This is a genomic window from Haliscomenobacter sp., assembly GCF_041740695.1.
In the GTDB taxonomy this organism is placed as follows: Bacteria; Bacteroidota; Bacteroidia; order Chitinophagales; family Saprospiraceae; genus Haliscomenobacter.
The window spans coordinates 1-81,012 of the sequence record NZ_JBGSLK010000007.1; the positions used below are offsets into that span (position 1 = coordinate 1).

Below are 81,012 nucleotides of genomic sequence, written 5' to 3' on the forward strand. Positions count from 1 at the left end.
TTTTTACTGCTCCTAGGCCAAACCTAGTGTACAATGTTTTAAATTTGCGTAGGTGCGAGGGAAGCATACGTTCTTAGCGTCTTGGTAAACTCTAATTTCGCGCTTTTCCTCGCATTTTTCAAAAATGTCCAGTAGTATGGCTTGAGGTAATGGATATTGATGGCAAATTTCAACTATTTTTATCTCATCTTCTTGTAGTCCTTCAAGGGAGACTCCCTCATCGTCCACGAAGTAGTTCGCCCATTTTGCCAGATCAGGGAAGTATTTAGGAGTCATTTCGCTCTGCTTGTTTTTTTAGTGGATAAATTTTGCTGTCAATAAGCAATGGGGTTGGTAGTAAAACTCAAACAACAATTCCAATTATCGTTCACCACTCTTATGCAACTTTGGATCCTCCTTCGCGGCAATTAACTTTTGCACGGCAATATAAAGGAAATTTTCCGGCCTTAAAACAGCGAACCGCTCCCTTTCCTCCTCTTCGATGTCCAATGCAAACGCGTGGATGAAATAGAGTTTATGGGTATCCTTGTCCAGCAAGTAGTTCAAATCCTGATTGCTTTCCTTTTTGATCGTACCTATTTTACGCATTTGCTGGCCATCCAATTTATAGAGGCTTGTATCGGCATTGGCCACAAAATAGGACTCATCCTGGATCGAAAAATAGCGAAACTGGTCATCAAACTGTTTCTCCACAGGGATACTTTTTTCTTTTGTCCAGTTGTCATTGGCTCGGTTTGCTTCGATGCCCTGGTAATTGGGGCTATGCCAGGCTGTGTTTGTAAAGCGATAGAGGTGGAGCGTGTCTTCAAAAAGGATGGGCATGAGTATGGTGCGATCGGATTGCAGGGCCCAATCGTAAAGTACTGTTTGCGGGTTATCCATAAGCCAAAAGCGAGAAACAATGGAAGAAACTCCATTGAAATTTTCCGTTATGCAATGTTTATAGGTTGGAGGAGAATAAACTTCATGGTGTTTTCATTTTGACTATTCATCACCTTCTAGTTTTTGAGTCAAGTTATTTTTCTTCAAGAAAGATGCGACCTCCATAAATTTTGTTGTATATTTTATGACAAATCAACCCATATATTAACCCGGAAAACAAATCAATAATTAACAAACAAACCACTAAAAAGTAACGATTGAATTCATACGTATCTGCATTTTTCAACAATGAAGATGGAAAACGAGACGCCAACTTATAATGTCCCATAAAAAGGGCTTCAATACATATCATCAATAAACTGATTGTTATGATTTTTCCTTTTGCATCAATATTTTTCAATGTAACCATATATAAAATTACATTGAAAAATAAAGCCCAAATGGGGCATATCAGGGCAATATAAATAGAAAAAAATGTCAACAAAGTGTAAAACAAAAACTTAAAATTATAATCATTTACAGGAGCAATGTATGTTTGAATATATATCATAATACTTCCAACTATGAAGAGCTGAAATAATTTGAGAAAATATGATGCAGTAAAAAAATACAAAAGTAGTTTCATTTGCAATTGATTGAAGTTTAAGGTGTATTGCTTTTATTATTTCAGCGCACTAATGAACTCAAGGTCAATTTCTTTTGAGCCATTTTTGAGCAGTAAGGCATTCAATTGAGTTGCCAAATTATAAAGAATCAATAATCTAACTTTTGTCATTCTTGGCATATCAAAAGAGATAATGCCATATTCTTCAGAAAAGTAGGCTACCACATTAAAATATTTGCCTTTTTCATCATATTCAGTTAATGCTTGAACTTTCGGACTTGAATCAGGAAAATTAGAGTAATATTCTTTACCTGAACCAGTATCTTCATACCAAGTGAAATGCGTACCCTTATCTATTATGTCTATCCACTCAGATTTGGAGATTCTATTTTGAATTCGGTTAACAGACTTGAATTTCTCCTTTGCAATTACAATGTAAAGCATTGTGATAAATTTTACAGATGTCTTTCTAAAGCGCTTCAGACCTTATCCTTAAATGTGCTATCTACTGAGGTGTTTCTCAAGTGCCTTAAGTTTCTTAGGTGGTGAAAAAACACTTTACCACCTAAAAAACTTGAGACACCGCAGTAGCGACAGCCTCATCACCTTACCAAATTCACTTCCCCAGCCTTCGGATACGTACTCCCATTTTTCATCCGCACCACGCTCGAGAACACATACAATCCAATCGGCGAAGCTTGCCCCCGCGAAGTCCCATCCCAACCTTGATTAGGGTCATTCACCGGAATATTGGTCCCCTCAAACACCAAGTTCCCCCAGCGGTCAAAAACCCGCAAATATTCCAGGGCTTCGATGTCGTCGCCCCCATAGCCACTGAAATAATCGTTGACGTCATCCCCATTGGGGCTGAAGGCATTGGGGAAATACGCCTCCAATTGCCCAGCTACCAAGACCTGAATTTTGTCACTCACCTCACAACCTGAACTGTCACTCAGCAGCAGGGTATAGGTGGTCGTAAAGGCTGGTTCCGCCTGGGCATTCAGGCTTTCTGCTGAAATCAGCCCGGTCGGTGGCGACCAGGAAATTTGGCTTGGATTAAAATTGAGCTGCGGTTTAAAGGTCACCGTTGCGCCCCTACGCAGTGTAGTATCCGGGCCTAGCTCCAGACTCAAGTTACGCGGAGATTGAATGGTGATCGTGGTATCAAAACCACAACCCGAAGCATTGCTGATGTTCAACGCAAAAGTCCCCGGATTTAAGTTTCGGACGGTAAGCGGTGGATTGTTGAAACGCTGGATGGTATTGTTCAGCGTCAGGGTAAAGGGGCCTTGCCCGCCTGTGACGTTGCGCAGCGTAAAGACGCCTAAATCACCCGGACACAGTGGATTGATCACCCCCAAACTGACACTTAAAGCCGATGGATCTACGGCCAATACCAGGCTGTCCTGGGCGGAACAGCCAATGGCGTCGGTTATTGTAACGATATACGTACTAGGTGCCGCGTTGCGCGGATTGGCCTGACCATTGAAGCGGCTGACGTTCCAGGCGTACTGGAATGGCCCGGTACCGCCCGTAACCGTGGTATTGAGGTGGCTACTGCCACAATCGGCACGGGCAGCGGCAATGTTTATGCTGAGGTTACAAGGTGCTTCGCTCAAGGTCGCTTGGGCTAGCGCGTTACAACCATTGCTATCCGTTAGGGTAATCGTATATGCGCCCGCCCGTAAGTTGGGGATGGTAAATGCTCCGGTATTGCCAATGCTTTGATCGCTGCCGTTGGGGCTCCAGTTGATGCGGTATCCAGGCGTTCCACCAGCATAAGTCAAAGCAATACTTCCACCCGTTGGTCGGGCTGGAGTAGGTTGGCTGGCTGGAGCGGCGGCCAGCGTGAGTGGTGCTGGATTGCTCAGGGTGACGCTCAGTGTGTCTTTACAAGCAGCAGCATCGGTCAAAATCACCGTGTAAGTTCCGGCGGCTAGTGCAGTTGGGTTCGCGCCACTCAGTGCGGGGTTACTCCAAGTGTAAGCCACTAGGCCATTATTGCCCGTAACCGCCACTTGAATACTCCCCGTCGTTGTGCCGTTACAATCGGGATTGATGCCCTGGGCTGTACCGACCAATTTACATTCAATGTTTTGCAAGATGAACCCACAAGTATCCGTACAGCCATTCGCATCGCTGATGCTCACGGTATACCTACCCGCAGCTAAATTGCTAAAGGTAAAGGTATCTACACTGCTTTGTTGCATTTGCCCAGGACTAGGGCCACTCAACTGGATGTTGCGCTGGCCAGTGCCACCCCGAATGACTACCCGAGCGCGCCCATCACTACCACCCACGGTACTGGGCTGATTGACGACGGAGCAGTTGGTTTCGAGCGGGAGCGGATCGGTAAGGGTCACACTTGCCGTATCTCGGCAGAGCTGGACATCGGTAACAATCAATTGGAACGCACCACTCGGCAAACCCGTCGCCTGGGGATTGCCATCAAAACGATTGTCGCTCCAATCGTAAGTGAATGGCCCAAGGCCACCAGTTATGCTGCTTTGAATACTGCCCTGACTGGCACCCGCACACAAATTATTGGTTGGGTTTAAACTCAAGGCGAGGTTACAAATGGGGTCATTGATCCTAAAATCACAACCTTGCACCGTACAGCCATTGGCATCCAACAAAGTCAGGCGGTAATCGCCTTTGCTCAAGTTGTTGACGGTAAAACTATCTACACTCAAATTGAGAAAACTGTCGCGTTTTGCGCCGCTCAGGATCAACTTGTAGGGCCCGGTTCCGCCCGTAAACCGTACGGTGATGCGGCCATTTTGCCCACCAATTGTTGTTGTTGGCACTGGCGTTCCACAAGCAAAACTCAAGGCGCTGGGTTCCGCAAGTACCAGGGTATCAATCCCCACACATCCAATTGAATCACTCACTACCACTGAGTACATTCCTGCACGCAGGTTGCGAGCTGTCGCCTGACCATCGTTGGTATTGTCACTCCAATCGTATTGAAACGGTGCTTTGCCCCCATTTACTGTGACGGTGATTTGGCCATTTGTTGCGCCATTACACAATGGAGCAACCCCTTGCAGTTCCAGCACCAAATTGCAGGTAGGTTCGCTGATGCTGAAGGAACAATCCAGTTGACAGCCATTGATGTCGCTGATGTTGATGGTGTAAGTCCCGGTCGATAACCCCGTCAAATCCACACTTCCGCTGTTGCCTTCGGTACGGGTGCTGCTCACGGGGCCTTGAACGCGGATAAAATAAGGCGCGATGCCCCCGCTGAAATTCAAGCGGGCAATCCCTTCACTGCCATTGACGGTGATGACGTTGCGGATGGTTTGGCAAGTAAAAGCCAGCGCTGCGGGCTCTTGCAAAACGGTATCCAGCACCAGGCTACAATTGATGGCGTCGGTGATGGTAACTTGGTAGGCTCCAGCAGCGAGATTGGATAAGGTGTCATTGTTGGAGCCACCATTGCTCCATTGGAAGTTATAGGGTGCCGCTCCCCCAGTTGTTACCGCGATCACTTGCCCATTGGTCGCTCCCTGGCAAGCTGGCGCCTTGGTCAACAAACTGGCTTCCAGGCTACATATGGGTTCCCTAATGGTAAAGCTGCAAGAATTTCGACAGCCATTGACATCGATAAAATTGGGCGAATAGGTCCCCGGAGGCAAACTGCCCAGCGAGATGCTATCGCCACCACTGGCCGTAACACTACCCGGTTGTGAGCCACCCCAATCCAGGGCAATCGTTCCTGTTCCACCCGGGTACTTCAATTTGGCACGCCCGTCGCGGCCTCCCACGGTGGTAACGTCCGAAATAACCTGACAATCTACAACAATAGGTGGGGGCTCAGTCAGGTCGATTTGGGCGGTATCGGCGCAGCCCAGGTTGTCGGTGAGGGTCAGGGTATAGGTCCCTGGGCCCAAGTTTTTCAAGGTGTCGCGGGTAATGGTTCCGGCGCCGTTGCTCCACACATAGCTGTAAGGTGCCCGCCCATTGCGCACGGTTGCGGTCAACACACCATCATTATCCCCGTTGCACAAAATCCTTTTGACGGTAACGATGGTGGCAATCAAAGAACAAGCGGGCTCACTCATGGTTAGCAAACAAGAATCGACACAATCATTTTGATCCCTCAATTCGATGCGGTACTGGCCCGCGCTTAGTCCGGTGATGGTGGTATCACCGCTGCGGTTTAAGATAAAACTGCCCGAACTTTTTCCTGACCAACTGATGCGATAGGGTAGGGTGCCCCCATTGCTGGTAATCCTGGCAATGCCATCCGTACCACCCACCCGGGTAACCGCGCTTTGTGGCGCACAACTCAGCATCAAGGCAGCTGGTTGGGTAAGGACGATGGTATCACTGGCCCGACAACCAACATTGTCAGTTACGGTAAAGGAATACCTGCCCGGCCCTAAATTGCGTGGGTTGAACTGGCCATCCAGGGTATTTTGGTTCCAATCGATGCTCAGTGGGGCTTCGCCACCAGTGCTGCTCACGTCAATTTGCCCATTGGCCACACCATTACAAGTTGGGTTGACAGAGGTACCGTTCGCAGCGAGGGTACAATTGGGTTGGGTGATGGTAAACTGACAGGAATCCTGGCAACCCAAACTGTCCGTTACCAACACCTGATAGGTTCCGGTACTCAATCCGGTCAGGATAGTCGTGCCCGCACTTAGGCTATCGCGGAGTTGAATCACCGGGCCATCCAGGCTGAGCTGGTAGCGGGTGGTGCCGCCACTGATGCTGATGCGTGCTTCGCCATCGGTGCCGCCCACTTGTGTTACGGCTTTACTTACAGCACAGGTCAAGGCAATTTTGGTGGGTTCAATCAGGGTGACTGAGGCGATAACCTCACAGGCCGTGCCATCAGTGACGGTGACTGTATAAGTTCCTGGCCCTAGGTTCGCGGGGTCTTCTATGCCATTCAGACTGGCTTGACTCCAGCGAATATTAACCGGAGGTAAACTGTTGTTTATTCTTAAATCCAGCGCACCATCGTTGCTGCCATTGCAGGAAATCGGTTGTTTGATGTCCAGACCAATTTGTGGCCCGGGGGTGATGCTGACCCGGTAAACTTGCTCTGCGCTACACCCTGCTTTTTGATCAAAAATAAAAAAGTTGCCACTGAAGCTCAAGGTTTGCCCGGGTAAAAAACGCGTGCCCGTGCCATTGGGGCCACCGTAATACGCCACATTGGGGCTCAGGTTTTTGCCCGTAATCAGGGGCAATTGTAGGCTACCACAGGCAGTAGTATCGCGAAGGCTGTCGATTTGGGGAGGGCTGATCGTGTCCAGCAAAAAGCTGCGCTCGTTGGAACAGCCTGGAACTTGATCAAAAGTGTAGAGGCGCAAGTCCCCACTTAGGGTTTGGCCAGGGGTGTATTTTGTTCCGCCCCCATTTGGTGCAGTATAATAGGCTTCATTGCCACTCAGGCTGGTGCCGCTGATGTTCGGCAGGGTGTAGCTGCCACAAATTTGTACATCTACAATGGTATCCAGACTCGGGCGGTCTACGATGGTAACGATGAACGTATCCTGGTCAAAACAGCTGGCAGTGCCCGCATATACAAACAAGGTTTGGCTGTTGCTGAAGTTTTGACCCGGACTGAATCGCAGGCCTCCACCCAAGGTTTGGGTATAATAAGCCGCATTGCCTGTAAGGTTTTTCCCGGTGATGGCAGGCAATACCAAACTGCCACATCTGGTGGTATCCCGGATGGGGTCTAAAATGGGCGGACTAATCGTATCCAGCAAAAAGGTCCTTTCACTGGTACAAGTGGTGATGCGATCAAAGGCGTACAGGCGCAGGTCTCCGGGGATGCTTTGACCTGGCAGGTATTTGGTGCCGCCGCCATTGGGTGCGGTGTAATAGGCTTCGTTGCCGCTGAGGTTGGCACCACTAAGTACAGGCAAAGTATAGGCGCTGCAAGTTTGTACATCCACAATGGTATCCAGCCTCGGGGTAGCAACAATTGCGACGTTGAACGTATCCTGATCAAAACAGCTCGCCGTGCCCGCATACACAAACAAGGTTTGTGTGCTGCTGATGCTCTGCCCCGGGTCAAAACGGGTGCCAGCCCCCAGCGTTTGGGTATAATAAGCGGCATTGCCCGTCAGGTTTCTGCCCGTGATCGCAGGCAATACCAAAGTGCCACATACTGTAGTATCCCCGATGGGATTCAAAATGGGCGGACTAAGGGTATCCAGCAAAAAAATTCTCTCGCTGGTACAAGTGGTAATGCGGTCGAAAGCATAGAGGCGCAGGTCTCCGGGGATGCTTTGACCTGGCAGGTATTTGGTGCCGCCGCCATTGGGTGCGGTGTAATAGGCTTCGTTGCCGCTGAGCCCAGTACCCCTTAGCATCGGCAAAGTATAACTGGAACAAACCTGCACATTTACGATGGTGTCCAGCCGGGGTTGAGCGACAACGTTGATTTTAAAGGTATCCTGAGCAAAACAACCAGTGGAGGTACTGTCGTAGGCGAATAAAATTTGCGTGGTATCGATGCTTTGGCCGGGGAGGAAGCGGGTGCCGCCGCCGCGGGTTTTGGTGTAGTAAGCGGCATTGGCGGTCAGGTTATTGCCTGTGATCAGGGGCAAAGTGTAAATGCCACAGATGGTTGTATCTCGAATGGAATCGATACTCGGGGATGTTTGAAAGGTAACGGTAAAGGTTTCCTGATCGCTACAACCACCAGAATTGTAATAAGCAAATAGAGTTTGAGTGCCCGTGATCACTGCACCCGGCAATAGGCGAGTTCCGGTACCATTTGCCCCCGTGAAATAGGCTTGAGAGCCATCCAGAGGAGTACTTGCCGTGATGGCAGGTAGCGTAAAACTATTCCCACAAATATTTGAACTGACGATGGGATTGATGTTGGCAGAATTGCCTACGACTACGGTGACATTCGCTGGTGCGAAGCAGGGGTCAGTGGGGGTGAAAATTATGTTTTTGTTCCCAGCAGTATTGATGGTTAGTCGATTGTTGACAACTCCGGTACCTGACCAGTTTCCAGCTTGCCCGCTTTGAGTTGTGTTGAGGAGCACCGAAGAAGTGCTAGTACAATAAGGGCCAGGAGCGCTTACTGTAATGGTAGAACGGGGACTGACAGTTACTGGTATATTCGTCGCCAGTGCACATTGCCCGGCACCTGGGGTAAAACGCAAGGTGCGAGGTCCCGTCCCTCCAACTCCGGTGTTAAGATTCACATTGAACGTCACACCTGTGCCTGACCAGCCACCTACGATGCCATTGTCATCTGTTGTTGGCAATTGAACGATCCCCTGACCTTGGCAGTAAGGCCCTAAAATGGCAAAACTTGGGGTTAGCGGAGCTGTAACTTCAGCAGTAGTAGTTGCCAGAGTCGCACATTGGCCCGCTGAAGGGGTAAAAGTGAGGTTTTTTGTGCCAGCTATGGTCGTACTCAATCGGTTACTCGTCACATTCGTTCCTGACCAATTGCCATTGACCCCATTTTGGCTCGTGGGCAAGTTGATGTTACCTGAGTTCTGACAGAAAGGGCCAAGGTCATCCAATACCGCTGGACCAGCCTGATCTACTTGTACTTCTATCGTGTTGGGAGTGGCGCATTGGTTGGCATTTGGTGTAAAAGTGAGCGTATGAGTGCCAGCACCTGCCGTATTAGTGTTAAAATTTGTACCCGTTACTCCTGGCCCTGACCAGACCCCAGTTACGCCATTCTGGTTGGTAGCAAGTGCCACATTTCCCCGGGTGGTGCAAAAGGGGCCGATATCATTCAACATAGCCTGACTAGGAGTGCCGGTGATGCGAATGTTACTTATTCTTACATTCTCATCTCCAGCCCAGGTTTGAGTATAAATTTCTAATGAAACAATATCTCCTGCGTTAACGGGAATTCCACTTGCACTAATTATACCCATTTGTTGGTTGTTCCCAGCTCCAATTAAATCACTGTATACTTCTACATCATTAACCATAAATCGCACCCAGAGGAAATCCCAACATGGGGTGCAACCATCTGCCGCCGCACTTGCATCAGATGTCGGATCCCCCGCACAACCAAGCCCAAATGAGCAGGCACTAACTGATTCCATTCCATTAGGATCAGAAGTGGAAGTTCTCCAAGGCAAACTAAATCTAAAAGACAGTGTAAAGTCGACCGACGAGCAATTTGCATTAAATGGGCCAAAAATGTCAGTAGTACGAGCATCAGTGTTTCCTCGCGTGAATCCAGCCACATTATTATAAATCACCGTCTGTCCCCATCCCATCACCGGCCAAGCCAACACCAGCATCAAGACACTCCGCAACACCAACAATCGATAAATCTGAGTATTGAACATCATTTTTTCCATCAGTTTTGGGCGCATGTGATCAGCATGCAAAGCATTGGTCTTTCCAGTAGTTGTATGGCCAACACTTAAGCGATTCAAAAACTTCATCGTGACATTTTTGTGCGGTAACAAAAAAAGCGCTGATAGGAGAACGTACGTAGAATATGGTTGAAAAGGACTTAGAGCTTGTGTAAGCTCCTGCAAAAATTGCTAAAAAAATTGGGGTGCTTTAGCTGAGCAGCATTATTTTATTGTAAACTGGATGCTTATCGTCAAAAAGTAGACATTCTGAGGTTTCAAGGCATGGAGGTCAATTCCGCCAGTACCAGTTTAAGACCCTGCAAAACTTCAGCCTCAAAATTAACAAAATCAGCGCTCAAGTCCTGCGGATCAAATTCTTTTTTGGCGCGTTCCATTTGTTCGGCACGGGTGCCTAAATGCCCCAGACCGACCATTTGAAAAGAAGGTTTGATCTTGTGCGCTTTGGCAGCAAAGGATTTCCAATCCTCGGCTTCCAATAATTGCCGCATCTGCGCCAGCTCGTTGGGGATCGTTTGTACAAAAATTTCAAAAATTTCATGCATGTACCCGGTATCACCTTCGTACAACTCAGCAAGTTCGGTTCGGTTCAAGGAAAGGGTAGTGGTGCTTGGCGTTTGGGGTGAAAAGCCGGGAAAAATTTGCCGAAAAACTTCCTGCAATTGTTCAGGCGTAAAGGGTTTGGACAAGTGTTGGTTCATCCCTGCCTGGAGTGCTTTTTCTTTTTCATCCAACAAGGCCGAGGCCGTGAGTGCAACAATGGGCACCTGCTGATTGGCGTTTTGGGAAGCATTGCGCAGGCGCAAGGTGGTCTCGTAGCCATCTAGATTGGGCATGCGAATGTCCATCAAGATCAAGTCGAACACTTCCTTTTCGGTAGCTTGTAGTGCCAACACGCCATCAGCAGCAGCAGTGTAGGTTAGTCCCCACTTCGACAAGAGGTTTTCCAAATAACGCCGATTCATGGGGTTGTCCTCGACAATGAGCGTGTGTAAGGCGTTCGTTTGTTTAGGCTCCCCAGCCGGTTCTGATTCTACCTTGTTTAACACTGGATTTTTGACTGGTTCAAAAGGCAACAGAACTCGAAAACTACTACCCGTGTCCAGGGTGCTCTGCACGTCTATCTTGCCACCCAACAGTTCTACAAGTTGTTTGGTGATGGGCAAACCCAAACCCGCACCGTCCCGCGTCCTTTTTACCTTTCCAGCTTGGTTAAACCGTTCAAAGATGAAAGGCAATTGTTCTGGCGAAATCCCCATCCCGGTATCATTTACAGTAAACTCAATCCAGTTTTGCCCCTCAATGAGGTGCGTAGCAGCGGTACACCGAATATAACCTTGTTCGGTAAACTTGAAGGAATTGTTGATCAGATTGAGCAAAATTTGATTGAGAAAAGTAGGATCGGTACGCAGGTACTGCGGCACCTCGGGTGCAATCTCGCACTGGAATTCAACCGGGCGTTGCGAGAGTCTGAATTCAAAGGTTTTGCACATGGCCTTCGCCATACCAAAGAAGTCGAAATCCTCAAGCTGGGGCTCCATTTTGCCCTGCTCGATTTTGGAGATGTCTAGCACATCACTGACCAGCGCATGTAACAAATCAGCAGAGTATTGAAGCGTGTTGACGTATTCTACCTGCTCCAGGCTGAGCTGTGTATCGTACAATAAATTGGTCATGCCCACAATGGAGTTGATCGGATTGCGGATTTCGTGGCTCATGTTGGCCAAAAATGCCTTTTCAGCGTCACGGGCTTGTTCGGCTTCCTGGCGGGCGCGTTCCAAATCGGCCTGCAACAATTTTTGCTCGGTAATGTCCAGGTGGATGCCTAAAGTGCCCGACAGATTGCCCAGCTCATCGTAGATCGGGGTATTGTTGATCAGGGTCCAGATGATGCTGCCGTTTTTTTTGAGCACAGGGGCTTCCCAAATCACCGATTTTCCTCGTAAAAACTTGGCTTCTTCTTGATGGGCCTCGCTTATGAATTGGGGCGGAGCAAACAAAAGTTTGGGGTCATGTCCAATCAATTCCTCCTCGCTGTAGCCCACCATTTCACAAAAACGGGGGTAAGCCCGCACGATTTTCGCTTCGGAACTGACCTCTAAAAGGCCCAATTCCATGTTTTCCATAATCCCCCGGTACTTTTCTTCACTCTTGCGGATGCGTTCGCCGAAGAGGGTTAGTTCCTTCCGTGCCTGTACTTCCTCGGTAATGTCTCGAGAAATGGAATGTGCCTCAAAAAATTTGCCCTCCCGGTAAATGAAACTGACCCGCTGGCCCAGCCAAATCTCACGTTGCCAGGCATTTTTAACCGGAAACTCTACGTAACTGGTGGCCAAACCATTGCGGATTTGTTCCAGGTATTGAAGGCGGGTGGGCTCGGCATAATCGTCGCGAATGAGTTCTGCATAGTGGATGCCCAGCATGTCGGCTAAAGGGAAACCCAATAATTTTTCTGCGGCAGGGTTGATGAAGCGGAATAGTCCCTGATTGTCGGAAATGAAGATGATGTCTTGTACACTATTGACAATCTCGTTGACGTAGTGCAGTTCTTTTTTTAAGGCATCTACCGAGCTGAGCTTCGATTGCAGCGCTTCATTTTGTTGGAGTAAATGGGCCGTAAATTGTTCTTTTTCTAAAAGTAATGCTTCTGCCCGTACCCGAGCAGCTCTTTCTTCCAACAATTGCCTTTTATCAGTGTCCAATCCTGTCTCCATCCTTACGTTTCCTCAATTTGCTCAAAATTAAGGAACTGACTCTAAAAAATGGGTTAAATGCTCAAAATTTTTACCCTTTGTCACCTCAATAGTAAAACCGCGCCACTGCGACTGGCCGTTTCACCATCGACAAATTCTACATCAGCCCGCCAAACATATAGCCCTTGTAAAGCTGCTTTCCCCCGAGTGCTACCATCCCAGCGGGTTTCGGAGTCATTCGGGCTTGCGTTTTGGGTGCGAAATACTTCGTTGCCCCAGCGGTCAAAAATGCTCAAGTGGACAATCCGCGCCACGCCACGATCGCAGAAGAGGGTGAAAAAATCATTCTCGCCGTCGTCATTGGGCGTAAAAGCATTGGGGGCAAAGGTGTTATGACGGGGAATGACTTCAAAAACAAACACGGTAGAGTCCACACACCCCAGCGCACTACTGGCGATCAGGGAGTAAGTGCCACTCCTCAAGGGCTGCGCAAAAGGCTCAGCGCAGTCGCTGCAACTCAAACCATCTGCTGGAGACCAACGATAGGTGCCAATCGTCTGGTTGGCGCGGGGGCTCAATCGAATGCTGTCGAACTGTTTGAGGCTGATTTTGTCAAACTCCTCCAGCTCAAAAGCGACTGGATCAGTCAGGGTTACACTGCGGCTGAGTTTGCAGGCCGGGCTGGCTTGCACAGTAGCCTGATAGGTGCCTTGAGGCAAACCAGGAAAGGTATTTCCGGGCTGAAAATCTTTGCCATTGAGGGTATAGACCAGTGGGCGGTTCACCCCACTTACGTTGGTGATCCTGATGCTCCCGTCCTTTCCTTGGGCACAGTGAGGATCTGTACCCGTCATGGTACCCATCAATTCTCGCGCCCGCACGACGAGGCTGTGACTGGCTGGACAACCGTGCACCGAGGTGACCGAAACACTAAAAGTGCCGGGTGTTTCAATACTAATGGTATCCGTAGTAGCTCCAGTTGACCATTGGTATTTTGCAAAATTGCCTGCGTCGAGGATCGAAAAGTTTTCGGGGCAAATGATGCTGTCTCCCTTGATGCGATAACGACTCAAATCTTCGATGATGATGTGGTGCACCACAATGCTGTCACAGCCCTGGGGCGTTTTGAGCACTACTTCGAAGTAACCCGAATCGCGGTAAACCTGGCCAGCCAAGGTGACTGAGCCACCCGGACAAATGACAATTTCTTTGGGTTTAGGGGCTTTTTTTTGTTCCAAGACCGTGGAGTAGGAAAAATAATTGCAAGAAGGATTACTCAACTGCGTCGCGCTAGCCGCCGCCGCGAGGCGAAAAGTTTGCCCCTCGCGCGGTTTTTCAATGTCGATGCTCAAATTATTGGCACCGGCAATTGGGGCCCAGGTTTTGCCCTCATCGGTACTACGCTGCCATTGGTAAGCGAGGGTCTTAGGGTCGTTGATTTCAATGGTGGGGGTGAGTTTAAACAAATCACTGACACAGATGTAGCTGGTATCGGGCATTTTGATGACCGGGCCACAGGGTAAAAAAGTGATGTTGTCCAGGCCAATGTCGTTGCCCAGTCCGCCGGGCGCGTTGTTGCGCAGCGAAAGAACAATCTGCTGGGCATCGGGAGGTGTGGTAAAGGTAAAGCCATAGGTATGCCATTGAGCGTCCTGTACCACTTCTCCACTGCTGTACTGTTCTTTGCCATCTACTAAAAAAGACAGGTTGGGCTTGATGTAAGTGGTGAAACTGGGCAGCATCAGGTTGATGATGTCTGCCGAAAATTGATAGGTCGTATTGCCACATACGGTTACTGTATCCTGATAAAACAAGCCGGGTTGGAAACTCGCATTGACGACCATGAAGTAACCATTGGGATCGGCACTGCGGTCTTTGGTTTTTACCCAGGATGTAGCAGAAAAGGAGCCCCAACTGGCATTGCCATTGGTGATCACGTACAAGCCATCGTTGGGCGGAGTGGAGGCGCTGTAGCGGTAGCCCGGCGCAATGCCAGGGTCGGTTCCCAACACATTGGCACTGCCACTGCCAAAATCTCCCCGTGTGAAAATATTCCCACCCAGGGAGCCTTTACATAGGCCTTGTTGGGCAAAACTAGACTGAATACTTAGGCTAAAAAGCACCAAGGTGATGGCGATCTGAAATTTGGCGTTCATTGTGTTTTGTTGTGATACTCAAGCTGACCTAAGCAGTGGGCAAAAATAAGTGTTCATTTTTTTCGAGCCAAAGAATTAGATAAGACACTTTAAATGAACCGTTTACTTGTCTAATCTTTTGGCAAAAGGAACACTTGTTTTTTTATTGCCCTAAGGTAACTGAAACTGGGGGATTTTTTGCTGGGCGAAAAAACAATTCAACCGGAAGCAGGCAAAGCTGCCCTGAGAGACACCAAAAATTCCCCTTTTGTTCCTTCTCCGACAATATTTACCACAGAGTCGGCATTAAATCAAAAACTTTCTATTTTTACATCCACATGACAATTCGCAATCACGATTATTTAACCTATTCTCAAGATATGAAATCATTAATCCTGACTTTTGCAGTAGCCCTCGTCGCTACTTTGAGCCTAAACGCTCAAGCGCTACAATGTTCTCCCGAAAAGCCAATTGCTGGCGAAACCGTTACCCTCTCCTACGACCAAGACCAGACGATACTTGCCAATGAAAAAGAACTAAAGGCCACTGTACTCTTTCTGAACAACAACCCGACTGGAGATCGCTTCCACATTGAAGACGTCAATTTTGTACAAGAAAAAGGCGTGTTCAAAGCCAACCTGACCATTCCTGCCAAAGCCAACCTCTTTTACATTGCCTTAGCCAATGAAGTGGAGGGCGAAAAAGACAACAATGGTGGCAAAGGCTACGGATTCAGCCTGTATCAGGCCGATCGCAAAGCCCTATTGCCCGGTGTAAAAGGCAACCTTGGTTTGATCAAAGGCCGTTACGGTTATTATGCCAATGCTGATCGCGATGTACCCGCCGCACTTGCGTTGGTAAAAGAAGAATTTACCAGCAATCCCGCTGCCCGTAAAGACGCAACTTTGCTTTCTTTTTTCACTGCGGAAAGCAAAAGAGCTAAAGATGAAGCCGCCTTGGCCGAAGCCAAAAAGATGGCCGAAGCCATTACCAACGACAAAAAAGCCACAGAGCAAAACTTGTTCAATGCCTACCAGGTATACAAAACCCTGGATGACAAGGCTATGCTGGAAACTGTAGGGAACAACATTCGCAAGAAGTACCCCAAAGGTATGCTGGTGCGGAGTGAAAAGATGGAGGCGGTCAGTATGGAAAAAGACTTGCCTAAAAAAGTGGCCTTGTACGAATCACTGGCTGGGTTACCCTTTTCCCCTACCGAAAAAAATGCCTACACCAGCCTCACTTCGGTGATTGCTAGTGGGTATTTGGGCAAAAAAGATTGGGCAAATTTTGAGAAATACCTCAATCAAACCACCGACAAAAACCGCAAAGCCAACCTGTTGAACAGCGCAGCCTGGCAATTGTGTGGCGAAGGCATTGTCAAAGAAGTGAGTAAAGAGGATGCAGAGCGTTCGGCCAAATACTCCAAACAATCCATCGACCTGATCAAATCTTTACAAACTTCAACAGATAAGGCGGATGTGCCAGCTTACGCTAGCGCCAAACAAATGAAGGATAACCTGAAAAGCGCACTCGGCATGTTCTCCGATACCTACGCAGTTTGCCTCTACCGCACGGGCAAATACGCCGAAGCGCTGGAATACCAGCAGGTTTACAACGAAACCCATAAATTCACTGACCCCGAAACCAACGAACGTTACTGCATCTACCTCGAAAAAGCCAAAGGTGGCAAGGAGGCTGAAGCCATGTTGGAAAAACTGATCACTAGTGGCACCGCTTCAGAGGGAATGAAAACACAGTTTGTCCGCTTGTTTCAGGCCAACAACAGCCCCGAAGTCGCCGCTCAGCGCTACCTGGCCAACCTGGAAGAGGATGCCAAAGCCCACAAACGGGAAGAGCTGCGCAAAAAAATGATCGACAAGGAAGCGCCCGACTTCAAACTGCGCAACCTCAAAGGGGAAGAAGTTGCCCTGAGCAGCCTGAAAGGAAAAGTAGTGATCCTCGACTTTTGGGCAACCTGGTGTGGACCTTGCAAAGCCTCTTTCCCTGGCATGCAAAAATCACTTGAAGCCCTCAAAGACCGCAGCGATGTAGTTTTCCTCTTCATCGATACCTGGGAAAAGGGTGAGAACAAAGAAAAAGCTGCCGCCGAATTCATCGAAAAAAACAAGTACAGCTTCAACGTACTGATGGACAATGATGATAAAGTGGTGGGTAGTTATAAAGTAGAAGGTATCCCTACCAAGTTCATCGTGGGTAAAGATGGCCGCATCAAATTCATGAGCGTTGGCTTCAATGGCACCGAAACGCTGATTGAAGAAGTAGCGGCCATGATTGATCTGGCAGCTGAGGTGAAACCTTAAACTCATTTCGGGTTTGGGATTTGGGATTTCGGTTGGTGCGTTGCTCAAACCGAAATCCCAAATCTGAAATCCCTCGCGCAATACAAATATTTATTCCAGCGTTTTGCTTGTGCAGTTGTGAAACCGAAGTAAAAACCCTATCTTAACTGCTGAAAATTGTATCCAAGTTCACAGTAATGTTAAACTTTGGCTTTACTTGAATTTTTCAGGGCTTTGGGCATTACAGTTATTAAGAGAGTTGTGTATACTTGCAGCACAATTTCAAAAAATTCATATTTGTTTTCAAGCTTGTTTGAGTTGCACGGGTAAAAGCAGCAAAAATTCAAACAAGTTCGTACTCAAAACCGATTATTAACCCTCGCTATCTATATGAAAAACTGGAAATCAATACTTGCGTTGGGCCTGCTGATCTGGGGGGCAACCATTTTGCAGGGGCAAGACATTCACTTTTCGCAGTTCTACATGTCACCGCTCAATCTCAATCCGGCGATGACTGGGGTGATGAATTGCAACTCTCGTGTGGCTGTAAACTACCGCAACCAATGGGGCAGCGTGCTGCGCTCCAATTCCTTCCGCACCTATTCAGTCTCTTACGACCAACGCATTCCGGTTGGCCGTTACGACTATTTTGGGGTAGGAGGTACTTTCTGGGGTGACCGGGCTGGTGAAGCCAATTTTGCTACCCTGACTGGAAAAATCTCTGGCTCTTACTCCAAACAAATCGCTGGTAGCCGCAAAAAAGCCAGTTATTTGGTGGTGGGTGCCGAAGCTGGTTTGGCTCAACGCAGCCTCGACTTCCTGAATCTACGCTGGGGTACCCAGCACGACGGCGAGGGTGGCTTCGATCCATCTCTACCTTCTCAAGAGGACCGTTTTAACCGCGACAATTTCCTCTTTGCCGATATGGCAGCAGGTTTGTTGTATTTTCACCGCAATGGCAATAAAAACGTATACATCGGCGGTGCTTTTCACCACTTGAATCGGGCCAATCAATCCTTTGATACTGAGGGTGAAGAAGACCCCATCTTTAGCCGCTGGACGGTGCATGCGGGTGGCGAGTTTCCTACTTCCAGTGGAAAAATGGGGATTCTCCCTGGTTTCATCGTGATGCGTCAAGGGCCCTCTTTTCAGGTGAACGCTGGTGCAAGCCTTCGTTTTATGTTGGATCAGACAAAGGACAGTTATCAGGCTTTTCAGTTGGGTTTGTGGGGCCGTGTGGCCAACAAACTGGAACAGGGTTACCTGACCGACGCCATCATCGCCTCTACTCGATTTGATTTCAACGACCTGAGCCTTGGTTTTAGCTACGACATCAACGTATCTCAACTCAAACCTGCTTCCAATTCACAGGGGGCTTTTGAGTTCAGCTTGATTTATAAAATTTGTGGTTTGGAACGCCGTGGGGTGTACTGTCCGAATTTCTAGCACCTATAACCCACGACTAAAGTCATGGGTTAGGGTTGTGGACACGCTTTACCCACGAATAAATTCGTGGGTTGCGCTCCTTAATTTTATCCCTTAAAAAAGGCCTCCCGGAGCAAAAAAATACTTGCGGGAGGCCTTTTTTTATTGGGGTTCTACAGTGTTCAAGTTCATCCAGGAGTGCAATTGCCATTTTCTTTCTATCTTGTGACTTTGATTTTTATGACCGATTATACCAACAACGCAGCTGGACACTGAATTTCAGTTTGAGGCGTTATAACAGTCATAATCATTCGTAAACCAAAATTGAACGCAATGTTTAGCAGTAAAGATTCCAACAGCAAGCCACGCAATGGATCTGTTGCTCCGGTGAATCCCAACGCCTTCAATAGCCTGGTACAGGGCACTGTAGTTGAAGGTACGGTACGCTCCGAAAGCGACATCCGCGTTGATGGCTTAATCAAAGGAAAACTCTTCTGCGACGCCAAAGTGGTGATTGGCCCAACTGGCTCAATCGAGGGGGAAATCCGCTGCGCCAACGCAGTGATAGAAGGTAAATTTGAAGGGACCATTGTGGTAGCAGAATTGCTCAACGTCCGTGAAAATGCGGTAGTGAGTGGGGAAGTAACCACTGGAAAATTATTGGTTCAGTCGGGAGCGGTCTTCAATGTAACCTGCAACATGGGCAGTCAGGCACCTGCTGCTAAAGCGAGCTCAGCCCCGCTTGTCGCCAAAAAAGAAGATGAAAAAGGAGTCAAAGCACCCAATAACTGATCCAAAGGATCCATCTGACACTTCCAAGGGGAAAGCCGCATCCAATGTTTACCTTAAATATTCGGGTATGGCTTTCCAAATGGGTATCATTATCCTCATCGGCGCTTTGCTGGGGCGCAAACTCGACACTTATTTTCACAGCCCCAAACCCTGGTTCACCGTAGCACTTTCCCTGTTGGCCATTTTTGCCGCCTTGTATACCACCCTCAAAGATTTGTTGCCTTCGAACAAGAATCAGCCTCCGCGCTGACATTTGCCTTCCTTTCAAATAGACTAATCGCATAATTATGCATCTAGCGCATTAACTCATAAGTTTCACCACACTCTGGCTTGCTCTTTTGCAGTAAGACTTCGTTGTAAAAAACTTACAGAGCTTAGGCTATGCGCGTTTTTTAACGCCTCTTCTTACTGCAAAATAGCTGCGCTTTAGCGTAGTTCACCTTATAAGTTAATGCACTGGGTTTTGTACTTTTGTAGTTGAATTCAATTTTCAACTGCATAGACATGAATCAATCCCGTTTTTTGCTGTATTTGGGCATTGTGTCGGCGTGCACAGCACTTGGGGTGTTTTTACTCAATTTGCTGCCCGGGTTTCAGGTACACGCAGCGTTTGCGTGGGGTACTTTTGCCTTTTTTGTCCTGTTTACCCTGCTCGCCTTTTGGTACGGAAATATGGCTGCCCGCAGCACCAACAAGCATCAATTCACCAACGCCTTCATGGGCTTGACCATGATCAAAATGTTGTTTTCCTTGATGATTGTGGTCGGGTATTTTTTTCTGGCCAAACCCGCTGATAAGTTATTCATCGTGCCATTTTTTGGCATTTATTTGATTTACACCGTTTTTGAAACCGCCCTTTTGATGAATTTGGGCAGAACCCGCTAGTTTTTATGCAAACACCAAATTATAAGGTATCCGTTAACGGTCAGGTGGTGCTGGAAAATGCAACCCAAACCGGATTGGATTTCATTCGATTGGACGAGCAGTATTTCCATGTGCTGCATGGCGAAAAGACCTATTTGGCCACTTTGGAAAAAGTAGATTACCACGCCAAAGCTTTTGTCTTTCGGATCAATGGAGAAGTGTATGAGGTGAAAATTGCCGACCAGTTTGACCAGATGGTTGAGCGGCTGGGTTTGCATACCCAAGCAGCAGCTAAGTTCAAAGACTTGAAAGCTCCTATGCCCGGCCTAGTGCTGGAAGTAATGGTAGAGGCTGGCCAAAAAGTACAAAAAGGCGACTCTTTGCTGATCCTCGAAGCCATGAAAATGGAAAACGTGCTGAAATCACCCGGCGATGGGGTGGTGAAAAAAATAAAAGTGGAGAAAGGTGCAGCCGTGAATAAAAATCAGGTGCTGCTGGAGATGGAGTAGAGACGCACAGCCGTGCGTCTCTACCCTTTGCCCAATTATTTCATTGACAAGCGGGTGAACGCGTCTTTGCCGCATTGTAAAAAGCTACCGTATAGGTTTTCTTCTTGCATTCCTCCCAACGGATTGGTTAATAACTGCCCGTCTGGAGAAAGCAATACGTAATAAGGTTGGCTATTGGTCTTGAAATACTCCGTTTGGAAATGTGCCCATTTGTGGCCGATGTTGCGCAGTTTGCGGGTCCCTCCTTGTGCAGTTTCTACTACAATTTGGTCTTTCTCGGGCAACTCCCGTTTATCATCAACATAAAGAGAGATCAGTACATAATCTTTACTTAGCAGCGGATACACAGGTTTGGTTGGCCACACATTTTCTTCCATTCTGCGGCAATTCACACAAGCGTGCCCAGTGAAATCAATCAGCACTGGTTTGTTTACCTCGCGCGCGTAAGCCAAACCCTGTTGTAAATCCTTGAAGCAGTTTAACTCCTGTGGGCAGTCACAAGGCTTGAACCAACTGTAACATACAGGAGGAGCTAATCCACTCAACAAAGTCAAGGATTGATAGGAACCCGTCGCTTTATTGACCATAAAACCCGTTCCCAGGTAGATCGCAAAAGCCAAGGAAACCAGTCCCATGCCTATTTTTATCCCGTTGGACCTTTCTTTTCCGTAGTGTGGGAAATGAATAAGACCAAACAGATATAAGGCCAAGCCCAGGAAAATCAACAACCAAATCGCGAGGAAAGGCTCGATGGTCAACAACTCCCAATCTTTCACCAAATCCGCATTCGATAAAAATTTGAGGGCCAAGGCTAATTCCAGAAAGCCTAAAACCACTTTGATGGTATTCATCCAACTGCCCGACTTAGGCAAGGATTGCAAAATGCTGGGGAAGGCGGCAAAAACCGCAAAGGGTAGTGCCAGCCCCAATCCAAATCCACCCATCCCTGCCGTCAATTGCCAGGCGCCTCCATCCGAGGTCAAGGCACCCGCGAGCAGAGAGCCCAAAATCGGCCCCGTACAAGAGAAAGAAACCAGGGCTAAAGTCAAGGCGGCAAAAAATATCCCGAGGGCACCGCCTAAATTTTCCGCCTGACTGGAACGATTCACCCAGGAACTCGGCAGTGCAATTTCGTAATATCCAAAAAAGGAAAAGGCAAAAAAGACAAATACGGCAAAGAAGATGATGTTGAGCCACACATTGGTGGAGATATCATTCAAAATATCCGGGTTGATGTTGTCCATCAAGTGAAAAGGGATACTCAAGAGCAGGTAAACCAAAATGATGAAGCCAGCATACATGGAGGCATTTCCAATCAGCTTACCCTTTTTGTTTTGGCTCATTTTGGTGAAAAAACTCACCGTGAAAGGAATCATCGGGAATACACAAGGCGTGAGTAAGGCCAATAACCCGCCAAAGAATCCCAGCAAAAATATTTTGAAAAAACCCGTTTTGGCTGTTATTACTTCATCTGCAACTCCACACTGCCCCAATGGCGCATCGAGTTGAGGTTTATTCAAACCAAAATAGGTTTCTAATGGCGTGGTACCAATGGGAGCTTCAGTTCCCCCTTTAATTGCCTTATTTGCCTCTATCCCCACCAAAGCACTCAGCTTAGCCGGTACAAAGTGAAAATCCACATCCGTTGGCATTGAACAAGTGCTGGCATTGCAAGCCATGAAGTTTAGGAAACCGGTGATGGCTTGTTCGGGATCGGTCACTATTACTTTTTGGGTAAAAACCGCATTGCCTTCAAATTGCTTAACGACTACCCCAAAAAGTGGTTCAAGTTTCTCTTTAATCTTTCCTGCCTCTTTGGTTTTCCCATCTAAGGTGTAGTGTTTACCGGGATTGTACGTAAAGGTCGTAGGAAGTACACCTCCTTCGTCAGTAAATTGAGAATACAAATGCCAGCCAGCTTCAGGAATACCAGTTATCGTGATCTCATAAACGTTTCCCTGCAATTTTTTGATTGAACTTTCCCATTTCGCATAAGCTTGCAGGCCGGGAGCATTCGCTGCACCGGAAAGATCGGTGACCTGGAAATCCGCATTGGCTACTGATGATTCAGGAGCAGTAACAGGTGCCGCATTTTTATCTTGAGCATCCTTTACCTTATCTCCCTCAAGACTACCTACCTTTTTTTTTTCAGCCCCAGCCTCGTTCAACATAAATTTGAACGCAAACTCGGTAGGCGGCAAACACTTCTCGTCGTTGCAGCACATGTACTCCACATACCCGGTGATGGGTTTGGAGGGATCGGTTACTTTGATTTTTTGGCGGAAGGTAGCAGTATGGAACAGTTTGATGACGTTCATGTCGAACATCTTATCGTGGCCTTCCTTGCGGTCACCCTCTTCGATGTTTTTGCCCACCAGTTGGAAAGTACCTTTGTCGTAATGAAAGGAGGTACGCACGGGACCATCGTCGCTTTCCAGGTATTGAGAATAGGTGTTCCAGCCATCCTGAATGTTGGCCACAAAAATCAGTTCATATTCATTTGCACTCAACTTCTTCAAATTGGTCGACCATTTAACCGGGTCTTCAATTTGAGCAGAAACACTAAAAGCACAAAACAACAGGAACAAAAAAGCAACTATTCTCATGGGAAAGTCTTTTTTATAAAAATCTTGAACAGGCACTTTAAGAACAGCTTCAGTTTACCAATGGTTGTAACGCAAAAAACAAATTCAGTGATATAAAGGCCAGGCTGTCCGCGCCGTTACATTGAGGCCGACATGTGGGTCATTTTCACCAGCGAATCAAACAAACGGTGGCCATCGGAATTGCCGAGGATGTCTTCCGAAGCCCGCTCAGGGTGGGGCATCATGCCAAACACATTGCGCTGTTTATTGCAAATGCCCGCAATGTTGTCCAGCGCGCCATTGGGGTTGGCATCTGCGGTAATTTCACCCTTTGGCTCACAATATTTGAATAGAATTTGATCATTGGCTTCCAACTCGGCCAGCGTTTCTGCATCGGCATAAAAGCGACCATCACCGTGGGCAATGGGAATTTTTAACACTTGTCCAGAATGGATACCCGCGGTAAGCGGACTATTGTTGGAGATGGTTTTAAGGTATACGTTTTTGCAGATGTACTGCTGATTGGAATTGCGCAAAAGCACTCCTGGCAGCAATCCAGCTTCACACAAAATCTGGAAACCATTACAAATGCCATACACCAGGCCACCATTATTGGCAAAATCAACCACCGCATTCATGATGGGAGAAAAGCGGGCAATGGCCCCCGAGCGCAAGTAGTCACCAAAAGAAAAGCCCCCAGGCAACACGATACAATCCCCTGCGGCAAAGCCGTCCAATTGGGTTTCTTTGTGCCAAATCTTTACCGTTTCCTGTTGCATGACGTTGCCGAGCACGTGCATCATGTCATCGTCGCAATTGGAGCCGGGAAAAACAACTATGCCGAATTTCATGGTTTGAGCGTTTGGTCATCCGCGAATAACTTCGCCAGATGAATTATGCTTAAAAAATGCAAAGGTAAGGAACTGAAGTGAATGTTGAGTGATGAGACAGCATTTATCCTGGAAAAATAAAGGCCTGATACTTTAAAATCATCACCAGCGCGAACCAGACCATGTGCAAAAATTCGGCCCAATTGCGCGACATCGAACTGAACAGCATTCCACTGAGCAGCCCCGCCGCCGGAGCCAGAATCATCAAGTGTTGTAGCTGCACCCCAGCCTGAATCGGTACACTCAGGATCGCGATGAACAAGGCCCAAAACAACAAGTTGATGCGCTTTTGAGACTGGATGACCCGTTTGCCCGTCAAGCTGCCTTGTTGAAAAATCACCGCCAGGATTAGGATCACAAATACAGTGCTGACCAATAATACAGTAATGGTGAATGGTGTATTTGCCCAGTCCAGCCAGCCAAAAGCCTGCGTGAACTGCAATTTCCAGAACAGGTCAAAATGGTTGAACCAAAAAGCGATGGCCCCCATCAACACATAGGGCACGATCAAGCCCGAAATAGCCATCATTCTTTCTCGCAAATTGAATCCCCGCATCACGTTCAAACCGGTGAAAATAAGGAGCACGAAGACCAGATAAGAGGGATAAAAAAAGCTGGCAATGGCCAAAAAAAAGCCCGCATTGAACACCCGGTCGGCTACCGACTGCTTCTTGAAGGTGTCCATCAATTCATGGAGCGTAAGCAGCAAAAAGAAGTTAGCGGCGTGTAAAGGCGAAAAAACGCCCAATTGTGGCGCAGTACAACTCACCAGGACGTAAAATAACCCCGGCATCATGTTGATGTCTTTGGACAAACGAAAATTGAGGTCAATGTAATTCACCGTAAAGGCGCCCAAAAACAAAAAGCCCAGTGCAAAAAACAGCGCAGTAGTATTGTTCCCCTGAATCAGCTCATGCAGGTAATGGTACAAAATGCCGTACTCGTCGGGCTGGTCTTTCACCTGCAACAAGACTGGGGCTGCCAACATCAAAGTGGCAAAAAACAGTACAAAAATGGTCGACAGAATCTGATTGGTGCGGAATAAAGAGAGCACTAGTTATAGTTTTGCATAGGTAATGAAGCAAATGTATAAAAAGAAGTTGAGAAGTTGAGGAGGTTTAGGAAGGTTGAGGCTACCGCAGCGTTTTTGACGAAGACCTTGTCTAAGTCGCTGCGGTAGCCTCAACCTTCCTAAACCATCTCAACCTCCTCAACTTCTTTTATAAACGATCCAGCGCCAGCGCTAAATCCTCAATCAAATCTTCCACATCTTCAATGCCCACACTCAAGCGGATCAGCGAATTGGTCAGGCCAACTTTGTAACGTTCTTCCAGCGGAATACTGGCATGCGTCATCGTAGCCGGATGGCCAATCAGGGATTCTACGCCACCCAGGGATTCCGCCAGGGTGAACAATTTTGTATTCGACAACACATTTGTAGCGTATTCCAGGGTATCGGTATGCAGGTCAAAAGAAACCATGGCCCCAAAATGCCGCATTTGTTTTTTGGCAATGGCGTGTCCGGGATGGTCGCTAAAGCCTGGGTAATATGTTTTGCGCACTTTGGGATGATTGCGCAAAAACAGGGCGATTTTTTCCGCGTTTTGGCAAGCCCGTTCCACCCGCAAGTGTAAGGTTTTGATGCCCCGCAAAATCAGGAAACAATCCTGTGGCCCCGGCACGGCTCCAATGGCATTTTGCAAAAAGCGCAATTGCTGTGCGATTGAATCATTGTTGGTAATCACTACACCATGAATCACGTCCGAGTGACCACCAATGTATTTGGTGGCAGAATGCATCACGATATCCGCGCCCAAATCCAGTGGGTTTTGCAAATAAGGTGAGGCAAAAGTATTGTCCACACAAGTCAGGATGCCTTGCTCCCGCGCCAGTGTACATACCGCTTTAATATCTACCAAACTGAGCATTGGGTTGGTGGGGGTTTCAATCCACAACATCCGGGTTTTGGCATTGATTTTGGCCGCAATGCTACCCAAATCCTGCATGGGCACAAAATGTGAAACCAGCCCGTAACGCCCATGTACCCGCACCAACTGACGGTAAGATCCACCGTACAGGTCATTGCTGGAAATGAGCTCGTCGCCTGGATTCAACAAACGAATGATGGCATCCATCGCTGCCAGGCCACTGCTGAAGCACACCGCGTGCTCGCCATTCTCCAGAGCCGCCATGTTTTTTTCCAAAACTGAGCGGGTGGGGTTTTGGGTGCGGGCGTATTCATATCCCTGGTGTACCCCAGGTGCTTCCTGTGCATACGTCGAGGTCTGGTATATCGGGGTCATGACCGCGCCAGTGGATGGATCTGGCTCAATGCCCGCATGAATGGCTTTGGTTCCGAATTTCATGATTGCTGTTTGGTTAGGGGCGTAAAGGTAGTAAATTACAACTTCAGCTTCAGTCCCATTTTTTTCATTTCCAACATGGCCTCAGCATTCCCTTTGGCATCATCTACTGGGTGATGCGTATGTGGCGTAATGCGCAGGTGTTTGAAGTTGACAAAGGTGTCCTTGGCCAGACCCTTGTACAAACTCCCCAGATTCTGGGAGCTATGACCAAAGGGGTTTTCGCCCAAAAAATGATGAAAATACCAGCATACAAACATCCAGTCGAAACCATTGTTGTCGCTGATGAAAATGGGTCGATCGGGACAAACTTCCGTTAGCCAATCTTTAAAACGTTGCATTTCTCCTTTGGGCTCCGGAAAACCCAGGGTTTGCTCCCGGGAATAGCCAGAAACGGCCAGTGCCGGGGGCACATATTGCTCCGAAATGGGTCGGAATTGGGCAAAAAAGGTTTGATCCAATTCTGGTTTCACCAGCACTGCCCCTAGGGAAATCAGCGAATAATCACCGGGGATTGGGCCGTCCGCTTCGACGTCCACCATAATGTAAGCCATTGTTTTATTTTTTTGGGGTTGAGAAGGTTGAGGAAGGTTGAGAAAGTTGAGGCTGCCGCGAGCGGTCACTGAGCGAAGCCGAAGTGTCGCTTGTGGTAGCCTCAACCTTCTCAACCTCCCTCAACTTCCCTAAACCATTAACTATCTAAACTTTCTTCCACGCCCAGAGCCAATGCCGCCACATGCGGACACAGCCCTTTAACCGCACAAGTACAACTCACCGCAATCACTTCTTTGCCCCTCACCTTGAGCGATACTTGCTCGATTTTTCCTGCGTAAACCTTGGCGCTCCAGGTATTCCGATACTCTTCCAGGCCAACGAGTGCGCCGTCCAGCCAGAGGTCTTCCCCTTCCATGAGCACTTTAGCCGGAAAAACCTGATCGATTTCGTGGAGGTGAAAAGGAATACCCATGCGTAAAACAGTTATTTTTGGAGCTCAGCGTTTGTTGACTCAGCGTTTATTAAATTCAAATCATGCGCAATCATTTGATTCTCCTACTCTTAACCCTAATGCTACCCACCCTGGTTCCCGCCCAGAAGAAAAAATTCGTGCTTCCACCCGATTTTGTGGAAGTTTCGGGGCTGTACATCACTGCTCCTGATAGCATTTGGTGGCACAACGATAGTGGCGACCGGCCCCGACTTTTGCTCACCGACGGGCGCGGCAGAGTACGCCAGCGCGTAGCCATTCCAGGCATCCAAAACCGCGACTGGGAAGACATTACTGCCGATTCCCAAGGTTTTTTGTACCTGGGTGACTTCGGTAACAACCTCAATCGCCGCGAGGATTTGCGCATTTACCGCTACCATCCCCGTACCCGTCAGCTCGATTCCATCCTGTTCAGCTATCCAGATCAGGTATCCTTCCCGCCTCCTTTGCCTCAATGGAATTTTGATGCCGAAGGTTTTTTGTGGTTTCGCGACTCCTTGCATGTTTTTTCCAAAAACCGCATGGGCGCCGGTAATTACTACACCAAACACTATGTATTGCCTACTCAGCCCGGGAAATATACGGCCATTTTGCGAGATAGTCTCTTGTTGCCCAAGCGGGTAGTGACCGGGGCAGCAGTGAGTCCAGATGGACGTCAAATTGCGCTCTTGTCCTACTTTTACCGCATGACCTTTCTGGGGCTCTTGCCCAAAACCCGTACTACGGTTTGGACCTTATCGGATTTTCCTGGCAGCCAGTTTTTTAAAGGTACCCTAAGCAAAACCAGAGTAAAAAAACCACCCTTGGTACCTACACAATACGAATCGATTGGGTATGTGAGTGAAAAAAGGGTTTTGATCGCTTCAGAGCGTACAATAATGTTTAAACCGAGGGCGAAGCAAGTGAAGTTAAAAAGAAGGGTTGAGAAAGTTGAGGGAGGTTGAGAAGGTTTAGGCTGCCGCAGCGGCTTAAACAAGGTCGCGTCTAAGTCGCTGCGGCAGCCTAAACCTTCTCAACTTCCCTCAACCTTCTCAACCTTTTCCCTATATTTACCAAAACATCAGACACTCCATGCAACCTACACCCATTCGCACCAACGTTGTTGGAAGTTACCCCTTCCCGGGCTGGCTGGAATTTGCAACCCGCCACCTTGGGCAATTTGGCCGGGCAGACATTGAAGAAATGATCGAAGACGCGGTGATAACAGCCATCCACGACCAGGTTAGCGCCGGACTGGATGTCATCACCGATGGCGAACAAACCCGCCTGGATTTCAACCTCTCCTTTTATGGCTACATCAAAGGGATTCAAAACAATGAAACGGAGACCCGCAAGTTTGGGCCAGCCGCGCACGACCAACGAGGCAAACACAGCATCGTAGAGCCCCTGCGCGCACCCGACGGACTTGGTGCTGTCAAAGAATACCTGCGCCTGAAAAAATTAGCCCCGGCTGGTCCTACCCTCAAAACCAGCGTACCCGGACCCTATACCCTCAGCGGCCGCATGTTGCCCAACGAGCAGTACAAGGATCGTTACGCGATTACAGAAGCCCTATTGCCGATTGTACGCAAGGAGCTGGAGGATTTGGTAGCTGCAGGTTGTACCGAAATTACGGTGGATGAACCCTCGATGAGTTGTTACGCCTACAAGGAAGATACCAAACGGTTTGTCGACATCTTCAACCGCACCGTGGAATCCATCCAGGGTAAATGCCGCTTGTCGACCCACATGTGTTTTGGCAATTTCAAAGGCCGCCCGGTAGGTTTTCGCAGCATCAAACCGATGATTCCCGATTTTTTGGACCTCAATGTGGATGAAATTCACATTGAAATGGCCAACCGGGAATTTGCCGAAATTGAATTATTGGCCCCATTTGCCGAAAAAATGGATGTTGCCGTGGGCATCATTGATGTCAAAAACTACTACATCGAAACTGAAGCCGATGTAATCGAGCGCATCAAACGTTGTTTACAGTACGTCCCGGCTGAAAAACTGGCGGTAGCCCCGGATTGTGGACTGAGCCAAACAGCTAGGTGGGCTTCACGCCAAAAATTGTTCAACATGGTCAAAGGAGCAAAAGCAGTACGCGATCAATTGTGATTTTTCAAGTGTTTATTTGAAGTATCCGCAGTACTGGCTACCTTTGCCGCATAAAAACAGCTAGGATGTTTACAATCAATATTTATTTGCGTTTTGCGCTGATGGCGGTGTTGACCCTAGGGGGCATTGCGCTTTCGGCGGCTTTTGGGTTTTGGTATGGTTTTCCCTTCATTTTGATTGGTTTGGGCCTCACCGTGGGTTATGTGCTGCTGGGAACGGTTCAATCTGCGGCTGAAATCATGCAGTCGGGTGATATGGCTGCGGCTACCCAGCGCCTCAACCTGACCTTGAAGCCAGACTGGCTTTACGTCACCAATCGCGCTTATTATTACATGCTCAAAGGCACGATGGCCATGTCGGATAAAGATACTGAAGCAGGTGAAGTATACCTCAGTAAAGCGCAGTCTTTAAAATTACCAACCGACAATGAAAAGGTGATGATTGAACTACAATTGGCCAGCATCAAAGCCAACAAGGGCAAACTCAAAGAAGCTGAAGCGCACATGCGCACCATCAAAAGTCTGAAAGTAACCGAAGGCATGATCAAAAACCAGATCGAGGAATTTGACAAAGCCCTCAAACAAAATAAAGGCCAACTCAATGCCGCCAACCGCATGGGTGCCATGCGTGGCCAAATGATGCAGAAGGGTGGGGGAAGTAGCAAGAGAAGACGGCCACCGATGAGGTAAAAGATAAAAGTGAAAAGTGAAAAGTGAAAAAAATACACCCAGCGGTGAAATCCAAATGGTGTACCTGCTTTTCACTTTTCACTTTTATCTTCATTAACCAATCCCTCTGCGGGTCATCCCCCATCCAAAAGATATGTTCTCCAAATGCCTCAAAACCTTGCGATTGGTACCAGGCGATAGCTTTATGATTGTTTTCCCAAACCCCCAACCAGATCCATTGGTAGTTCGATGCTTGTGCGATCTCCAGCGTTTTTTGCAGCATGAGTTTCCCTAAGCCCAGTTTTTGGAAGCGGTCATCCACATAAATGCGCTGAATTTCCAGAACTTGGTCGCCAGCCTCCTCCAAACCTTTGGCGGGGGCTTCGCGCATCAATTTGCAATACCCTGCATATTCTCCATCAACCATAGTCCAATAAAACAAGCTGAGGGGATCGGCCCATTCTGCCTCGAATTGGGGCAAATTAAAAGCTTTATCGAGGTATTGTTGAAAATAAACGGGCTCATTGAGGTGCCCGTAGTTGCGCACGAAGGTGTCCCGACTCAATTCCAGCAAAAAAGGCAGCTCCTGAGCTTCAACCGCTTTGATGCCAATGTTGTTGTTTCCCATGTTGGATTGCAGGTGTGTTTGAACGACAAATCTAGTAAATCCACAAAATATTTCTACAAATCGGCCCAAAACCCGTATTTTGTGCCTTTGTTTTTGAATCTTGTTATTCTAACCGATGATTTCCAGACAGTTATACCACTTTGGCCGCTACCTCATGATGTTGGGTACAGCCTTGGCTCGCCCCGAGCGGACTTACATGTATTATAAGGAGACCACCCGGCAGATGAACGACATTGGGATTGGCTCCCTGGTGATCGTCATCCTGATTTCCTTGTTTATTGGGGCAGTTACGGCGGTTCAGTTTTCCTATCAATTGGATGGAACCCTGGTTCCGCTCTATTACATTGGCTACATCGTCCGTGACAGTACCATTATTGAATTAGCACCTACGATCACTTGTTTGGTTTTGGCGGGTAAAGTGGGATCGAACATGTCCTCTGAAATTGGCGGGATGCGCCAAAAGGAGCACATCGATGCCATGGAAATCATGGGGGTGAATACGGCAGGGTACTTGGTATTGCCTAAAATCATAGCTGCGCTGGTGGTAATTCCCTTGTTGGTAGCCATTGCGGCTTTTGTGAGTGTCATCGGTGGTTATTTGGCGATGGTGTTGTCGGGGAGCTTGTCCCACAACGATTACATCATGGGCGTGCGGTCGTTTTTTAAAGATGGCAATGTTACCATGATGTTTGTCAAAGCGATTGTATTTGCTTTCATCCTCACTTCGGTATCCTGTTACCAGGGCTATTACGTCAAAGGGGGGAGTATTGAATTGGGTAAGGCCAGCACCAATGCGGTGGTATTCAGTGACATTTTGATCCTTTTGGCCGATTACCTGATTGCATCTATTTTAACCTAATTCAGCATGATTCGCACCATAGACGTCTATAAATCATTCAACGACCAGGAAGTGCTCAAGGGCGTAACCACGGAGTTTTTCCCAGGGAAAACCAACCTGATCATTGGTAGAAGTGGGGCTGGTAAAACGGTTTTGCTGAAAATACTTGTAGGGTTGGTAACACCCACCGCTGGCGATATCTTTTACGGCGATGTCAATTTTAGCCAACTGAATAAAAAGGAAATGCGGGCCATCCGAATGAAGGTTGGCATGCTGTTCCAAGGTTCGGCACTGTTTGATTCCATGTCAGTAGAGGAAAACATCCGCTTCCCGCTCGATATGTTCACCAGCATGACCTGGAAGGAAAAAGCCATGCAGGTCGACTCTTGTTTGGAACGGGTGAGCCTGGGTCAAGTGCACAAAAAATACCCCTCTGAAATCAGTGGCGGGATGCAAAAACGGGTAGGGATCGCCCGAGCCATTGTGCTTAACCCGGAATACCTCTTTTGCGACGAACCCAACTCCGGGCTCGATCCCAAAACCGCCATCGTGATCGATGAATTGATCCGCGAAATCACCATCGATAAAAACATCACCACGGTGATCAACACCCACGACATGAACTCGGTGATGGAGATCGGCGACAACATCGTCCTGATCCACGAAGGGAAACTGGCCTGGCGTGGCGACAAAAGCGAGGTACTCGAAAGCACCAATGACACGCTCCAGCAGTTCATTTTTGCTTCGCCGTTTTTGCAACGCCTCCGTGCAGCTGCGCTCGAGCGCTCGCAGGAAGGCTAAATTCTTTTTGAAAAAAAGTCAATAGCACTTGCATATGTTCCCAGTGGACTATAATTTTGCATCGCTCTAAACGAAAGAGCAATCGACCCCCGTGGTCATTCATACCTTGCCCAGATGGTGAAATTGGTAGACACGCTACTTTGAGGTGGTAGTTCCGCAAGGTGTGCAGGTTCGAATCCTGTTCTGGGCACCATAATTTATGGTTACATCAACTACAGAAGCTCGATTGCTCTCTGTAGTTTGTTGTTTTAGGGCTTTCCGTTTATTTTTCCCTCCAAATTTTCCCAGCATAAAACTTAATGCCTCTCTCAAGCGTATATTCTGAATATTTCTTATCATTACACTCGAAGAATATTCACCCAGAGCTTGTTTAAGTTCTAAAGCGCAAATCCTTTATGGACACACCAAGTGGTATATTGTACAACAAAGATGGCTCCACCGCTGAAAACAAAGAGGCGGAAAAACTGGAACGCATCGCGGCAATCCTCAAAACGGTAGCTCACCCTATGCGCTTGGGCATCATTCACTTGCTCGAACAACATCCGAAACTTTCGGTCACCGAAATTTGCGACATGTTGGGCAGCGAACAATCTCTTACCTCTCACCATTTGCAAAACATGCGTTTGCGAGGTTTGATTTCGGTCAAACGTGAAGGTCGGAGTATGTTGTATTCCTTGAAAGAACGGGATGTTTCCCTCATTTTGGAATGTCTCGACAATTGCCAATGCAACATTTGAGGTTGGAAAGAAATAAAAGCCTGGCTTGCTTAAGTGTTGTACAGCAGTAAGCCAGCTATCGTTTTTTTTAACGGATACATGAAAACATCTTCATGTATTCATTTTAAAGCTTCTTTTAATCAAATGAGCACAACGACAAACAGCAGCTCCAAGTTGAGCAGAATGTTGGGGATGAAATGCCCCAATTGTGGCGAAGGTGACCTTTTTCCCACGCCCACTTTTTCCTTCAAACGCCCTTTGGACATGCACGAAAAGTGCCCCAACTGCCAAATGTCCTATTTCCCTGAACCCGGCTTTTATTACGGGGCCATGTTCATTTCCTACATCACCTCAGGCTTTTTTTCCATTGGTTTTGTGATGCTCTTGCACTGGGTGCTCAACCTGAGTATCGAGTTGTCCTTTGCCATCCTAATCGCTATCTCTGCGCTGTTTTATGTATTTGTTTTCCGCATTTCCCGCTCGATTTGGCTGGGATTGATGGCTAATACGAAATTGCAGGGTAAAATTTAGGACTCAATATGCTGGATGAGCAGATTTTAGAACTCGTACGCAAGCATTTTCCCAACATTGCGGAAAAAGCGCTGCAAGAAGAAATTGCCACTGTGGGCAAACTCACTGAGTTTTCGGCAGGTACAGTGATCATGGACGTAGGCCAGTACGTCAAACTGGTTCCCTTGGTCATTGAGGGAGCCATCAAGGTATCTCGTGAAGACGAGGATGGCCACGAGCTTTTTTTGTACTATCTGCAAGGAGGACAAACCTGTTCCATGTCCTTCACCTGCTGCATGATGAACAAAAAAAGTGAAATCCGCACCATCGCTGAGGAAAATACCAAAATGATCGGCATTCCCATCCGCTACGTGGACGAATGGATGACGAAGTACCAAAGTTGGAAAAACTTCGTCATGCAAACCTACGATTACCGCATGATGGAACTGGTGCGCACCATCGACAGCATCGCTTTTCACCACATGGACGAGCGCTTGTTGGCGTATTTGGACAAAAAAGCGAAAGCTACCCATTCCAAAGTGATCACGGCCACCCATCAGGAAATTGCCTACGACCTGAATGCCTCGCGCGAAGCGGTTTCTCGCCTGCTCAAACAGTTGGAAAACGATGGCCAAGTAAAACTGGGGCGCAACAAAATTGAGTTGATTTAAACCCATACTACTGGACATTTTGCTCGGAGGACATGAATAGCCCCTGGCTTTAGCCTGGGGTCGGAAAACGCCTCTTGATCGGGCTTTAGCCCAAATCTAAATCAAACAAGGGCTAAAGCCCAAATCGGAGGTTATTGCGCCAACCCCAGGCTAAAGCCAGGGGCTATTCATGTGCCCTCCGCGTCTGAAAAACAAAAATGTCCATTAGTGTAGTTTAGACTTTGATGTAGATTTTGTTGCGGTACAAGATCCAGCAAGCGCCCAAAATCAACAATACATTGCAGATCGCCCAGGCCAGGGAGGCATTCATCGGCGACAAGAAGGTCACAAAACTGTGCTGGTACAACCAGGCACCCAAACCAATTGGTTCACCGTCTGGCCCCCCGACTTTGATGGTGCCCAACAGACGAGCCACTACGCCCGATAGCACAAAAGCAAAAAGTGCATTGACCCCATACACCTGAAAAGGTTTGATCCAGCCCTTCCAGCCCTTGATGTCGACCAACCAATAAATGGTCCCCAAAAACAACAGCGAGATGCCCGCCATGTACACCACGTAGGAGCTGGTCCAGATTTTTTTATTCAGCGGAAACACCTCATTCCAGATCAAACCCAGTGCAAAAAGCAGCGACCCTACCGCCAATAAACCATTGACCTTTTCATGATCCGTTTTTGAAGTGCGCAGCCACTCTCCGGTTAGCATCCCGGCGATACCTGTACCAATCGCTGGAATGGTGCTCAATAAACCTTCGGGATCCCAAGTTTTGACGGCTGCCCAAAGGTGGTTGGTGCTGAAAATTGCCCGGTCCAGCCAGGCACCGAGGTTTGTTTCAGCTTCCAGGTTGGGCGCAATTCCGCCTGGCACTGGCACCAGGGTCATCAGCGCCCAATACACCAGCAGCAAAACAATTCCCGTCAGCAACTGCATCCGTGGACTGGCTTTTAAAAACAAAAATCCACAAGCAAGGTAGACCAGTCCAATGCGCTGCAACACCCCAGGAAAACGCATATGGCTAAAATCGTAATAAAAGATGCCAATAAGCGCCATTCCAGCTGCCGCTGCTAGCGCCAGATAAGAGATCCATTTGCGGCGTTGTTGCCAGAGCTCGGTTTTAAACTGGGTCTGATTCAGTACCTCGCGGATGAATACCGAGATCATCGCAATGGCCATCAGAACCAGGTGCACAATGTACCAGGGACTACTTTTGTCTTTAAAATAAAAATTCGGATGAGCGGTCAGAAACAGACCAATGCCGATGATGATCAAGGAACGGCTGACAATTTTATAGTAGATTTTACGCAAATCTTCGCCCTGATCCTTGCGCTTGCCCAAAGCCAGTGGAATCGCCACCCCGACCATAAACAAAAAGAAAGGAAAAACCCAGTCCGTAGGTGTACACCCATGCCAATCCGCATGCAATAAAGGCCTATAAACATTGCCCCAATCACCAGGGTTGTTGACCAGGATCATGCCAGCGATGGTGAGCCCACGCATGACATCGAGGGAAAGAAGGCGGGTAGATGTTTGCATCTGTTGAAGGGTTGAAGGATTTGTGGGGGAAAAATAAGGAAAGGGTTCCAGAGTTCCAAGCTGACAGCTTTCAGCAATGAGCTGTCAGCCATCAGCAGATTGTCGTTGGCTGAAAGATGATAGCTGATTGCTCATAGCTGAAAGCTGATTGCAACCTCCCGAGATTTCCTTTGTCTTTGATTCAAAAAAACTCTACAATATGAAAATTGCTCATTTTCGCACATTCCTTTTATTGCTGGTCGTATGTTGGTACAGTTCAGCAATGGCTCAAAACTATAACAATGGCCCCGCCATCACTGGTCAGGGTGAAATTGTGAAGAAAAAACTGAATGTGGACAATTTCCACAGCCTCGGTTTAGGCATCCATGCCACCGTTTATTTGACTCAAGGCAGCAGCCATTCCGTTGAAATTGAAGCGCAACAGAACATAATCGACAACCTGGAGCTGGAAGTAGAAAATGGTTCCTGGAACATCAAGGGCAAAAAAAGAATCAAGGATTACAAAGACGTGGTGATCCACATCACCATGCCCACGGTGAAAGCCCTTTCAATTGGCGGCTCTGGTAAAATCGTTGGCAAAAACGAATTCAAAAACCTGGAAGAACTGAAGGTTTCCATCGGCGGCAGTGGCGAGGTTTCTCTGGCTGGTTCAGCAACCGCAACCAGCATCAGCATTGCCGGAAGCGGCAAGGTAGACGTACGCCAATTGGGCAGCGGCAGCAGCAAAGTCAGCATCGCGGGCAGCGGTGATGCTTATGTAGATGCCAAAGACAAATTGACCGTTTCGATTGCTGGCTCAGGCAGCGTGTTTTACTCTGGGAAACCGAGTGTAAAAACCAGTGTAGCCGGGTCGGGGAAAGTAGAATCATTGTAATACCAGTACGGAGTAAATATAAGTCATCCCGAATTCTGACTTCCCAACCGCGGCAGCGGTTGAATCTTGAATAGCCGCGGTCGTCCGCGGGTTTAGCCGTTTTGCGCCGCTTTGCAACCGCGGTAGCGGTTGAATTTTGCCCAGATTTGTTCAACCGCTACCGCGGTTGTGGCACATTCCGCCGGGTATTTCACCGCGGACGACCGCGGCTATTCAAAATTAAATCACTCCGTGATTCTAATTACTTTCTTGAAATTAAAATTCGGGATGACTCATGTCAATAGATCATTTATTGCTATGAAAAAAAGTTTGCCTCTATCAATGCAGTTTATGCTACTCGGAGTGTTGGGCTTTTTGTATGCTTGCCAGCCGGAAAAAGTTGATTTTGAGGCCGAAAAACAAAAATTACTTAGCTTGCACCAGGCACAGCAATACGCCCATCTACAAAAAAATGTTGAAGCCTTTATCTCACAGTTTGATCAAAAAATGCTTTCCGTAAACCATGGTAAAATCACAACCATGAGCCCTGAAGCTGCCCGCCCCCGGATCCAAAGTTATTTCGATCAGGTCAGCTTTAAAAAATGGGCCGATGTCAGTCCGCCGAGAATTGAGTTTTCCGATGATGGATCCATGGCCTACATGGTGGTAGATAAAATGGTGATTTTGACCTATCTCGATGAAAAAAAGCAGACTATAGAAGAAAGCACCAATTTTGCCTGGGTCAGCATCTGCAAAAAGCAGCCCGATGGCAAATGGAAGATTGTTTGTAATGTCTCTACTAATGAACCAGAAGTCAAAAAAATTCTAGAATAATCCAAGCGCATTACCCGCCAAAAATATGATTTGTAAAAACTTTTTGGAAAAACTATAGGTTATGCTCAACTAATTCTACTCCAAGCCTTCCTTGCCTTACTCTCCTTTGCCAATTGTACGCCTAAAATCTCATGTTCCGGGCGTTTAAAATAGGGGTCGTCATCCAATATTCGTGCAGCTACTTCCCGGGCCGCATGCAGAATTTTTCCATCCTTGGCCAAATCAGCCAGGCGGAGGTTGACGATACCACTCTGTTGGGTGCCTTCAATGTCGCCGGGGCCACGTAGCTTGAGGTCGGCTTCTGCGATTTCGAAGCCATTGTTGGTTCGCACCATCGTTTGGATGCGCTCTTTGCTATCCTTACTCAATTTAAAACTCGACATCAACAAACAATAAGATTGCTCGCCACCACGCCCCACCCGGCCGCGCAACTGATGCAATTGCGAAAGGCCAAAACGCTCGGTATTCTCCACAACCATCACCGTAGCGTTGGGCACATTTACCCCTACTTCGATAACGGTGGTAGCCACCATGATGTTGGTTTCTCCGCGTACAAAACGTTGCATTTCAAATTCCTTATCCGCCGCCTTCATCTTGCCATGAACGATGCTGATCTGGAAATCCGGGAGTGGAAACTCACGCGAAATGACTTCATATCCCGTCATCAGGTTTTGCAAGTCTAGTTTTTCAGACTCCTCAATCATCGGGTACACGATGTACACCTGCCGCCCCAGCGCAATCTGCTCGCGCATAAACCCGATCACCCTCAGGCGATGGTTTTCGGTACGGTGCAAGGTGACAATATCCTTCCGCCCCGGTGGCAATTCGTCAATGACCGATACGTCCAAATCCCCATACAAAGTCATGGCCAGGGTACGGGGAATCGGGGTGGCGGTCATTACCAACACATGCGGCGGAAATGGTTTGGTCTTTTTCCACAAGGCAGCCCTTTGCGCAACGCCAAAGCGGTGTTGCTCATCGGTGATGGCCAGGGCCAGGTTTTTGAATACCACCCAATCTTCAATCAAGGCATGAGTACCAATCAGGATATGGATTTCACCTGCGGCGAGCCGTTCCAAAATATGTTTTCGCGCTTTCCCTTTGATGCTACCCGATAAAAAAGCGACTTCTACCGGGGAATCCTGCAAATAATTGCTGATCGAGATAAAGTGTTGCTGTGCCAAAATCTCGGTAGGCGCCATCATACAGGTTTGAAAGCCATTGTCCAGTGCCATCAGCATCGCCAAAAGCGCCACCATGGTTTTCCCGCTCCCTACATCACCTTGAATCAGGCGGTTCATTTGGACACCCATTCCCAAGTCGCGGCGAATTTCCTTGAGCACCTTTTTTTGGGCATTGGTCAGTTCAAAAGGCAATTTGTTTTGGTAAAAATTGTTGAAGTACTCGCCAATTTTTTCAAATACGTAGCCCTTCACTTCATCCTTGCGGCGGCGTTTGATTTGCAACAAGCGCAGTTGCATGAAAAAAAGCTCCTCAAACTTGAGTCGATTGCTGGCTGCTTTGAGTTCATCCTCGGTACGGGGGAAGTGAATCAAAAGCATCGCTTCAAAATGACTCGGGAAATGGAACTTTTTGACGATGTAATTTGGTAATGTCTCCGGAAGCTGAGCAGGCTCCAGTTTTTCCAGCAAAGTTTTGAGCAATCGCCGACGGCTTTTAGCGTCCAAACCTTGTGCATTCAGCTTTTCGGTACTGGGATAAACGGGTGCAAAAGCAGTGGCAGTTTGGGTGTTTTCGGTGGAGACCACTTCCATTTCAGGATGTGGAATCGAAAAAGAGTCCATGAACGCATTGACTCGACCGTAAATCACATATTCCTGGCCAATCACCAATTGTTTTTGCAACCAGGAAATTCCGGTAAACCAAACCAGGGAAATCACCCCACTTTCATCGCGAAATTGGCCAACCAGGCGGGTTTTGCGGCCTTCTCCTTCGGTACTGAAGCGGCGCAAGACTCCCTTGAGTTGTACGTTGCCACTGTCCTCAGTAAGGTCAGCAATGCGGTGGAATTGGGTTTTGTCGATGTACCGGCTGGGATAGGCCAACAGCAAATCTGCGAAAGTAGCGATACCGAGCTCTTTACGCAGCAATTCACCTTTTTTGGGGCCAACCCCTTTGAGGTATTCAATTGGGCTATCCAGAATATACAGCATATTTTTTGCTGATTGGTAACGCAGAAAAATTAACTTCCCGATTTGGGTTTTGAATAGGAAGTCGAACGGTTCATTTCAAGTGAGCTTCCTATTCAAAACCCTCAAAAAAAATCGGGAAGTAATTTTTTGCGTCAGACTTATAAAAGTAATTTGCAAATTAAGCACGAATTGCGAAATTTGCATTCTTTTTGTTGATTTTTGTGCTAAGATTTATGTTTTCGCACAAAAATAAAACATAAATTTGATTAAAACTTAAGGTAGGGATGGAAACGATTAAACAAAAACAAGTAGCGGAATTGGTGAAGCGGAATTTCAGCCTGGTGCTGCAAGATGAGGGAAGCTACATTTACGGCGCCACCCCTTTAGTAACGGTTACCAATGTCAAAGTATCCTCTGATCTCAGTCAAGCTAAAATTTACCTCAGCGTATACAATACCGAAAACAAACAAGAAGTACTGCTGGAAATGGCGGAGGAAAAATCACGCCTGAAACAGTCCCTCGGCCATCGCCTGCGCAAATTGGTGCGCCGAATTCCGGATGTAGATTTTTATTTGGATGATACCCTGGATGAGATGTACCGCATCGATGCCATGTTTGGTCGCCTGCGCGCCGACAACCAAATGGGCGAAGAGGAGTAGCGGCAACCCTACGTGGTTGCCGAGCAAGGGCAACCCTATGTGGTTGCCGAGCAAGGGCAACCCTACGTGGTTGCCGAGCAAGGGCAACCCTACGTGGTTGCCGAGCAAGGGCAACCACATAGGGATGCCCCAACAGGGATGCCCCAACAGGGTTGCCCTAACATATTTTTATACTTTCCCCGACGAAAATCACAAAGCATCCTTCCACAATTCGGTTAAGCACGTATTTTTACCCTTAAGTACCAGATCACAATTAATGATCTGGTACTTATTAACGTTAAAGCTGTTTAAACCGAATTAAGTATGAAATGTTTGTCCGCTCTGTTGAGCCTGGTTCTTATTAGTGCTGGTCTTTTTGCCCAGGAAAACCCATACTGGCGTGATGTAACGACCTCAGCCATCCAGTTGCCATTTAATGCAGAAGTAGATTTGGCAACCAATAAATACCGTACCCTCAGTCTTGATGTATCCAAGTTACAACAAGTGCTCCAACAGGCTCCGACTGAAGGCAGCAAAAGTGCACCTGTGGTAGTATCCCTCCCTTTGCCCAATGGAAAAATGGCCCGCTTTGCCATTGAAGCATCCCCCGTCATGATGCCCAAGTTGGCCGCCAGATACCCGAGCATCCAGAGTTTTAGTGGTAAAAGTTTGGATGACCAGGCCTTTAGCGTCCGGTTTGACTTAGGCGCGGGTATATTCCATGCCGCGATTCATACCCTCGATGGCATGGTGTACATCGATCCTTATGCCAGCAATCTTGCCACGAGCTATTATTTCAGTTATTTCACCAAAGACCTCGATTTGAGCCAAACCGAACTCGCCTCCTTGAGCTGTGGCATCAATACCACTGAATTGGCGATGGAAGAACCTCGGCGGGAAACGACCAATACCACACCAGGCTTGACCTTGCGGGGCAGTGTAGCTCAACCGCTGCGGACTTATCGCCTGGCTTTGGCCTGTACCGGTGAATACGCGCAGGCCAATGGAGGTACCGTTGAAAAAGTCCTGGCTTCGATGAATACTGCTCTTAACCGCGTAAATCAAATTTTTATTCGCGAAACGGCGGTCAAATTGATGATGATCGACAACAACGATACCCTGATTTTTCTCGACGCCGCAACCGACCCTTATAACGAACCTGCCAGTGCGCCTACTTTATTGGGCGTCAATCCCGGAGTGCTCAATGCCCGCATTGGACTCACTGGCTACGATATCGGCCATGTATTTACCCGCGGCTGTACCAATAACATCGGCGGTATTGCCGCTCCAGCTACGGTTTGTAAAGATACCAAGGGCCGGGGGGTAACCTGTTTTTTCCGCAACGATATCAATTTTATCGCAGTTTCTGTAATGGCGCATGAAATCGGGCACCAATTTTCCTGTAACCACAGTTGGAACAATTGCCCTGATTTCCAAGAACAATTGGCTTCACAAAGTGCATACGAGCCCGGTAGTGGGAGCACGATTATGTCCTATGCTGGTTCCTGTGCCAACAACAATGTGAGTGATAAATCTGATGATTATTACGCCACCGGTTCGCTGGAAGAGTTCATTATGTTTAGCCGAGAAATGGAAGGGAATGGTTGTGCAACCCAAGTTCCGACTCCCAATAATGTACCCACTGTAAGTATCAATCATCGCTCCAACCTGGTTATTCCCATCGGTACTCCTTTCGCCTTAACGGCCACCGGGATAGACCCCGATGGCGACCCATTGACTTATTGTTGGGAACAATTTGACCTGGGCCCAGTTCGTCCCTTGGGTGAACCACAAGGGACCAGTCCAATCTTTCGGTCGCTACCTCCCACCACCAGTTCCATCCGCACCTTCCCTCAGTTATCCGATTTGGTAGACAATGTCAGCCGCAACACGGAAGTACTGCCTACTTATACTCGCCAGCTCAACTTCCGCTGTACCGTACGTGACAATCACCCCTCGGCAGGGGCGGTAGCTTGGCAGGGCATTCGCCTTCAGGCGACTGATCAGGCGGGGCCTTTTTTGGTAAAAAGCCCCAATCTTGGCACAGAAGTAATGAAAGCAGGCGACGATGTAGCCATCACCTGGGATGTCGCCAAAACCAACCTTGCCCCCGTCAATTGCCGCTATGTCAATATCCGGCTTTCCGTAGATGGAGGTTTTAGTTTCCCCTTTCTCCTGGCCGAAAATGCACTCAATGATGGCAGTGAAAAAGTTACGCTACCCAACATGATTTCCAACAATGCCCGCATTAAGATAGAAGCAGTGGACAACGTCTTTTTTGATATCTCCAATCAAAACTTTGCCATCATGTCTAACCCTACGGCTACTTTTGCCTTAGGGGTTAGTCCATACAGCCTGCCGCTGAATTGCCAGCCCGCAGCGGTGGAATACAAAATCAGCAACACCACTTTGGGTGGTTTCAATAATGTGGTGAGATTGGATATCCTGCCAGGCAGCCTGCCCGCCGGGATTACCGCTTCTTTTAGTGCCAATAATTTGCGTGGTGGAGAAACGAGCACCTTGAAACTTACGGTTCAAAATGTATTGCGGGATACCGTTGAATTTACCGTTCGTGCCATAGCCCAAGGCGCCGATACGGTGCTGCGTACCTTGTCTTTGGTGACCCTTTCCACCGATTTTTCAAATCTGGCCTTGAAAAATCCAAGCAATGGCCAAACGGGCATTCAATTGTCCACGATTTTGCGTTGGCAAAAAACACCAGCAGCGCGGTCTTATGCGGTAGAATTGTCGGAAAGCCCCAAATTTGGCACCACCAATCTGGCACAAGCAAGCGGAGTAACAGTCGATACCTTTGCTCCCAATAAAATCCTCAAAGACAACACGCTCCACTTCTGGCGCGTACGTCCAGAAAACGAATGTGGCCCTGGCCAATACAGCGAACCCTTTGTGTTTCATACCAGTTTGACGGCATGTAAGCGCCAGGGTTCGACTGCTGCGGTGAACATTCCTTCCCGCAACAACCCCACCGTAGAATCCCGCATCAACATAACCGAAACGGGAAGCATCACCGACATCAACATACCCAATATTGACATCGACTACCAAACCGTCAATTTGATCAGAGTAAGTTTGGTGAGCCCTAAAGGTACCGTGGTGGTCTTGTACGATCAGGCTTGCACGGGCCGTACCGGAATTATGAAAGTTGGTTTTGACGATGAAGCTCCCGGGGTCATTATTGGGGGTACGGCTACTTGCCCCCCAGACGATGGCATCGTGTTTAGACCTAAAGAAGCACTGAAAATCCTGCAAGGTGAAAGCATTCAGGGTACCTGGATTTTACGGGTACAAGTCATTCGCTCGGAAGCCGGTACCGTTGGTGCGATCAATTCTTGGATCATCGAATTTTGTTCTACGCTAACTGCCAGCAACCCTACTTTGCTCAACAACAAGGGTGTAAAAGTAAGTCGCAACAGCAACAAAACCATCCCAGGAACCGACTTGCAAGCTCAGGATGTGGATGCAACGGCGAGCCAATTGTTGTACACTTTGACGCGGATACCCACCGGAGGTGGTTTGCGCTTGACGGATAAATTGCTGGACATTGGTGACCAGTTTACCCAAGCTGACATCGATGCAGCTCGCTTGCGTTACACCCACAATGGTGGCACAGATACCAGTGATGCCTTTTCTTTTGTAGTACAAGATGGCAAAGGTGGCTTTTTACCCATCAACCGCTTCAACATTCAAATTGACCAATCAACGGGCTTGGGTGAAGTACCACTCCCCTTTGCGGTAAAACTGTACCCCAACCCTACACATGACTTGTTGAACCTCGAGTTTGAACAAAACCTGCCTACGGATGGGGTACTCAGTATTTTTAACCTGCAAGGTCAATTGTTGTACCAAAGAACCGTTAAACAAGGTGTCAAAAACCATACAATTGCTACCCAACAATGGCCGGCAGGCGCCTATCTTTTGCACTTGAATACGGGCAAAGGAAGTATGCAGCGGCAGTTTGCGGTAGCGAAATAAGTTGAGAAAGTTGAGAAGGTATAGGCTACCGCGAGCGATTTTGATAAAATCCTCGTCTAAGTCGCTCGCGGTAGCCTAAACTTCCCTCAACCTTCTCATCTTCTCAACTTTTTTCGTATTTTATCGCCGAATTTTCCGCAAAGACCTATGAAAATAAAAGTCGGCATTTTTTTTGGCGGTGCATCCCGTGTGAAGGAACGTTCCTTCGATGTGGGAAGAACCGCTTACAATTACCTAAACCGCGGTTGTTTTGAGCCTGTACCCATTTTTGTGGACAGCCTGGAAAACATCATCCTATTGGATTGGCAAAGTGTTTTTCAGCCCAATATCCGCGATTTTTGCCCTACTCCAGAACTCTGCCCGCCCTCCCCTAATCAATTTCGCGTTTACATCGAAAGTTTAGGAAACCTTCCCCAGGATGAATTGGATCGCCATTTCCAAAAAATGGGCGAACCCATCAAAGCAACTGAACTTCCTGAGCTGATCAATTTTGCCTTTTTGCTCATGCCCGGTGAATTTGGGGCTTTGCAATTGCGCCTGGAGGAACTGCGGATTCCTTACTCAGGCAGCAATAGCGCGCTTTGTGCTACCTTAAGTGATCAATCCAAACTCATTCCACTCCTCAAATCAAAGGGTTTCAACACCCTGCGGCAGATCAGCCTGAGTCGGCAGGAATGGCTTGGTGGAGACCTCGCCGCTTTGCTTACTCGAGTACACCAAGAGGTCGGCTTTCCGGTGTGTATTGGCTCTGCTGCGCAAAGTGCCAGCGAACACCAGATCCTGGTGAACGAACACGATGACACCGAGACCTTTAGAGAAGCCGTAGACGACGTTTTTGGCCGTGAAATCATCCTGGTCGGTGACTGGTTGAAACGCAGTGAGTACGAACGTATTGACCATGTTCGCTTGCTGCTCAACGCCAGCGACGGCCTGGGATTCCCCATTCGGGTGGCTGCTAATGGTCAACAATATTCGATTTTCCATCCTGAAGAACTACTCAAAACTTTAAACCGACTGGCTTCCGAAATTTTGGAAGAACAGGCGCAAATGGTTTTGGAGGGCAGTTATGCAGCAACCCTGCTCAGCATCCAAGAAAACCGCGAGTGGGCCAAATTTTCCTGTTTGGTGTTGGCCAAAGAAGATGGCAGCCCGGTCGCACTATTGCCCGAACCCTTTGAAGCAGACAATGTAGCGCCAACTCCTTTTTCACGCGAACAGTCCGCAGCCATTCGGGTGGTCTGTGAACGATTGTTTACCACTCTGGGCGTGCAGGCTTACACGGGCATACGGGGTTGTATCGATAATCAGGGGCAAGTGTACATTGAGCAGGTTTTGCCCAATCCGGAGCCTTTTCTACCAACCCAGATGTTGCATGCAGGTGCAGCGATAGGATTGAGTCCTTCACAGTTGCTGACTTACCTCATCCGCTCTTCTTTGCAAGCCAGAGTAAATGAACAAACGCAAGATGCCAGTTTGCCATCACTATTGCACTATTTGGATGACTTAGTCCGCAATTGGCGGCCACAAGAGGAGAAAAAAGCTAAAGTAGCTTTGTTCTACGGCGGTTATGGGGTGGAGCGCAATCTGACCCTGCAAACTGCTCGCCACGTATACGAAGTCCTTTCCGGAACCGAAGAATACGACCCAATCCCGGTATTGTTGACCGGGAACGCCCAGCAGTGGGACTATTACCAAACGCCTGGCGACCTATTGTTTTTGCCCGACGTCGATAGCATTGTTAAAGCCTTACACAAAGCCCCTGCCGCCATTGAAGAGGTGGAAGCACTGCGCAATCGAAGTGCAGATATTCTGGTCAAATATGCCAGTGGCAACGCCAATGCCAATGCCCAAAAACGCAGTTTGGACGATTTAGCCCGGATGATTGATCAGGCTTTTATTGCCTTGCAGGGCCGCCCTGGTGAAGATGGACAATTGCAACAAGAACTCGAAGCGCACAAAATTCCCTACAATGGTTCGGGACATAAAACCTCGCACATTGCCGTCAATAAAGTACAGACACTGGAGGTTTTGAAACGCAATGGTTTCCAGGGGCCACACCAATTGGTGCTCAGCAAACGCGCCTTTGAACTCAGCGCCGAGGAAGCTTATCAAAAGATTGAAAGCCGCCTGAGTTACCCCTTTGTGGCCAAACCCATTGATCAAAATGGGGGAATTGCAGTTAAAGCCATTCGGAATCGCACGGATTTGGATGCCTACCTGCGCTTGATGTTTCGGCCACAGGGTGCCGATGGCGCGGAATACCGCAAGATCCTCAAATTGAAATCCAAGGCCGAATTCCCCTATGCGGAAGAAGCCCTGTTAGAATCAATGATCGGCCCCGAAGGCGCGCGGCATTTTTTGGAAATTTCAGCTACTGTAATGGCTTCACCTACTATTGAAGGGGCTATGAAGTACCAGGTTTTTGACTTGGCTGAAATCATCCCAGGTCAGACCCATCCGGTTATCCCAGCGCGCTTTTCCAAAAACCCGCAGGAACAGCATTTTTTGAGTACACAAATCAAAGCCGATTTTGAAAAGGCGGCGCGCATCCTCAATATCTTTGGATTGGCTACCATTGATGGTTTTGTACGAATTTACGAAAACACCAACCCGGAAATCATTTTGTTGGAAGCCAATACGCTGCCGCCCTTACATTATGGCCGAGGGGTGCTGCAACAATCGGGTTTGATGGGGATCACCCCTTTTGCCCAATTGGATCAGTTACTCGTTGAAAGTAAAAAGTATGCGGAACTTGCTTCAACCTTAATCGCAGAGGTCGTTACGGCACCCAAAGTGACCATCCCTACGGCCAGTATCCCTACTACGGAGCCCGTGACTGCACCACTCGTATCCATACCAGAAGTAGCACCAAAAGAAGCCGAGCCTAGTACGCCACGGCTCGAAGTGCCCAGCTATGGAGTGGAAGCGCGGTTTAAAGAATTTCTTAACGATACAATCGGATTTTTTGTGTCAACACTATTCATCAAAAATGCCCTGGCCTTAGGTGCCTTTATCTTCTTGACTTTTTTTGCGCTTACGACTGGGATCAAAATTTACACGCACCACGGGGAGTCCTTGGAATTGCGCGACTTCAGGGGTATGAGCCTCGAGGATGCCAAAGCCAAAGCGCGCGCGGCCAGCTTCAGGATTGTGGTCAGTTCTACCCAATTCGATGCAGATAAAGCTCCCGGGATCATCATGGATCAAGACCCGAAACCACCTGCCCGGGTCAAAAACAGCCGCAACATCTACGTCGTGATCACCAGTGGCCAGGCTCCGATGGTGAATCTTCCCGATTTGGTTGGGCGGGATGAATTGTCCGTTTACACCAATGCCTTGAATGCAAAGGGCATAAAAGTAGGGAAAATTGAATATCTGTTTGACCGCCAATTGGAGGAAAATACAGTCATGTTCATCAAATACAATGGCCGCCAATATACAGCTACCGAGTTGAAGACGGGCATCGAAGTGCCCAAGGCTTCCAAGGTTATCTTGGTGGTATCGGTCCGGAATACTGGCGATGTGCCCATCCCGGATGTATTGTGCAAAACCTACGACGAAGCAGAATTCATCATCAACAATAGCGGCGTCAAGCTGGTTTTGGAAACGGATGACAACAATCCAGCCAGTCGACCTGTTGGTTATTTTGTATGGAAACAGGAGCCATTCTTCCATGCCGATTCAACCATGAAATCGGGTGGAGAGCTCAAATTATACCTGACGCGCAAACGACCAGCAGATTGTCCAACGGAAGCACCGGTAAGTACTGAAAGTGAATTTGAGAATGATTAACAATAGAGATTGCTTTAAATCTCTAAAAATGAATACATTTGCGGCGCATTATTCGGTAACCATTTTTCACCATTAATTTTGCGCCATGTTGACTTTGTTCACAAAGCAGGTAAGAAACACAAAAACTAGAATAATCATGGACATTACCGTACAGGAGTTGAAAGAAAAGCTAGCACGTAAAGATGATTTTGTCCTCATCGACGTGCGCGAACCATACGAACACGAAGAATTCAACGTAGGTGGGAACTTGATTCCAATGGGTAATTTCCCCATGGTCATTCCCAGCTTGATCAGCCACAAAGATGACGAAGTAGTTGTGTATTGCCGCTCGGGCCGCCGCAGTGCCAGTGTACAATATCAGCTGAAAGACGCCGGTTTCAAAAACGTGCGCAACCTGGAAGGGGGCATGTTGGACTGGATCGATAATTTTGGAATGGCGAAATAAGTGAAAAGTGAAAAGTGAAGAGTGAAAAAAATATACCAAGCGGTGAAATCCAAATGGTGTACATTTTTTCACTTTTCACTCTTCACTCTTCACTTAAAATTATCCTCTAAAACTAAGCATCACAAACACCACAATCCCAACCACCACTACCGACATCACCACATCCCAGATACTAAAGCTGGCACGGTTTTCGGCTTTTTGTTCAGCAGTCATGGTACCATAGGTAAGTCCGGTAATGCTCTCGGGCGGAGGAGGAGGAGTAATTAAACTCACTACCACACAAACGGCCACGCAGAACAGGAAAAACCAGGCCGCAAAGGTCAAAAAGTTCACCGCGCCAAAAGTATGGAGAAGCGTACCTGGAGTAAGCGAATCTTTGCTGATTTCCAGACTCAGGCGAACTAAGGCGACGACCAAACCTGCGATCAGGGTTGCCATCGCCCCCTTGCTGTTGATGCGTTTGGAAAATATACCCAATAGGAATACAGCTGTAATCGGTGGAGCAATGTAAGACTGTACAGATTGCAAATACCCATACAAGCCTTTGGAAATGTTTTGCATGATGGGTATCCACAAAATTCCCAGGATCACCACTACTGCCGTGGCATAGCGGCCTACACTCAACAGTTTCTTCTCTGGTGCATTCGGGCGCAATTTTTTGTAAATGTCTACTGTAAACAACGTAGAACAAGAGTTGAAAACAGAGGCCAGCGAACTCATCAATGCCGCCAACAAACCAGCCGCCACCAGGCCACGCAAGCCGATTGGCGTTTTTTCCATCAACAAAGTTGCAAAAGCTTCATCCGGAGAATCCCATTGTAGTTCACCTCGGTTTTTAAGCGCCAATGCTACTACCCCTGGAATCAGGAACAAAAATACGGGCGTCAATTTCAACAAGCCCCCAAAGATAGCGCCCCGACGACCAATGGTGATGTTTCTAGCCGCCAAACCCCGTTGGATGATGTATTGATCCGTACACCAATACCAGGTACCCACAATGGTACTCGTAATCACCAAACTAGGCCAAGGGAAATCTGGATCACTCGCTGGGCGCCACATGTTGAGGTAACCAGGCTCCAATGAAGCTTTCATGCCACTCCAGCCACCTACTGCGTTCAACCCTACAATGGTCAGGGTAGTTGCACCTATAAGCAGGACAACGGTTTGTAAGGCCTCTGTGTAGACCACTGCCCGCATCCCACCAACAACGGTGTAGGCCCCGGTAAGGACCACCGTCAGCAGTGCCCCAAACCAGAAGTCGATGTGCAACAGCGTAGAAATGACAATCCCTCCGGCATAAACCGTTACCGAGACCTTGGTCAATACATAAGCGAGTAGAGAGAAAATACTCAAAAACCAACGCGTTTGTGCGTTAAAACGTTTTTCCAAAAACTCCGGCGTAGTAAAAATACCACTGCGGATGTAGAAGGGTAAAAACACCCAACCCATGGTGACCACCAGCCAGGCGTGTAATTCGTAAATCAACATCGGGATTTTGCCTCCGGCACCTGCTCCGGCTAAACCCACTACGTGCTCCGACCCAATATTGGAAGCAAAAATAGAAGCCCCAATCACGAACCAGCCCACGTTCCTCCCCGCAAGAAAATAATCTTCGGTGGTATCATTTTTGCGCGTCATCACCCAGATTGCGATCCCCAACAGGAGCATAAAGTAGGCTGCAATGACGACCCAATCCAGTGTAGCAAATTGACTCATACGTGTTATTTTGTTTGTTTAATAGTTCACAAATCAAGGGCGATGCACTGCTTTGGCCAAATCTAAGGCTTCCTGGATGGCGGTAGTGTAAAACTCCGAATCGTTGGCCAGCCAAATGATGCTCAAATCGCGTTCGGGAAACATATCGGCTTCCCGGCTCGAAATGTAAGGAATTAGTGCGTTTTATCGGTGTGAAATTTTCCAAATCTTTTGCCGTGAGATAGAAAATACTGTCCTCACCCACATTTCTGCTATCTGGAAGCCCAGATGAGTGGGTCAACAAGTGCCGAATGGTGATTTTTTCAACCATTTCGGGGTGTTCAAAATCGGGGAAGTATAATACATTCCCAAAAATTGTGCAACTTCCGTGGGGGCAAAGCTCGTCTCAGTTCATCCACAGTCAAAAGATTCTTGCCATGTTACAAAATTATCTGACCATCGCCCTGCGCAACCTGCGCAAACACAAAACCTTCAGTTTTATCAACATCATGGGGCTGGCCATCGGGATAGCCGTATGTTTGCTAATCCTGTTGTGGGTGGTGGATGAACTGAGTTACGACCGCTGGAACGACAAATACGAGCGCATCTACCGCGTTGCTGGTGAGGTGAAATTTGGTGGCTTGCACAATACCTTTGCGGTAGCTCCGGCACCGATGGCAGCAGCTTTGGTCACCGATTTTCCAGAAGTAGAATCAGCGGTGCGTTTTCGGCAGCAAGGCTCTTTTTTGGTCAAAAGTAAAGTGCAAAACTTCAAGGAAGATCACGTTATTTTTGCCGATTCTACCTTGTTCAAAGTTTTTAGCCTGAAAATACTGCAAGGCAACCCAGACCTAGCCTTGAAAGCACCTCAAACGATAGTCATTAGCAAATCGATGGCCGAAAAATATTTTCCTTCCGAAAATCCGATCGGCAAAATCCTAACCCTCGACAACGACAAACGCTACAATGTAACGGGTGTATTTGCGGATATGCCAGTCAATAGTCATTTCAACGTAGATTTTTTCTGTTCGATGAGCACCCTGGAAGAATCTCGGGAGCAAATCTGGCTGAGTTTTAATTTCCAGACCTATTATGTGTTGCGTAAAGACGCGGACCCTGCCGCATTTGAAGCAAAATTGTTTTCTCAGTTGCTCAAAAAATACATCGATCCTCAGCTGGCCCAGATGATGGGAAAAAGTTATGCCGAGTTGGAAAAAGGAGGTACGCTGATCAAGTTTCACCTGCAACCCCTGGGCGACATCCACCTCAAGTCGGACATGGATGTAGAACTGGCTGCCAACGGCAACATCCAGTACGTCTGGATCTTCGGCCTAGCAGCTTTGTTTGTGCTGCTGATCGCTGTGGTCAATTTTATGAACCTCTCCACCGCCCGTTCCACTTTGCGCGCACGGGAAGTCGGTGTACGCAAGGTAGTTGGCTCGCAGCGCTCTGCTTTGATTGGGCAATTTTTGAGTGAATCCATGGTTTTGACCTTTTTTGCCCTGTTTTTGGCGCTGTTGTTGAGTTGGGTAGCATTGCCATTTTTTGGGCAGATTGCGGGCAAAAAATTACTTTTCCCCTGGGGCAGTCCTTTGTTTTGGCTTTCCGTATTGGGTGGGGGTGTTTTTGTAGGTTTGCTGGCAGGGTCTTATCCTGCGCTATTCCTGTCCGGTTTCCAGCCCATCAGTGTATTGAAAGGTCGTTTTTTTGATTCTGGTAAAGGCCGCAATTTGCGCTCCGGTTTGATTGTATTTCAGTTTTTAATCGCCATTTTTTTAATCTCTGCTTCCTTCGTCATCCGTGGCCAATTGGGTTTTATCCAAAACAAAAAGCTGGGCTTCAGCCGGGATCAGGTTTTGGTGGTCAACGATGCCTATGCACTGGATCAAAATCTGGATGCTTTTAAGAAGAACCTCAAAAACTTACCCTTTGTACAAAATGCCACCGTGAGTGGTTTTTTGCCCATCGAGTCCAATCGTTCGAATGGTTCGGTTTGTTCTACCCCCAGTTTGCGGGAAGAGACCTGTCAAATCATTCAACAGTGGGAAGTGGACGAAGATTATGTGCCCACCCTAGGGATGGAAATCACCAAGGTGCGCAACTTTTCTGCGCAGATGCCCGGCGATTCCGGCAATGTAATCCTCAATGAAAAGGCGGCAAAAGGATTTTTTGGCCAGGAAGACCCGCTCGGGAAAATCCTTTATTTCCATGGCGACATGAACGCAGAAGGCAAACTCGAGCAAAAAGTCTACACAGTGATTGGTGTAGTAAAAGACTTTCACTTTGAATCCTTGCGGCAAAACATCGAGACCCTTTGTTTAAAACTGGAGCGTAGTGCTGGCAACATCTCGATTAAATTGTCGAATACCGATTTGCCCGCAGCGCTGAGCCGCATTGAACAAGAATGGAAAAAAGTGGCTGCTGGCGCACCATTTTCCTGGCAGTTCATGGACGAACGTTTTGACGAGATGTACCGTGCCGAACTCCGCATTGGCCGCATCTTTAATATTTTCACCATCTTGAGTTTGTTGGTAGCCTGTCTGGGTTTGTTGGGGCTTGCGGCCTTTACTGCTGAGCGGCGCACCAAAGAAATTGGCATCCGCAAGGTATTGGGTGCCAGTACCCAAAGTATCATTGGTTTGTTGTCCAAAGAAATTGTCCGTTTGATCCTGGTTGCAGCAGCCATCGCCATCCCGATTGCCTGGTGGAGCGCGGCACAATGGTTGCACAATTTCGCATATCGCATTCCGGTGCCCTGGTGGGGATTTTTGTTGTCGGGCGGATTAGCCGTTTTGGTGGCATTGGTTACGGTGACCTTACAAAGCATGCGGAGTGCGCGGATGGAGCCGGTGAAATCGTTGCGGTCGGAGTGAAGCGCTGAAGCTTAAAACATCAAAAGGGGTGTGCACACAAATGTTGGCATACCCCTTTTGACGTAATAGAAGCTATTCTTCCTATTTCAAATAATTCGCCTCAAAAAACTCCGAGTATCCATCCAGCGTCTTATCCCGCAGCACCGAGCGATAATTGTCCATACTAATGGGCAACAACTGGTAATTCACACTCGCGTCCATAAACTGGGCACGGTTTTTCATCACCCCGTCGTAGTATTTCATGGCTGCGCCCTTGTTTTCGAAGCGACGCAGGATCACCAGTAGTTTGCGGGTTTTTTCATCATCGCCTACAGCAAGGTTGGTGATGGTTATTTTGTCCAGTTTATGGAAATTCCGGTTGTAGTCCGAAATTTTATTTTTGGCATTGTCCAGGTTTGCACTGTTGTCGAGCGCTACGAGGATGAAGTGGATGGCATTTTCGTCGGGGCGGAAACGTACGGTTTCCTCGTCGGATCGCTCTTGGTCACCGGGCAATTGTGCCCCAGCACCACCCAGGAGACGCAGGATTTCCTTGGCGCGTTTTTGCTCATCCGAAGTGGGGTAGCGGGCGATTACCTCGTTCAAGGCGCTTTTGTAGGCGTCGGGGCCTTGTAGGTTGCCCGTACAGAGTGCAGCCAACAGCGCAAAACGGGAAGCTAGTTTGTTTTCGGCACCAAAGCGTACTTTGGAATCCATACACATCTTGAAGGCATCCTGATAGTTGCCTTTTTTGAAGGCGGCATAAGCCTCATCGTAATAAACATTCACCTTGCGCTCCTCGTTGAGGAACTCAGCGGCATAGTTGGGGTCTTGTAGGATGCGGGCAAAGGTTGAAGTGGGGTAACCACCCACAATTTTATCGTAATAAGCTTGAGCCTGGTCGGCGTGGTTGAGTTTGCGGTGGGCCAGGTACAGGTAGTACCAGGAATTGAGCTCAAAGTTGTGGCGGCCAAAACGGGTATTCAACCCCTCCAGGGTTTTGACCGTTTTTTCAAAATTCTCCAGCTTGTCGTAGTACAACACACCCAGTTTGTACATCGCATCAATCACTTTGACTTCGGCGCTGCGGCGTTCTGCATCGGTGCGGGGCACTGGGCCCAGGAATTTTGTTACTTCATCGGGATCTTCACCTGGGTCGCCGGCGGCGGCGGCGGCGGCGGCTGGGTTGTTGGCATTGACGGGATCATCCTCTACGATCTCATTGCTACCACCGCGTTTTTCGGCGCGGCGCCAGTTGTCTTCCAACACGCGTTCCCCCCAGGTGCGCTGGAATTCACGTTTGCCCTGTTTTACTTCTTTTTCTTCGTAAGCCCAATAGATTGCTGCCGATGGTTGCCCATTGGTAGCCAGCAATGGGCGGGGGCTACCGAGTGCCGGATTATTGGAAGCTATAGGCGCTTTGGAGTTTCCCAGATCACGTATGCGCTGTTCGTCCTGGTCCTTTTTCATTTTGGCAGCCCGCTTTTTGAGCTCGGCGTCCGAAAGTTTGCTCAGGGTCAATAAACTGTCCTGGAGTTGGATGGTACTGAGGTTTTTGGCAATGTCCACCAGGTTGTCGCGGAGGATTGTCGCAGATTTAAGCCGATCATCCTTTTTATCCATAACCGTCAGGGTACTATCGAGGTAGTTTTTGGTTTGGATGAATTTTTCTTCATCAAAATACAACTGAGCCAGGGTGTAGTACGACTCGGTGACCTGTGCCGGGTTGTTGCCAGCACTGCGTACGGATAGCGTCAGGTATTCAATAGCTTTGGGCTTATTGTTGTTTTTGAGCGCCACATTCGATAATGCGTAATAAATGCGGTCGCGGTATTCCTGGTTTTTAGCATCTTTAAGCATGCGCTCCAACAGGGCGGTAGCCGATTCTGCCGAACCTTTGCCACTGAGCCAGGAGTTTTGTGCCATGTTCAAGCGGGCATTGAACTGCATTTCGTAATTCACCGAAGAACTGGCTACTTTTTCAAAACCAGTATACGCTTCGTTCCAGCGCCCGGCGCGTTGGTGCAATTGCGCCAGAATGAAGTTGTAACGAGCCTTACTTTTGGAGTCTTCGGCACGCTCAATCGCTTCTTCCAGTGGTTTTACCGCCTCTTCGTGCTGTTTCTTTTTGATGTAAAAATGCGCTAGGAGAGGGGCCAGTTGAGCCCGCACCACATTAGGGGTATTTGGGTCACTTTCCAGTTGGGTTAGGGTGCGGAAAGCCAGGTCTTCATTCTCCCGTTCGATGAGGGTGCGCGCCAGCCAAAGTACACCTTCAAAATAGGCTGGTTTCTTCTTGAGGTAGTCTTTTTCCCGTTGGGCTTCTGCCGCTTCTTTGCGGGCTTTTTCCTTTTGGATTTGTTCGGGCGTCTTGGTCGAGCTTGCTGTGCTGCTGCTGGTTTTAGTCCGATTCAGGATTTCGGGTTTCGCCGGTAGTGGTTTGCCTTGTTTGCGGGCTCTAGCCACATCAGCGTTGTATTTTTTACGGGCTTTGGCTATGTCTTTGGTCAGTTTTTCTTTGTCCTTCTTGGCTTTTTCCCGTACTTTTTCTCTTTCCTTCGCGGTGAGTACCTCACCGTCACTGTTTACCATTGGTGCACGGGTACTGCCACTGCGTACATTTTGCGCTACTGCTTTTTTTAGTTTTGCTCTTTCCGGGGAGTATTCTGCCGTAAGGTAACGCAGGGTTTGTTCAGCAGTTTCAAAGTCTTGTTTGAGGAAGTGGGCTTTGCCTGCCAGGAGGTAGCAATCGTCTACCCAGTCACTTTTGGGGTGCAGGGCGGCTACTTTGGTCACTTTTTTGACGGCTTCATCCAATTCTGGTGCCGCTGCCTTGGGGTTGTCGATGCCCATGTAGGGATAGACGGGCAAAATTTGGGTGTAATTGTCCTTGTATTGCTGCTCCATGCTGAGCATGGTGGTCGCCAGGATTTCTTCGGCATTGAAGTAGCCGTTGTAGTGAGCAGTGGTGTTGTGGTACACCTTTCCCAGGCCAGACAGCTCCTTACTGCTGCTTTTGACGGCGACACAACTCTCAATCATCAGGGCAAGCGCCACTACCGTCAGGGCGTAAACTAATCGTTTCAAGGCCGAATATTTTTTACAACGATGAATAAAATCGTTAAAATCAGTGCGCATAGCTGGTTTACTAGGCAGTAAACCGTAAATTTGCCTCAGAGCCTGTCTAAACAAAAAAATTAAACAAGCTCTCACTTATAACTTGAAAGGCACAAATTTATTTTGGTTTTTAAGAAAAAACAAACCCAGAATTCAAACTGACGATTATGGCTTTGAAGTTTAATGCGGAGCGCTGGAAGAAGTGGAGGGAGAACATCACCAAGCACTACCGCTTTGTGATCATGAATGAGGACACCTTTGAGGAGGTTGGATCTTATAAATTGACCCTGATGAATTTGTACGTATTCATCAGCACATTGCTGGTGGTGCTCACCTGTTTGGTTTTTCTGCTGATTGCGTATACGCCCATTAAGGAGTACTTACCCGGTTTTCAGCCCGTCAGCAGCAATGACCGCCGGCTACTGGAACTCACCCGCGAAGTGAACCGCATGGGTCGGGAAATGCAAGCCCAGGAGGTATACATCAAAAACCTGCAACGCATGTTGACTGGCAACCCCTTGCGGGAAGAGGACGTGCCCAAAGCTACACCCGACAAAGCACCTACCAAAGACGGGGCCAAAAAAGTAGGCATGTCGCAAGTGGATGAAGAAATGCGGCGGGAAGTAGAGCTGGAAAGGGTAGGGCAGATTGCCAAACAAACCCGGTCAGTGGGTTTTGCACCTACTGAAAAACCCATCGAACAATTGTTTTTTGCGGCACCAGTCAATGGAGAAATCAGCGCGCATTTTGACCGACAAAAATCACATTACGGGGTGGATGTACTCGCACCCCGAAATGCGGCCATCAAAGCCGCCATGGACGGCTATGTTTTTTTATCGGAATGGACCTTGGAAACAGGCAACACGGTAGGCATTCAGCACGACAATGGCATTCTTTCCTTTTACAAACACAATTCCTCGTTGCTTAAAAAAGTAGGCAATTTTGTTCGAGCTGGTGAAGCCATTGCGATCGTTGGGAACACTGGAGTACTGTCCAGCGGACCCCATTTGCACTTTGAATTGTGGCACAAGGGAAAACCCGTCGATCCCGTTGACTATGTAACTTTTTAGGCCCTTCTGTGTTTACACTTCTCTTTTTGTGGCGTTTGCAATCGGTAGAACCACTTATTTTCCTTTTCATTTTTCTTAAAAAAACCGGATATTGCAGCGTTTTAGTACAAGTCCATCGCCAAAAATCACCAAATTACACTGTCTATCAATCCTTTATCCAAACAGTTAAAGACAATACAACATTTTCATGGACCAGAATACTCAGCAGCTTAAGGCAGCTTATAATGAAAAAGGGGAATCGATCAGCCCGGTACTGCCCAATGAAGTGAAAAATTTCCTCATTGACATCGACGGAACGATTTGTGATGACATTCCCAACGAGGAACCCGAGCGGATGGTGACAGTGTTGCCTTACCCTGATGCCCTCAACATCCTGAACAAATGGTATGATGAAGGCCACGTGGTTACGTTTTTTACTTCACGTACGGAAGAACACCGCCAGGTAACCGAAGAATGGCTGAATCGCAACGGGTTTAAATACCACGGCATTCTTTTTGGCAAACCTCGGGGTGGCAACTACCATTGGATTGACAACCACATCGTGAAAGCTACCCGCTTCAAGGGTAAATTTACCGATTTGGTAGTGGAAAAACACGAAATCGAAGTATTTAAGGATTAATGGTCCTTTACAATAGGGGAGATAAAGGGAGGTAACCTGCTACAGTGTACAGGTTTCCTCCTTTTTTATTTCTGGAGAAAAAAAAAGCCGACGCAAAAATGTGCCGGCAAATAATTAATGTATGAAACTTAGATTAGCCAAGAGAATAGACCCTCATTCCACCACACACTACCAATCATATTTCATCTTTGAGCGGCCTTCAAAAAAATCTTTGCAATTTATAGACAATTTGCAGTACCATAACGAGGATTATTAGTTTGAGTTACATTTATTGGGGTAAAAAAAAGTCTGAAATCCAGATAAAAGCAGAAATCAATATGTTATGAGACTAGCTCCAAACGCCGCTCATACCGTTCTTTTACTACCTGTGCCAGGGTCTTATGCTGAATTTTGCTTTCTACCCAGGATTCAATGTCGAGAAAGATGAAGGAGCGTTTTTCAAATTCATCTTGCTTGAGCTCTTGTAGCTTTTTGCGAAAATCCAAAAACAATTTAGCTGTATCGTCCGGTCTGGCATTGATCAGACGGCGGAAAAAACTGATACTGGCCTTCTGTAATTTGCTGGTGTCCTGCATTTTACTGATAAATCGGGCCGTATTGTTGACGACATAATCCAAAAAGTCCATGTTTTTGAGGTCGTAATGCGCCATGATGAACAAAAGGCTGGCATAAGCTTGCATGTCTTCCCGCAGGGCTTTACCCGGGTGGTTCAAAATTTGATTGAGGTAATCAATGGCCTGAGCGGGTTTGCCCGCGCCCATCCACAACCAGGCAATTTTGAAGTAAAAAATCAGCAGTTTGTGTGCATCCAATTTATTGCCATATTTCCGGATACGGCGTAAGACGTGTTGCAGCGTAGCGCCAGTACCTTCCTGAAAACTTCCCTCCAAAAAATGACGATTGAAGCGCCCCTGGTGTACAAACAGAAAGGAAAGGATTTGGGAGTTGTAATTAAACTTGGGATAAACCTCTTTGCGGAATTTTTCAAAACGATCCAGGGTACGGATGAACACCGGATAATTCCGCAAATAAAACGCAGTAACCAACAATTGGTGCATCCCGATCATGTACATGTCCATGTCCATTTCGATCATCTTGGGCTCGGAGGCGTACAGGTTTACCCACTTTTCGGCGTACTCCTCACATTTGTCGTATTCCTGCAACAGGTAGTGATACCAATAATAGGCGTGGTAGACATGGATTTTTTCAAAAAAGGTATGGGCTTCCTCCTCCTGCCTGGGGAGTTTAGTCCGAAAATGATCTTCAAGCTTTGCCCGCCCTTCTTGAGTTTTGATGTGCCCCTCGTTGATGAAAAGGCGTTGCAGGGCCAGTTTAAAGTTGGACAAAAGAGCAATCGACAAATTGGTATTGCTATGGGTTTCGGATTCGACTTGTAATTCATCCATCCTCTCGGTGGTACTGCGCGTAATGTGGCGCGACTCGATCCTTTTTTCAAATTCTACAATTTCCAATTGCAGAATGTCGTGGTTGATTTTATTGGCCAGGGTTTTGGCTTTGGCCAGCAGTTTTAAGGATTGTAAATAGAGCCCCTTACCGTACAAGATAACCGCATAATCGATCCATTCCCGGATTTGGATTTCTTCGTGTTTGTGAATCTCCATCAAGCGCAGACAAGTCAGAATATGTTGGTACAAATGCCGCTTGAGGTTGGAGAGTTGGCTTTTATTCGAATCCTTGAGTTTGCGGATGATGGTTTCTTCGTCAAAGTCCTTTTGTTTTTCGAGCAAATCAAAAAGTTGCAAAAATTTAGCGTCACTTTCTCCTTGTATTCGCTTGGCATACAGGCGAAAATTGCGCTTTTCAGCCTTGGTTAGAGACTGAATCATTTCAAAAAGCTGATCTCCATGAGAGATGGGCATAACATTGATTTTTAAACAATAATGCTTTTTTTAACTGCGGTTTTTTCCGTTAAAGAGTTAACTATCAAATACTTGAAAACAGCAAAATCCGGCATCAATGTGGCAGGTTTCAGCAATCAAATTGCACTAACCTAGGTTGGTGATCACAATTGGCGGCAAAAATGCCTATCCAGACATGAAAATACGACCTAATTTTGAATTGTTCAAACAGCAAAGAGGAAACAGCGTAGTAAGCAAAATTAATCCTCTTTACTCGTTTGTTCACCGTTGGTAGTCAGGGGCAGGAACTGAGAGAAAAGGAGACCACGTCTACCCAAGCCCTAACCACCATAGTTGTTGCTGCCCTTTTTTGGGCGGCATTACTCGGTCTATTTGGTTTTCTTATTTGGATAGCAAATCTGGCAGAGTTGAAAAAGGACTGATAGTTTCCGCAAGCCCGGGGGATATTTCTCGCCGGGTTTTTGCTTTTTGTACAAGTTTGTCGCAAGCTACACTACAGATCACAACAAAGTATCCAATCGAAAACAAAAGTAGTTTTTTTTCGTTGGGAAAAAAAGCATTAATACCATGAGAATACTAATGGTTTGCCTTGGTAACATTTGTCGTTCACCCCTGGCGGAAGGCATTTTGAAAGACAAGGTGAAAAAAGCCGGTCTGGCCTGGGAAGTAGATTCTGCGGGAATAGGCGACTGGCATACCGGAGAATTACCTGATAAACGTTCTATATCCACCGCCCGGCAGTACGGCATCGACATCACCGATCAACGCGCCCGCCAAATCCGCAAAGAAGATCTACTCCACTTTGACCTCATCCTGGCCATGGACGATTCCAACCTGCGCCAAATTCAATTGTTGGCCAAACAGGTGCAAAATCCCAAGTCCCAAGTCGAAATGATCCTGAATTATTTAACCCCTGGCAAAAACCAATCGGTGCCTGATCCTTATTATGGCGGGCTGGATGGTTTTGAAAAGGTGTTTCAGATGCTGGATGAGGCAACGGATAAGATTGTGGAAAGGGTGATGAGCTATGAAGTTTAATGACGAATGTTTCGAATGACGAATGACGAATTGGAGGGCAACGCGCCAAATTCGTCATTCGTCATTCGAAATATTCGTCACTTGGCACAACCATCCCACCCAGTTTTTTCTCTGTAAAAGGTCCACTTAATCTCCTGACCACAGAGAAATCCATTCGCACATGAAATCTATATTTTGGGGGTTCTTCCTCCTCCTGTTCACCAACCTATCTGCCCAAGATAGTTCAAATTATGACCCCGATAAAAAATACCATCCCGACAGTTTACAACGCTGGACGACCAGCATCATGACGGAGTTGGGGCGAAAGCACCCCGGATTTTACCGCTATACGACAAAGTCTCGCTTTGATTTCCTGATTGACTCCACTACCCAGACCATCAAAGACTCTTTGAATGAATTGAGTTTTTACCGAAAAATAAAGCCCTTGTTTGCCCAAATTGGCTGTTTGCACACCGGGGTAAGCCTTTCAAAAGCCTGCAACAATTACCTCGACAGCACCTCAACTTTGCTCCCATTTGAAGTATTTATTGACAAGGACAAAAAAGTTTATGTAGTAAAAAATTATGCTCCAAACTCCTCCATTCCCTTAAAAGCTGAAATCCTTGCCGTCAATGAGCAGCCCATTGGCGAGATTCTCCACACCCTGATCAAAGCCATTCCAGCTGACGGGTACAATGAAACCGAAAAAATCCTGCTCTTGAACCACCGCTTCGCCTTTTGGTACCAAACCATGATCGAGCTAAGCGAAAATTTCACGATCCACACCACATTTCAGGAAAACGAAGCAACGCATGTAGTCAAAGGAGTAAACAAAGGCCTATTTCCCACCCTAGCCTCACTGGAATCGGCAAATGTCAAACAGTTGAACCTCGACATTGTGGACAAAACGGGCATTCTCACCATTCATTCCTTTGCCAAATCGGTGATTAAAAAAAATGGTCAGCGCTTCAAACCATTCATCAGGACCACTTTTACAGACTTAAAAAAACAAGGGATTGAAAATTTGGTCATCGACCTTCGCTACAACAGTGGTGGAACCGATGGGAATGCAGCTTTGTTGGCCTCCTATTTTTTTGATCAACGATTCAGGTATTGGGAAAAAATTGAAGTCACCGAGGCGGTGGCCAAGGAGATCAAGGGAGTGTACCGGCTTTTTTTCAAGAAACCAGAGCAACAGGATTCGACCTATTTGTGGAAAAAGACCTGGGTGACCAGCGAGTTCGATTATTACCAGGTACAAAAACCGGCCAGGCATAACTTTAAAGGGCAAACCTACCTTTTGACCAATGGGCTGTGCATGTCTTCTTGCAGTGACTTTACCGCCATCCTTGCACACAACAAAAAGACGCTGGTGATCGGACAGGAAAGTGGCGGTGGATACCAGGGCAATACCAGTGGCATGATGCCCACAACCAGCATTCCTACTGGACTAAGCATATCGGTTCCGCTGCAAAAATACACCAATGCGGTCGATCCCAAGATCAACTTCGGACGGGGCACAATCCCTAATTACATCCTGTACCCAAGTGTGGAAGATTGGATGAATAAAAAGGATGTGGAGTTGGAATTTGTATTGAAATTGATCAATAGCAATTAGACCTGTCAAGTGACGAATTTTCCGAATGACGAATCCACCCGGCACTTCGGCTTCGCTCAGTGACCGGGTGGATTCGTCATTCGGAAAATTCGTCATTCAACTAATTCGTCATTCCACAAACGCTTTCTGCAAAATATTCTCTTGCTGCTGATCATGGATTTTTTTGAACCCAACTGCCGGTGAAGCACTGGCTCGGCGCGAAATGCGCTGTAAGTTGCGATCAGTTTCCCAATTCAATTTCATGTATTGCCAGGCGCCCATGTTGGCTGATTCTTCCTGCACCCAAAAAATTTCAGCTTTTGGTGAGCGCTTAAGGATTTCAGCCAGTTGGTTTTCAGGCAGCGGGTACAATTGCTCAACCCGGACAATGGCCACATCTTCACGGTTCAGTTCACGTTTGCGTTGGGCCAGGTCATAATATATCTTTCCCGAACAGAACAAAAGCCGCTTGATGTTTTTTGCATTCTTGCTGTTCACCGTAGGGTCATCGATGACTTCCTGGAACGCCTTCCCTATTTCAAAATCTGCTACAGGTGAAACACATTCTGGATGGCGCAGCAAAGACTTGGGCGACATAACCACCAGAGGTTTACGGAATTCCCAGGCTTGTTGTCTGCGCAAGAGGTGGAAGAAGTTGGCCGGAGAGCTGATATTGGTAACCACCATATTCAAATCGGCGCAACTCTGGAGGAAGCGCTCCAAACGGGCACTCGAGTGTTCGGGCCCCTGGCCTTCGTAACCATGAGGCAGCAGCAAGGTCAGCCCCGACATGCGGTGCCATTTACTTTCACCTGCTGAGATGAACTGGTCGATGATGGTTTGCGCACCATTGAAGAAGTCGCCAAACTGCGCTTCCCAGATCACCAGGTTATGGGGGTCGGCCAAAGAATAGCCAAACTCAAAACCCATTACCGCAAATTCAGACAGCAGCGAGTTGTAAATGCGGAACTTGCCCTGATTCTCACTGATGTTGTCCAGGCGATTCAGCTCTTCGGTGGTTTTGGCATCCCGCAATACTGCATGGCGGTGGGAGAAGGTCCCCCGCTTGACGTCCTGACCACTCATTCTGACATCTTTGCCTTCCATCAAAATGGAGGCGTAGGCCATTAGTTCCGCAGTCGCCCAATCAATCAAGCCTTTGGTCAACAACTTTTTATTGTTTTCCAACAAACGGCTAACCTTTGGGATGGGACGGAAGTGCGAAGGAATGGTATTGAGATGGTTGAGAATAGCTTCCACCTGCGTTTTTTCAATCCCCGTTGCTGGTGATTTCAGGAAATCTTCAGCTGTGGCATGGCGCAATTTTTTCCATTCCTCTTCGGGCTCCTGTAAGTTATAAGGTAGTGGTCTTTCTTTGACGTCGTCCAAACGCGCTTGTAAGTTGGCCCAGAAGGTTTTTTCCAGGTCATCCGCCAATTGCTTGGATAATTCGCCCATTTCGACCAGTTCTTTCATGTAGATCTCCCGGGGATTGGGGTGTACGCTGATGGCCTGGTACAGGTCGGGCTGGGTGAACATTGGATCATCACCCTCGTTATGGCCATGTTTGCGATAACATAGCATGTCAATGAACACATCAGAATTGAATTCCTGGCGATACTCCATGGCCATTTCAACGGCATAAAGTAGCGCTTCAGGATCATCTCCATTGACGTGAAACACCGGGGCAGAAATGACGCTGGCAACGCCCGTACAATAGGTTGAAGAGCGGGCATCGTCAAAATCCGTGGTAAATCCAATCTGGTTGTTGATCACAAAGTGGAAGGTTCCTCCAGTATAGTAGCCCTTGAGATTGCTCATCTGAGCTACCTCGTATACGATACCTTGTCCGGCAATAGCGGCATCTCCATGGATCAGAATGGGTAAAATGCAATCGTATTCGCCCTGGTAAAGCCGGTCGGCCTTGGCGCGGGCATAACCCTCCACGACCGGATTGACTGCTTCCAGGTGGGAAGGGTTCGGCGTTAATTCGAGTTGTACATCTTTTCCGGTCGAAGTAACCACTTGGGAGGAATAGCCCAGGTGATATTTTACGTCCCCGTCTCCAAAGCTTTGGTCAGGGATTGCGGTACCTTCAAATTCCGTAAAGATGTGCTGGTAGGTTTTTTTCATGATGTTGGCCAACACGTTCAAACGTCCACGGTGAGCCATGCCAATGATTACCTCTTTCACGCCCATTTCTGCACCTTTATTAATGGCAGCATCCAGGCCTACAATGGTGCTTTCGCCGCCTTCCAGCGAAAAGCGCTTTTGACCTATATATTTGGTGTGGAGGAATTTTTCAAAACCTACCGCTTCGTTCAATTTTTCCAGGATGCGACGTTTTTTATCCAGCGGAATGTTGTAGTGTTTTTCCGGGCGGCTTTGCTCAACTCTGGTGCGGAGCCAACGGCGCTTTTCCCGCTGCTGGATGTGTTGAAACTCAAACCCGATATTGCCGCAGTAGATGCGTTTCAGGTGTGACAGAATATCCCGGAGGGTAGACGGCTTGTCCAGCCCGCATTCCATAGCAGCATAAAAGACCGTGTCCAGATCGGCATCACTAAGGTTGAAGTCGGTAATGTCCAATTTGGGTTTGCGGTCGACCCGTGGCCTTACTGGGTTCGTAGTTGACAATAAATGGCCTCTGCCCCGATAGGCAGTGACCATGGCCAGCACCTGGAATTCCTGGGGATTAAAAACCGAAGATGGCTTGGTGCCATTGCTTTTTTCATGCCCATTGGTGGTGGTATGGGCGTAATCAAAGCCTTTGAAAAAAGAGGCCCAGGAGCCTTCAATTTGCTCGGGATTGTTTTGATATTGCTCGTACAGCGAATCAATGTACGCCGGGTGAGCATTGGCAATGAAGGAGAAATCGCTCATTGGGTGATCTGTTTTTGAAATATGCGCGCAAAAGTACAACCTATTTAGGTCTTTGGATAATCTTAAACGAAAAGGTTTTTTTAAAATTACCTTTGGACTTTCCAAATGAATAATTATCTTTGCGCTCCAATTGTTCAGTAGTATTATTAATTGTGAAAAGTTTTAGTAATGGCAAACCATAAATCGTCTGAGAAGCGTATCCGTCAAGAGGCAAAGCGTCGTTTGTTGAACCGCTACTACAAGAAGACTACTCGTACGTCTATCAAGAAGTTGCGCAGCATGAAGGACAAGACGGAGGCGGTAGGTTTCTTGCCAAGAGTGATCCAAATGATCGACAAACTGGCAAAGAAAAACACTTGGCATAAGAACAAAGCAGCCAACCTGAAGAGCAGCTTGATGAAGCACGTTGCTCACTTGGGTTAAGCTTATGACATACCCCCGGTCTCTATTGATCGGGGGGCTTCTCTCCTGAGCGTGTTTAAATCAAAGAAAGAACAAATCTACGAAGCCGCCGCGCGCCTGTTCCGGGACAAAGGATACCAGGCCACCTCTATGCGCGACCTGGCCAAGGAAGTAGGCTTACGCGCTTCCAGTCTCTACAATCATTTTCCATCCAAGTCTGACGTTCTCCGCGAAATATGCACCAATAATGCTCAGCGTTTCCTTTCTGGCATGTTGGAAGTGGAATCCCTGCAAGTGAGTGCTACCGAAAAACTCACCCGTCTGATTCGTTTGCACATCCAATTGTCGCTCGAAGACGTCACCTCCGTCACTGCCTTCAACGATGAATGGCGGCACCTGGAAGAACCCCACCTGAGTGAATTTTTACAATTGCGCAAAGATTACGAAAGCCGTTTTCAAGCGATCATTAGCACTGGGGTGGCGAGTGGGGAGTTCAGACCAGTCAATCCGCTGATTTTGTCGTATACCTTGTTCTCGTCATTGCGCTGGTTGTATGACTGGTACAAGCCTGGGAAAAAGATTACGGCGGAGATGCTGGAGGAAGAGTTGTTGGTGATTTTGATGGAGGGAGTGAGGGTGTGAAAGCATAATGTCTACTTTACAGTAAACTTAAGTCCTCTGGAGTCCTTGACCTCAATGGCAACAAATGTAGAATCGTTTAAAATTCCTGTAAAATCAACACCCCTAATTTCAGGAACCATGTTTTTTATTTTAGCGTAATCAGCATGCTCATCAAATTTGATCACATGATTCCAGGCTTAATCGTCAAAATCAAACTCTAGCTCTCCCCCTCCTAAACTTTTACTAATTTTTTTATTCAAAGATAGTTGAAAATCGATTAAGTAGCAAAGCTCTCTGCTGCGCATCTCATTACTCGCCATTCGGCCATGCAAGTATATAGTTATGGCAAGTAATTTTGACGCATTATTTGCCATAAGTGCTTACAAGTGTATGGTTATGGCGAATAATGCCATTAGACACCCACTACGGCAAGGTCGATAAGTTCTGTTCTTTCGCGCAACGGGAGCCCCGCTAGGGGCGCGATATGGGTAGAAAACAACCGCCCGGTGGTTTTCCCGAGTCCCGTAGGGACGTGACGTGGGTATCTAATGGGGGATGATACCCATATTTCGTCCCTGACGGGACTTTGGAAACATCGGGAATCACCGATTGCTACCCAAATTTCGCCCCTAGCGGGGCTGACCACCTTGCTCCGACCAGAACCGGTCGCTCTATTGAGGGCAGCCACATAGGGCTGCCACATAGGGCTGCCCCTACGAACTCATTCCCAACAAATCCCCTACCAATTCCTGATCCTTCACCAATTCCTCCAATTTCTTCGGCACCCGGAAACGGGAACCATGTTTCGCCCGCAGGTACTTGCACCGCGCCACAAAAGCCTCCAGGCCATAATCTGCGATGTACTGAATGGTGCCGCCTTTAAATGCTGGGAAACCCCAGCCGTAAATACTACCCAAGTTGGCTGCCGCGATAGAGTTGATGACTCCCTCCTGCATGCACCAAACCGCCTCCAATACCTGTGAAATCAACATCCGATCGATGAGCTCCTGGCGTTCGAAGGTACTGAGTTGAGGGCCGAAATGGGTGCTCAGTTCCGGCCACAAGTGGCGTTGCCCATCTTCGGTGTATTCATAAAAGCCCGCCTTTTTGTGACGACCGGGGCGGGCGAGTTCCTGCAACATCTTGTCCAGTGCCTCCACAGCAGGGTGAGGGATGTATTTGGGTCCGTAGTGCTCTCCGGCCTGGCGCTCGTAATTGAGCACGAGGTTGAGGCCCAGGTCGTCGGCCAGGGCGAGGGCACCTTTGGGCATTCCGGCCTGGCGGCCCAGGTTTTCGATCAGGGCGGGTGGGTACCCTTCCTTGAGCATGGTGATGCCTTCCAGGATGAAGGTATTTTGCACCCTTGCGGCGTAAAAACCCCAGTCGTCCTTGACGATGATGGGCGTTTTTTTGATGGCTTTTACAAAATCGAAGGCGCGGGCTACCGTTTCTTCGGAAGTACGGGCACCCCGCACAATTTCCACCAAAGGCACTTCATCGGCCGGGTGGAAAAAATGCAAACCCACATAATTATCGGGGCGCATGGACACTTCGGCCAGTTTGGTGATGGGAATGGAGATGGTATTGCTGGCCATAAAGGAGTATTCGTCCATAAAGGCTTCGGCTTCCTTGGTGACTTTTTGTTTGACCATCGCGTTTTCAAAAACGGCCTCAATGACTAGATCGCAGGTTTCAAACTCGCGGGGGTCTTCCGTGGTGATGATGCGTTTCAACAATTGGTCTCGCTCCGTGTTGCTCATTTCGCCACTTTGCACCAGCGGATTGAGTTTGTTCCGGACATATTCGCGGCCTCGCTCAGCAATCAGTTTGGATACGTCTTTCATCACCACATCCAGGCCGTTGCGCAAACAAGCGTAGGCGATACCCGACCCCATCATCCCTCCTGCACCAATCACCCCCACTTTTTTGGGCCGAAACTTGCCAAAACCCCGCGGGCGATTCAAGCCGTGGCGGATGTAATTGCTGTCGAACCAAAAGGCTTTAATCATGTTCTTGCACTGCTTGCTCATCACCAATTGGGTGTAGTAGCGGCTTTCTATACGTTCGGCGGTATCAAAATCTACTTTAGAGCCTTCGGACAGTACGTTCAAGATGGCTTGTGGTGCCGGGTAATTGTGGTGGGTTTTAGCAGCCAGGCGGGCTGCTTCGGCGCGGATGAAATTGGCTGCAGGGGCATCTTTGGCCGAACCTCCGGGGATTCGTTCGCCATGTTTGTCCCAGGGGCGGCGACCTTCTTTGTTGTTGAGGAGCCAGGTTTTGGCCATTTCCAACATTTCTTTTTGGTTGGGTGCCAAATCGTCGATGATGCCAACCCGCAAGGCCTCTTGGGGGGAATACAACTGGCCACTACTCACGATATGATTGGCTTTTTCGATGCCCAACAACCACATCAAACGGACAATCCCACCTCCGCCAGGAATCAAACCCAACTCCACTTCCGGCAAACCCAGCACAATGCGCCGATCATCCACAGCGATGCGGTGGTGGCAAGCCAAGGCTACTTCAAATCCTGTGGCAATGGCACTACCATTCAATGCTGCAACTACAGCAACCCCCGGGCTTTCGAGGTCGCGCAGGAATTTTTTCATTTTTTCACAAAAAGTAAATACCTCCGCTGGGTCATGGGTTTGGTATAGATAATCCAGGTCACCACCCGCCAGAAAAGTTTTTTTCCCGGATGTTAAAATGACACCCTTCAGTGCGCCACGTTTTTTATCCGCCTTCAATTGTTCCAAAACGGGAACAAAAGCCTCGAAGATCTCGTGATTGATCACATTCCGGGGTCGCCCTTTCATGTCGAGGGTGAGGGTGACAATGTTATCGGTATCTTTTTTGTAATAAATCATATCGTAAAATTTCGGGGGCAACCGCAAATGGGCAACCACGTAGGGTTGCCCCAACGTCAAACCCGTTCAATAATCGTCGCCACACCCATGCCACCGCCGACACAAAGCGCAACCAAACCCGTTTGTACATCCCGGCGTTCCATTTCATCCAATAAGGTGCCCAGCAAAATTGCACCTGTCGCCCCCAATGGATGCCCCATGGCAATCGCGCCACCATTCACATTTAACCGTTCGTGCGGAATATCCAGGTCGCGTTGAAACTTCAGTACTACAGCCGCAAAAGCCTCATTGCATTCCCAAAGGTCGATGTCTTGGGCTTGCATTTTGGCGCGTTGCAGGGCTTGTTGGGCGGCTGGCCCAGGGCCGGTAAGCATCAAAGTAGGTTCTACACTGGCATTGCCGATGGAGAGGATGCGAGCGCGTGGTTTTAAGCCCAGCGCTTGGCCTTTTTCTTTGCTGCCCATCAACACTACTGCGGCTGCATCTACGATTCCGGAAGAGTTGCCCGCAGTATGCACATGGTTGATTTTTTCCACTAAAGGGTACTTGTGCAAGGCCATTTCGTCGAAACCTAAGGCACCCGTCGCGGCAAAGGAAGGGCGAAGGCGTTGCAGGGTAGTTGCATCGGTATCGGGCCGCGCATATTCATCGTGATCCAAGATGAGCAATCCGCTGCGGTCGTAAATTGGCACCAGGGATTTGGCAAAATAACCCGCCTGCATGGCTTCGGCAGCGCGTTGGTGGCTACTCAGGGCAAAGGCATCCACGTCTTCCCGCGAAAAACCTTCGATGGTGGCGATCAGGTCGGCGGAGATGCCTTGGGGAATATAATCGGCGCGATTGATCAATTCGGGGTCGTACATCAACGGGCCAGCGTCACTGCCCATGGGTACGCGACTCATACTTTCGAGCCCACCAGCTACCATCAGGTCGCTCCAGCCAATTTTGATTTTTGCGGCAGCCAAATTAATGGCTTCGAGACCGGAGGCACAAAAACGATTCACGGTGAGCCCACCTACATTCTGATGCCAACCCGCGTGAATGAGTGCTGCCTTGGCGATGTTGAAACCTTGGTCATCGGTAGGGGTGACGCACCCAATGATGGCGTCATCTACTTCTTTCGTATCCAGTTGATTGCGCAGTCGGAGCTTTTCCAGGGCGGTGCCCAGCAAGTCCAGTGGTTTGACTTCGTACAATGATCCGTTGGTTTTTCCACGACCACGCGGGGTACGCAGGGCGTCGAAAATAAAGGCATCGGACATGGGTTGGTATGGTTTTGGGCTAAAGTTAGTGCTTTTGCCCAAAACCATACGATTTTCCTTGGAGAAGATACAGGCTGACTAAGCAATATATCTAAGGTGTTTCTTCAGTGTCTTAGGTTTCTTAGGTGGTGAAAAAAGAAAATGGCCCTGCTCTGCAGGACTTTCTTTCACCACCTAAGAAACCTAAGACACTATAGAAACACCTAAGCTTTTTTATTTCAGCTGCGTGTTGCTCACGAAAGCAATCCGCTTGCTATCCGGCGACCAGGAAGGCACATTGATGGTGCCCTGTCCACCGTACACATACGCAATATTCCGGGGAATGCCACCACTGGCTGGCATCAGGCGCAAGTAGATTTTTTGGTACCAGGGATGCTCAGTTGGGTTGATTTCCACAGGGTAGGAGAGGTATACGATCCACTTGCCATCGGGCGAAATGTGCGGGAACCAGTCGTTGTACTCATCAAAGGTTACCTGTTCCTGCTGGCTGCCATCGGGTTTCATGCACCAGAGTTTCATGGTTCCGGTGCGTACGGAGTTGAAATAAATCCATTTGCCATCGGGGGTGTATTCCGGGCTATCATCGAGGGTGAGGGTGTTGGTCAGTTGGGTTTCTTTTTTCGTGGCAATGTCGATCGACCAAATGTCGTACTGTTTGTTTCTTTGGCCCGTAAAGATCAAACTTTTGCCATTGGGCGACCAGCCGTGGAGGTACGAATGCCCTGATTCGGGTGCGGTGATGGCCACCGGATTGTCCGAACCCGTGATGGGTAAGGTAAACAGGGTCGAAATTCTGGTCGTACCCATGTGGTTGCTGATGGCGATGTTTTTTCCATTAAAAGAGAGGACGTGGTCGTTGTTGTTATTGGTGGCAAAACCTGAATTCAACTTGCTGATGGTACCAGTGGCCAAGTCAAAGTTGTACAACAAACCTTCGGAATTGTAGATCAAGGTTTTGCCATCCTTGGTCCAATTCGGAGCCTGGAGAGAATTGGGGGCGGAGTGGAGAATTTTGCGCAAGCCAGTTTGTACTTCCATTACTTCGATGTGGCTGCCGAGGTAATCCCGATAAGGCCGGAAATCTTTCGCGGCTGGAATGGTGATGCGCACATTGCTGAAAATGGCTTTTTCAAGCACTTTATCTTCGTGGGAGCAGATGAAAATCCCTGCGAATACTTCTTCCCCTAGCTCTATCTCCTTGCTGACCGACTTGTAATTTTCCCCAAATACGGCTGCCGAAAAGATGAACTTGTTGCCAATGCGCTGCAATTCGATGTCGGTAGGGTGAAAAACCGATAGTTCCACTTGTTCCGTAATGGCACCGTCGCTGGAGCGGTATTGGAGCGAAGTCAGGTCGTCGCCGTGGACACAGGCATCGGCGTAACGCGAGTCGGTCGTGAGCTTGTCCCGGGCGATGATGCCAAATTTGCGGTGTGGATTGGTGCCTTTGCCGATAAACTGCACGCTGGCCGAAATGATAAAATCACCCTTGATTTTTTTCCACAAAAAATGAAATTGATCCGCTTTGTCCCACATGTTGATGCCCGCACTTTCTACAGTGTATTGCTGGGTTTCGGGATTGTAAGTCGCCGAGCCTTTCATGCTGGGGTTTCCTACATCTTCGTGGTGATCAAATACCCCCAGTTTGTCTTGCGCGATTACGTTGAGCGAAAAAATGCAGAGTGTGAAAAAGAATACAGTTTTCATGTTGTGTCGTTTATGGTTAAGCCTGTTTTGTCTACAGTACAAGGGGCTTAGTTTTCCCATTGAAAAGCAAAATACTCACAAGCCTCTTTGCCCACATTGATCAAGGCATGAGGGATGTTGGAGGACAAAAAGACAACATCGCCTACTCCAGCTGGATAAAGTTTGCCATCAATGTGCATGTTTACCTCACCTTTGAGGATCAATATAATTTCTTCCTTGACGTGGGTATGGGGTGCGTGGCTATCGAACCCCGCCTTGAGCAGGGTGGTGTGCATTTCGTGCTGGCGCAATTGCGAGGTAGCCCGGTCGAAGTAGTTGCGCCGTTCGCCCTTACCCGTATCGATCACGGCCAGTCCTTCCCGCTTGACAAAGATGGAGCCTCCCGCTTTATTGCCCCTGACCATATCCATCGTGCGCCAGGATTTGAAGCGCAAGATGTAATAAGTGGCGGGTGTTTTGCCCGCATTTTCGATACCGTGCATGTCCTCTGGCATGATCAGGGCTACGCTACCTGGCCCCAGAACTTCACTTTTGTCATTGATGCTGACCTTCACCTGGCCTTCCCGGACGATGATCAACTCTTCCTGATCGGCGTGTTTGTGGGGGGGATGTGGTGCCTTGCCGGGTTTGAGGGTACTGGCGTGGATTTCAAAATGGCTCAAGGCAAAGGTATGGCCCAGTAAAACTGGCCTGCGCACCCGATCCTTTTCCTTTTTGGTTTCGAGTTCGCCCCAGCGGTGAACTTTGGATAAAAGGGTATCCCCTGATTGGGCCATCAAACCCAGCGTATGAAGACTGAAGAGGAGGAGAAATGCTTTTTTCATGTTGATCGGGTTAGGGACTGTTTAACATGAGTCATCCCGAATTTTTGGGATAACAAACCGCGAAAGCGGTTGAATTTATAATAGCCCCGGTCGTCCGGGGTCATTTTGGTAGCAAAAGGTTTCGCAACCGCGGATGCGGTTGAATTTTTTGCTCAATTGTGTTCAACCACTGCCGTGGTTGCCGCCAATTTGACCCAACTATTTACCCCGGACGACCGGGGCTATTATAAATTCAATCGCTCCGCGATTAGGTTTATGCCCGATTTTGGCTTTCCAAAAATTCGGGATGACTCATGTTGACCCTTACTTAAAGAATCTGTACCGTTTTTAAGAGTACATTACTCGTGGCGCTTTGTTTTTGCTTTGGCTGCCCGCCGCCCAGGCTGATTTCCAGCTTGCCTTTGGGTTGATAACTCTGGCCTTTTTCATCGAGCAAGGCACATTGTTCTGCGGAAAGGGTAAAGGAGACGGTTTTGCTTTCTCCTGCTTTTAAAGCGATGCGTTTGAAGCCTTTTAAAGCCCGGATTGGCGCCTTGCCTTTTGCGTCAGGATAGGCCAGATAGAGCTGAACCACTTCTTCGCCATCCTTTTTGCCCGTGTTTTTGACCGTTGCACTAAGGGTAATGGGCTGCCCGGATTTTATGGAAGCAGGTGCCTTCAAAGCGCTGTATAAAAAAGTGCTAAAGCTCAAACCGTAACCAAATGGGTACAAGGTTTCCCCTTTGAAATAGCGGTAAGTCCGATTGCTCATGTCGTAACTTTTAAAATCGGGCAGGTCACTATCACTTTTGTAAAAGGTCACTGGCAAACGCCCGGCGGGATTATAATCGCCGAAAAGGACATCGGCAATGGCGGTGCCTGCGCTTTGGCCGCCATACCAGGCATTGAGAATCACTGGGATGTTTTGTTGTTCGTAGGGTAGGGCAATGGCGCTCCCGGTCATCATTACAAATACGACGGGTTTGCCACTGGTTTTGAGTTTTTTCAAAAACTCACTTTGGATTTTGGGCAACAGAATTGAAGTGCGGTCGCCCCCATCAAAACCGGGGAAATTCACCTGCATTTCTTCTCCTTCCAACTGTGGCGAAATACCACCGACATACACAATCACATCGGCGTCTTTTACTTTATCCACAATGGCGTTGAGGTTCGACTGGGCAAAAAGCCCGGCGCGCAGGTGCACGTTGGCCTTGCCTTCACCTTGCCAGTACTCCAGCATGAGTTTGTACACTTCGTCTTTGCGGGTATCCAGGCGATACGTTCTGGCACCCCAACGGTTGCGCACCCAGGCATTGAGCACTTCTTTGTCGTTGACCAAAAAACGATACCCATCGTCGGCTTCTACTTCAAAGGTGATGTAGCCATCTTTGTCCGCTTTGAACTGGGTGCTGTAGCGCGCTGAAAAATTGTAAGCCCGGATCGTTCCCTCCACTGCTTGACCTTCCTGCCACAAGTGGTCTACTTCGGCTTCCATCTTGGATGTTTCGGGATTTCCTTGCAGGGTGACGTTGTTGAAATATTCAGCTTTAAAACCCGCTTTGCCTTCCCAACTGTACTGCTTGCTTACATCGGTATAGGTCAATAAGGTGTCATTGGTAAAGTTGATGGCTTTTTCATAAATGACTTCCACATCTTTGCCAACTTTGTTTTTGATGCCCTGCAAGGCGGTCACAATCTCGGTAGGGATGCCATTGTAATTGCCCAACACGGCAATGCGGTTATCGGCGTTTGGACCCAACACGGCAATTTTTTTGATGCTTTTACTCAGTGGGAGGACATTGGCTTCATTTTTTAACAAAACCATCGATTGTCGCGCCATTTTTAAGGAATGAGCCTTGTGCTCAGGTGCCTCTAGGACGGATTGGGGTGTTTGGGCGTATTTCACCATTGAAACAGGGTCAAACATCCCCAAGCGATACCGGGTCATAAACAAGCGGGTCAGCGACACATCCAATTGGCTTTCTTTGATCATGCCATTTTTCACCCCGTCTATCAGTGATTTGTACACCGCCGTGCCACATTCTACATCGGTGCCGTGCAGTACAGCGTCAACTGCCGAGGTGGTGGCATCAGGATGGGTTTTGTGGTATTTGAAAAAATCATCGATGGCCCAACAATCGCTGGTCACGTAACCCTTGAATTTCCATTGATTGCGCAGAATATCGGTCATCAGGACATCGCTTCCGCAGCAAGGTTGCCCGTAAAAAGCGTTGTAGGCGCACATGACTCCTTCAACATTGGCTTTGGTGATCAATTCTTTAAAGGCAGGTAGGTAGGTGTCCCAGAGGTCATAATCCGTTGGGTTAAAATTGTCGGAATGCCGCGAAGGTTCGGGGCCACTGTGTACCGCGAAATGTTTGGCGCAAGCGGCCGCCTTGAGGTATTTGGGGTCGTCACCTTGTAAGCTACGCACAAAAGCTCGCCCCAACATGGCGGTCAAAAAGGGATCTTCTCCATAGGTCTCTTGACCACGGCCCCAACGGGGATCCCGGAAGATGTTGATGTTCGGTGTCCAGTAAGTTAGTCCCAGGTAGCGCTCGTTGTTGCGGCCCAGCGCTGTGGCTTTGTTGAACACCGCGCGACCTTCCAGGGCAGAATAATGGGCCATCTGGGCCAGAGAACTCGTGTCCCAGGTGGCCGCCATCCCAATGGCTTGTGGATATACAGTCACACGAAAAGGAGTGCGAGCTACACCATGCAGTACTTCATTCCACCAATCATAGGCTGGAATGCCCAAACGGGGAATGGCGGGCGCGGCATTGAGCATTTGGCCCACTTTTTCTTCCAAACTCAGGCGAGTAACCAGGTCTTTTACCCGTTGCTCAAAAGGCAGACCAGTATCCCACATGGGATATTCTTTGTAGCTCTGGGCATGGCACAGGTTGAGCGCACATACCGCTACGAGTACGAATAGTTTTTGCATGTTTATAGTTTGTAAAAACAAAATCGAAGTAAACAAAGATAATAAAACCAAAAACTTATGTCGGAAATTTTGGCATATTTCCACTCTTTTAGCCCAAAAAGAGGGACGATTTTAAGCAAGGCTAAAAGGCTGGACTCCTACGCGCAATAATTTTTTTATGCTCAACACTTGCAATAATTAATTTTGCCCTTTATCTTTTCAGGGACATTTGGAAGTGACTTAACATTGTTTCACCAAAATCTGTGCTCGCATCAAGTTGCAGGCAAAGAAACACCAATTGCTTTGCGCTTTTTGCTACAAACACGCAGAGTCATGAAAAAAAAAGAACCAAAAAAGAAAACCGGCGGTCGTCAGTACGATGACACTGAATTTGTCAAGGACAAAAGCAGAAAAAACATGGGACCCTCCAAGGAGAAGCCCAAATACAATAACCCTAAAAAATGGCTATTGGATGCTGACGACGGCGAAAATTAAGTGATCAAGGGTCATTCAATTCATCTTTCATCCCACCCATCCATGACCGATGATTGAATGATCCTTGACTTCGCGATCTTGCGGATTTTTTGCGTGGGAAAAAGTAACCCATACGTACGTACGCTTCTGGTTTTTTCTGCGTACTTTTCACCCCAGTTAACCATAACATCCAACTACCAATGATCCTATCTGAAGTACTGCCACCTAAAGCAGCTAAGCTTGTTCACCCAGGTGAGTTTGAGGCACATCGGCATTGGTACCCCAAAGCGCTCAATGCGACCATTCATCCCATGGTTCTTTTTTTCCTCAACCTCAGCCGGGAAAGAATGATCAGTCGATATTGTCACCTACATCCTGTAGTAAAAGCGGAAGCGCTGGCAGAACTGCTTAATTATAAATGCAAACATTTCCTTTGGGCTGGTGCCGATTTGCTCAATGTGACCTCGGCCAGTGCACGCCGCCAGATGGTCATCATTGAAAACAATTCATGCCCTTCGGGTCAGAAATCTATGCCCCTTACCGATGACCATCAAGAACAAGGTGGCTATCGTCTGCTCATTGAACGCAGCTTCAAACCTTTTTTGCAAAAAAAACGCACCGGCGTGCAAGGGGCTTTGGCCGTTTTGTACGATAAAAACTACATGGAAGCTTCAGGATATGCGGCAGTGATTGCGGATGTGATGAAGGAAGATGTATTTTTTGTACCCTTTTTCAATGAGGATGCCAACCCGCCCGTGCGCTACAATGCCGATGCTCAAATGGAGGTTTTGGATGAAAAAGGGGAATGGCACCTGATTCGGGCTGCCTTTCGCTACGTTACCCAACGCCCCTGGAACCGCCTGCACATGAACACCAAAACCCGCATCTTCAATCCGGTGGTGGCTTGTTTGGCCGGAGGCCGCAACAAGATGGTTGCCGCCAAAGCCTACGAGCAATTCAACACTGAATGGGAAGATCAAGGGCTGCGCATCAACATCCCTCAAACCATCTGGGATGTGAGCAAAGAGGCCATTCCCCAAGCAGTGGCTGATATGGGCGGTCAGGCAGTGGTGAAAGTTCCGTACAGCAATGCCGGGCAAGGAGTGTACACCATTGTGAATGCGGAAGAATTGGCCGCGTTTATGGCCGAAGAATCTTCTTATGACCGTTTCATTGTACAAAGCTTGATTGGCAATTACAATTGGAGTTCAACCACCTCTTCCGGGAAATTGTACCACGTGGGGACCATCCCTACTGCCAACGGCAAAACTTATGTAGCGGACCTGCGCATGATGGTTAGCTCTACCGAAGAAGGTATTTTACCCCTCTGTGTATACGCCCGCCGGGCGCGAAAACCGCTGGAAGACATTCTGGAAGAGGGCTGCGATTCCTGGGACATGCTGGGCACCAACCTGTCCATCAAAAACCCGGATGGCACCTTCGACAGTGACACCAATCGATTGGTCTTGATGGATCGACGAGATTTTAATAAACTGGGGATTGGGCTGGATGATCTCATTGAAGCCTACATTCAAACGGTGTTTTCCACGGTCGCCATCGACAAAATGGCGCAAAACCTGGTCAATGCCCAGGGGCGATTCCGAATGAAATACTTCAAGTCGATCAACAATGATCCTTCCCTGATTGAAGAAATCGTACTATGAACCCATTTGCCCAAACCGATACACATACCGAAGTCATCCGCCGTCTCGACCTGAGCAAAGTGCCCCAAGGCAGCATCCGTCGATTTTGGTTGCACCTCATTTCCGATGGGATGGGGCTACCTGTGTATATTCCGGTCATTGTGGCAAGGGGGCGCAAAGATGGCCCGGTACTTGGCATTACTGCCGCTATTCGAGGGAATGAAATCAATGGTATCCCTCTGATACAGCGCTTTTTTCAGGAAGTTTCCCTCGACGGTTTAGCAGGAACGGTGATTGGAATACCCGTAATCAATATCCCCTCCTTGCTCATCAAAGAGCGGAACTTTACCGACGGTACCGACCTCAATCGGGTGATGCCCGGGCGGGCCGATGGCAGCAATAGCCAGGTGTACGCTTTTCGTCTGGTGGATCGGATTGTGCGTTATTTTGACTACCTGTTGGATTTGCATACTGCTAGTTTTGGTCGGGTAAATGCCCACTACATCCGGGCTGATTTGGATGATCCGATTTGCCGGGAAATGGCCATTTTACAAAATGCCCAGGTCATTGTGCACAACCTGCCTTCGGATGGGTCACTGCGTGGTGCCGCCGATTCCCTGGGGATTTACGCAATTACCTTGGAAGTGGGCAGCCCCCATACTTTTCACAAAGGTTTCCTGCGCTCGGGTTTGACGGGCATTTACAACTTGCTTTGCCAACTACAAATGACCGAGGGCGCGATTGAGTTGCCTGAGGCCAGACCCTATATTTGTAAAAACTCTTACTGGATTTATTCCGATTCGGGGGGGATTTTAACGGTAGCTCCCAATATTGGAGAATTGATTTACGCAGGCGAAACCATTGCCACTCTCCGCAACATCTTCGGTGATGTGATCAAAGAATACACTGCACCGGAAAATGGCATCGTCATTGGTAAAAGTGTAGATCCCATCAACCAGACGGGTGGGCGGATTATTCATTTAGGGGTTTTGGAGTGAAAGAGGCACAGGGGCATCTTTTTAAAATAAAACCAAAGCGACATTTTATTATCACAGAGAAAACACAAAGGAGCACAGAGGACACAAAGCATTGTCAACGTCTAACTTTGTGTCCTTTGGTGCGCCACGAGGCGTGCGGTAAATATAATGCAAAAAAACCTAGTGGATGGAAGAGCCACACAAGCCAAGATGCCGATCAGCTTGAAGCCGTTGTGATTGTGCTGGAGGAAACGAAAGTGCAAAAGCTCATGACGAGCGGATTCATAAGCTGCACTAGTAAGGCCTCGTTACACTGTTGGTAGTGGTCAGTCTGCCAAAGAGGATGAAACCTGCTACTCTATGGGAAGCATCGGCAAGAAGCACCATAGGGACTACCCGGGGTAAGATAGTGTTGCGTGTGAGTCAAAGGAGCCGCATGAACGTGGGAGACCCTAACGATGGCTGTCCAGCCAGTCGAGGGAGTCGGAGATGCCCATAATAGTGAAGATCCCCGAAAAGGTAAAAGCGGGAGGAGCGAAGGGGCATTACTATGAAAGGCGTACCGAGCAAACAAAACCAGTCAAAATTGAGAAAGGAGTATCAAAAGAAAGACGGAGAGTCGGAAGAAGGGGAGCTGTTCAAGAGAAAGAAGAGCGAACTGAGCGATTCAGAAAGGGTTCTGATATTGCAGCGGGGACTATATCAGAAAGCCAAGCAGGAAAAGGGATATAAGTTTTACGTGCTGTACGACAAGGTGTTCTTAGGGTATATGCTACGCGAGTCATGGAAGCAAGTAAAGGCGAACGGCGGGAGTAGTGGTATAGACGGAGTGAGGATAGAGGATGTTAAAGAACAAGGAGTTGAGGCCTATCTGACTACATTGGGGGAAGAACTACGAACGAAACAATATCGGGCGCAAGCGGTAAAACGAGTAATGATACCGAAAGCGAACGGCGGGGAGCGACCGTTAGGGATACCGACAGTGAGGGATCGGATAGTACAGACAGCATGTAAACTAATTTTGGAACCGATCTTTGAGGCAGACTTTGAGGAGAGCTCACACGGATTCCGCCCTGGGCGGAGTGCAGCGGGCGCGATGGGTGCAATAAAAGAGCACCTGGAAAGCGGGCTGGACGAAGTGTTGGATGGAGATTTGAGTAAATACTTTGATACGATACCGCACGAAAAGCTGATGATCGCGCTCAAAGAGCGCATCAGTGATCCTCGGATGTTGGACTTAATCAAACAATGGTTGAAGGTACCAATCTGGGAAGACAAACAGTTCAAGGGAGGTAAGAAGAATAAAGTAGGAACACCGCAAGGGGGAGTAATCTCGCCCTTACTAGCCAATATCTATCTACACTTACTGGATCGGATCGTGAATAACCCGAAGAGCTTGTTTGCAAGAGCGGGAGTAAAGATTGTGCGGTATGCAGATGACTTTGTGATGATGGGAAAGAAGATTGAGTCGCAAATAAAGGATAAACTCAAGGAATTGCTGAGCCGAATGGGATTAAGCCTCAATGAGGAGAAAACCCGGCTGGTAAGAGCCAAGGAGGAGAGTTTTGACTTTTTAGGATTCAGTATCCGCTACGACCGGAGTATAAGAGGAAGTAGGCCAAACTACTGGAACATTATACCAAGCCGGAAGTCGGAACAACGGCTCCGAGACAAAATCAAAGACTACCTACATCAACATGGTCATTACTGTGCAGAACAGATATGTGGCGATCTAAACCTACAACTGGCAGGCTGGCTAAACTACTTTGAGATCAAAGGAGTGAGTTACCCGGCGATGAGTAAACGAAGGTTGCGGCACTACCTGCATGAACGGCTGAACCGATACTATACTCGAAAGAGCCAAAGGAGGTGTAGGCTTTATGGACAAAAAGCCTTTGAGGTCTTAGTGGCCAAGTATGGCCTGATTGACCCGACAAAATACACTGGCAGAGGTGTTCGCCTGTGAAAGCTGATGACGAAGATCATAGGAAAGCCGTATGCGGGAAAACCGCACGTACGGTTTGACGAGGGGGAGAAGCGGCGGCGCCGCTTCTCTCTACTCTACTGAAAAT

At 48.0% G+C, this 81,012-nt stretch carries 56 protein-coding genes and 1 tRNA gene; 32 read left to right on the plus strand and 25 right to left on the minus strand.

Features of this window, described 5'->3' with window-relative positions; genetic code table 11:
* Positions 1-12 precede the first annotated feature (12 nt).
* The 7 genes from ACEW9O_RS01205 to ACEW9O_RS01235 all read right to left on the minus strand — a co-directional run bounded on the left by ACEW9O_RS01205 (position 13) and on the right by ACEW9O_RS01235 (position 14,665).
* The gene (locus ACEW9O_RS01205; protein WP_373548289.1) at positions 13-276 is read right to left on the minus strand and encodes a hypothetical protein; all 264 of its coding nucleotides are present in this window, start codon (positions 274-276) and stop codon (positions 13-15) included.
* Between the two features lie 84 nt (positions 277-360).
* The gene (locus ACEW9O_RS01210) at positions 361-882 is read right to left on the minus strand and encodes a hypothetical protein (protein ID WP_373548290.1); all 522 of its coding nucleotides are present in this window, start codon (positions 880-882) and stop codon (positions 361-363) included.
* A 133-nt stretch (positions 883-1,015) separates the two neighbouring features.
* Positions 1,016-1,507 (minus strand): hypothetical protein, encoded by a 492-nt coding sequence (locus tag ACEW9O_RS01215; protein WP_373548291.1) that lies wholly within the window; start codon positions 1,505-1,507, stop codon positions 1,016-1,018.
* Between the two features lie 36 nt (positions 1,508-1,543).
* On the minus strand, positions 1,544-1,930 hold the full coding sequence (locus ACEW9O_RS01220; RefSeq protein ID WP_373548292.1) for a hypothetical protein: 387 nt from the start codon (positions 1,928-1,930) through the stop codon (positions 1,544-1,546).
* Positions 1,931-2,088: 158 nt separating this feature from the next.
* The gene (locus ACEW9O_RS01225; RefSeq protein ID WP_373548293.1) at positions 2,089-9,885 is read right to left on the minus strand and encodes a gliding motility-associated C-terminal domain-containing protein; all 7,797 of its coding nucleotides are present in this window, start codon (positions 9,883-9,885) and stop codon (positions 2,089-2,091) included.
* Between the two features lie 188 nt (positions 9,886-10,073).
* Positions 10,074-12,530 (minus strand): PAS domain S-box protein, encoded by a 2,457-nt coding sequence (locus ACEW9O_RS01230; protein ID WP_373548294.1) that lies wholly within the window; start codon positions 12,528-12,530, stop codon positions 10,074-10,076.
* An 80-nt stretch (positions 12,531-12,610) separates the two neighbouring features.
* Positions 12,611-14,665, minus strand: coding sequence for a gliding motility-associated C-terminal domain-containing protein (locus tag ACEW9O_RS01235; RefSeq protein WP_373548295.1), 2,055 nt, complete (start codon positions 14,663-14,665; stop codon positions 12,611-12,613).
* 359 nt (positions 14,666-15,024) lie between these two features.
* Here ACEW9O_RS01235 and ACEW9O_RS01240 point away from each other — a divergent pair, with 359 nt between their 5' ends.
* The 6 genes from ACEW9O_RS01240 (at position 15,025) to ACEW9O_RS01265 (ending at position 20,537) form a co-directional block, all read left to right on the plus strand.
* On the plus strand, positions 15,025-16,968 hold the full coding sequence (locus tag ACEW9O_RS01240; RefSeq protein ID WP_373548296.1) for a TlpA family protein disulfide reductase: 1,944 nt from the start codon (positions 15,025-15,027) through the stop codon (positions 16,966-16,968).
* 369 nt (positions 16,969-17,337) lie between these two features.
* Positions 17,338-18,393, plus strand: coding sequence for a PorP/SprF family type IX secretion system membrane protein (locus ACEW9O_RS01245; protein WP_373548297.1), 1,056 nt, complete (start codon positions 17,338-17,340; stop codon positions 18,391-18,393).
* Between the two features lie 312 nt (positions 18,394-18,705).
* On the plus strand, positions 18,706-19,164 hold the full coding sequence (locus ACEW9O_RS01250) for a polymer-forming cytoskeletal protein (RefSeq protein ID WP_373548298.1): 459 nt from the start codon (positions 18,706-18,708) through the stop codon (positions 19,162-19,164).
* The gene (locus tag ACEW9O_RS01255) at positions 19,133-19,414 is read left to right on the plus strand and encodes an AtpZ/AtpI family protein (protein WP_373548299.1); all 282 of its coding nucleotides are present in this window, start codon (positions 19,133-19,135) and stop codon (positions 19,412-19,414) included. Before ACEW9O_RS01250 ends, ACEW9O_RS01255 begins: the two co-directional genes overlap by 32 nt.
* Positions 19,415-19,668: 254 nt before the next feature.
* On the plus strand, positions 19,669-20,049 hold the full coding sequence (locus tag ACEW9O_RS01260) for a hypothetical protein (RefSeq protein WP_373548300.1): 381 nt from the start codon (positions 19,669-19,671) through the stop codon (positions 20,047-20,049).
* Positions 20,050-20,054: 5 nt separating this feature from the next.
* Positions 20,055-20,537: a biotin/lipoyl-containing protein gene (locus ACEW9O_RS01265; RefSeq protein ID WP_373548301.1), complete on the plus strand. Its 483-nt coding sequence runs from the start codon at positions 20,055-20,057 to the stop codon at positions 20,535-20,537.
* 35 nt (positions 20,538-20,572) lie between these two features.
* Here the strand turns inward: ACEW9O_RS01265 and ACEW9O_RS01270 are convergent, their stop codons facing one another.
* From ACEW9O_RS01270 to ACEW9O_RS01295, 6 genes are all read right to left on the minus strand, one after another.
* Complete coding sequence (locus ACEW9O_RS01270) at positions 20,573-23,143, minus strand: cytochrome c biogenesis protein CcdA (RefSeq protein ID WP_373548302.1); 2,571 nt, start codon at positions 23,141-23,143, stop codon at positions 20,573-20,575.
* A gap of 116 nt (positions 23,144-23,259) precedes the next feature.
* The gene (gene purQ / locus ACEW9O_RS01275; protein ID WP_373548303.1) at positions 23,260-23,973 is read right to left on the minus strand and encodes a phosphoribosylformylglycinamidine synthase subunit PurQ; all 714 of its coding nucleotides are present in this window, start codon (positions 23,971-23,973) and stop codon (positions 23,260-23,262) included.
* Between the two features lie 103 nt (positions 23,974-24,076).
* Entirely contained in the window at positions 24,077-25,066 is a 990-nt protein-coding gene (locus ACEW9O_RS01280) for a hypothetical protein (RefSeq protein ID WP_373548304.1), read from the minus strand.
* A gap of 166 nt (positions 25,067-25,232) precedes the next feature.
* Complete coding sequence (locus ACEW9O_RS01285; protein WP_373548305.1) at positions 25,233-26,378, minus strand: cystathionine gamma-synthase; 1,146 nt, start codon at positions 26,376-26,378, stop codon at positions 25,233-25,235.
* Positions 26,379-26,413: 35 nt separating this feature from the next.
* Complete coding sequence (locus ACEW9O_RS01290; protein ID WP_373548306.1) at positions 26,414-26,929, minus strand: exonuclease; 516 nt, start codon at positions 26,927-26,929, stop codon at positions 26,414-26,416.
* Positions 26,930-27,066: 137 nt separating this feature from the next.
* Positions 27,067-27,342: an SWIM zinc finger domain-containing protein gene (locus ACEW9O_RS01295; RefSeq protein WP_373548307.1), complete on the minus strand. Its 276-nt coding sequence runs from the start codon at positions 27,340-27,342 to the stop codon at positions 27,067-27,069.
* Between the two features lie 62 nt (positions 27,343-27,404).
* Here ACEW9O_RS01295 and ACEW9O_RS01300 point away from each other — a divergent pair, with 62 nt between their 5' ends.
* The 3 genes from ACEW9O_RS01300 to ACEW9O_RS01310 all read left to right on the plus strand — a co-directional run bounded on the left by ACEW9O_RS01300 (position 27,405) and on the right by ACEW9O_RS01310 (position 30,149).
* Positions 27,405-28,304: a hypothetical protein gene (locus tag ACEW9O_RS01300; RefSeq protein WP_373548308.1), complete on the plus strand. Its 900-nt coding sequence runs from the start codon at positions 27,405-27,407 to the stop codon at positions 28,302-28,304.
* Between the two features lie 127 nt (positions 28,305-28,431).
* Complete coding sequence (locus ACEW9O_RS01305) at positions 28,432-29,460, plus strand: methionine synthase (protein ID WP_373548309.1); 1,029 nt, start codon at positions 28,432-28,434, stop codon at positions 29,458-29,460.
* A gap of 65 nt (positions 29,461-29,525) precedes the next feature.
* Positions 29,526-30,149: a hypothetical protein gene (locus ACEW9O_RS01310; protein ID WP_373548310.1), complete on the plus strand. Its 624-nt coding sequence runs from the start codon at positions 29,526-29,528 to the stop codon at positions 30,147-30,149.
* Here ACEW9O_RS01310 and ACEW9O_RS01315 read toward each other — a convergent pair.
* Positions 30,058-30,756, minus strand: a complete 699-nt coding sequence (locus tag ACEW9O_RS01315; protein WP_373548311.1) for a GNAT family N-acetyltransferase — start codon at positions 30,754-30,756, stop codon at positions 30,058-30,060. The genes ACEW9O_RS01310 and ACEW9O_RS01315 overlap by 92 nt on opposite strands.
* Before the next feature lie 115 nt (positions 30,757-30,871).
* Between ACEW9O_RS01315 and ACEW9O_RS01320 the strand changes: the two genes are divergently transcribed.
* The 6 genes from ACEW9O_RS01320 (at position 30,872) to ACEW9O_RS01345 (ending at position 34,292) form a co-directional block, all read left to right on the plus strand.
* A complete protein-coding gene (locus tag ACEW9O_RS01320; protein ID WP_373548312.1) occupies positions 30,872-31,615 on the plus strand; it encodes an MlaE family ABC transporter permease in 744 nt (247 codons plus the stop codon).
* 6 nt (positions 31,616-31,621) lie between these two features.
* Positions 31,622-32,395, plus strand: coding sequence for an ABC transporter ATP-binding protein (locus tag ACEW9O_RS01325; protein WP_373548313.1), 774 nt, complete (start codon positions 31,622-31,624; stop codon positions 32,393-32,395).
* Between the two features lie 108 nt (positions 32,396-32,503).
* Positions 32,504-32,588, plus strand: a tRNA-Leu gene (locus ACEW9O_RS01330).
* A 202-nt stretch (positions 32,589-32,790) separates the two neighbouring features.
* Positions 32,791-33,132 carry an ArsR/SmtB family transcription factor gene (locus tag ACEW9O_RS01335; RefSeq protein WP_373548314.1) on the plus strand — a complete coding sequence of 114 codons (342 nt, stop codon included), beginning with the start codon at positions 32,791-32,793 and terminating at the stop codon, positions 33,130-33,132.
* A gap of 123 nt (positions 33,133-33,255) precedes the next feature.
* Positions 33,256-33,642, plus strand: coding sequence for a DUF983 domain-containing protein (locus ACEW9O_RS01340; protein WP_373548315.1), 387 nt, complete (start codon positions 33,256-33,258; stop codon positions 33,640-33,642).
* 8 nt (positions 33,643-33,650) lie between these two features.
* Complete coding sequence (locus ACEW9O_RS01345; protein WP_373548316.1) at positions 33,651-34,292, plus strand: Crp/Fnr family transcriptional regulator; 642 nt, start codon at positions 33,651-33,653, stop codon at positions 34,290-34,292.
* 214 nt (positions 34,293-34,506) lie between these two features.
* Here ACEW9O_RS01345 and ACEW9O_RS01350 read toward each other — a convergent pair whose 3' ends face one another.
* Positions 34,507-35,823, minus strand: coding sequence for an acyltransferase family protein (locus ACEW9O_RS01350; protein WP_373548317.1), 1,317 nt, complete (start codon positions 35,821-35,823; stop codon positions 34,507-34,509).
* 199 nt (positions 35,824-36,022) lie between these two features.
* On the opposite strand from ACEW9O_RS01350, the gene ACEW9O_RS01355 reads away from it, so the two are divergent.
* Positions 36,023-36,697: a head GIN domain-containing protein gene (locus ACEW9O_RS01355; RefSeq protein WP_373548318.1), complete on the plus strand. Its 675-nt coding sequence runs from the start codon at positions 36,023-36,025 to the stop codon at positions 36,695-36,697.
* A gap of 168 nt (positions 36,698-36,865) precedes the next feature.
* Positions 36,866-37,510, plus strand: coding sequence for a hypothetical protein (locus tag ACEW9O_RS01360; protein ID WP_373548319.1), 645 nt, complete (start codon positions 36,866-36,868; stop codon positions 37,508-37,510).
* 65 nt (positions 37,511-37,575) lie between these two features.
* Here ACEW9O_RS01360 and recG read toward each other — a convergent pair whose 3' ends face one another.
* Positions 37,576-39,684, minus strand: a complete 2,109-nt coding sequence (gene recG / locus ACEW9O_RS01365; protein WP_373548320.1) for an ATP-dependent DNA helicase RecG — start codon at positions 39,682-39,684, stop codon at positions 37,576-37,578.
* Positions 39,685-39,947: 263 nt separating this feature from the next.
* Between recG and rbfA the strand changes: the two genes are divergently transcribed.
* The 4 genes from rbfA to ACEW9O_RS01385 all read left to right on the plus strand — a co-directional run bounded on the left by rbfA (position 39,948) and on the right by ACEW9O_RS01385 (position 48,531).
* Positions 39,948-40,322 (plus strand): 30S ribosome-binding factor RbfA, encoded by a 375-nt coding sequence (gene rbfA, locus ACEW9O_RS01370; protein ID WP_373548321.1) that lies wholly within the window; start codon positions 39,948-39,950, stop codon positions 40,320-40,322.
* A 303-nt stretch (positions 40,323-40,625) separates the two neighbouring features.
* Positions 40,626-44,294: a reprolysin-like metallopeptidase gene (locus tag ACEW9O_RS01375; RefSeq protein ID WP_373548322.1), complete on the plus strand. Its 3,669-nt coding sequence runs from the start codon at positions 40,626-40,628 to the stop codon at positions 44,292-44,294.
* Between the two features lie 147 nt (positions 44,295-44,441).
* Positions 44,442-48,086: a PASTA domain-containing protein gene (locus tag ACEW9O_RS01380; RefSeq protein WP_373548323.1), complete on the plus strand. Its 3,645-nt coding sequence runs from the start codon at positions 44,442-44,444 to the stop codon at positions 48,084-48,086.
* Between the two features lie 136 nt (positions 48,087-48,222).
* Positions 48,223-48,531 carry a rhodanese-like domain-containing protein gene (locus tag ACEW9O_RS01385; RefSeq protein WP_373548324.1) on the plus strand — a complete coding sequence of 103 codons (309 nt, stop codon included), beginning with the start codon at positions 48,223-48,225 and terminating at the stop codon, positions 48,529-48,531.
* Positions 48,532-48,630: 99 nt separating this feature from the next.
* On the opposite strand, the gene ACEW9O_RS01390 is transcribed toward ACEW9O_RS01385, so the two are convergent.
* Positions 48,631-50,247 carry a sodium:solute symporter gene (locus tag ACEW9O_RS01390; protein ID WP_373548325.1) on the minus strand — a complete coding sequence of 539 codons (1,617 nt, stop codon included), beginning with the start codon at positions 50,245-50,247 and terminating at the stop codon, positions 48,631-48,633.
* 416 nt (positions 50,248-50,663) lie between these two features.
* Here ACEW9O_RS01390 and ACEW9O_RS01395 point away from each other — a divergent pair, with 416 nt between their 5' ends.
* A complete protein-coding gene (locus ACEW9O_RS01395) occupies positions 50,664-53,099 on the plus strand; it encodes an ABC transporter permease (RefSeq protein WP_373548326.1) in 2,436 nt (811 codons plus the stop codon).
* A gap of 81 nt (positions 53,100-53,180) precedes the next feature.
* On the opposite strand, the gene ACEW9O_RS01400 is transcribed toward ACEW9O_RS01395, so the two are convergent.
* Entirely contained in the window at positions 53,181-56,165 is a 2,985-nt protein-coding gene (locus tag ACEW9O_RS01400) for a tetratricopeptide repeat protein (RefSeq protein WP_373548327.1), read from the minus strand.
* Positions 56,166-56,362: 197 nt separating this feature from the next.
* On the opposite strand from ACEW9O_RS01400, the gene ACEW9O_RS01405 reads away from it, so the two are divergent.
* Entirely contained in the window at positions 56,363-57,265 is a 903-nt protein-coding gene (locus ACEW9O_RS01405; protein ID WP_373548328.1) for a M23 family metallopeptidase, read from the plus strand.
* 187 nt (positions 57,266-57,452) lie between these two features.
* On the plus strand, positions 57,453-57,884 hold the full coding sequence (locus ACEW9O_RS01410) for a phosphoheptose isomerase (RefSeq protein ID WP_320028490.1): 432 nt from the start codon (positions 57,453-57,455) through the stop codon (positions 57,882-57,884).
* A 320-nt stretch (positions 57,885-58,204) separates the two neighbouring features.
* On the opposite strand, the gene ACEW9O_RS01415 is transcribed toward ACEW9O_RS01410, so the two are convergent.
* Positions 58,205-59,764, minus strand: a complete 1,560-nt coding sequence (locus ACEW9O_RS01415; RefSeq protein ID WP_373548329.1) for a hypothetical protein — start codon at positions 59,762-59,764, stop codon at positions 58,205-58,207.
* Between the two features lie 567 nt (positions 59,765-60,331).
* Between ACEW9O_RS01415 and ACEW9O_RS01420 the strand changes: the two genes are divergently transcribed.
* Both ACEW9O_RS01420 and ACEW9O_RS01425 read left to right on the plus strand, forming a co-directional pair.
* Complete coding sequence (locus tag ACEW9O_RS01420; RefSeq protein ID WP_373548330.1) at positions 60,332-60,802, plus strand: low molecular weight protein-tyrosine-phosphatase; 471 nt, start codon at positions 60,332-60,334, stop codon at positions 60,800-60,802.
* 160 nt (positions 60,803-60,962) lie between these two features.
* Positions 60,963-62,399, plus strand: coding sequence for a S41 family peptidase (locus ACEW9O_RS01425; protein ID WP_373548331.1), 1,437 nt, complete (start codon positions 60,963-60,965; stop codon positions 62,397-62,399).
* A gap of 108 nt (positions 62,400-62,507) precedes the next feature.
* Here the strand turns inward: ACEW9O_RS01425 and ACEW9O_RS01430 are convergent, their stop codons facing one another.
* On the minus strand, positions 62,508-65,261 hold the full coding sequence (locus tag ACEW9O_RS01430; RefSeq protein ID WP_373548332.1) for a 2-oxoglutarate dehydrogenase E1 component: 2,754 nt from the start codon (positions 65,259-65,261) through the stop codon (positions 62,508-62,510).
* 168 nt (positions 65,262-65,429) lie between these two features.
* Between ACEW9O_RS01430 and rpsT the strand changes: the two genes are divergently transcribed.
* Positions 65,430-65,684 (plus strand): 30S ribosomal protein S20, encoded by a 255-nt coding sequence (gene rpsT, locus ACEW9O_RS01435; RefSeq protein WP_373548333.1) that lies wholly within the window; start codon positions 65,430-65,432, stop codon positions 65,682-65,684.
* Between the two features lie 51 nt (positions 65,685-65,735).
* A complete protein-coding gene (locus ACEW9O_RS01440; protein ID WP_373548334.1) occupies positions 65,736-66,305 on the plus strand; it encodes a TetR/AcrR family transcriptional regulator in 570 nt (189 codons plus the stop codon).
* Between the two features lie 692 nt (positions 66,306-66,997).
* Here the strand turns inward: ACEW9O_RS01440 and ACEW9O_RS01445 are convergent.
* The 5 genes from ACEW9O_RS01445 to ACEW9O_RS01465 form a co-directional block, all read right to left on the minus strand.
* Positions 66,998-69,151: a 3-hydroxyacyl-CoA dehydrogenase NAD-binding domain-containing protein gene (locus tag ACEW9O_RS01445; protein WP_373548335.1), complete on the minus strand. Its 2,154-nt coding sequence runs from the start codon at positions 69,149-69,151 to the stop codon at positions 66,998-67,000.
* A gap of 56 nt (positions 69,152-69,207) precedes the next feature.
* Positions 69,208-70,413: an acetyl-CoA C-acetyltransferase gene (locus tag ACEW9O_RS01450; protein ID WP_373548336.1), complete on the minus strand. Its 1,206-nt coding sequence runs from the start codon at positions 70,411-70,413 to the stop codon at positions 69,208-69,210.
* Positions 70,414-70,626: 213 nt separating this feature from the next.
* On the minus strand, positions 70,627-72,120 hold the full coding sequence (locus ACEW9O_RS01455) for a TolB family protein (protein ID WP_373548337.1): 1,494 nt from the start codon (positions 72,118-72,120) through the stop codon (positions 70,627-70,629).
* 47 nt (positions 72,121-72,167) lie between these two features.
* On the minus strand, positions 72,168-72,944 hold the full coding sequence (locus tag ACEW9O_RS01460; protein ID WP_373548338.1) for a cupin domain-containing protein: 777 nt from the start codon (positions 72,942-72,944) through the stop codon (positions 72,168-72,170).
* A gap of 307 nt (positions 72,945-73,251) precedes the next feature.
* On the minus strand, positions 73,252-75,867 hold the full coding sequence (locus tag ACEW9O_RS01465) for a glycoside hydrolase family 3 C-terminal domain-containing protein (protein WP_373548339.1): 2,616 nt from the start codon (positions 75,865-75,867) through the stop codon (positions 73,252-73,254).
* 312 nt (positions 75,868-76,179) lie between these two features.
* On the opposite strand from ACEW9O_RS01465, the gene ACEW9O_RS01470 reads away from it, so the two are divergent.
* The 4 genes from ACEW9O_RS01470 (at position 76,180) to ltrA (ending at position 80,906) form a co-directional block, all read left to right on the plus strand.
* Positions 76,180-76,341, plus strand: coding sequence for a hypothetical protein (locus ACEW9O_RS01470; RefSeq protein WP_373548340.1), 162 nt, complete (start codon positions 76,180-76,182; stop codon positions 76,339-76,341).
* Positions 76,342-76,520: 179 nt separating this feature from the next.
* A complete protein-coding gene (locus tag ACEW9O_RS01475; RefSeq protein ID WP_373548341.1) occupies positions 76,521-77,984 on the plus strand; it encodes a hypothetical protein in 1,464 nt (487 codons plus the stop codon).
* On the plus strand, positions 77,981-78,961 hold the full coding sequence (locus ACEW9O_RS01480) for a succinylglutamate desuccinylase/aspartoacylase family protein (protein WP_373548342.1): 981 nt from the start codon (positions 77,981-77,983) through the stop codon (positions 78,959-78,961). Before ACEW9O_RS01475 ends, ACEW9O_RS01480 begins: the two co-directional genes overlap by 4 nt.
* A 565-nt stretch (positions 78,962-79,526) precedes the next feature.
* A complete protein-coding gene (gene ltrA / locus ACEW9O_RS01485) occupies positions 79,527-80,906 on the plus strand; it encodes a group II intron reverse transcriptase/maturase (protein ID WP_373548343.1) in 1,380 nt (459 codons plus the stop codon).
* Positions 80,907-81,012: the final 106 nt, after the last annotated feature.

Bases quoted from the DNA above. Each gene is read 5' to 3' on its own strand.
- ACEW9O_RS01205 (WP_373548289.1), bottom strand. From the start codon at position 276: ATGACTCCTAAATACTTCCCTGATCTGGCAAAATGGGCGAACTACTTC.
- ACEW9O_RS01210 (WP_373548290.1), bottom strand. From the start codon at position 882: ATGGATAACCCGCAAACAGTACTTTACGATTGGGCCCTGCAATCCGAT.
- ACEW9O_RS01215 (WP_373548291.1), bottom strand. From the start codon at position 1,507: ATGAAACTACTTTTGTATTTTTTTACTGCATCATATTTTCTCAAATTA.
- ACEW9O_RS01220 (WP_373548292.1), bottom strand. From the start codon at position 1,930: ATGCTTTACATTGTAATTGCAAAGGAGAAATTCAAGTCTGTTAACCGA.
- ACEW9O_RS01225 (WP_373548293.1), bottom strand. From the start codon at position 9,885: ATGAAGTTTTTGAATCGCTTAAGTGTTGGCCATACAACTACTGGAAAG.
- ACEW9O_RS01230 (WP_373548294.1), bottom strand. From the start codon at position 12,530: ATGGAGACAGGATTGGACACTGATAAAAGGCAATTGTTGGAAGAAAGA.
- ACEW9O_RS01235 (WP_373548295.1), bottom strand. From the start codon at position 14,665: ATGAACGCCAAATTTCAGATCGCCATCACCTTGGTGCTTTTTAGCCTA.
- ACEW9O_RS01240 (WP_373548296.1), top strand. From the start codon at position 15,025: ATGAAATCATTAATCCTGACTTTTGCAGTAGCCCTCGTCGCTACTTTG.
- ACEW9O_RS01245 (WP_373548297.1), top strand. From the start codon at position 17,338: ATGAAAAACTGGAAATCAATACTTGCGTTGGGCCTGCTGATCTGGGGG.
- ACEW9O_RS01250 (WP_373548298.1), top strand. From the start codon at position 18,706: ATGTTTAGCAGTAAAGATTCCAACAGCAAGCCACGCAATGGATCTGTT.
- ACEW9O_RS01255 (WP_373548299.1), top strand. From the start codon at position 19,133: ATGAAAAAGGAGTCAAAGCACCCAATAACTGATCCAAAGGATCCATCT.
- ACEW9O_RS01260 (WP_373548300.1), top strand. From the start codon at position 19,669: ATGAATCAATCCCGTTTTTTGCTGTATTTGGGCATTGTGTCGGCGTGC.
- ACEW9O_RS01265 (WP_373548301.1), top strand. From the start codon at position 20,055: ATGCAAACACCAAATTATAAGGTATCCGTTAACGGTCAGGTGGTGCTG.
- ACEW9O_RS01270 (WP_373548302.1), bottom strand. From the start codon at position 23,143: ATGAGAATAGTTGCTTTTTTGTTCCTGTTGTTTTGTGCTTTTAGTGTT.
- purQ (WP_373548303.1), bottom strand. From the start codon at position 23,973: ATGAAATTCGGCATAGTTGTTTTTCCCGGCTCCAATTGCGACGATGAC.
- ACEW9O_RS01285 (WP_373548305.1), bottom strand. From the start codon at position 26,378: ATGAAATTCGGAACCAAAGCCATTCATGCGGGCATTGAGCCAGATCCA.
- ACEW9O_RS01290 (WP_373548306.1), bottom strand. From the start codon at position 26,929: ATGGCTTACATTATGGTGGACGTCGAAGCGGACGGCCCAATCCCCGGT.
- ACEW9O_RS01295 (WP_373548307.1), bottom strand. From the start codon at position 27,342: ATGGGTATTCCTTTTCACCTCCACGAAATCGATCAGGTTTTTCCGGCT.
- ACEW9O_RS01300 (WP_373548308.1), top strand. From the start codon at position 27,405: ATGCGCAATCATTTGATTCTCCTACTCTTAACCCTAATGCTACCCACC.
- ACEW9O_RS01305 (WP_373548309.1), top strand. From the start codon at position 28,432: ATGCAACCTACACCCATTCGCACCAACGTTGTTGGAAGTTACCCCTTC.
- ACEW9O_RS01310 (WP_373548310.1), top strand. From the start codon at position 29,526: ATGTTTACAATCAATATTTATTTGCGTTTTGCGCTGATGGCGGTGTTG.
- ACEW9O_RS01315 (WP_373548311.1), bottom strand. From the start codon at position 30,756: ATGGGAAACAACAACATTGGCATCAAAGCGGTTGAAGCTCAGGAGCTG.
- ACEW9O_RS01320 (WP_373548312.1), top strand. From the start codon at position 30,872: ATGATTTCCAGACAGTTATACCACTTTGGCCGCTACCTCATGATGTTG.
- ACEW9O_RS01325 (WP_373548313.1), top strand. From the start codon at position 31,622: ATGATTCGCACCATAGACGTCTATAAATCATTCAACGACCAGGAAGTG.
- ACEW9O_RS01335 (WP_373548314.1), top strand. From the start codon at position 32,791: ATGGACACACCAAGTGGTATATTGTACAACAAAGATGGCTCCACCGCT.
- ACEW9O_RS01340 (WP_373548315.1), top strand. From the start codon at position 33,256: ATGAGCACAACGACAAACAGCAGCTCCAAGTTGAGCAGAATGTTGGGG.
- ACEW9O_RS01345 (WP_373548316.1), top strand. From the start codon at position 33,651: ATGCTGGATGAGCAGATTTTAGAACTCGTACGCAAGCATTTTCCCAAC.
- ACEW9O_RS01350 (WP_373548317.1), bottom strand. From the start codon at position 35,823: ATGCAAACATCTACCCGCCTTCTTTCCCTCGATGTCATGCGTGGGCTC.
- ACEW9O_RS01355 (WP_373548318.1), top strand. From the start codon at position 36,023: ATGAAAATTGCTCATTTTCGCACATTCCTTTTATTGCTGGTCGTATGT.
- recG (WP_373548320.1), bottom strand. From the start codon at position 39,684: ATGCTGTATATTCTGGATAGCCCAATTGAATACCTCAAAGGGGTTGGC.
- rbfA (WP_373548321.1), top strand. From the start codon at position 39,948: ATGGAAACGATTAAACAAAAACAAGTAGCGGAATTGGTGAAGCGGAAT.
- ACEW9O_RS01375 (WP_373548322.1), top strand. From the start codon at position 40,626: ATGAAATGTTTGTCCGCTCTGTTGAGCCTGGTTCTTATTAGTGCTGGT.
- ACEW9O_RS01380 (WP_373548323.1), top strand. From the start codon at position 44,442: ATGAAAATAAAAGTCGGCATTTTTTTTGGCGGTGCATCCCGTGTGAAG.
- ACEW9O_RS01385 (WP_373548324.1), top strand. From the start codon at position 48,223: ATGGACATTACCGTACAGGAGTTGAAAGAAAAGCTAGCACGTAAAGAT.
- ACEW9O_RS01390 (WP_373548325.1), bottom strand. From the start codon at position 50,247: ATGAGTCAATTTGCTACACTGGATTGGGTCGTCATTGCAGCCTACTTT.
- ACEW9O_RS01395 (WP_373548326.1), top strand. From the start codon at position 50,664: ATGTTACAAAATTATCTGACCATCGCCCTGCGCAACCTGCGCAAACAC.
- ACEW9O_RS01405 (WP_373548328.1), top strand. From the start codon at position 56,363: ATGGCTTTGAAGTTTAATGCGGAGCGCTGGAAGAAGTGGAGGGAGAAC.
- ACEW9O_RS01410 (WP_320028490.1), top strand. From the start codon at position 57,453: ATGGACCAGAATACTCAGCAGCTTAAGGCAGCTTATAATGAAAAAGGG.
- ACEW9O_RS01415 (WP_373548329.1), bottom strand. From the start codon at position 59,764: ATGCCCATCTCTCATGGAGATCAGCTTTTTGAAATGATTCAGTCTCTA.
- ACEW9O_RS01420 (WP_373548330.1), top strand. From the start codon at position 60,332: ATGAGAATACTAATGGTTTGCCTTGGTAACATTTGTCGTTCACCCCTG.
- ACEW9O_RS01425 (WP_373548331.1), top strand. From the start codon at position 60,963: ATGAAATCTATATTTTGGGGGTTCTTCCTCCTCCTGTTCACCAACCTA.
- ACEW9O_RS01430 (WP_373548332.1), bottom strand. From the start codon at position 65,261: ATGAGCGATTTCTCCTTCATTGCCAATGCTCACCCGGCGTACATTGAT.
- rpsT (WP_373548333.1), top strand. From the start codon at position 65,430: ATGGCAAACCATAAATCGTCTGAGAAGCGTATCCGTCAAGAGGCAAAG.
- ACEW9O_RS01445 (WP_373548335.1), bottom strand. From the start codon at position 69,151: ATGATTTATTACAAAAAAGATACCGATAACATTGTCACCCTCACCCTC.
- ACEW9O_RS01450 (WP_373548336.1), bottom strand. From the start codon at position 70,413: ATGTCCGATGCCTTTATTTTCGACGCCCTGCGTACCCCGCGTGGTCGT.
- ACEW9O_RS01455 (WP_373548337.1), bottom strand. From the start codon at position 72,120: ATGAAAACTGTATTCTTTTTCACACTCTGCATTTTTTCGCTCAACGTA.
- ACEW9O_RS01460 (WP_373548338.1), bottom strand. From the start codon at position 72,944: ATGAAAAAAGCATTTCTCCTCCTCTTCAGTCTTCATACGCTGGGTTTG.
- ACEW9O_RS01465 (WP_373548339.1), bottom strand. From the start codon at position 75,867: ATGCAAAAACTATTCGTACTCGTAGCGGTATGTGCGCTCAACCTGTGC.
- ACEW9O_RS01470 (WP_373548340.1), top strand. From the start codon at position 76,180: ATGAAAAAAAAAGAACCAAAAAAGAAAACCGGCGGTCGTCAGTACGAT.
- ACEW9O_RS01475 (WP_373548341.1), top strand. From the start codon at position 76,521: ATGATCCTATCTGAAGTACTGCCACCTAAAGCAGCTAAGCTTGTTCAC.
- ACEW9O_RS01480 (WP_373548342.1), top strand. From the start codon at position 77,981: ATGAACCCATTTGCCCAAACCGATACACATACCGAAGTCATCCGCCGT.